Annotated in this window: 108 protein-coding genes (1 of these 108 cut by a window edge); 58 read left to right on the forward strand and 50 right to left on the reverse strand. The window is 74.1% G+C overall.

Annotation, left to right across the window (positions count from 1 at the left end):
• Nucleotides 1-61: 61 nt before the first annotated feature.
• The 3 genes from tilS to dacB all read right to left on the reverse strand — a co-directional run bounded on the left by tilS (nucleotide 62) and on the right by dacB (nucleotide 3,836).
• A complete protein-coding gene (gene tilS, locus WIS52_RS16130; protein WP_349299074.1) occupies nucleotides 62-1,201 on the reverse strand; it encodes a tRNA lysidine(34) synthetase TilS in 1,140 nt (379 codons plus the stop codon).
• 73 nt (nucleotides 1,202-1,274) lie between these two features.
• Nucleotides 1,275-2,366 carry a zinc-dependent metalloprotease gene (locus WIS52_RS16135; RefSeq protein WP_349299075.1) on the reverse strand — a complete coding sequence of 364 codons (1,092 nt, stop codon included), beginning with the start codon at nucleotides 2,364-2,366 and terminating at the stop codon, nucleotides 1,275-1,277.
• Nucleotides 2,367-2,426: 60 nt separating this feature from the next.
• On the reverse strand, nucleotides 2,427-3,836 hold the full coding sequence (gene dacB, locus WIS52_RS16140) for a D-alanyl-D-alanine carboxypeptidase/D-alanyl-D-alanine endopeptidase (protein ID WP_349299076.1): 1,410 nt from the start codon (nucleotides 3,834-3,836) through the stop codon (nucleotides 2,427-2,429).
• Nucleotides 3,837-4,043: 207 nt separating this feature from the next.
• Here dacB and WIS52_RS16145 point away from each other — a divergent pair, with 207 nt between their 5' ends.
• The gene (locus WIS52_RS16145; protein WP_349299284.1) at nucleotides 4,044-4,532 is read left to right on the forward strand and encodes an inorganic diphosphatase; all 489 of its coding nucleotides are present in this window, start codon (nucleotides 4,044-4,046) and stop codon (nucleotides 4,530-4,532) included.
• A gap of 130 nt (nucleotides 4,533-4,662) precedes the next feature.
• Here WIS52_RS16145 and WIS52_RS16150 read toward each other — a convergent pair whose 3' ends face one another.
• Together WIS52_RS16150 and WIS52_RS16155 are read right to left on the reverse strand one after the other, a co-directional pair.
• Nucleotides 4,663-5,874, reverse strand: a complete 1,212-nt coding sequence (locus WIS52_RS16150) for an acetyl-CoA C-acetyltransferase (RefSeq protein WP_349299077.1) — start codon at nucleotides 5,872-5,874, stop codon at nucleotides 4,663-4,665.
• A gap of 36 nt (nucleotides 5,875-5,910) precedes the next feature.
• Nucleotides 5,911-6,363, reverse strand: a complete 453-nt coding sequence (locus WIS52_RS16155) for a MaoC family dehydratase (protein ID WP_349299078.1) — start codon at nucleotides 6,361-6,363, stop codon at nucleotides 5,911-5,913.
• Nucleotides 6,364-6,628: 265 nt separating this feature from the next.
• Between WIS52_RS16155 and WIS52_RS16160 the strand changes: the two genes are divergently transcribed.
• Together WIS52_RS16160 and WIS52_RS16165 are read left to right on the forward strand one after the other, a co-directional pair.
• Complete coding sequence (locus WIS52_RS16160; protein WP_349299079.1) at nucleotides 6,629-7,588, forward strand: ATP-binding protein; 960 nt, start codon at nucleotides 6,629-6,631, stop codon at nucleotides 7,586-7,588.
• Entirely contained in the window at nucleotides 7,585-8,403 is an 819-nt protein-coding gene (locus tag WIS52_RS16165) for a transglutaminase-like domain-containing protein (RefSeq protein ID WP_349299080.1), read from the forward strand. The genes WIS52_RS16160 and WIS52_RS16165 overlap by 4 nt, the downstream gene beginning before the upstream one ends.
• Here WIS52_RS16165 and WIS52_RS16170 read toward each other — a convergent pair whose 3' ends face one another.
• The gene (locus tag WIS52_RS16170) at nucleotides 8,404-9,780 is read right to left on the reverse strand and encodes an ATP-dependent 6-phosphofructokinase (RefSeq protein WP_349299081.1); all 1,377 of its coding nucleotides are present in this window, start codon (nucleotides 9,778-9,780) and stop codon (nucleotides 8,404-8,406) included. It abuts the gene before it with no gap.
• Between the two features lie 182 nt (nucleotides 9,781-9,962).
• On the opposite strand from WIS52_RS16170, the gene surE reads away from it, so the two are divergent.
• A complete protein-coding gene (surE, locus tag WIS52_RS16175) occupies nucleotides 9,963-10,781 on the forward strand; it encodes a 5'/3'-nucleotidase SurE (RefSeq protein ID WP_349299082.1) in 819 nt (272 codons plus the stop codon).
• Nucleotides 10,782-10,869: 88 nt separating this feature from the next.
• Here the strand turns inward: surE and WIS52_RS16180 are convergent, their stop codons facing one another.
• The 6 genes from WIS52_RS16180 to WIS52_RS16205 form a co-directional block, all read right to left on the reverse strand.
• Nucleotides 10,870-11,469 (reverse strand): superoxide dismutase, encoded by a 600-nt coding sequence (locus tag WIS52_RS16180; RefSeq protein WP_349299083.1) that lies wholly within the window; start codon nucleotides 11,467-11,469, stop codon nucleotides 10,870-10,872.
• A gap of 45 nt (nucleotides 11,470-11,514) precedes the next feature.
• On the reverse strand, nucleotides 11,515-11,955 hold the full coding sequence (locus WIS52_RS16185; RefSeq protein WP_349299084.1) for a hypothetical protein: 441 nt from the start codon (nucleotides 11,953-11,955) through the stop codon (nucleotides 11,515-11,517).
• Between the two features lie 104 nt (nucleotides 11,956-12,059).
• Complete coding sequence (locus WIS52_RS16190) at nucleotides 12,060-13,517, reverse strand: fused MFS/spermidine synthase (RefSeq protein WP_349299085.1); 1,458 nt, start codon at nucleotides 13,515-13,517, stop codon at nucleotides 12,060-12,062.
• Between the two features lie 96 nt (nucleotides 13,518-13,613).
• A complete protein-coding gene (locus WIS52_RS16195; protein ID WP_349299086.1) occupies nucleotides 13,614-14,756 on the reverse strand; it encodes an acyl-CoA dehydrogenase family protein in 1,143 nt (380 codons plus the stop codon).
• Nucleotides 14,753-16,840 (reverse strand): acetyl/propionyl/methylcrotonyl-CoA carboxylase subunit alpha, encoded by a 2,088-nt coding sequence (locus WIS52_RS16200; protein WP_417715019.1) that lies wholly within the window; start codon nucleotides 16,838-16,840, stop codon nucleotides 14,753-14,755. The genes WIS52_RS16195 and WIS52_RS16200 overlap by 4 nt, the downstream gene beginning before the upstream one ends.
• 8 nt (nucleotides 16,841-16,848) lie before the next feature.
• A complete protein-coding gene (locus tag WIS52_RS16205) occupies nucleotides 16,849-18,429 on the reverse strand; it encodes a carboxyl transferase domain-containing protein (RefSeq protein ID WP_349299087.1) in 1,581 nt (526 codons plus the stop codon).
• Nucleotides 18,430-18,546: 117 nt separating this feature from the next.
• On the opposite strand from WIS52_RS16205, the gene WIS52_RS16210 reads away from it, so the two are divergent.
• Entirely contained in the window at nucleotides 18,547-19,236 is a 690-nt protein-coding gene (locus WIS52_RS16210; protein ID WP_349299088.1) for a response regulator transcription factor, read from the forward strand.
• A gap of 81 nt (nucleotides 19,237-19,317) precedes the next feature.
• Here WIS52_RS16210 and WIS52_RS16215 read toward each other — a convergent pair whose 3' ends face one another.
• A complete protein-coding gene (locus WIS52_RS16215; RefSeq protein WP_349299286.1) occupies nucleotides 19,318-21,660 on the reverse strand; it encodes an ATP-binding protein in 2,343 nt (780 codons plus the stop codon).
• 87 nt (nucleotides 21,661-21,747) lie between these two features.
• On the opposite strand from WIS52_RS16215, the gene WIS52_RS16220 reads away from it, so the two are divergent.
• Both WIS52_RS16220 and WIS52_RS16225 read left to right on the forward strand, forming a co-directional pair.
• Nucleotides 21,748-22,398: an SACE_7040 family transcriptional regulator gene (locus WIS52_RS16220; protein WP_349299089.1), complete on the forward strand. Its 651-nt coding sequence runs from the start codon at nucleotides 21,748-21,750 to the stop codon at nucleotides 22,396-22,398.
• A gap of 55 nt (nucleotides 22,399-22,453) precedes the next feature.
• A complete protein-coding gene (locus WIS52_RS16225; RefSeq protein WP_349299090.1) occupies nucleotides 22,454-23,299 on the forward strand; it encodes an alpha/beta fold hydrolase in 846 nt (281 codons plus the stop codon).
• Between the two features lie 52 nt (nucleotides 23,300-23,351).
• On the opposite strand, the gene WIS52_RS16230 is transcribed toward WIS52_RS16225, so the two are convergent.
• Nucleotides 23,352-25,247: a DICT sensory domain-containing protein gene (locus WIS52_RS16230; RefSeq protein ID WP_349299091.1), complete on the reverse strand. Its 1,896-nt coding sequence runs from the start codon at nucleotides 25,245-25,247 to the stop codon at nucleotides 23,352-23,354.
• 430 nt (nucleotides 25,248-25,677) lie between these two features.
• Complete coding sequence (locus WIS52_RS16235) at nucleotides 25,678-27,360, reverse strand: phosphoenolpyruvate--protein phosphotransferase (protein ID WP_349299092.1); 1,683 nt, start codon at nucleotides 27,358-27,360, stop codon at nucleotides 25,678-25,680.
• A 100-nt stretch (nucleotides 27,361-27,460) separates the two neighbouring features.
• Here WIS52_RS16235 and WIS52_RS16240 point away from each other — a divergent pair, with 100 nt between their 5' ends.
• The 5 genes from WIS52_RS16240 to WIS52_RS16260 all read left to right on the forward strand — a co-directional run bounded on the left by WIS52_RS16240 (nucleotide 27,461) and on the right by WIS52_RS16260 (nucleotide 31,654).
• Complete coding sequence (locus WIS52_RS16240) at nucleotides 27,461-28,222, forward strand: DeoR/GlpR family DNA-binding transcription regulator (protein ID WP_349299093.1); 762 nt, start codon at nucleotides 27,461-27,463, stop codon at nucleotides 28,220-28,222.
• A gap of 50 nt (nucleotides 28,223-28,272) precedes the next feature.
• Nucleotides 28,273-29,220 (forward strand): 1-phosphofructokinase, encoded by a 948-nt coding sequence (pfkB, locus tag WIS52_RS16245; protein ID WP_349299287.1) that lies wholly within the window; start codon nucleotides 28,273-28,275, stop codon nucleotides 29,218-29,220.
• Complete coding sequence (locus WIS52_RS16250) at nucleotides 29,217-29,666, forward strand: PTS sugar transporter subunit IIA (RefSeq protein WP_349299094.1); 450 nt, start codon at nucleotides 29,217-29,219, stop codon at nucleotides 29,664-29,666. The genes pfkB and WIS52_RS16250 overlap by 4 nt, the downstream gene beginning before the upstream one ends.
• Complete coding sequence (locus WIS52_RS16255) at nucleotides 29,663-31,174, forward strand: PTS fructose transporter subunit IIC (RefSeq protein WP_349299095.1); 1,512 nt, start codon at nucleotides 29,663-29,665, stop codon at nucleotides 31,172-31,174. Before WIS52_RS16250 ends, WIS52_RS16255 begins: the two co-directional genes overlap by 4 nt.
• Before the next feature lie 195 nt (nucleotides 31,175-31,369).
• Nucleotides 31,370-31,654 (forward strand): HPr family phosphocarrier protein, encoded by a 285-nt coding sequence (locus tag WIS52_RS16260; protein WP_349299096.1) that lies wholly within the window; start codon nucleotides 31,370-31,372, stop codon nucleotides 31,652-31,654.
• Nucleotides 31,655-31,909: 255 nt separating this feature from the next.
• Here the strand turns inward: WIS52_RS16260 and WIS52_RS16265 are convergent, their stop codons facing one another.
• Complete coding sequence (locus WIS52_RS16265; RefSeq protein WP_349299097.1) at nucleotides 31,910-33,934, reverse strand: beta-galactosidase; 2,025 nt, start codon at nucleotides 33,932-33,934, stop codon at nucleotides 31,910-31,912.
• 231 nt (nucleotides 33,935-34,165) lie between these two features.
• Here WIS52_RS16265 and ppc point away from each other — a divergent pair, with 231 nt between their 5' ends.
• From ppc to WIS52_RS16285, 4 genes are all read left to right on the forward strand, one after another.
• Nucleotides 34,166-36,937 carry a phosphoenolpyruvate carboxylase gene (ppc, locus tag WIS52_RS16270; protein WP_349299098.1) on the forward strand — a complete coding sequence of 924 codons (2,772 nt, stop codon included), beginning with the start codon at nucleotides 34,166-34,168 and terminating at the stop codon, nucleotides 36,935-36,937.
• 71 nt (nucleotides 36,938-37,008) lie between these two features.
• Nucleotides 37,009-37,254, forward strand: coding sequence for a hypothetical protein (locus WIS52_RS16275; RefSeq protein WP_349299099.1), 246 nt, complete (start codon nucleotides 37,009-37,011; stop codon nucleotides 37,252-37,254).
• Nucleotides 37,255-37,375: 121 nt separating this feature from the next.
• Entirely contained in the window at nucleotides 37,376-37,627 is a 252-nt protein-coding gene (locus WIS52_RS16280) for a hypothetical protein (protein WP_349299100.1), read from the forward strand.
• An 83-nt stretch (nucleotides 37,628-37,710) separates the two neighbouring features.
• The gene (locus WIS52_RS16285) at nucleotides 37,711-38,595 is read left to right on the forward strand and encodes an rRNA methyltransferase (RefSeq protein ID WP_349299101.1); all 885 of its coding nucleotides are present in this window, start codon (nucleotides 37,711-37,713) and stop codon (nucleotides 38,593-38,595) included.
• A gap of 233 nt (nucleotides 38,596-38,828) precedes the next feature.
• Here WIS52_RS16285 and WIS52_RS16290 read toward each other — a convergent pair whose 3' ends face one another.
• Nucleotides 38,829-39,530 (reverse strand): GntR family transcriptional regulator, encoded by a 702-nt coding sequence (locus tag WIS52_RS16290; protein WP_349299102.1) that lies wholly within the window; start codon nucleotides 39,528-39,530, stop codon nucleotides 38,829-38,831.
• Nucleotides 39,531-39,639: 109 nt separating this feature from the next.
• Here WIS52_RS16290 and WIS52_RS16295 point away from each other — a divergent pair, with 109 nt between their 5' ends.
• The 5 genes from WIS52_RS16295 to WIS52_RS16315 are packed head-to-tail and all read left to right on the forward strand — an operon-like array spanning nucleotide 39,640 to nucleotide 45,138.
• The gene (locus WIS52_RS16295; protein WP_349299103.1) at nucleotides 39,640-40,878 is read left to right on the forward strand and encodes an NRAMP family divalent metal transporter; all 1,239 of its coding nucleotides are present in this window, start codon (nucleotides 39,640-39,642) and stop codon (nucleotides 40,876-40,878) included.
• A gap of 18 nt (nucleotides 40,879-40,896) precedes the next feature.
• Entirely contained in the window at nucleotides 40,897-41,655 is a 759-nt protein-coding gene (locus WIS52_RS16300; RefSeq protein ID WP_349299104.1) for a LamB/YcsF family protein, read from the forward strand.
• Nucleotides 41,652-42,434, forward strand: a complete 783-nt coding sequence (locus WIS52_RS16305) for a putative hydro-lyase (protein WP_349299105.1) — start codon at nucleotides 41,652-41,654, stop codon at nucleotides 42,432-42,434. The genes WIS52_RS16300 and WIS52_RS16305 overlap by 4 nt, the downstream gene beginning before the upstream one ends.
• 14 nt (nucleotides 42,435-42,448) lie before the next feature.
• Nucleotides 42,449-44,458: a prolyl oligopeptidase family serine peptidase gene (locus WIS52_RS16310; RefSeq protein ID WP_349299106.1), complete on the forward strand. Its 2,010-nt coding sequence runs from the start codon at nucleotides 42,449-42,451 to the stop codon at nucleotides 44,456-44,458.
• Nucleotides 44,455-45,138, forward strand: a complete 684-nt coding sequence (locus WIS52_RS16315) for an SIMPL domain-containing protein (RefSeq protein ID WP_349299107.1) — start codon at nucleotides 44,455-44,457, stop codon at nucleotides 45,136-45,138. Before WIS52_RS16310 ends, WIS52_RS16315 begins: the two co-directional genes overlap by 4 nt.
• A gap of 51 nt (nucleotides 45,139-45,189) precedes the next feature.
• Here the strand turns inward: WIS52_RS16315 and WIS52_RS16320 are convergent, their stop codons facing one another.
• Complete coding sequence (locus WIS52_RS16320; RefSeq protein WP_349299108.1) at nucleotides 45,190-46,797, reverse strand: acyl-CoA synthetase; 1,608 nt, start codon at nucleotides 46,795-46,797, stop codon at nucleotides 45,190-45,192.
• Nucleotides 46,798-46,930: 133 nt separating this feature from the next.
• On the opposite strand from WIS52_RS16320, the gene WIS52_RS16325 reads away from it, so the two are divergent.
• The gene (locus tag WIS52_RS16325; protein WP_349299109.1) at nucleotides 46,931-48,289 is read left to right on the forward strand and encodes a short-chain fatty acid transporter; all 1,359 of its coding nucleotides are present in this window, start codon (nucleotides 46,931-46,933) and stop codon (nucleotides 48,287-48,289) included.
• A 6-nt stretch (nucleotides 48,290-48,295) separates the two neighbouring features.
• Here the strand turns inward: WIS52_RS16325 and WIS52_RS16330 are convergent, their stop codons facing one another.
• From WIS52_RS16330 to WIS52_RS16365, 8 genes are all read right to left on the reverse strand, one after another.
• The gene (locus WIS52_RS16330; RefSeq protein WP_349299110.1) at nucleotides 48,296-48,706 is read right to left on the reverse strand and encodes a GlcG/HbpS family heme-binding protein; all 411 of its coding nucleotides are present in this window, start codon (nucleotides 48,704-48,706) and stop codon (nucleotides 48,296-48,298) included.
• 79 nt (nucleotides 48,707-48,785) lie between these two features.
• Entirely contained in the window at nucleotides 48,786-50,312 is a 1,527-nt protein-coding gene (locus WIS52_RS16335; protein ID WP_349299111.1) for an adenylate/guanylate cyclase domain-containing protein, read from the reverse strand.
• 102 nt (nucleotides 50,313-50,414) lie between these two features.
• The gene (locus WIS52_RS16340; RefSeq protein WP_349299112.1) at nucleotides 50,415-51,575 is read right to left on the reverse strand and encodes a pyridoxal phosphate-dependent aminotransferase; all 1,161 of its coding nucleotides are present in this window, start codon (nucleotides 51,573-51,575) and stop codon (nucleotides 50,415-50,417) included.
• A gap of 275 nt (nucleotides 51,576-51,850) precedes the next feature.
• Nucleotides 51,851-52,282 carry a DUF6069 family protein gene (locus WIS52_RS16345; protein ID WP_349299113.1) on the reverse strand — a complete coding sequence of 144 codons (432 nt, stop codon included), beginning with the start codon at nucleotides 52,280-52,282 and terminating at the stop codon, nucleotides 51,851-51,853.
• Between the two features lie 154 nt (nucleotides 52,283-52,436).
• Nucleotides 52,437-52,583 (reverse strand): hypothetical protein, encoded by a 147-nt coding sequence (locus WIS52_RS16350; protein WP_349299114.1) that lies wholly within the window; start codon nucleotides 52,581-52,583, stop codon nucleotides 52,437-52,439.
• A 75-nt stretch (nucleotides 52,584-52,658) separates the two neighbouring features.
• Nucleotides 52,659-53,543: a MaoC/PaaZ C-terminal domain-containing protein gene (locus tag WIS52_RS16355; protein ID WP_349299115.1), complete on the reverse strand. Its 885-nt coding sequence runs from the start codon at nucleotides 53,541-53,543 to the stop codon at nucleotides 52,659-52,661.
• 1 nt (nucleotide 53,544) lies between these two features.
• Nucleotides 53,545-54,900: a 3-oxoacyl-ACP reductase gene (locus WIS52_RS16360; RefSeq protein ID WP_349299116.1), complete on the reverse strand. Its 1,356-nt coding sequence runs from the start codon at nucleotides 54,898-54,900 to the stop codon at nucleotides 53,545-53,547.
• Nucleotides 54,897-56,222, reverse strand: a complete 1,326-nt coding sequence (locus tag WIS52_RS16365; protein WP_349299117.1) for an acetyl-CoA C-acetyltransferase — start codon at nucleotides 56,220-56,222, stop codon at nucleotides 54,897-54,899. Before WIS52_RS16365 ends, WIS52_RS16360 begins: the two co-directional genes overlap by 4 nt.
• Nucleotides 56,223-56,300: 78 nt before the next feature.
• On the opposite strand from WIS52_RS16365, the gene WIS52_RS16370 reads away from it, so the two are divergent.
• The 5 genes from WIS52_RS16370 (at nucleotide 56,301) to WIS52_RS16390 (ending at nucleotide 64,588) form a co-directional block, all read left to right on the forward strand.
• Nucleotides 56,301-56,954 carry a TetR/AcrR family transcriptional regulator gene (locus tag WIS52_RS16370; protein ID WP_349299118.1) on the forward strand — a complete coding sequence of 218 codons (654 nt, stop codon included), beginning with the start codon at nucleotides 56,301-56,303 and terminating at the stop codon, nucleotides 56,952-56,954.
• Nucleotides 56,951-58,912 (forward strand): acyl-CoA dehydrogenase family protein, encoded by a 1,962-nt coding sequence (locus WIS52_RS16375; protein ID WP_349299119.1) that lies wholly within the window; start codon nucleotides 56,951-56,953, stop codon nucleotides 58,910-58,912. The genes WIS52_RS16370 and WIS52_RS16375 overlap by 4 nt, the downstream gene beginning before the upstream one ends.
• Before the next feature lie 115 nt (nucleotides 58,913-59,027).
• Nucleotides 59,028-61,346 (forward strand): FdhF/YdeP family oxidoreductase, encoded by a 2,319-nt coding sequence (locus tag WIS52_RS16380; RefSeq protein WP_349299120.1) that lies wholly within the window; start codon nucleotides 59,028-59,030, stop codon nucleotides 61,344-61,346.
• 105 nt (nucleotides 61,347-61,451) lie between these two features.
• Nucleotides 61,452-62,702 carry a multidrug effflux MFS transporter gene (locus WIS52_RS16385; protein ID WP_349299121.1) on the forward strand — a complete coding sequence of 417 codons (1,251 nt, stop codon included), beginning with the start codon at nucleotides 61,452-61,454 and terminating at the stop codon, nucleotides 62,700-62,702.
• Between the two features lie 59 nt (nucleotides 62,703-62,761).
• On the forward strand, nucleotides 62,762-64,588 hold the full coding sequence (locus WIS52_RS16390) for an ABC transporter ATP-binding protein (RefSeq protein WP_379611314.1): 1,827 nt from the start codon (nucleotides 62,762-62,764) through the stop codon (nucleotides 64,586-64,588).
• Nucleotides 64,589-64,593: 5 nt separating this feature from the next.
• Here the strand turns inward: WIS52_RS16390 and WIS52_RS16395 are convergent, their stop codons facing one another.
• The 3 genes from WIS52_RS16395 to WIS52_RS16405 all read right to left on the reverse strand — a co-directional run bounded on the left by WIS52_RS16395 (nucleotide 64,594) and on the right by WIS52_RS16405 (nucleotide 67,442).
• A complete protein-coding gene (locus WIS52_RS16395) occupies nucleotides 64,594-65,139 on the reverse strand; it encodes a bifunctional nuclease family protein (protein WP_349299123.1) in 546 nt (181 codons plus the stop codon).
• A gap of 120 nt (nucleotides 65,140-65,259) precedes the next feature.
• Entirely contained in the window at nucleotides 65,260-65,997 is a 738-nt protein-coding gene (locus WIS52_RS16400; RefSeq protein ID WP_349299124.1) for an SDR family oxidoreductase, read from the reverse strand.
• Nucleotides 65,998-66,422: 425 nt separating this feature from the next.
• Nucleotides 66,423-67,442 carry an AraC family transcriptional regulator gene (locus tag WIS52_RS16405; RefSeq protein WP_349299125.1) on the reverse strand — a complete coding sequence of 340 codons (1,020 nt, stop codon included), beginning with the start codon at nucleotides 67,440-67,442 and terminating at the stop codon, nucleotides 66,423-66,425.
• Nucleotides 67,443-67,575: 133 nt separating this feature from the next.
• Here WIS52_RS16405 and WIS52_RS16410 point away from each other — a divergent pair, with 133 nt between their 5' ends.
• From WIS52_RS16410 to WIS52_RS16420, 3 genes are all read left to right on the forward strand, one after another.
• Complete coding sequence (locus WIS52_RS16410; protein ID WP_349299126.1) at nucleotides 67,576-68,445, forward strand: NAD(P)H-binding protein; 870 nt, start codon at nucleotides 67,576-67,578, stop codon at nucleotides 68,443-68,445.
• Nucleotides 68,442-68,852 carry an anthrone oxygenase family protein gene (locus WIS52_RS16415; RefSeq protein ID WP_349299127.1) on the forward strand — a complete coding sequence of 137 codons (411 nt, stop codon included), beginning with the start codon at nucleotides 68,442-68,444 and terminating at the stop codon, nucleotides 68,850-68,852. Before WIS52_RS16410 ends, WIS52_RS16415 begins: the two co-directional genes overlap by 4 nt.
• Before the next feature lie 122 nt (nucleotides 68,853-68,974).
• On the forward strand, nucleotides 68,975-69,253 hold the full coding sequence (locus WIS52_RS16420) for a hypothetical protein (protein WP_349299128.1): 279 nt from the start codon (nucleotides 68,975-68,977) through the stop codon (nucleotides 69,251-69,253).
• An 80-nt stretch (nucleotides 69,254-69,333) separates the two neighbouring features.
• Here the strand turns inward: WIS52_RS16420 and WIS52_RS16425 are convergent, their stop codons facing one another.
• The gene (locus WIS52_RS16425) at nucleotides 69,334-70,797 is read right to left on the reverse strand and encodes a peptide MFS transporter (protein ID WP_349299129.1); all 1,464 of its coding nucleotides are present in this window, start codon (nucleotides 70,795-70,797) and stop codon (nucleotides 69,334-69,336) included.
• 63 nt (nucleotides 70,798-70,860) lie between these two features.
• Nucleotides 70,861-71,856 carry a Gfo/Idh/MocA family protein gene (locus WIS52_RS16430; RefSeq protein WP_349299130.1) on the reverse strand — a complete coding sequence of 332 codons (996 nt, stop codon included), beginning with the start codon at nucleotides 71,854-71,856 and terminating at the stop codon, nucleotides 70,861-70,863.
• 124 nt (nucleotides 71,857-71,980) lie between these two features.
• Here WIS52_RS16430 and WIS52_RS16435 point away from each other — a divergent pair, with 124 nt between their 5' ends.
• Nucleotides 71,981-72,388: a VOC family protein gene (locus WIS52_RS16435; protein ID WP_349299131.1), complete on the forward strand. Its 408-nt coding sequence runs from the start codon at nucleotides 71,981-71,983 to the stop codon at nucleotides 72,386-72,388.
• A 142-nt stretch (nucleotides 72,389-72,530) separates the two neighbouring features.
• Here the strand turns inward: WIS52_RS16435 and aroQ are convergent, their stop codons facing one another.
• Genes aroQ through WIS52_RS16450 form a run of 3 tightly spaced genes read right to left on the reverse strand, consistent with a single transcriptional unit; the run spans nucleotide 72,531 to nucleotide 75,061 of the window.
• A complete protein-coding gene (gene aroQ, locus WIS52_RS16440; protein ID WP_349299132.1) occupies nucleotides 72,531-73,004 on the reverse strand; it encodes a type II 3-dehydroquinate dehydratase in 474 nt (157 codons plus the stop codon).
• 12 nt (nucleotides 73,005-73,016) lie between these two features.
• Nucleotides 73,017-73,685 carry a response regulator transcription factor gene (locus tag WIS52_RS16445; protein WP_349299133.1) on the reverse strand — a complete coding sequence of 223 codons (669 nt, stop codon included), beginning with the start codon at nucleotides 73,683-73,685 and terminating at the stop codon, nucleotides 73,017-73,019.
• Nucleotides 73,682-75,061, reverse strand: coding sequence for a sensor histidine kinase (locus WIS52_RS16450; protein WP_349299134.1), 1,380 nt, complete (start codon nucleotides 75,059-75,061; stop codon nucleotides 73,682-73,684). The genes WIS52_RS16445 and WIS52_RS16450 overlap by 4 nt, the downstream gene beginning before the upstream one ends.
• A 168-nt stretch (nucleotides 75,062-75,229) precedes the next feature.
• On the opposite strand from WIS52_RS16450, the gene WIS52_RS16455 reads away from it, so the two are divergent.
• Genes WIS52_RS16455 through WIS52_RS16470 form a run of 4 tightly spaced genes read left to right on the forward strand, consistent with a single transcriptional unit; the run spans nucleotide 75,230 to nucleotide 77,007 of the window.
• A complete protein-coding gene (locus WIS52_RS16455; RefSeq protein ID WP_349299135.1) occupies nucleotides 75,230-75,685 on the forward strand; it encodes a DUF1707 SHOCT-like domain-containing protein in 456 nt (151 codons plus the stop codon).
• Nucleotides 75,682-76,188, forward strand: a complete 507-nt coding sequence (locus WIS52_RS16460; protein WP_349299136.1) for a hypothetical protein — start codon at nucleotides 75,682-75,684, stop codon at nucleotides 76,186-76,188. The genes WIS52_RS16455 and WIS52_RS16460 overlap by 4 nt, the downstream gene beginning before the upstream one ends.
• Nucleotides 76,189-76,196: 8 nt before the next feature.
• Entirely contained in the window at nucleotides 76,197-76,535 is a 339-nt protein-coding gene (locus WIS52_RS16465) for an ArsR/SmtB family transcription factor (protein WP_349299137.1), read from the forward strand.
• Complete coding sequence (locus WIS52_RS16470; protein ID WP_349299138.1) at nucleotides 76,513-77,007, forward strand: SRPBCC family protein; 495 nt, start codon at nucleotides 76,513-76,515, stop codon at nucleotides 77,005-77,007. The genes WIS52_RS16465 and WIS52_RS16470 overlap by 23 nt, the downstream gene beginning before the upstream one ends.
• Nucleotides 77,008-77,028: 21 nt before the next feature.
• Here the strand turns inward: WIS52_RS16470 and WIS52_RS16475 are convergent, their stop codons facing one another.
• On the reverse strand, nucleotides 77,029-77,529 hold the full coding sequence (locus WIS52_RS16475; protein ID WP_349299139.1) for a DnaJ family domain-containing protein: 501 nt from the start codon (nucleotides 77,527-77,529) through the stop codon (nucleotides 77,029-77,031).
• A gap of 72 nt (nucleotides 77,530-77,601) precedes the next feature.
• On the opposite strand from WIS52_RS16475, the gene WIS52_RS16480 reads away from it, so the two are divergent.
• From WIS52_RS16480 to WIS52_RS16495, 4 genes are all read left to right on the forward strand, one after another.
• Nucleotides 77,602-78,258: a nuclease-related domain-containing protein gene (locus WIS52_RS16480; RefSeq protein WP_349299140.1), complete on the forward strand. Its 657-nt coding sequence runs from the start codon at nucleotides 77,602-77,604 to the stop codon at nucleotides 78,256-78,258.
• An 88-nt stretch (nucleotides 78,259-78,346) separates the two neighbouring features.
• Complete coding sequence (locus WIS52_RS16485; protein WP_349299141.1) at nucleotides 78,347-78,556, forward strand: hypothetical protein; 210 nt, start codon at nucleotides 78,347-78,349, stop codon at nucleotides 78,554-78,556.
• 42 nt (nucleotides 78,557-78,598) lie between these two features.
• Nucleotides 78,599-80,497, forward strand: coding sequence for a chorismate-binding protein (locus WIS52_RS16490; RefSeq protein WP_349299142.1), 1,899 nt, complete (start codon nucleotides 78,599-78,601; stop codon nucleotides 80,495-80,497).
• An 85-nt stretch (nucleotides 80,498-80,582) separates the two neighbouring features.
• Complete coding sequence (locus WIS52_RS16495; protein WP_349299143.1) at nucleotides 80,583-81,221, forward strand: class I SAM-dependent methyltransferase; 639 nt, start codon at nucleotides 80,583-80,585, stop codon at nucleotides 81,219-81,221.
• Here WIS52_RS16495 and WIS52_RS16500 read toward each other — a convergent pair.
• Nucleotides 81,187-82,023: an alpha/beta fold hydrolase gene (locus WIS52_RS16500; protein WP_349299288.1), complete on the reverse strand. Its 837-nt coding sequence runs from the start codon at nucleotides 82,021-82,023 to the stop codon at nucleotides 81,187-81,189. The genes WIS52_RS16495 and WIS52_RS16500 overlap by 35 nt on opposite strands.
• 57 nt (nucleotides 82,024-82,080) lie before the next feature.
• On the opposite strand from WIS52_RS16500, the gene WIS52_RS16505 reads away from it, so the two are divergent.
• The 3 genes from WIS52_RS16505 (at nucleotide 82,081) to WIS52_RS16515 (ending at nucleotide 84,512) form a co-directional block, all read left to right on the forward strand.
• Nucleotides 82,081-82,548, forward strand: coding sequence for a MarR family winged helix-turn-helix transcriptional regulator (locus WIS52_RS16505; protein ID WP_349299144.1), 468 nt, complete (start codon nucleotides 82,081-82,083; stop codon nucleotides 82,546-82,548).
• A 72-nt stretch (nucleotides 82,549-82,620) separates the two neighbouring features.
• Complete coding sequence (locus tag WIS52_RS16510) at nucleotides 82,621-83,502, forward strand: alpha/beta hydrolase (RefSeq protein WP_349299145.1); 882 nt, start codon at nucleotides 82,621-82,623, stop codon at nucleotides 83,500-83,502.
• On the forward strand, nucleotides 83,502-84,512 hold the full coding sequence (locus WIS52_RS16515; protein ID WP_349299146.1) for a TIGR03617 family F420-dependent LLM class oxidoreductase: 1,011 nt from the start codon (nucleotides 83,502-83,504) through the stop codon (nucleotides 84,510-84,512). The genes WIS52_RS16510 and WIS52_RS16515 overlap by 1 nt, the downstream gene beginning before the upstream one ends.
• Before the next feature lie 78 nt (nucleotides 84,513-84,590).
• Here the strand turns inward: WIS52_RS16515 and WIS52_RS16520 are convergent, their stop codons facing one another.
• From WIS52_RS16520 to WIS52_RS16545, 6 genes are all read right to left on the reverse strand, one after another.
• A complete protein-coding gene (locus WIS52_RS16520) occupies nucleotides 84,591-84,941 on the reverse strand; it encodes a transglycosylase family protein (protein WP_379611287.1) in 351 nt (116 codons plus the stop codon).
• A 405-nt stretch (nucleotides 84,942-85,346) separates the two neighbouring features.
• Nucleotides 85,347-85,742, reverse strand: coding sequence for a hypothetical protein (locus WIS52_RS16525; RefSeq protein ID WP_349299147.1), 396 nt, complete (start codon nucleotides 85,740-85,742; stop codon nucleotides 85,347-85,349).
• 72 nt (nucleotides 85,743-85,814) lie between these two features.
• Nucleotides 85,815-86,447 carry a class I SAM-dependent DNA methyltransferase gene (locus WIS52_RS16530; RefSeq protein WP_349299148.1) on the reverse strand — a complete coding sequence of 211 codons (633 nt, stop codon included), beginning with the start codon at nucleotides 86,445-86,447 and terminating at the stop codon, nucleotides 85,815-85,817.
• Nucleotides 86,448-86,484: 37 nt separating this feature from the next.
• Entirely contained in the window at nucleotides 86,485-86,889 is a 405-nt protein-coding gene (locus WIS52_RS16535; protein ID WP_349299149.1) for a hypothetical protein, read from the reverse strand.
• 37 nt (nucleotides 86,890-86,926) lie between these two features.
• Nucleotides 86,927-87,340 (reverse strand): DUF1707 SHOCT-like domain-containing protein, encoded by a 414-nt coding sequence (locus WIS52_RS16540; RefSeq protein ID WP_349299150.1) that lies wholly within the window; start codon nucleotides 87,338-87,340, stop codon nucleotides 86,927-86,929.
• Nucleotides 87,341-87,369: 29 nt separating this feature from the next.
• Nucleotides 87,370-87,942 carry a PadR family transcriptional regulator gene (locus WIS52_RS16545; RefSeq protein ID WP_349299151.1) on the reverse strand — a complete coding sequence of 191 codons (573 nt, stop codon included), beginning with the start codon at nucleotides 87,940-87,942 and terminating at the stop codon, nucleotides 87,370-87,372.
• A gap of 123 nt (nucleotides 87,943-88,065) precedes the next feature.
• Between WIS52_RS16545 and WIS52_RS16550 the strand changes: the two genes are divergently transcribed.
• The 4 genes from WIS52_RS16550 (at nucleotide 88,066) to WIS52_RS16565 (ending at nucleotide 90,396) form a co-directional block, all read left to right on the forward strand.
• On the forward strand, nucleotides 88,066-88,389 hold the full coding sequence (locus tag WIS52_RS16550) for a putative quinol monooxygenase (RefSeq protein ID WP_349299152.1): 324 nt from the start codon (nucleotides 88,066-88,068) through the stop codon (nucleotides 88,387-88,389).
• 77 nt (nucleotides 88,390-88,466) lie between these two features.
• Nucleotides 88,467-89,171, forward strand: a complete 705-nt coding sequence (locus WIS52_RS16555; protein WP_349299153.1) for a class I SAM-dependent DNA methyltransferase — start codon at nucleotides 88,467-88,469, stop codon at nucleotides 89,169-89,171.
• Nucleotides 89,172-89,278: 107 nt separating this feature from the next.
• The gene (locus WIS52_RS16560) at nucleotides 89,279-89,752 is read left to right on the forward strand and encodes a hypothetical protein (RefSeq protein ID WP_349299154.1); all 474 of its coding nucleotides are present in this window, start codon (nucleotides 89,279-89,281) and stop codon (nucleotides 89,750-89,752) included.
• 170 nt (nucleotides 89,753-89,922) lie between these two features.
• On the forward strand, nucleotides 89,923-90,396 hold the full coding sequence (locus WIS52_RS16565) for an Asp23/Gls24 family envelope stress response protein (RefSeq protein ID WP_349299155.1): 474 nt from the start codon (nucleotides 89,923-89,925) through the stop codon (nucleotides 90,394-90,396).
• A 43-nt stretch (nucleotides 90,397-90,439) separates the two neighbouring features.
• Here WIS52_RS16565 and WIS52_RS16570 read toward each other — a convergent pair whose 3' ends face one another.
• Nucleotides 90,440-91,279: a hypothetical protein gene (locus WIS52_RS16570; RefSeq protein WP_349299156.1), complete on the reverse strand. Its 840-nt coding sequence runs from the start codon at nucleotides 91,277-91,279 to the stop codon at nucleotides 90,440-90,442.
• 128 nt (nucleotides 91,280-91,407) lie between these two features.
• Nucleotides 91,408-92,370 (reverse strand): aldo/keto reductase, encoded by a 963-nt coding sequence (locus tag WIS52_RS16575; protein WP_349299157.1) that lies wholly within the window; start codon nucleotides 92,368-92,370, stop codon nucleotides 91,408-91,410.
• Nucleotides 92,371-92,465: 95 nt separating this feature from the next.
• Here WIS52_RS16575 and WIS52_RS16580 point away from each other — a divergent pair, with 95 nt between their 5' ends.
• On the forward strand, nucleotides 92,466-93,038 hold the full coding sequence (locus WIS52_RS16580; RefSeq protein ID WP_349299158.1) for a Chromate resistance protein ChrB: 573 nt from the start codon (nucleotides 92,466-92,468) through the stop codon (nucleotides 93,036-93,038).
• Nucleotides 93,035-95,563: a cation-translocating P-type ATPase gene (locus WIS52_RS16585; RefSeq protein WP_349299159.1), complete on the forward strand. Its 2,529-nt coding sequence runs from the start codon at nucleotides 93,035-93,037 to the stop codon at nucleotides 95,561-95,563. Before WIS52_RS16580 ends, WIS52_RS16585 begins: the two co-directional genes overlap by 4 nt.
• 60 nt (nucleotides 95,564-95,623) lie before the next feature.
• On the opposite strand, the gene WIS52_RS16590 is transcribed toward WIS52_RS16585, so the two are convergent.
• The 3 genes from WIS52_RS16590 to WIS52_RS16600 form a co-directional block, all read right to left on the reverse strand.
• Complete coding sequence (locus WIS52_RS16590; RefSeq protein ID WP_349299160.1) at nucleotides 95,624-95,995, reverse strand: hypothetical protein; 372 nt, start codon at nucleotides 95,993-95,995, stop codon at nucleotides 95,624-95,626.
• 265 nt (nucleotides 95,996-96,260) lie between these two features.
• Complete coding sequence (locus tag WIS52_RS16595; RefSeq protein ID WP_349299161.1) at nucleotides 96,261-96,608, reverse strand: hypothetical protein; 348 nt, start codon at nucleotides 96,606-96,608, stop codon at nucleotides 96,261-96,263.
• A 270-nt stretch (nucleotides 96,609-96,878) separates the two neighbouring features.
• A complete protein-coding gene (locus WIS52_RS16600) occupies nucleotides 96,879-97,781 on the reverse strand; it encodes an HAD family hydrolase (RefSeq protein ID WP_349299162.1) in 903 nt (300 codons plus the stop codon).
• 249 nt (nucleotides 97,782-98,030) lie between these two features.
• Here WIS52_RS16600 and WIS52_RS16605 point away from each other — a divergent pair, with 249 nt between their 5' ends.
• The gene (locus WIS52_RS16605) at nucleotides 98,031-99,689 is read left to right on the forward strand and encodes a SulP family inorganic anion transporter (RefSeq protein ID WP_349299163.1); all 1,659 of its coding nucleotides are present in this window, start codon (nucleotides 98,031-98,033) and stop codon (nucleotides 99,687-99,689) included.
• 21 nt (nucleotides 99,690-99,710) lie between these two features.
• Here the strand turns inward: WIS52_RS16605 and WIS52_RS16610 are convergent, their stop codons facing one another.
• On the reverse strand, nucleotides 99,711-102,590 hold the full coding sequence (locus WIS52_RS16610; RefSeq protein ID WP_349299164.1) for a LuxR C-terminal-related transcriptional regulator: 2,880 nt from the start codon (nucleotides 102,588-102,590) through the stop codon (nucleotides 99,711-99,713).
• Between the two features lie 614 nt (nucleotides 102,591-103,204).
• Here WIS52_RS16610 and WIS52_RS16615 point away from each other — a divergent pair.
• A complete protein-coding gene (locus tag WIS52_RS16615; protein WP_349299165.1) occupies nucleotides 103,205-104,134 on the forward strand; it encodes a formylglycine-generating enzyme family protein in 930 nt (309 codons plus the stop codon).
• On the opposite strand, the gene WIS52_RS16620 is transcribed toward WIS52_RS16615, so the two are convergent.
• A complete protein-coding gene (locus WIS52_RS16620; protein ID WP_349299166.1) occupies nucleotides 104,080-104,601 on the reverse strand; it encodes a DUF7144 family membrane protein in 522 nt (173 codons plus the stop codon). The genes WIS52_RS16615 and WIS52_RS16620 overlap by 55 nt on opposite strands.
• Before the next feature lie 173 nt (nucleotides 104,602-104,774).
• Here WIS52_RS16620 and WIS52_RS16625 point away from each other — a divergent pair, with 173 nt between their 5' ends.
• From WIS52_RS16625 to WIS52_RS16655, 7 genes are all read left to right on the forward strand, one after another.
• Complete coding sequence (locus tag WIS52_RS16625; protein WP_349299167.1) at nucleotides 104,775-105,263, forward strand: DUF1269 domain-containing protein; 489 nt, start codon at nucleotides 104,775-104,777, stop codon at nucleotides 105,261-105,263.
• A 7-nt stretch (nucleotides 105,264-105,270) separates the two neighbouring features.
• Nucleotides 105,271-105,936 (forward strand): ion channel, encoded by a 666-nt coding sequence (locus WIS52_RS16630; RefSeq protein ID WP_349299168.1) that lies wholly within the window; start codon nucleotides 105,271-105,273, stop codon nucleotides 105,934-105,936.
• A 187-nt stretch (nucleotides 105,937-106,123) separates the two neighbouring features.
• Nucleotides 106,124-106,750, forward strand: coding sequence for a class E sortase (locus WIS52_RS16635; RefSeq protein ID WP_349299169.1), 627 nt, complete (start codon nucleotides 106,124-106,126; stop codon nucleotides 106,748-106,750).
• Between the two features lie 76 nt (nucleotides 106,751-106,826).
• On the forward strand, nucleotides 106,827-107,483 hold the full coding sequence (locus WIS52_RS16640) for a ferritin-like domain-containing protein (protein ID WP_349299170.1): 657 nt from the start codon (nucleotides 106,827-106,829) through the stop codon (nucleotides 107,481-107,483).
• A gap of 16 nt (nucleotides 107,484-107,499) precedes the next feature.
• A complete protein-coding gene (locus WIS52_RS16645; RefSeq protein ID WP_349299171.1) occupies nucleotides 107,500-108,108 on the forward strand; it encodes a ferritin-like domain-containing protein in 609 nt (202 codons plus the stop codon).
• Nucleotides 108,109-108,239: 131 nt separating this feature from the next.
• Entirely contained in the window at nucleotides 108,240-109,286 is a 1,047-nt protein-coding gene (locus WIS52_RS16650) for an alcohol dehydrogenase catalytic domain-containing protein (protein ID WP_349299172.1), read from the forward strand.
• A 22-nt stretch (nucleotides 109,287-109,308) separates the two neighbouring features.
• Nucleotides 109,309-109,878 carry a GNAT family N-acetyltransferase gene (locus WIS52_RS16655; RefSeq protein ID WP_349299173.1) on the forward strand — a complete coding sequence of 190 codons (570 nt, stop codon included), beginning with the start codon at nucleotides 109,309-109,311 and terminating at the stop codon, nucleotides 109,876-109,878.
• A gap of 10 nt (nucleotides 109,879-109,888) precedes the next feature.
• Here WIS52_RS16655 and WIS52_RS16660 read toward each other — a convergent pair whose 3' ends face one another.
• Nucleotides 109,889-110,854 carry a zinc-binding dehydrogenase gene (locus tag WIS52_RS16660; RefSeq protein ID WP_349299174.1) on the reverse strand — a complete coding sequence of 322 codons (966 nt, stop codon included), beginning with the start codon at nucleotides 110,852-110,854 and terminating at the stop codon, nucleotides 109,889-109,891.
• A 435-nt stretch (nucleotides 110,855-111,289) separates the two neighbouring features.
• Between WIS52_RS16660 and WIS52_RS16665 the strand changes: the two genes are divergently transcribed.
• Nucleotides 111,290-111,657: the 5' portion of a hypothetical protein gene (locus WIS52_RS16665; protein ID WP_349299175.1), read on the forward strand. Its footprint extends 10 nt past the window's final position; 368 of the gene's 378 nt are visible here — the first part of the coding sequence; it begins with the start codon at nucleotides 111,290-111,292; its stop codon lies beyond the right edge, outside the window.

Here is a 111,657-nt window from a genome sequence, read left to right on the forward strand (position 1 = left end):
CCCGACCCCCTCGTTCCCCGGGGTCCGGGCCCCGGTCGATGCTGCGACCGGCGCGCAGCCGTCACGCGCCGTCACGCCCCCAGCGGCGGTGGCGCAGCACGAGCCTGCCACGCGCGCGGGCCAGGTCCAACCCGCCGCCCAGCGCCGGACCGCCCTGGCCCCGCCACCGTCCGAGGAGATCGTCGGCGGCGCGCAGCTGCTCATCGGTCAGCGCGCGGGCCCCGTGATCGGCGAGCCATTCCCGCAGGACCCGGCGCCGCAGGGCGGCCGGGGCCGCCGCCAGGACGGTCGCGTCGAGCTCCGCGACGGCGTCGGCGTCCGGACCCCCGGGCGGGGCCGGGGACGGCTCCGGCGGGCCGGCGGGGGCCGGGTCGCTGTCGCGGGAATCACCCGGAGGTGCGACGGGCGGTCCGGCAACGCTGTCACGGATCGTGTCCGGCGTCGTACCGTCCGGTCCGGCGGCGCCGGCCGGCTCGGCCGCGGCGCGCAGCCGGGCGGCCTCGGCGGTGAGCGCGTCGTCGTCGTCGCGCAGCTGGGCGGCGGTGCGGCCGAGCGCCGCGGTCACACCACCGCCGAGGACGTCCTCCAGCAGCGGCAGGATCTCGTAGCGGAGCCGGGAGCGGGCGAACCGCGGGTCGGTGTTGTGCGGGTCGTCCCAGACCGGGAAGCCCGCCTCCGCGCAGGCGACGACCGTGGCCGCCCGGCGCAGTCCCAGTAGCGGGCGCAGCCACGGCTGCGACCAGGCCCGCATGCCCGCCAGCGAGCGGGCGCCGGATCCCCGGCCGAGGCCGAGCAGCACCGTCTCGGCCTGGTCGTCGAGAGTGTGGCCGAGCAGCACCGGCGACTCCGGGTCCGGCCGGGCGGCGAGCAGCGCGGCGCGGCGCACCCGCCGGGCCGCGGCCTCGATCCCGCCGGGACCCGTCACCTCCACCCGGCGCACGGTCGCCTCCACCCCGTCCGCGCGGAGCCGCTCGGCGAGCGCGGCGGACCGCTCCGCCGAGCCGTCCTGCAGCCCGTGGTCGACGACGACGGCGTGCACCGGCCCGGGCACGACGGACCGGACCGCGAGCAGCAGCGCCGTCGAGTCGGCACCGCCGGAGCAGCCGACCACGGGTGGTGCGGCGCGGACCCGCTCGGGCAACGCCCCCCACGCCGTGCGCACCGCGTCGCGGACGCGCTGCACCGCCTGCTCGGCCGTCATCGGCGTCCACGGGGAGCCGGCCGTGCCGCGGACGCGGCGACGGGCAGGAGGGCGGGCACCGGCACCGGCCGGGTCAGCCGACGCGCCGCAACCACGCCTGCGCGTCGGTCAGCTCCGCCCGGGTCGGCAGCGTCTCCGGCGACTCCCAGGCCCGGTTGAGCCCGGACATCCCGGCGGCCGCCTCGACCTCCCGGCAGAACGCGGCGCCGACGGCGTACTGCCGCATCTTCGCCTCGACCCCGAGCAGGGCGCGCAGCAGCCGGTCCACGACACCGCCGCCGCGCCGGCGCTCGGTGAACCGCCGCCGGATGACCGCGACGTCCGGCACCACGTCCGGGCCGACGGCGTCCATCACGTGGTCGGCGTGCCCCTCCAGCAGCGTCGACAGCGCCAGCAGCTTGTCCAGCACGGCGCGCTGCTCGGGCCCCTGCAGCAGCTCGACGAGCGCGAGCACGTCCGGGCGCTCACCCTCGACCGAGCGCAGCGAACGGATCGCCTCCGGCAGCCGGGTGAGCTTCGTGGAGTCGGGCTCCTGCAGCGTCAGCAGGTCGGTGACGAGCCCGGCGAAGTGGTCCCGCAGCCACGGCACGGCGGTGAACTGCAGCCGGTGGGTGGCCTCGTGCAGGCACACCCAGAGCCCGAACTGCTCGCCGTCGACGTCCAGCGCGGTGGTGACGGCGTGCACGTTCGGCGCGACGACGATCAGCCGCCCGGCCCGGTCCGGCCCGCCGAACGGGTCGTACTGGCCGAGCACCCGCGCCCCCATGTAGGCCAGCAGCGTGCCCAGCTGGACGCCCGCGCCGGCCGAGGTGACCGTGCGCAGCGGCCGCGCGGTGGCCGGCAGCTCCGCTCCGGAGGTCAGCACGTCCATCCCCTCGACCGCGGCACGAGCCCACGCGGGCCGGTCCAGCACGTCGGCGGGCAGCAGCGGGAGGTCGTGACCCAGGCCGGTGACGTCCCGGACGTGGCCCTCGGCGCGCGCGGAGTCGGTGCGCAGCCGGTCGACGAGCTCCGCGGCGGCGGCCGGGGTGGTGCGCGGGCCCGGTGGCATGAGCCGGGCGGCGGTCGCGGCGGCCAGCGTCCAGTTGACGGGCAACCCGCGCTCGACGGGCCGGGCGGGGGCCGACTCGCTCACCGTGGCCGGGCCGGACGTGTCGGCGTGCATGCTCTCCACGCTACCCGCGACCGCACACCCGGCCGGGTGGATCAGTACCGAGGTTCGCGCTCAGCCACGGCAGCCGCACCGGGACAGGGTCGCGGCGACGCCGTCCAGGGCCGGCCGGGCCTCGCCCGGTGAGGTGCCGTTGGAGAGCAGGGCGAACACGAGCAGCCGGCCGTCGACGTCGCTCACCACCCCGGCCAGGCTCGACGCCCCGCTCAGGGTGCCGGTCTTGGCCCGGACCACGCCCCGGCCGGCGACCGACGGGCCCTCGCCGAAGCGCTCGGCCAGCGTGCCGCCGCCGCCGGCGACCGGCAGCCCGGACAGGATCGGCCGGAGGTACTGGACGTCGCTCGGGCTGTCCGACTGGGCCGCGGCCGAGGCGAGCACCTGCCCGAGCAGCCGGGCCGGGATCAGGTTGTCCCGGGACAGGCCGCTGCCGTCGGCGAGCTGCATGCCGGCCACGTCGTAACCGGCCTGGACCAGCGACTCGCTGACCGCCCGGGACGCGCCGTCGAACGAGGCCTCGGTCTCGCGCATGACGGCGACCCGACGGACCAGTGCCTCGGCGGTGACGTTGTCCGACGAGGTGAGCATGTACTCGACCAGGCTCGCGATCGGCGGCGACGAGACGCTGGCGATGATCTGCGAGTTCGGGTCCGCGGCACCCTCGCGGACCTCGTCGGCCCCCAGCGCCCGGGCGAGCGCCTGCCCGGCCGCCCGGGCCGGGTCGCTCGACCGGGCACCGTTCTGCTCGAGCGGGTCGATGCGGCCGCCGTCGAGCATCAGCGGGGACATCGGCGCGATGAACCCGTCGGCGACGTCGGTGGGCCCCCATCCCGGGGAGACCTCCGGCCCGCTCCACTGCCGCGTGTCGGTGTAGACGGTCGTGATCGGCCCCTCGACGGCCGTCCGGATCTGCTCGGCGAGCTCGTCGATCCGGGCCGGCTCGGGGTACAGGCCGTCCTCGCCCTCGGGCAGCGCGGTCAGCGACGGGTCGCCGCCGCCGACCAGGACGACCGAGTCCGGGGTCGGGCCGGGCACCACCCGGGTGGGGATCCGCTCCGTCGGGTTCAGCGTGAGCAGGGCCGACGCCGCGGTCAGCAGCTTGGTCGTGGAGCCGGGCACCATCGCCCGCTCGCCGTCGCGCTGCCAGATCGGGTCGGCGCCACGCGGGGCGGAGGAGTCCAGGACGACGCCCGTCACGTCGCCGAGCGCGGGCGAGTCCAGCTGGTCGGCGAGCGCCTGGGTGATCCCGGCGGCGGTCGGCGCCGGACCGGACGGGGTCAGCGGGCGCAGCGCGGGGATCGGGACCGGCGGGTACTGCGCGATCTCCTCGCCCAGCCCGAGCCGGTTCCGGGTGTCCGGCTCGGCGAGGGCGACCGCGCCGAACAGCGAGGCCATCGCCATCACCGCGACCGCGATCACCGCGATCCGGCGGACGCCGCGCTCGGGCCGGCGATGCCTGCGTCCCACTCCGCCTCCTGCTCGATCCGACCCGACCTGTCCGGCCGGTGGTGCGACGCTGCGCACACTCGGGTCCGGAGAGGGTCACCGGCCTGCACCCGCGCTCCCCTGGTCCATCACACTAGGGGGCAGGACAGACGACGCCGGAGCGGGCGGGCCATCTCCAGGCCGTCCGGGACCGGTGCGACCGTGACCCTCCAGAAGGAGCAACGAACCGTGGACTTCGACGTCACCATCGAAATCCCCAAGGGCGGCCGCAACAAGTACGAGGTCGATCACGAGACCGGCCGGATCCGGCTGGACCGGACCCTGTTCACCGCCACCCAGTACCCCGCCGACTACGGGTTCATCGACGACACCCTCGGCGAGGACGGCGACCCGCTCGACGCGTTGGTCCTGGTCCAGGAGCCGACCTTCCCCGGCTGCGTCATCCGCGCCCGTGCCATCGGCATGTTCCGGATGAAGGACGAGGCCGGCGGCGACGACAAGGTGCTCTGCGTCCCGGCGAGCGACCCGCGCCAGGAGCACCTGCGCGACATCCACCACCTGGCCGAGTTCGACCGGGCGGAGATCCAGCACTTCTTCGAGATCTACAAGACCCTCGAGCCGGGCAAGAGCGTCGAGGGCGCGTCCTGGGTCGGCCGCGCCGACGCCGAGCGCGAGATCAAGGCCTCCTACGAGCGGGCGAAGCACGAGGGCCACTGAGGCCCCGACCGACCGCACCCCACGGCCCACGGCCCACGGCCCACGACCCCACGACCCACGGCCCCACTCATGGAGCTTTAGTTCGGTATCCCCGAACCAAAGCTCCATGAGTGGGTGGTGGGGAGGGGTGTCAGGCCTTCTCGAAGACCGCCGCGAGGCCCTGGCCGCCGCCGATGCACATCGTCTCCAGGCCGTAGCGGGCGTCCCGGCGCTGCATCTCCCGGGCCAGGGTGGCCAGGATCCGGCCGCCCGTCGCGCCGACCGGGTGGCCCAGCGAGATCCCGGACCCGTTGACGTTGGTCCGGTCGAAGTCGGCGTCGGTGAACTTCCACTCCCGCGTGCAGGCCAGGACCTGCGCGGCGAAGGCCTCGTTCAGCTCGATCAGGTCGATGTCGGCCAAGGTCAGGTCCGCCGCGGCGAGCGCCTTCGCCGTCGCCGGGACCGGGCCGATGCCCATCGTCGCCGGCGGCACCCCGCCGATCCCCCACGAGACGAGCCGCACCAGCGGGCGGAGCCCCAGCTCCTCGGCCTTCTCCGGGCTGGTCACCACGCAGATCGACGCGCCGTCGTTCTGCCCGGAGGCGTTCCCGGCGGTCACGGTGGCCGCGTCGTCGTCACGGCCCAGGATCGGGCGGAGCTTCCCCAGGATCTCCGGCGTCGAGTCGGGCCGGATGTGCTCGTCGGCGTCGACGACCGTGTCGGCCTTCCGGCCCTTCACCGTGACCGGGACGATCTCGTCGGCGAACCGGCCGGCCGCCTGCGCCGCCGCGGCCCGCTGGTGCGAGCGGGCGGCGAACTCGTCCTGCTCCTCGCGCGGGATCGAGTACTCCCGGCGCAGGTTCTCGGCGGTCTCCAGCATCCCGCCCGGTACCGGGTGGTTCTTCCCGCCCGCGGTGACCCGGCCGCGGGCCAGCGCGTCGTTCAGCAGCACACCGGGGCCGCCCTTGACGCCCCACCGCATCCCGGTCGAGTAGAACGGCGCGCCGGACATCGACTCGGCGCCACCGGCCAGCACGACCTCGGCACCCCCGGTCTGCACCTGGGCCGCCGCGTAGAGCACCGCCTGCAGGCCGGATCCGCAGCGCCGGTCGATCTGGATCCCGCCGGCGGTGACCGGGAGGCCGGCGTCCAGCGCCGCGACGCGGCCGATCGCCGGGGCGTCCATCGTCGGGTAGCAGTGGCCGAGCACGACGTCGTCGACGGCGGACGGGTCCAGCCCGGTCCGCTCCATCAGCGCCGCGATCACGGTCGAGGCCAGGGTGTGGGCCGGGACGTCGCGCAGCGACCCGCCGAAACCGCCGACGGGCGTCCGGAGGGGTTCGCAGATGACGGCATCACGCATGGACTTCAGCTCTCCTCGGGGGTGTGGGACGGCGGGTCAGACGTACTGGCGGGTCAGCCACTCGGCGACCACGGCGGGCTTCTCCGAGCCCTCGATCTCGACGGTGATCTTCGTGCTGACGTGCACGCCGCCGGTCACGTCCGCGACGTCGACGATCTCGACCCGGCCGCGCACCCGGCTCCCGACGGGCACCGGGGACGGGAACCGGACCTTGTCGAGGCCGTAGTTGACGCCCATCCGGGTGCCCTCGATCCGGTAGACACCCTTCAGCAGCACCGGCAACAGCGACAGCGTCAGGAAGCCGTGCGCGATCGTCGTCCCGAACGGGCCGCCACGGGCCCGCTCCGGGTCGACATGGATCCACTGGTGGTCGTCGGTCGCATCGGCGAAGCCGTCGATCCGGTCCTGCTCGACCGTGATCCAGTCGGAGGTGCCGATCTCGGTACCCTTCGCCGCCCGCAGCTCGTCGACTCCGTCGAAGACGCGCATCCGGTCCCACTCCCGTCGTCGGTTCGTCGCTCCCCGGCGACCGGTCGTCGCCGGAGGCGGTACCGCTCACCTTTCCACACGGCACCCGCGCCGGTCGTCGTCGAACGACGTCGCGCGCCCCACACGCCCCGGCCCGCGGATCAGCGCGGTCTTGGCTATCGTCGGTCGACGAGGAGCCGCGTCGCACCCGACGGCGGAGGTTCCGACGTGAAAGGCCGACTCGCGAGATGAACCCACCGACCCCGACCGCCGCAGATCATCGGCGATGAGCGCACCGACCGTGACGCCCGGATCCGACCGGCTCGTGCACCGGGCGGTCCCGTGCCGGGGCCCGGAACACCAGGCCGAGGTGTTGGCCGGCCCGGTCACCGGAGCGCTGGAGCGCGGGTGGCGCGCGCTCGTCGTCGTCGAGGCGGACTGTCGTCGTGAGCTGGAGCGCTCGCTGGGCCCGGACGCGGACGTCGACTGGTGCCCGCCGGAACGGATGCACTCGGCGCCGCCCTTCACCGTCGCCGGCCGGTGGGGCCGCTCGGTGCGCGACGCCCTGTCCGACGGCGCCGCCGGCGTGTGCACCGTGGGCCAGCTGATGGACCTGCCCGACACCGATCCGGCGTACTGGACGCGACTGGACCTGGCGCTGACGCACGCCCTCGACGGGATGCCGGTCATGATGCTGTGCTGCTTCCCCGACGACGACCACACCCGCGCCCAGGCGTCCGAGCTGCACGACGAGCTGCTCATGGACGGCGCCCCGGTGCCGAGCACCACCCGGCGCGACGAGCACGAGCTGCTCCGGGAGCACCCGCAGCCGCCACCGGCCGACCTCGGCGTCCCGGCCGTGTCGCTGCCGGTGGACCTGGCCGGGCTGGGCGCGATGCGGCGCGTCGTCGAGCGGGAGGCGACGCTCGGCGGGCTGGGTCCCGGCCGGGCCGAGGACCTGGTGCTGGCGGTGAACGAGCTCGTCAGCAACGGGATCGAGCACGGCTCGGGCTCCCCGCTGCTGCGGATGTGGCACACCGGTGACGCCGTGGTCGCGGAGACGACCGACCCGGTGGCGGGCCGGCTGGCGTTCCCGGGGCTCGCCGCCCCGCCGCTGGGCGGGCGGCGCGGCCGGGGACTGTGGCTGGCCTCCGAGCTGACCGACGTGCTGCAGGTCTGGACCGCCGAGGACGACCCGGGGCGGGTGCGCGGCACCGTCGTCCGGGTCACGATGACCCCGCCGTGAGCCGACCCGATCCCGCCCCCGATCCCGTCGCCCGCTTCCTGCGCCTGGTGACGGGGCCGGAACCCGCACTCGACGAAGGCGCCCTGGCCATCGCCGCCGGCGCCGGTGCCGGCCCGGCGGCCGCCGACCGGGCGCGGGCCGAGCTCGACGAGCTCGCCGACGGCGTCGACGGGCTCGACGCGCTGCTGCACCGGCTGTTCACCGACGCCGGGTTCACCGGCAACACCGCCGCCTACGCCGACCCGCGCAACTCCGACCTCACCGAGGTGCTGGCGCGCCGCACCGGCATCCCGATCACGCTGTCGGTGGTGACGATCGAGGTCGGCCGGCGGGCCGGGATCGTCCTGGAGGGGGTCGGGATGCCGGGCCACTTCCTCGTCCGCGAACCCGGGTCGCACCGGCACATCGACGTCTTCGACCGCGGGCGCCGGCTCGACACGGCCGGCTGCGAGGCGCGCTTCCGGTCCTCCACCGGCGCCGGCCCGGAGGTCCCCTTCGGACCGGAGCTGCTGCCCCGCACGTCCACCCGGCAGATCCTGGCCCGGATGCTGGAGAACCTGCGCGCGATCCACTCCCGGTCGTCGGACCACGTGAACCTGGAGTGGGTGCTGCGGATGCGGCTCGGCCTGCGCCACCGGGGTCCGGAGCTGATCCGCGAGCTCGGCGACGTGCTGGCCGCGCAGGCCCGGTGGGACGAGGCGGCGAGACTGATGGAGTCCTGGGTGGACGGTCCGGGCCGCGGGGCGCGGATCGAGCCCGAGGTGCTCGACGAGGTGCGGGTCGAGGCCCGGAAGCACCGGGCGCACCTCAACTGATCAGGTGTGCGGCGCCCGGGTCGGCGCGCCGGAGTCCTCACCGAACCGCCACGGCTGCCCGGTCGACTCGAGCACCGCCATCCACAGGTCCCCGTGCGGGTCGACCTGGTTGCGCCGGCTGACCGCGAGGGTCATCGGGATGTGCACGAACCGGCGCCGCACCCGTCCCACCACCATGCCGGTGCGCCCGGACATCGCGGCGTGCACCGCGGCCTGGGACAGCCGGACGGTGTAGACGCTGTCGTACGGGTTCGCCGGGACGCTGCGGATCAGGTAGCTGGGGTCGACGTAGCGGACCGTGGTCTCCATGCCCGCGCCGGAGAAGGCCTCGCCGATCCGGTCCTTCATCCACGGCCCGATGTCGGAGAGCTTGGCGTTACCGGAGGCGTCGGTGCGCCCGACCGGCGGCAACAGCTCCTGCCCGGCCCCCTCCGCGACGACGACGACCGCGTGCCCCCGCTGCTCCACCCGGCGTCGCAGGTGGTGCAGCAGCCCGGTCTCGCCGTCGAGCTCGAACGGGACCTCCGGGATCAGCACCGCGTCGGCGTCCGAGCGCACCAGCGAGGCGTAGCAGGCGATGAACCCGGAGTGCCGGCCCATCAGCTTCACCAGCCCGACCCCGCCCGGAGTGGACTTGGCCTCCACCGTGACCGACCGGATCGCCTCGCTGGCCTGGGAGAACGCCGTCTGGAAGCCGAAGCTCTGGTCGATGAACGGGATGTCGTTGTCGATCGTCTTCGGGATGCCGACGACGGCGATCCGCAGACCCCGCTCGGCCACCACCCGGACGATCTCCATCGCGCCGCGCATCGTGCCGTCGCCGCCGATCACGAACAGCACGTTGAGGTGCATCTGCTCGAGGCAGTCGACGATCTCCTCGGGGTCCTGCGGGCCGCGCGAGGTGCCGAGGAAGGTGCCGCCGTCGACCGGGATGTCGCGCACCGACTCCGGGCTCAGCTCGACGACGTCGTGCCCGTAGCCGGAGACGAAGCCGCGGTAGCCGTTGCGGAACCCGACCACCCGCCGGACGCCGTAGTGGTAGGTCAGCGTGCGGACCAGTCCGGAGATGACGTCGTTGAGACCCGGGCACAGCCCGCCGCAGGTCACGATGCCGGCGCGGGTCTTCGACGGGTCGAAGTAGATCTTCCGCCGCGGGCCGCAGGGCTCCAGGCCGGGCAGGTCCTCCAGCTTCACCCCGCGCGCGGAGATCCCGGCCGCGGTGTCGTCGAGCAGCACGCGGTCACCCGAGTCGACGTAGTGCTCGGTGGTGCGCCGGGCGTCGAGCAGCGGCGCCAGCGGCGAGGTGATCCGACCCGGTCCGAGGGTCTCGATCTCCAGGTCCTCCGGCGTGATGCTGCTGTACTCCCAGGTCGTCACGCGCTCCCCTTCTCGATCGATCACGTAGGGGTCCATGGTTCCGCACCACGGTCGAGCACGTCGAACGGGGCCCGCCGGGTGTGGCCCCCGTCGCTATCGGCACTCCGCCGGGAACAGGCGGGCGAGGGCCGAGCGGGCCGTGGGCGAGGTCCTCCAGGGCGACGGCACCTTAGGCTGGTCCCGTGCCACTCGCCCTGATCACCAACGACGACGGCATCGCGTCGCCCGGCCTGCACGCGCTCGCGAGAGGTGCCCGCGACGCCGGCTACGACGTCGTGGTCGCCGCTCCGGCCACCGACGCGAGCGGCGCCGGCGGGTCCGTCCGGTCGGTCACCGACGACGGCCACACGCCGGTGGAGGAGCCGAGCATCGCCGAACTCGACGGGATCCCGGCGTTCGCGGTCGCGGGGGATCCGGCCTTCATCGTGCGTGCCGCCGGGCAGGGCTGGTTCCGCCGGGAGCCCGACGTCGTCCTGTCCGGGATCAACGTCGGCGCGAACACCGGCGGCCAGGTGCTGCACTCGGGCACCGTGGGCGCGGTGCTGGCCGGGTCGCTGAACGGCTGGTCGGGGATCGCGCTGTCGCTGGCCTGCGGGCTGGGGCTACCGGAACGCCCGCACTGGGAGACGGTCACCGGGCTGCTGCCCGACCTGCTGGGGCGGCTCGCCGCCCGGCCCGCCGGGACCGCGTGGACGGTGAACGTCCCCGACGTCGGAGCGGGTGAGCTTCCGCCGCTGCGCGAGGCGGAGCTGTGCGCGACCGGCGCGGTGCGGGTCCGGATCTCCGAGCGCGCCCCGGAGCGCGGACCGGACGGCGTGCGGCCGGCCGGCCTGCGGGCGCTGGTGTCCGAGGAGCACGGCGAGGCGCTGCCCGGCACCGACGTCGCGCTGCTCGCCGCCGGCCACCCGACCGTCACCGAGCTGACCCCGATCGGCTCCCGGACCGGGGTGACCGGCTACCCGGACGCGGCGGCCGCGCCGAGCGGGGACAGCGTGCGGTAGCGAGGCGCGGTCAGGACGGCGACGCCCGCCGGGTGCCCGCGGAACGCCGTCCGCAGGGCCCCGGCGACGTCCGGTGTGGAGCCGGAGCTCACGCCCGCGCCCGCGCGAACCGCTCGGAGGCGTCGGCCCAGTTGACGACGTTCCACCAGGCCTTGACGTAGTCCGGCTTCACGTTCTTGTACTGCAGGTAGAAGGCGTGCTCCCACATGTCGAGCAGCACGATCGGAGTCTGCCCGGCGGGGAGCTGGGACTGCTGGTCGTAGAGCTGGTGGACCAGGAGCTTTCCGCCGAGCTGGTCCCAGCCGAGGATCGCCCAGCCGGAGCCCTGGATGGTGGTGGCGGCGGCGGTGAAGTGGGCCCGGAAGGCGTCGAAGGAGCCGAAGTCGGCGTCGATGGCGGCGGCGAGCTCGCCGGTGGGCTCGTCGCCGCCCTCGGGGGAGAGGTTGGTCCAGAACGCGGAGTGGTTGACGTGGCCGCCGAGGTTGAACGCGAGGGTCTTCTCCAGCCCGACGATGGCGCCGAAGTCGTTCTTGTCGCGGGCCTCGGCGAGCTTGTCGAGGGTGGCGTTGAGGCCCTGGACGTAGGTGTTGTGGTGCGTGGAGTGGTGCAGCTCCATGATCTCGGGCGCGATGTGCGGGGCCAGTGCGCCGTAGTCGTAGGGCAGGTCGGGAAGGGTGTAGTCGGCCATGCGACCGAGCTTCGGACCTGAACTCGACTTCAGGTCAAGTGTGAGCTAGTTCTCGTCGCGTCCGGTCAGCGCGTGCTCCAGCTCGTCGGCCCGGTGCACGACCTGGCGGAACGGGAACTCGAACCCGTCCAGCGCGGCGGAGTGCAGCGGGATCGAGTGCCGGAAGACCAGGACACCCTCCTCGGCGGCCAGGCCGCCGATCACCGACGGGCCCGCCAGCTCGAGGGCCTTCACCGGGTCGATCTCACCGAGCCGGGCCACCGGGGACTCGATCAGCACCCACTCCTGGTCCGGGTCCGCGACGGCCGCGGCCGCGTCGGTCACCTCGACACCCGGCTGCGCGGAGCCCTCCTGCAGCCGTCGCACGACGACGAGCTGGGTCCGTTCCCCGGTCGTCGGGAGCCGGAAACGGAGCTCGTCGGCGCCCTGCCGGACGACCTCGTACCGCACCCACACGTAGGACTTCAGGTCCTCCCAGGTCGCCACCGCGCGCCTCCCCCTCGTGTCGCCGTCCATCCCGCCGCCGGCCGTGCCGGACGACGGTCCGGGCGCGACCCTAGCGTGGCGGCCGACCGGGGCCGGACCCGTCGTCAGGCTCCGGTGGTGATCAGCTGCTCGACCGGGGCCCGGTCGTCGGTCAGGACCGGGGCGTCGCCGGTGAACGCGGCGGTGCGGGCCGGGTCGAGCACCGCCCGGGACTCGCCGTAGCCGGCCACCGCGGCCTCCAGCGCGGCCGGGTCGATCGGCCGGTCGGTACCGACGACCACGACGTTGCCGCCGCCACCCGGCTGGAACTCGTCGGGCCGGGCGATCAGCATGGTGTCGCCGAACCGCGAGTCGACCGTCGCGGTCGCGGCCCGGACCAGGGCGAGCGGGTCGCGGTCGATCACGTTCAGCACGTAGAGGCCGCCCGGTCGGAGCACCCGCGCGACCTCGTCGTGGAACTCCGCGGTGGTCAGGTGCCAGGGCACCGAACGCGCGCCGAACGCGTCGCCGACGACGACGTCGGCCGAGTCGTCGGGCAGTCCCGCGAGGTTCACCCGGGCGTCGCCGGTGCGCACGGTGGTGCCTCCGATCGCGCCGCCCTCGAGCTCGCGGACCGCGAGATCGATGACGCCGGCGTCCAGCTCGAGCACCTCCGACGTGCTCCCGGGGCGGGTTGCGGCGAGCCAGCGCGGCATGGTCAGCGCGCCGCCTCCGATGTGGACGGTGTCGAGCGGCTCGCCGGCCGGGAACGCGGTGTCGATGGTCGCGGCGAACCGCTGGGTGTAGGCGAACTCCAGGTGCGCCGGGTCACCGAGGCGGACGTAGGAGTGCCGCAGGTCGTCGAGCACCAGGTAGCGGCCGGCCGGGTCCGCGGGGTCCGGGGTGACCGCGGCGCAGTAGTACGTGGTGTCGGCGTCGCAGCGGCCCGGGACGGCGACCAGCGCGACGGCCAGCACGACCGCGGCCGTGCCGCCCTGCACGATGTCGCTCCGGCGCCGCCACGGCGCGACGACGAGCCCGAGCACCAGGCACATGCCTGCGGTGACCAGCAGGATCGCGCTCACCGGCAGCAACGCGACCAGCACGAACCCGGTGAGGAACACCCCGGCCAGCGACCCGAGCGTGCCGGCCGCGGACAGCCCGCCGACGACCTCGCCGGAGCGGTCCAGCCCGGTCAGCCGGGCCTTGGTGACGGCCGGGGTGACCGCGGCCAGCGCCGTCACCGAGACCAGTGTGGACGCGGCGACCAGCAGCACCGCCGCGGACGCCCCGGCGCCCAGCACCGGCCCGAGCACGCGGACCAGGGGCCGGACGGCGAGCGTCCCCAGCCCGCCCACGACCAGCATCAGCGCGGCGACGGCGACCGGGTCGTGCCGGTCGGCCCACCGCCCGCCGAGCGCGGCGCCGGCGGCGATCCCGGCCAGCGCGACCCCGATCACCGCGGTCGTCGACTCCAGGGTGAGGCCGACGTAGGGCGCGACCAGCCGGGTCGCGAGGGTCTCGACGACCAGGATCGCCGCCCCGGAGACGACGACAGCGGTCCGGGCGAGGGCACGACGCACCCGGCCATGGTGCAGGACCCCGGCCGGGCCCCCGTCGACGGTGCCGCTCGGCGCAGACGCCCGCCGCGGCCCGGTCCGACGGCAGTGCGTACCGGGTCAGAGGCCGAGGTGACGGGCGATCAGCATCTTCTGCACCTCGGAGGTACCCTCGCCGATCTCCAGGATCTTCGCGTCCCGGTAGAAGCGCCCGACCGGGTACTCGTTCATGAAGCCGTAGCCGCCGAAGATCTGGGTGGCGTCGCGGGCGTTGTCCATCGCCGCGTTCGACGAGACGAGCTTCGCGATCGCCGCCTCCTTCTTGAACGGCTTCCCGTCCACGAGCAGCCGGGCGGCGTGCTGCCACGCCAGCCGCGCGGTGTGCGCGCGGGTCTCCATCTCGGCGATCTTGAACTGGATGGCCTGGTAGCTGCCGATCGTGTTCCCGAAGGCCTCACGCTCGCCGGCGTAGCGCACCGACTCGTCGACGCAGCCCTGCGCGAGCCCGACCGACAGCGCGGCGATCGCGACCCGGCCCTCGTCCAGGATGGACAGGAACTGGGCGTACCCGCGGCCGCGCTCGCCGAGCAGGTTGGCCGCCGGGACGCGGACGTCGTCGAAGAACAGCTCGCGGGTGTCCGAGCAGTTCCAGCCGACCTTCGAGTACTTCTCGCTCACCGTGAACCCGGGTGTCCCGGACGGGACCAGGATCGCCGAGATCTCCTTGCGCCCGTCGGGCTTCTCGCCGGTCACGGCGGTGACGGTGACGACCGAGGTGATGTCGGTGCCGGAGTTGGTGATGAAGCACTTCGACCCGTTGATCACCCACTGGTCGCCGTCGAGGCGGGCGGTGGTGCGGGTGGCGCCGGCGTCGGACCCGCCGCCGGGCTCGGTCAGCCCGAACGCCCCGAGCGTGCGGCCGGCGGCGAGGTCGGGCAGCCAGCGGGCCTTCTGCTCATCGGTGCCGAAGCGCAGGAGCGGCATCGCGCCGAGTCCGACGCCGGCCTCGACGGTGATCGAGACCGAGGAGTCGACCCGGGCGAGCTCCTCCAGGGCCAGGCACAGCGCGTAGTAGTCGCCGCCCATGCCGCCGTGCTCCTCGGGCACCGGCAGGCCGAACAGGCCCATCGCGCCCATCTTCGCGACGACGTCGTAGGGGAACTCCTCGCGGATGTACAGGTCCCCGATCACCGGGGCGACCTCCTTGCGCGCGAACTCCTCGACCGAGACGCGCAGCGCCTCGTACTCCTCCACAGAGGTCATGACGTTCCCTCCCCGGTATCGGGCTCGACGACCGCCAGCACCGCGTCCTTCGCGACGGTGGCTCCGGCCCGGGCCCGCAGCTCGCGCACTGTCCCGTCGACCGGGGCGGTGAGCACGTGTTCCATCTTCATGGCCTCCACGACCAGCAGCTTCTGCCCGGTCACGACGGTCTCGCCCTCACCGACCTCGACGACGGTCACCGTGCCGGGCATCGGCGACACGACCGGTCCGCCGGCCGCCTCCGCAGCGGTGCGCGCGGCGTCGAGCGGTTCCTGCTCGCGCACGCTCCAGGTCCGGCCGTCCCGCGAGATCCACAGCAGACCGCCGGGGTCGTGGGCGGTCCGGTAGCGGCGGGTGCGTCCGTCGTGGGTGTGCTCGAGGACCCCGGGTGCGACGGCGGCGGTGCGGCACCGCACGAGCGGCACGTCCGCGGTGACCGACGCGGGTCGCGCTCCGTCGTCCGTGGTTCCGGTGTGCGGATCGGCCCGGCCGGGGAGGGCGAGCTCGAACCCCGCGGCCCGCCCGCGCACCCGGGTCTCGACCGTCCCGTCCCCGCCGACGACCAGGCGTCGCACGGTCCAGGCCGGCTCGCCGACCCGCCAGCCGCCGGGGACGTCGAACGGGTCGACGACTCCCGTACCCGGCTCCAGGCGCAGCAGCGCCTGACCGGCGACGGCACCGAGCACGTCGTCGGGGACCTCGGTGTCCACCAGCGCGGCGCCGCGGCGGGCGATCAGGCCGGTGTCCAGGCGTCCGGCGCGGACGTCGTCGTCGGCAAGCAGGTTCCGCAGGAACCCGATGTTGGAGTCGAGCCCGAGCAGCACGGTGTCCCGCAACGCGCCGTCCAGCCGGCGCAGCGCCTCGTCCCGGGTCGCGCCGCGCGCGATCACCTTGGCGAGCATCGGGTCGTAGTCGGAGCCGACGACCGTGCCGGTCGCGATCCCGGAGTCGACCCGCACCCCGGCCGGAGGGGTCCAGTCCAGCACCGGGCCGCCGCTCGGGAGGAACATCAGCGTCCCGTCCGCGACGGCGGCGGTCTCGGCGTAGACCCGGGCCTCGACGGCGTGCCCGGACAGCACGACGTCGTCCTGCCCGATCGGCAGCGGTTCCCCGGCCGCGACACGGAGCTGCAGCTCGACCAGGTCGAGGCCGGTGACCTCCTCGGTGACCGGGTGCTCCACCTGCAGCCGGGTGTTCATCTCCAGGAAGAAGAACTGGTCCGGCCGGTCGCTCGACACGATGAACTCGACCGTCCCGGCGCCGGTGTAGCCGACCGACCGGGCCGCGTCGCAGGCCGCGGCGCCCATCGAGGCCCGCTGCGCGTCGGTGAGCAGCGCCGACGGCGCCTCCTCGACGATCTTCTGGTGCCGGCGCTGCAGCGAGCACTCCCGCTCGCCGAGGTGCACGACGTTCCCGTGCGCATCGGCCAGCACCTGGATCTCGATGTGCCGCGGCGTGGTGACCAGCCGCTCGACGAGCAGGGTGTCGTCGCCGAACGAGCCACGCGCCTCGCGGCGCGCCCCGGCGATCGCGTCGGCGAGCTGCTCCTCGGCGTGCACCTCCCGCATCCCCTTGCCGCCCCCACCGGCCGAGGGTTTGAGCAGCACCGGGAAGCCGATGTCCGCGACGATCTCGCGAAGGTCCGCATCGGACAGACCGGCGCCGTCCGACCCGGGCACCACCGGCACCCCGGCCGCGGCGACGGTCGCCTTCGCGCGGATCTTGTCGCCCATCGCCTCGATCGCCGACGCCGGCGGCCCGACGAACCTGATCCCCGCCTCGGCACAGGCGGCCGCGAAGGCGGTGTTCTCGGACAGGAACCCGTAGCCCGGGTGGATCGCCTGCGCGCCCGTCGCCCGCGCCGCGTCGAGCACGGCGTCGATCGACAGGTACGACTCGGCGGCGGCCGCCGGTCCGATGCGAACCGCCTCGTCGGCGGCGCGGACGTGCGGGGCGCCGGCGTCGGGGTCGGAGTACACGGCGACGCTGCGCACGCCGAGCGCGCGCAGCGTCCGGATCACCCGCACGGCGATCTCGCCGCGGTTGGCGACGAGCACGGTGTCGAACATGCGCGGTGTGGTCATCGCGGCCCTCACATCCGGAAGACGCCGAAGGCCGGCTCGGCCAGCGGCGCGTGGGCGGCGACGGACAGGGACAGCCCCAGGACGGTGCGGGTGTCGGCGGGGTCGATCACGCCGTCGTCCCACAGCCGGGCGGTGGAGTAGTACGGGTGGCCCTGGGTCTCGTACTGGGCCCGGATGGCGTCCGGATCCGCGCCGGAGCCCACGGTGCCCAGCACGGTCGCGGCCTGTTCCCCGCCCATCACCGAGATCCGGGCGTTCGGCCACATGAACAGGAACCGCGGCGAGTACGCCCGACCGCACATCGAGTAGTTCCCGGCGCCGAACGACCCGCCGATCACCACGGTCAGCTTCGGCACCCGCGTGGAGGCCACCGCGGTGACCATCTTCGCGCCGTGCCGGGCGATGCCGCCCGCCTCGTACTCACGGCCGACCATGAACCCGGAGATGTTCTGCAGAAAGACCAGCGGTATGCCGCGCTGGTCGCAGAGCTCGACGAAGTGCGCGCCCTTGACCGCGGACTCGGAGAACAGGATCCCGTTGTTCGCGACGATCCCGACCGGGTGGCCGTGGATCCGGGCGAAGCCGGTGACCAGCGTCGTGCCGAACTCGGACTTGAACTCGCCGAACCGGGAGCCGTCGACGATCCGGGCGATCACCTCACGCACGTCGTACGGGGTGCGGGAGTCGGTCGGAACGGCGCCGTAGAGCTCCGCCGGGTCGACGACCGGCTCCTCGGTGGGTACGACGTCCCACGGCCGGGCGGCCCGCGGACCGAGGGTGCCGACGATCGCGCGGACCCGGCGCAGCGCGTCGGCGTCGTCGGCGGCGAGGTGGTCGACGACGCCCGACGTGCGCGCGTGCAGGTCCCCGCCGCCCAGCTCCTCGGCCGTCACGACCTCGCCGGTCGCCGCCTTCACCAGCGGCGGGCCGCCCAGGAAGATCGTGCCCTGGTTGCGGACTATCACCGACTCGTCGCTCATCGCCGGCACGTAGGCGCCGCCGGCGGTGCAGGAGCCGAGCACCGCGGCGATCTGCGGGATGCCCGCACCGGACATCCGGGCCTGGTTGTAGAAGATCCGTCCGAAGTGGTCGCGGTCGGGGAACACCCGGTCCTGTTCGGGCAGGTAGGCGCCGCCGGAGTCGACCAGGTAGATGCACGGCAGCCGGTTCTCCCAGGCGACCTCCTGGGCGCGCAGGTGCTTCTTGACCGTGACCGGGAAGTAGGTGCCCCCCTTGACGGTCGCGTCGTTGGCGACGATCACGACCTCGCGCCCGGCCACCCGCCCGACGCCGGTGATCATCCCGGCGCCGGGGGCCTGGCCGTCGTACATCTCGTGTGCCGCCATCGGCGACAGCTCCAGGAACGGCGACGACGGGTCGACCAGGGCGTCCACCCGGTCCCGCGGGAGCAGCTTGCCGCGCTCGACGTGCCGGGCCCGGGAGCGCTCGGGGCCGCCGAGCCGGGCGCTCGCCAGCTGTGCGTTCAGGTCGGCGACCAGGTCGCGGTGCGCCGCGGCGTTCGCGGCGAACCGGTCGCCGGACGGGTCGACGGCGCTGCCGAGCCTCGGCGCTGCCTCGGGGACCAGCATGTCCGCACCCCTTCGTTAACGGTCGTTAACATGTTAGCGGTCATTAACGCACGTCGTCCAGGGCGCACCTCGGGGGACTCAGGGGGATCACAGCGCCCGGTCACTACGGTGACGATCGTGCGCCTGCTACTGGTCGAGGACGAGAAACCGCTGGCCGAACTCGTCCGGCGCGGCCTGGCCGCGGAGGGACACGAGGTCGAGATCGCGCACGACGGCAACACCGGCCTGCAGTACGCACTCTCCGGACGGCACGACGTGATCGTCCTGGACATCATGCTGCCCGGGCTGTCCGGCTACCGGATCCTGCAGCACCTGCGCGACCGCGGCGTCTGGACGCCGGTGCTGATGCTGACCGCCAAGGACGGCGAGTACGACGAGGCCGACGCGTTCGATCTCGGCGCCGACGACTACCTGACCAAGCCGTTCTCGTTCGTCGTGCTGCAGGCCCGGCTGCGCGCCCTGCTGCGCCGCGCCGGGGAGGCGGCGCCGACCGTGCTGCGGGTCGGCGACCTGACCCTCGACCCGGGCACACACCGGGTGCACCGCGGCGAGGTCGAGATCTCGCTGACCCCGCGCGAGTTCGGGGTCCTCGAGCATTTGATGGCGCACCCCGGGCAGGTCGTCACCAAGACCGACATCCTGCGGTCGGTGTGGGACGCCCACTACGACGGCGAGGTCAACGTCGTCGAGGTCTACGTCGGCTACCTGCGACGCAAGATCGACACTCCGTTCGGCACACGCAGCATCGAGACGCTGCGCGGCGTCGGCTACCGCATGCCCGAACCGGGAGCCGGCGCACCCTCCTGACCACCGGGATCACCACCTCGAGGGGTACACCAGGGTCGTAGCCACATGATCGACCTACTCCCCTGTACCCCTCACGGCTCGTCAGCGGCGGCTGTTCGCGCGTGACGCGGGGGTGCGGTCGCGGCCGGGGGTGGGTGCGGGCTCTTCGGGGTCCGGGTCCGCCAGGCGGGTGATCGGGATGGGGCGGGTGGCGTACTCGTCGTAGGGGCTGCCGACGGTGTTCGGCCGGATCGGCAGCGGGCCGGTGGGCGGGTCCGTCCGGGGCTCCGGCCGGGGGCCGGGCACGTCGCCGTCGGCGGTGCGTCCAGCCGATGCCGGGATGCCGGCGGGCGGGCCGGCCACCGGCTCGTCGCCGTTCGCGACACGGGGGAGGCCGGGCGGGGGCGTCGTGCCGTTCCGCGCCGGCGCCCACGGCGGGGGTGTGGCGGGCCCGCCGGTCCGCCCCCCGTGCGGCGGGGCGCCGGCCGGTGGCCACGGCGGGGGCGCGTCGGAGCGGCCGACCGGCGCCCAGGGTGCGGGCGTGTCCGGCCCGACCACCGGCGAGCCGGGCGGCGGGGTGGCCGGCCCGCCGACAGGCGCCCGGGGCGGCAGGGCGGGAGCCGGGCGCGCTCCCGCGCCGCGGCCCGCCGGGCCGTTCCGGCGCACGGGGAAGGTGATCCGCGGGATCGGGCCGGACGGACGGTCGTCGCGCAGCTCGCCGGGGTCGGCGGCGGCCTGCGCCGCGCCGCCGGCAACCGGCACCGCACCGGCCCCGGACGGGGCCGCCACCGGCTCCACCGGGGGTGCCGATCGGCCCGCCGCCGGTCCGCCGGTGGTCCCGCCGCCGGGCCGACCGGCCTCGGACCCGTCGTCGCCGGGGCCGGTGTCACCGGACCCGATCGCGTCCGGCTCGAGGCCGTCGAGGTCGGGGTCGGGGTCGATCTCGGAGTCGATCTCGGAGTCACCGGACACGACCGCCGGGACCGTCACCCGGAACCGCGCGCCCCCCAGCTCCGGCGACTGGAGGGCCGCCACCGTGCCGCCGTGCGCGGCCACGAGCTCGGCGACGATCGACAGCCCGAGACCGGAACCGCCGTCACCCCGCGAGCGCGCCTCGTCGAGCCGGACGAACCGCTCGAAGACCCGGCCGCGGTCCGCCTCGGGCACGCCGGCGCCGTCGTCGTCGACGTCGATCACCGCGACGCCGTCGGACTCGCGCACCGACACCGCCACCACCGACGACGCGTGCCGGCGGGCGTTGTCCACCAGGTTGCGCAGCACCCGCACGAGCTGGCCGCGGTCCCCGACCACCCGGACCGGCGCGGTCGTGACCCGGATCTCGATCGCCGCGGAGCCGGCGGTGGCCGGCGCGGCCGGACGCGCGCGCTCGGCCTCGGCGATCTCGTCGAGGTCGACCTCCTCGCGCCGGGGGGCCAGGCCGCGCTCGTCGGCGCGGGCGAGGAAGAGCAGCCCCTCGACCAGGCTGGTCAGCCGGCTGGCCTCGCCGCGCAGGGTCTGCACGGTGGCCCGGTCCGCGGAGTCCTCGGGCATCCCGGTGCCGAGCAGCTCCAGGCCGGTGGAGACGGTGGCGAGCGGGCTGCGCAGCTCGTGGCTGGCGTCGGCGACGAAGCGCCGCTGTGTGGCCTGCGACGACTCGATCCGGCCGAGCATCTGGTTCATCGTGCGGGCGAGCCGGCCGACCTCGTCGCGCGCGACGGGTTCGGGGACCCGCCCCGACAGGTCCTTCTCCCCCATCCCGGCGACCTGGGCCCGCATCTCCTCCACCGGGCGCAGCGCGCGGCCCGCGAACAGGTAGGTGAAGAACCCGGACACGAGCACGAGCACCGGGACACCGAACAGCACGAGCCAGCCGACCGTCTCGACCGCCGAGTGCGCCGACGTGAGCTCCTGGGCGGCGTAGACGGTGATCGGTCGGCCGTTCGCCCGGAACCCGACGCCGACGACCATCGCCTCCACGACGGTCCCGTCCGCGTCGGACAGCCGGATCGGGACGTCCTCCTCGACGCGGGTGTCGCCCGGCACCAGCAGCCAGTCGACGATCGGGTCCTGGTCCTCCAGCGGGTCCGAGGCCCCGAGGACCTGGACGTCCTCCTGGTCGCCGTTCGGACCGACCATCCAGTCGGGGGCGTTGGACTCGTCGCTGTAGGCGGTGACGACCTGGACGATGTCGTTCCGCTTGCCGGTGGCGTCGACGGCGTTGCGCTTGGCGTCGCCGGTCCCGGAGAAGTTCGCCGCGATCCGCTCACCGAGGATCGTCGCCTGGTCCTCGGTCGACGCGCGGGTGTTGCTCGTGAGCGTCTGGTCGAGCAGCAGGACCAGCGCGGCCCCCGCGACGACCAGCACCATCGCGACCGACAGCGCTGCCGCGAGCGCGGAGGCCGCACGGACGCCGGTCCGCTCGCGCAGACGCCGCAGGATGCCCATCACACCGGAGAGGGTATCGGCGAGAGCCTGAGCGCTTCCTGAGACGAGGAGTGAACGATCGTTAACCCGGGCCGGTACGATCGGCGGGTGGCCAGCGCCGGGAGCCCGTCCGTGCCGTCGTCGGAGGGTGCCGCGCCGACCCGGCGCGAGCAGATCCTCGCGGTGTCGGCCCGGCTGTTCGCCCGGCACGGCTTCCACGGGGTGTCCATCTCGGACCTGGGCGCGGCCGTCGGGGTGAGCGGGCCGGCGCTCTACCGGCACTTCCCCGGCAAGGAGGCGCTGCTCGCCGAACTGCTGATCGACATCAGCGAGCGGCTGCTGGCCGGCGGACGGGCCCGTGCCGGGCACGCGGACCCCCGCACCGCCCTGACCGAGCTCGTCGACTTCCACGTCGGGTTCGCCACCGGTGAGCCCGAGCTGATCGTCGTGCAGGAGCGCGACCTGGCCAACCTGCCCGACGAGCCGCGCCGCACCGTGCGCCGGCTGCAGCGCACCTACGTCGAGCTGTGGGTCGACACGCTGCGCCGGGTGCACCCGGAGATCGCGCCGGGCGAGGCGCGCACCGTCGCGCACGGGGTGTTCGGGTTGCTCAACTCGACCCCGTACGCACCTCCCGCGGCACCGGGGTCCGATCCGGACGCGGACGCGCGGACGACGGTGCTGCGCCGGATGGCGCTGGCGGCACTGAACGTGGGCGGACCCGCCGGGCGGGGCATGGAGCGGATCGCGGACGGGTAGCCCGCCGGGGACCGATCGGTCGCACACGATCGACGCCCCTGCGGAAGGAGCAACCGTGCCCCAGCTCAGCATCGGCACCGAGAACGGCAACCCGGTCGAGATCCACTACACCGACCAGGGCAGCGGGCCGCCCGTCGTCCTGATCCACGGCTGGCCGCTGTCCGGACGCTCCTGGGAGAAGCAGGTGCCGGCCCTGGTCGGGGCCGGCCATCGCGTGATCACCTACGACCGTCGCGGCTTCGGCGAGTCCTCGCAGCCGTGGGACGGCTACGACTACGACACCTTCGCCGACGACCTGCACGCCCTGCTGATCCACCTCGACCTGCGCGACGCCACGCTGGTCGGCTTCTCGATGGGCGGCGGGGAGGTCGTGCGCTACATCGCGAAGCGCGGGACCGACCGGGTCGCGAAGGCCGTGCTGGCCGCCGCGGTCCCGCCCTACCTGTACAAGTCCGACGACAACCCCGACGGCGGTCTGGACGACGCCACCATCGAGCAGTTCCAGGCCGGCGTGACCGGGGACAGGATCGCGTTCCTCGAGGACTTCACGACGAACTTCTTCACCGCCGGGGACCGGAGCGACCTGATCAGCGAGCCGAACCGGCTGTACCACCGCTCGATCGCCGAGTTCGCCTCGCCGAAGGGCACCCTGGACTGCATCACCGCGTTCGGCCGCACCGACTTCCGCGACGACGTGCAGAAGGTCTCCGACGCCGGCGTCCCCACCCTGGTGATCCACGGCGACGCGGACGGCATCGTCCCGTTCGAGGTCTCCGGGAAGCGGTCCCACGAGTCCGTCAAGGGCTCGCGGCTGGCGCTGATCGAGGGCGGCCCGCACGGGCTCAACGCGACGCACGCCGACGAGTTCAACCGCGTGCTGATCGACTTCCTCGCGAGCTGACCGTAGGCGGGGCGGGTTCGTCGAGCCCGCCCCGGCCGGTGCGGGCCGCGGATCAGCCGCGGTGCCCGTTCGTTCCCGGACCCCGCTGGTCGGAGAGGTCGGCGAACACGTCGCCGCGGGCGCGGGGGTCGCCGGACGGGCCGTCGGCGTCGCCGTAGACGAGCCGTCGCAGCGCCTCCTGGGCCTGCGGGTCCGGCTGTCCCGGCCGGTCGGGATCCGCGGGCCGGGCCGGCGGTACCGGCGGGCCGCCGGCGTCGAGATACGGGCGCGGCCGGAGCGACGACGCCCGGTCGGAGTCGGGTGTGGACTGTGCGGACCGGGGCCCCGGCGACGGCTGGGGGCCGGACGCGGACCGGTGGCCGGACGGCCGCTCCGGCGCCGGCTGCGGAGCCGGCGCGTGCGCCCCCTGGTCCGGAGCCACCGCCGACCGGTCCACCGGCGAGCTCGGCGGCCACGACGCGCCGGCCAGCCCCGACGTGCCGTTGCCCTGGCCGCTGTCCCGGTGCGCCCCGGCCCCGGAGGACGGGCGCGGCCCGGCCGTGTCCCGCCGTGGCCCGGTGGTGACGGGCGCGTGACCGTTCGCCGGGCCGGCCCCGTACCCGTCGGCGACGCGGTGCTCGAGACCCCGTCCGGCCGGCCCGCCCGCGGCCTGCAGCGCGGTCCCGGCGACGATGATCCGCTCCCCGGCGGGGGTGCGTCCGGCGTCGACCGGCCCCGCGTCGCGGGGGCCGGCGTCGGCGGGCAGGTGGGCCAGCGCGGCCCGCAGGTCCGCGACCGGCAGCGGACGGGTGCGGGTGACCATCGCCGCGACCCGGCCGCGCAGCGGGACCCCCGGGTAGCCCTGTGAGGCCAGCTCCAGCTGCTCCCCGACCCGGTCGGCGAGCGCCGCCAGGTGCCGCAGCGAGGACCCCGGCACGACGACCGCGAACTCCCGCTCCGAGAGCCGCACCGCCGCGTCGACCGGGCCCAGCGGCTGGGTCAGCGCCGCCGCGATCTGGTGCGCGGCGAAGTAGGCGGTCCGGTCGTCGCCACCGACCTGGTCGCCGACCATGCCCGGCACGTCGACCAGCAGCACTCCGACGGGCAGCGTCTCCGGCCCCGCGGGCCCGGTCCAGCGCTGCAGCACCTCACCGGTCGGCAGCCCGCTCACCGGGTCGATCTCGGCGGCGGCGCGCGCGGCGGCGGCCTGCTGGGCGTCGGCGAGCTGGGCCCGCAGCTCGCGGGTGCCGGCCCGGGCCGAGAGCATCCGGTCGATCATGTGGTTGAGCGAGGCGGTGGCCCAGGCCTCCCCCGGCGTGCCCGCGGACGCGGCGGGCGCCCCGCCGGACGGCATCGACGACGCCAGCAGGTCGTCGACGGTCCGGCGCAGCGACTCGTCGAGCCGGTCACCGAGCGCGAACCGCAGCCGCGCCAGCTCGCTGCCGGCCTGCGCCTGCGAATACCCCCACCGACCCAGGAACACCCGGCCTGCCTCGATCGCCGACTCGCGCGGGTCCCGGGCGTGCTGGTCGGTCGCGACCAGGAAGGCACCGGCCCGCGGCCCCACCGCGACGACGGTCCACTCGTCGGCCAGCGGCTCGTCGGGGCGCAGCGTGACCAGGTGGATGCCTTCGGGCACGTCGTGCGCCAGCCCGTCCACGAACCCGACGACGACGTGGATCCCGGCCTCGGCCATCCGGGCGTAGACCTCGCGCTCGCGGTCGAAGAAGGCCAGCCGCTGGAACAGCGCGACGACGACGGTCGGGTCGTCACGCTGGGCGGACATCACCGCGCGCTCGATCGAGTGCGACAGGTGCACCAGCAGCCGCTTCGACGCCGGCTCCGGCCGCGCGCCCGAGGCCCGGTCGTACGCCTCGCGGCCGGCCTCGGCCAGCCCCTCGACGTAGGCCTCCTCGGAGGCGACCCGGACGGCGTGCGCGAGGGGCCCCTCGCTCGCGGCGGTCGTCATGCCCTGGCTCCTCACGGTGGCGGGACGGTCGCGGCAGCGGCCACGCCATGTGACGACCCAACAACCCTGGGTGGATCACGGCAACCGGGGGCAGGGGTGTTCCGCCGGGTCCACGGGCCGTTGCGACCAGCGGTGGATGTGACCCTGCGGGGCGATCGGCCACGGTGAACGCGTCGTCCCTGACGACGAGCGGCCACCCCCGCACGGATGGCGCAGGCCAGAGCGGAAAGCGACCCCCGGACGCCCGGACGCGGCCCACGCGGGGTGGCCACCGCCACCCGGACGGACGACATCCATCTCGCCACGCGGACCCCACCTCACCTGACTCATGACGCTTTGGTTCGGCCATGCCGAACTGAAGCGTCATGAGTCGGTGGTGGGCGGGGTGGTGGGCGGGTGGGGTCGGGGGGCGGGGGGCACGAGCCCTGGGTCAGGTGTTCAGGGCGGTCACGGCCCGGCGGGCCTCGATCGGGTCCGGGGCGGCCGAGGCGGCGCGGGCCCGTTCGCGGCACTGCTCGCGAGTGAGCCCGGCCAGCGCCGCACCGACCCCGGAGAGCGCGCCGGACCCCATCGACAGGCTCGCGACGCCGAGGCCGACGAGCACCGGGGCGAGCGCCGGGTCCGCCGCCGCCTCCCCGCACACACCGACCGGGGTGCCGGTGCGGGCCGCGGCCTCACCGAGCTGGGAGAGCAACCGCAGCAACGCGGGCTGCCAGGGGTCGTTCAGCGCTGCGACCGGCCCGGACTGGCGGTCCGCGGCGAACAGGTACTGGGCCAGGTCGTTCGTGCCGACCGAGACGAAGTCGACCTCACGCAGGATCTCGTCGGCGGTCAGCACCGCCGCCGGGACCTCGATCATGACGCCGGCCCGCGCGATGCCGTGCGCGCGGCAGCGCTCGACGAACCAGCCGGCCTCCTCGGCGGTGGACACCATCGGCGCCATCACCCGCAGGTCGACGCCGGTGTCGTCGGCCGCCGCGGCCAGCGCCGCGAGCTGGCGGTCGAGCACGCCCGCGCCGTCCCGGCCGCCACCGCCGGGGACCCGCGCGATCCGCAGGCCGCGCACGCCCAGCGCCGGGTTGGGCTCGCCGTCCAGGGACAGGAAGGGCAGCGGCTTGTCCGCGCCGGCGTCCAGGGTGCGGGCGGTGACCGGGCGGCCGTCGAACGCGGACAGCACCGCGGCGTAGATCTCCCGCTGGCGCGCCTCGGACGGCTCCTCGGTCGCGGACAGGAACGCCAGCTCGGTGCGGAACAGCCCGACGCCCTCGGCGCCGTCGGCGGCCGCCTTCGTCGCACCGGGGCCGTCACCGACGTTGGCCAGCAGCCCGACGACGTGCCCGTCGGCGGTCCGCCCGGTGCCGTCCCAGTCGGCGGCCACCGCGGAGACGGCGACGACGGCGCTCGCCTCCTCCGGCGACGCGGTCTCCCGGACCTCACCGGTGCCGCCGTCGACGACGATCGCGTCGCCGTCGGACAGCGCGGTCGCGCCGGCGCAGCCGACGACGGCGGGGATCCCCAGCGACCGGGCCAGGATCGCGGTGTGGCTGGTGGGCCCGCCCTGCTCGGTGACCAGCGCGAGCGCGACGCCGGGCCGCAGGCCCGCGGTGTCGGCCGGAGCCAGATCGGTGGCCACCAGGACGGCGGGGGCGTCCAGATCGGCGACGCCGGGGGCGGGCAGCCCGAGCAGCTCGGCGACGATCCGGTCGCGGACGTCGTGGATGTCGCGGGCGCGCTCGGCCATGTAGCCGCCCATCGCGGCGAGCATCTCGGCGAAGCCGTTCGCGGCCTCCCAGACCGCGCGCGGGGCCGGCCGGCCCTCGTCGGTGACCAGCGCCTGTGCCTTCTCCAGCAGCGACGGGTCGCCGACCATCGTCACCGTCGCCTCGAGCACCTCCCGCGCGTCGCCTTCGACGGTCGCGGCGCGCGCGGTGAGCCGCTGCGCCACCAGGTCGACGGCCGGTCCGATCCGCGCGGCCTCGACGGCCCGGTCGGCGGGTGCGGGCCCGGCGGCCGGCTCACCCGGCGGCTCGGCGACCCGGACGACGCGGCCGCCCGCCCGGCCGGGGCTCGCGGGGATCCCGCTGAGGACGCGGGGGGTGCTTTCGACAGACATGACGGCTCCTGGGTGACTCCGGCGTGACCCGCATCTTGACAAACACAGTAGAACCCACATACTCGGACACAAGCAAGCATCGAAACGGGAGCGAACAAAGATGTACGCAGCGGAGCGTCAGCAGTGGCTGCTCGACCGGACCCGGGACCGGGGCCGGGTCGACGTGGCCGCCGTTGCCGACGAGCTCGACGTCACTCCCGAGACGATCCGGCGCGACCTGGGAACCCTGGAGCGCCAGGGCCTGGTCCGCCGGGTGCACGGCGGCGCCATCCCGTCCGACCTGCTCGACTTCGAACCCGGCGTGGGCCAGCGCGACACCCAGGCCGGGGCGGAGAAGGAGCGGATCGTCAAGGCCGCCGTCGCCGAGCTGCGCACCGCCACGACACTGCTGCTCGACGCCGGCACCACCACCGCCCGGCTGGCCACCGCGCTGCCCCGGGAGCGGGACTTCACGATCGTCACCAACTCGCTGCCGATCGCGTCGTCGCTGGCCGGCCGGCCGAACGTGCACCTGCGCCTGCTCGGCGGCCGGGTGCGCGGCACCACGCTGGCCACTGTGGACGAGTGGGCGACCGGCGTCCTCGCCGGGCTGACCGTGGACATCGCGTTCCTCGGCACCAACGGCTTCTCCGCCGAGCGCGGGCTGACCACTCCCGACCCGGACGAGGGCGCGACCAAGCGGGCGATGATCCACGCCGCCCGCCGGGCGATCGTGCTCGCCGACGCCGGCAAGTTCCGCGCCGACCAGTTCGTCCGCTTCGGGACCCTCGACCAGATCGACACGCTGATCACCGACACCGGCCTCGCCGAGGCCGACGCGGCCTCACTCGAGGCCGCCGGACCGAAGGTGGTGCGCGCATGAGCACTGCGAATCCCAGCACTGCGAACCCCGGCGCCGGGAGCCGGCCCGACCTGTTCGTCACGGTCACGCCCAACCCCAGCCTGGACCGCACCGTCGAGCTGCCGCACCTGGTGCGCGGCGAGATCCACCGGGCCACCGCGGTCCGGGTCGACCCCGGCGGCAAGGGCGTGAACGTCGCCCGGGCCCTGGCCGCCGCCGGACACCGCGCGGTCGCGCTGCTTCCCGCCGGGATGACCCCCGGCGAGCGGCTGGCCGCGCTGCTGGAGCCGACCGACGTCACCACCGTGACCGTCCCGATCGGCCAGGCGACCCGCACGAACCTGACCCTCACCGAACCCGACGGGGTCACGACGAAGATCAACGAGCGGGGACCGGAGCTGACCGCCGCCGAGGCGGAGGCGCTCGCGGAGCGGGCCCGCACCCTCGGGGCCGGGGCGACCTGGCTGGTCAGCTGCGGGTCGCTGCCGGCCGGGGTCGGCGACGACTTCCACGCCGAGCTCGTGCGGCGGTGCCGCCGGCCCGGGCTGCGGATCGCGATCGACACCTCCGGCGCGCCGCTGCACCACGCGGCGGCCGCCGGGCCCGACCTCCTCAAGCCCAACCACGCCGAGCTGGCCGAGCTCGTCGGCCGCACGCTGCACAGCGTCGGCGACGTGCTGCTGGCCGCCCGCGAGCTGCGTGCCCGCGGGGTCGGCGCGGTCCTGGTCAGCCTGGGCGCCGGTGGCGCCCTGCTGGTCGAGAAGTCCGGCGAGTACCACGCCCGGACCCCACCGATCACCGTGCGCAGCACGGTGGGCGCCGGCGACTCGACCCTGGCCGGGTTCCTGGCCGCGGGCGGGGAGGGGCCGGACGCCCTGCGACAGGCCGTGGCCTACGGGGCCGCCGCCTGCCGCCTGCCCGGCTCCGCCGCGCCGGGCCCGGCCGACGTCGACATCGACGACGTCGAGCTGGCACCCACCCCTGACGTCACCCTCGCCCTCACCGGAGATGCCGCATGACCGCTCTGATCACCGCCGATCTGGTCGACCTCGACGTGCCGTCGGGCGACCGGAAGTCCACCGTCGCCGCGCTGGCCCAGCGCCTCGTCGACGCCGGCCGGGTCACCGACCTGGACACCTTCCTGGCCGACATCGAGGCCCGCGAGTCCCAGATGCCGACCGGCCTCGAGGGCGGGATCGGGATCCCGCACTGCCGGTCCGCGGCCGTCACCGAGCCGAGCCTGGCGTTCGGGCGCAGCAGCTCCGGCGTCGACTTCGGCGCCGAGGACGGCCCGGCCGACCTCGTCTTCATGATCGCGGCGCCGGAGGGCGGCAACACCGACCACATGACCGTGCTGGCCGCGCTCGCCCGCCGCCTGGTCCGGAAGTCCTTCACCGGCGAGCTCCGTGGCGCCACCGACCCGGCCGCCGTCGCGTCCTTCATCCAGCAGGAGGTAGGGGCATGAAGCTCCTCGCCGTGACCGCGTGCCCGACCGGCATCGCGCACACCTACATGGCCGCCGAGGCCCTCGAGGTCGCCGCCGAGGAGGCCGGCCACGAGATGGTGGTCGAGACCCAGGGCTCGGCCGGGTCCACGCCGTTCACCGCCGAGCAGCTGGCCGAGGCGGACGCGATCATCCTGGCCGCCGACGTCGAGGTGCGCGACAAGGACCGGTTCGCGCACCTGCCGACGATCACCAGCCCGGTGAAGAAGGCCATCGGCGGGGCCGCGGGCCTGGTCGAGCAGGCCGTCGCCAAGGCCACCGCGCAGCCGAAGGGGACCCCGGCCGCGGCCGGGGGCGCACCGGCCGACGACGACCGGGACATGGCCGTCAAGTCGTTCGGCACCGGCTTCGGGTCGAAGCTGCGCGGCTGGCTGATGACCGGTGTCTCGTACGTGATCCCGTTCGTCGCCGCGGGCGGCCTGCTGATAGCGCTCGGGTTCGCACTCGGCGGCTACCAGATCACCGAGGCCCCGGACATCGTCGCGATCGGGGACGACAACGTCTCGGTCCTGTCGTTCGACCCGGGTTCGCTGACCTCGTGGGCGGCGCTGTCGTTCCAGATCGGAGGACTGGCCTTCGGGTTCCTGGTCCCGGTGCTGGCCGGCTTCATCGCCTACGCGATCGCCGACCGCCCCGCGCTGGTCCCCGGCTTCGTCGGCGGCATGATCGCCGTCCAGACCGGGGCGGGCTTCCTCGGCGGCCTGGTCGCCGGCCTGCTCGCCGGCGCCGTGATCTACGGGCTCAAGCTGTGGCAGCCGCCGCGCGCACTGGCCGGGATCATGCCGGTGCTGGTGCTGCCGCTGATCGGTACCGCCGTCGTGGGCGCGATCATGTTCCTGGTCGTCGGCCAGCCCCTCGCGGCCGCCACCACCGGTCTGACGAACTGGCTCAACGGCCTGTCCGGCACCAACGCGCTGCTGCTCGGCGCGCTGCTCGGCCTGATGATGGCCTTCGACATGGGCGGGCCGGTGAACAAGGCGGCCTACGCCTTCGCCGTCGCCGGGCTGTCCACCGGCTCCGAGACCGCCCTGATGATCATGGCCGCGGTGATGGCGGCCGGCATGGTCCCGCCACTGGCGCTCGCGCTGGCCACCGTGGTCCGGAAGAACCTGTTCACCAAGCCGGAGCAGGAGAACGGCCGCGCCGCCTGGCTGCTGGGTGCCTCCTTCATCACCGAGGGTGCGATCCCGTTCGCCGCCGCCGACCCGCTGCGGGTGATCCCGTCGATCATGGCGGGCTCCGCGGTGACCGGGACGCTGTCGATGGCCTTCGGCTCGACCCTGCGGGCCCCGCACGGCGGGATCTTCGTGGTCCCGCTGATCGGGAACCCGTTCGCCTACCTGCTGGCGATCGTCGCCGGGACGCTGGTGTCGGCCTTCCTGGTCATCGCGCTCAAGAGCGCACGCCGCACGCCCGAGGCCACCGCCGACGCCGGTGCCGCCCCGGCCACGGCGCCCGTCGCCGGCTGAGCCGCGCCGCGCTCCGGACCCGGCCGGCTCCCATCCCAGATCTCGACTCATGACGCTTTAGTTCGGTGATACCGAACCAAAGCGTCATGAGTCGGATCCCGCAGACCCCACAGAACCCACAGACCCCACAGACCCCGCTGGTCCCGCAGACCCCGCCGGCCCGCGTGCCGGCATCGAGACAGAAGGAGCACCGCCATGGCCGAGCGCCGCGTGAAGGTCGGTTCGTCCGTGGGCTTGCACGCCCGCCCCGCCAACCTGTTCTGCACCGCCGCCAAGCAGCAGCCCGCGAAGGTCAGGATCGGCCCCGCGAGCGGGGACCGCGACCCGGTCGACGCCGCCTCGATCCTGTCCGTGATGGGTCTCGGCGTGCAGTCCGGCGAGGAGGTCGTGCTGACCTCCTCCGACGACGCCGACGGCGAGGCCGCCGTGACCGCGCTGGCCGAACTCCTCGCGCAGGACCTGGACGCCACCCCGGCCTGATCCCGGGCACGTCCACGTGACCGGCCCGTCCCGCACATCCGCGGGGCGGGCCGTTCGCACCGCGGGGACGCTCGCCGAATCAGGCGCCCCGAGGCGATCGAGCATCGGCCCGGCGGGTGCACACCGCGGGGCGGACGGGCCGCACCCCGCTCGAGTGGCACACCCCGTGGCGCCGGACCGGCCCGGCGCACACGAGGTGTGCCACTCGGCCGGGGAATGAGGACCGCGGCCGGGACGGGTGGAAGAGGCCGGGACTCAGTCGCGCAGGACCGTCACCGCGCGCGGGGGCAGGGTCGTCGTGGGCAGGCCGGCGAGGGACTCGATCTCGCCGAGGGGTGCCAGTTCGACCGGGGTATCCGTCCGGTTGACGAGGAAGCGGAAGCCCTCGCGGCGGATCAGCTCGACCCGGCCGCACAGCTCGCCGGGCAGCTCCGGGACGATGCCGGCGGCGTCGAGCAGCCGGCGCAGCAGCGGGGCGCGGTCGGCGAGCCGGGTCGAGACGTAGGTCGCCGAACCACCCGCGCCGATCGCGCGCCGGGTCACCGCCGGAACACCGGTCAGGTCCGCGGCCCCCGGGTCGGAGCCGCCGCCGGTGTAGCCGGCGAGCACCTCGACGTCGTCACCGACGACCCGCACCGGCTCGCTCCACAGGTCGCCGGTGGAGCCGTCGTCGAGCAGCACGGTGGCTCCCGGGTCGAGCGGGGCGAACTCCTCGACCCGGACCCCCAGCAGCTCACGCAGCGCACCCGGGTAGCCGCCGAGCACGGCGTGCGCGTTCTCGTCCACGATGCCGGAGAAGTAGGTCGTGACCAGGTGCCCGCCGCCCTCGGCGAAGGCGGCCAGCTCCGCCGCCCGCTCGGCCGGCAACACGTGCAGCACCGGCGCCACGACCAGCTCGTAGCCGGTGAGCTCCGACCCGGCCGGTACGACGTCGGCGCGCACCCCGGTGTCCAGGAACGCCCGGTACCAGCCGAGCGCCTCGGCCTTGTAGCGCAGCTCGGCCGTCGGCGTGAAGGGCTGCTCGGCCGCCCACCACGACGGCCAGTCCCACAGGATCGCCGCCCGCGCCGGCACCCGGTGCGCCCCGGCGACCGGCGCGAGCTCCCGCAGCGTCGCCCCGAGGTCGCGGACCGCGCGGAACAGCGCGGAGTCCGACCCCGCGTGCGGCAGCATCGCGGAGTGGAACTTCTCCGCGCCGGCCGCGGACTGGCGCCACTGGAAGTAGCAGATCGCGTCCGCGCCGTGCGCCAGGTGGGTCAGCGAGTCCCGGGCGAGCTCGCCCGGCCGCTTCGCGCGGTTCACCGGCTGCCAGTTCACCGCCGACGTCGAGTGCTCCATCAGCCACCACGGCGCCCCGCCGGCCAGACCGCCGGTGAGGTTCGCCGAGAACGACAGCTCGTCGCGCGCGGACGGTCCGGGGTGGACGTAGTGGTCGTTGGACACGATGTCGATCTCGGGCGCCCAGCTCGCGTAGTCCATCCCGCTCGTCTCGCCCATCACCATGAAGTTGGTGGTGACCGGGACGTCCGGGGTCAGTGACCGCAACAGGTCACGCTCGGCGCGCAGGTGCGACAGCAGCGCGTCGGAGGAGAACCGGGCGAAGTCCAGCTGCTGGGTGGGGTTCGGATGGGTGCCCGGCCCGGTCCGGCGCGGGGTGCGGATCTCCGCCCAGTCGCCGTAGTGCTGGGACCAGAACGCGGTGCCCCAGGCGTGGTTGAGGGCGGCCAGGTCGCCGTAGCGCTCGCGCAGCCAGATCCGGAAGGCGTGCTCGGCGTCGGGCGAGTGGTCGTGCACGTCGTGGCAGCCCAGCTCGTTGGACACGTGCCAGGCGGCCAGCGCGGGGTGCTCCCCGTAGCGGCGGGCCATCTTCTCGACGAGGTCGAGGGCGTAGCGGCGGAACACCGGCGACGTCGGCCGGTGGTGCTGGCGGCCGCCGGGCCAGAGCGTCCGGCCATCGGCGTCGACGGCGAGGATCTCCGGGTGGCGGTGGTGCATCCACGGCGGCGGGGACGCCGTCGCCGTCGCGAGGTCGACGGCGATCCCGTTCTCGTGCAGCAGGTCCAGGACGTCGTCGAGCCAGCCGAGGTCCCAGACGTCCGGGGCGGGCTGCAGCCGCGCCCAGGAGAAGACGCCGACGGTGACGATCGTGACCCCGGCGTCGCGCATCAGCTCGACGTCGCGGGTCCACGTCTCGCGCGGCCACTGCTCGGGGTTGTAGTCGGCCCCGAACTCGAGGCGGGGTGTGCGGCCGGCGTCCGTGCGGCGCAGCCAGCGGCTCATAGGTCGGTCCCTCCGGTCACGGTCGTCGTCGATCCGGTCAGTGTGCACGCTTTCTGTGCGGCTGTGTGCGGTGCTGTTCGGATCTGATCGATGTGACGCGCTGGTTTCGGGTCCGGCCACGAATGGCCGAGCACCGTGGGCCGGGAGACGATGCTCCGACGACCTCCGTTCCCGACGACGCGAGCGGCTTCGCCACGACCCCCGCCGCACCGCGGCAGGACGGAGCGCACCGTGACCGACACCGCCGGCGCCGAGCTGGCCCCCGACTCGCTGTCCGCGCACTCCGGGGTGGTGAGCGAGTCCGAGCACCAGGCGCTGCGGGCCGATATCCGGCGGCTGTCGACCATGCTCGGGCTGACCCTGTCCGAGCAGGCCGGGCCGGAGATCCTGGAGCTGGTCGAGCAGGTGCGGCACCGGGCGCGGGACTCGGCCCGCGGCGAGGCCGGGCCGGACGCCGTCGCGGGACTGCTCGACGGCGTCGACACCGGGACCGCCGTGCTGCTCGCCCGGGCGTTCTCCCAGTACTTCCAGCTCGCGAACGTCGCCGAGCAGCTGCACCGGTCCCGGGAGCTGCGCGAGCTCCGCCCGGCCGACGCCCGTCCACTGCGGACGGTGCTGCGGCGGCTGGCCGCCGAGGCCGACCCGGACGAGGTCGCCGAGGTGCTGTCCCGCGCCGAGCTGCGCCCGGTGTTCACCGCGCACCCCACCGAGTCGACCCGGCAGTCGGTGCTGGGGATCCTGCGCCGGGTGGTCGTCGCGCTGGACCGGGGCGCGTCGGACACCGAGGTCGGCGCGCTGGTCGACCTCCTCTGGCAGACCGACGACATCCGCCCGGGCAAACCGATGGTGATCGACGAGGCCCGCAACATCGCCTGGTTCGCCGCCCGCCTCGGCGAGCGCACCGTGCCCGACCTGCTCGACGAGTTCGCCGTCGAGGCCGCGGCCGCCGGCCTGGAGGTGCCCGCCGACGCCCGCCCGCTGGTGCTCGGCTCCTGGGTCGGCGGCGACCGGGACGGCAACCCGAACGTCACCCCGGACGTCACCCGCGAGGTGCTCGGCCTCAACGCCGACCGCGCGCTGCGGATCCAGAACGACCTGGTCGAGCAGCTGATCGCCGAGCTGTCGATCTCCACCCGGGTGATGGGGGTGTCCGAGGAGCTGCGGGGCTCGCTGGCCCGCGACCGGCGCGCGCTACCCGAGGTGCACGACCGCTTCATCCGGCTGAACGCGCACGAGCCGTACCGGCTCAAGCTGTCCTACGTGCAGGCCCGGCTGGAGAACACCCGGCGCCGGATCGCCGAGCGCGGCGAGCACGTCGAGGGCACCGACTACCTGGGGTCGGCCGGCTACCTGGCGGACCTCGCCGTCGTCGACCGGTCGCTGCGCGCACACCGCGGCGCCCGGATCGCCGACGGGACCCTGGCCCGGACGCTGCGCTCGGCCCGCGCGCTCGGGCTGCACCTGATGGAGCTCGACGTCCGGGAGCACTCGCAGAAGCACCACGACGCGCTCGGGGCGATCTTCGACGAGATCGGCGAGCTGGAGAAGCCCTACGGTTCGCTGACCCGCGAGGAGCGCCGCGCGCTGCTGTCGGACGAACTGCGCGGGCGACGCCCGCTGGTCCGGCGGCACTACGGCGTGCCGGAGGCGGCGGCCGGGGTGCTGGACACCTTCGATACCCTGCACGCGCTGCAGCACGAGTTCGGCCAGGACGTGGCCCGGACCTACATCGTGTCGATGGCCCGCGACGTCGACGACCTGCTCGCCGTCGCCGTGCTCGCCCGCGAGTCCTACATGCTCGAGATCGGGAGCGAGAATCCGCGCTCGTCGCTGGACCTGGTCCCGCTGTTCGAGACGGTCGAGGAGCTGTCCCGGGCCGGGGAGCTCCTCGACGGGCTGCTGTCCGATCCGGGCTACCGCCGGCACGTCACCAACCGCGGAGACCTGCAGGAGATCATGCTGGGCTACTCCGACTCCAACAAGGGAGCGGGGATCACGGCGTCGCAGTGGCAGATCCACCGGGCCCAGCGCCAGCTGCGCGACGTCGCCGCCGAGCACGGCGTCCGGCTGCGGCTGTTCCACGGGCGCGGCGGCTCGGTCGGCCGGGGTGGCGGTCCGGCCGGCGAGGCCATCGCGTCGGCACCGTTCGGGTCGGTGGACGCGACGATGAAGCTCACCGAGCAGGGCGAGGTCATCTCCGACAAGTACTCGCTGCCCAGCCTGGCGCACGACAACCTGGAGATCCTGCTGGCGTCCATGTTGGACGCCTCGCTGCTGCACCAGGCGTCACGCTGGCCCGCGGAGAAGCTCGCCCGGTGGGACGAGGTGATGGACTGCGTCGCGACCGCGGCCACCGACACCTACCGGACGCTGGTCGGCGACCCGGCCCTGCCCGCGTTCTTCACCGACGCGACGCCGGTCGAGGAGCTGGGCCGGCTGAACGTCGGGTCCCGCCCGTCGAAGCGCCCCGGCGACGGCGAGCCCACATTGGACGACCTGCGCGCGATCCCCTGGGTGTTCGGCTGGACCCAGACCCGGATGGTGGTGCCCGGCTGGTACGGCCTGGGCAGTGGGCTGCGCGCCGCCCGGGAGGCCGGCTACGCCGAGGATCTCGCCGAGATGCGGTCCTGGGCGTTCTTCCGGAACCTGATCGGCAACGTCGAGATGACGCTGGCCAAGACCGACCTGCGGATCGCGTCGAACTACGTCTCGGCACTCGTCGACCCGGAGCGCCAGGGGCTGTTCGAGCAGATCCGCGCCGAGCACGAGCTGACCCGCAAGGAGCTCCTGGCGGTGACCGGGGAGTCCCAGCTGCTGGCCCGGCATCCGGTGCTGCGCAACACGTTGAGCGTGCGCAACGGCTACCTGGAGCCGCTGCACCACCTGCAGGTCGAGCTGCTCGCCCAGCGCCGGGCCGCCGGCGGCGAGCCCGATCCGGACCTGGAGCGGGCGCTGCTGCTGACGATCAACGGGATCGCCGCGGGGATGAAGAACACGGGTTAGTGGGCGACACGGGATGCCGGGCGCCGCACACCGTGCCCGACGAGCGGACCCGGCCGGCGACGGTTTCGTCGATGTCGGGCACCGGGTACGAACCGGACATGGAGCAGGAGCACGAGCAGGAGACCCCCGGACCGGGCCGGCCGCCGACCCGTCGAATCATCGTCTGGACGCTGGCCGCCGTGGTGATCATCGCTCTGACGGCCGCCTTCCGGCCCCTGGTGCACAGCGGCGCCGGGCCGATGGTCATCGCCGCGCTGATCGTGGCCGCCGGGTCCGTCGTCTGGTTGCTGTTCTGGCTGCTCGAGCGGACCGGTTGACCGGAGCCCGCGGTCGAGCGCGGACGTCGCCGACGGTCGAGGGCCTCGTGGCGGGCAGGAAGAATTCGGGTGCCCGGGGCCGGCAGGTGCGCGAAGCCGGGACAGCGGGTACGAATCGGGCATGGAACCGCGACCGCAGCACGATCTGGAGCACGACCGGCTCGACGACCACGAGCCGGAGCAGCACACCCCGGGGCCGAGCCGGCCCGCGACCCGGCGGGTCGTCGCCCTGGTGCTGATCGTCGCCCTGGTCGGCGCGTTCCCGCTGAGCTTCCTGGTGGGTGCGGTCGGCACGGAGGTCGTCGCCGCGCTGCTGGTGGCGGCCGGCCTCATCGGCGGCCTGATCTGGTGGCTGCACCGGCGGACCATGTGATCGACGGTTGTGTAGCGGTGCGTGCGCGTCCCGCACGCACCGCTCCACACGCGTGATCATCCCCGTCGGGGAGACTATCCTGCGTGCAGTACCGCCACGCTCCGGCCGCGAACCACGCCGGCCTCGACGCGGTACTGGTCTCCGCACCCGGCCGCCCCACACTGCCGGTACGGCTGACCGTCGAGTTGCTCGGGCGGGCCCGTGCGCACCTGGGCACCGATGTCCCGGTGACCGTCTGGGACCCGTGCTGCGGGGCCGGCGGCACGCTGACCGTGCTCGGCCTGCTCTCCCCGGGGATCCGGGCGCTGGCGGGGACCGATGTCGACGACGAGCCGCTGGACCTGGCGAGACGCAACCTCGGACTGCTCTCCTCCACCGGGCCCGCCGCCCGCGCCGCCGAGCTGGACGCGCTGGCGGCCCGCTACGGCAAGCCTGCCTACGTCGATGCCGCCGCGGCGGCACGGTCCCTGCGCCCCGCGAGCGCTCCGGTGTGGACGGTCGGGGTGGCCGACGCGCTGGACCCGGTCGCGACCCGGGCCGCACTCGGCGACCTCGCACCGGACGTCGTGCTCGCGGACCTGCCGCACGGGCGGCAGACCTCGTGGGCCGGGGACACCGCGACCGGCGGCCCGGAGCGCGGTGGTCCGGTCGCCCGCGGCCCGCTCCCCGGCGGCCCGCACTCCGGCAGCCCGCTCTCCGACGGCGGCGCCCGTGGCCCGGTCTCCGGCGGTCGCCCGGCCTCCGGCGGCCGGGTCGTCGGCCGCCCGGCTGCTGACGACCCCGGGGCCTGGATCGCGCCGGTCGCCGCGTTCGTGCGGGCCGTCGCGACGGTGCTCGCCCCCGACGCGGTGATCGTCGCGGTCGGCCGGGGCCGGTCGGTGCCGCTCCCGCCGGGAGTCCGGGCGCGGGAACGCGTGCGAGCCGGGCACCGGTCGGCCGTCCTCATCCGGGCCGGCGACGTGCGGTAGCCGCCACCTACCGCTCGCCCGGGCGGACCCGCCGGGGGCACGTGAGGGTCGTCTCCGCAAGATCGAACTGCTCTCGTGTGCCCCTCGACCGCGGGTCGCGCGGGCGCCGACCCGGATCGACCGTGCGGAGCGGGCACCGGCTGCGGCTCGGTCGTGCCGGCCCGGCACCGTCGCGCGGGTGCCGGGCCGGGAATCGAGGGGTGCGCGGGACGGAGCCCTGAGCACGGGTGGGTTCAGAGCCGGGCGTAGGCGTCCAGGAGCTGGTCGCGGGCGGTGACGAGGTAGCGGGCGAGCTCGTCGGCGGCCTTCTCGATCGCGCCGTCGGCCAGCAGCTCGGCGATCTCGCCGTTGCGGGTCAGGTAGGGCTCGTGGAACTCCCGCACCCCGGGCATGCGCTGGAAGACCAGCCGCATCTCGGCCAGCAGGCGCCCCATCTCCCGGTCCAGCCGGGGACTCCCGGCCAAGGCGACGACGGCCCGGTGGAAGTGCTGGTTCGCGGCGGCGACCCCGACCCAGTCCCCGGTGGCGGCCGCGCTCCGGCCGGTGTCGACGGCGCGGGCCACCGCGGCCAGCGCGGCCGGGTCGGCCACCCGCTCGCCGTAGCGGACCGCACCCGGTTCGATGACCAGCCGGGCCGAGTAGACGTCCCGGACGTCGACCCGTTCGGGCCGGGCGACGAACACCCCGCGGTTCGGGATCCGGACGAGCACCCGCTCCGCGACGAGCTGGGAGAGCGCCTCGCGGACGGTGTTCCGGGAGACCTGCAGGGCCTCGCCCAGTGCCTGCTCGGGAAGGCGGGCACCGACCCGCAGCCGCGCCTCGGCGACCTCGGCCCGGATCCGGTCCGCGACGCGCTCGGAGGCGGGAACCACGACCGTGCTCGTCGCGGCCAGGGAGGCCAGCGCGTCCTGCACGGAGGGGTTCGACTCGGTCACGACACACGATCCTAACGAAGAATGTCCCTGTGTGGGATTGCAGGATCGTAGAACAATCCTTCACACTCGCTCGATCCGCACGACTCGGATGCACCGAGAGGACGCAGCGATGGGCGAGGACACGAACCAGGGCGGCGCCACCCGGGCAGCCACGACACGGGCCGGGACCCGCAGCGCCCTGCTGGGCGCGATGTTCCTCATGGCCACCAGCGCCATCGGACCCGGCTTCATCACCCAGACCACGACCTTCACCGCGCAGCTCGGTGCCGCGTTCGCCTTCGCGATCCTGGTGTCGATCCTGGTGGACATCGCGATCCAGATGAACGTCTGGCGGGTCGTCGGGGTCTCCGGGATGCGCGCCCAGCAGCTCGCCAACAAGGTCGCCCCCGGCGCCGGCTGGCTGCTCACCGCGCTGGTCGTGGTCGGCGGCCTGGTGTTCAACATCGGCAACGTCGCGGGCGCCGGACTCGGCCTGAACGCGATGCTCGGCCTCGACCCCATGATCGGCGGCGCGCTCTCGGCCCTGCTCGCGATCGCGATCTTCACGATCAAGCGGGCCGGGATGGCGCTGGACCGCATCGTCGTCGTGCTGGGTGTCCTGATGATCGCGCTGACCACCTACGTGGCACTGGTGTCCGGCCCTCCGGTCGGCGACGCGCTGCGCAACGCCGTGCTCCCCGACGAGATCAGCTGGCTGGCGATCACCACCCTGATCGGCGGCACCGTCGGCGGCTACATCACCTACGCCGGCGCGCACCGGATGCTCGACTCCGGGCTGTCCGGCCCCGAGAACGCCGGCGCGGTCGCGCGCAGTTCGGTGCAGGGCATCCTGGTCACCGGCGTGATGCGGATCGTGCTGTTCCTGGCCGTGCTCGGCGTCGTCGCCGGCGGGGTGAGCCTGGCCGACAGCGAGAACCCGGCCGCGACCGCGTTCGAGGCGGCCGCCGGCGAGGTCGGGCTGCGGCTGTTCGGCGTGATCCTCTGGGCCGCGGCGATCACCTCGGTGATCGGCGCCGCCTACACCTCGGTGTCCTTCCTGACCTCGAAGGACACCCCGGCGCGCACCACCAACCTGCTGACGATCGGGTTCATCGCGGTCAGCACCGTGGTCTTCCTGGTCGCGGGCACCACGCCGGTCACGCTGCTGATCTTCGCGGGGGCGTTCAACGGGCTGATCCTCCCGATCGGCTTCACGATCCTGCTCTGGGTCGCGTGGCGCCGGCGCGACCTGCTGCGCGGCTACCGGTACCCGCGCTGGCTGCTCGGCATCGGCGTGCTCGGGTGGCTCGTGACGCTGTTCGTCGGGTACCAGTTCGTCGCGGAGAACATCGGCAAGCTCTTCGCCTGATCGGAGCGGATCACAGCCATGGCACGGATCGACCTGAACGCCGACCTCGGCGAGTCCTTCGGACAGTGGACCCTCGGCGACGACGACGCGATGCTCGGGCTGGTCAGCTCGGCCAACGTCGCGTGCGGGTTCCACGCCGGGGACCCCTCGACGCTGCGGGCGACGACCGCGCGGGCCGCCGACGCGGGTGTCGTCGTCGGCGCGCAGGTGTCCTATCCGGACCTACGCGGGTTCGGCCGGCGGTTCGTCGACATCGAGCCGTCGGCGCTGACCGACGACGTGCTCTACCAGATCGGCGCGCTCGAGGCGCTGTGCCGGGTGGCCGGGAGCCGGGTCCGCTACGTCAAGCCGCACGGCGCGCTCTACAACGCCACCCGCACGCACGCCGGGCAGGCCGCCGCCGTCGTGGAGGCCGTGCGGGCCTACGACCCGGCGCTGCCGGTGCTCGGGCTGCCCGGCTCGGAGCTGCTGGTCGCGGCGGAGAAGGCGGGACTGCGCGCGGTGCCGGAGTTCTTCGTCGACCGCGGGTACACCCCGGAAGGTGGGCTGGTGCCGCGCCGGGAGCCCGGCGCCCTGCTCGACGACGCCGGCGCGGCGGCGCAGCGGCTGGTCCGGATGCTGACCGACGGCGTCGTCCGGGCCGTCGACGGCACCGACGTGGCCGTGCGGGCCGAGTCGGCCTGCGTGCACGGGGACTCGCCGGGCGCCGTCGCGATGGCCGAGGCGGTCCGGGCCGGGCTGGCCGGGGCCGGCGTCGAGATCGCGCCGTTCGCATGAGCACGAGTACCGCGGCCCTCGCGCCGGCGGACGCCCGGGCCCGGTTCCGGGACGGCCTGTCCACCCCCACCTCCGGGTGGTGCGCCGGCTGGACGCAGGCCAACCTGATCGCCGTCCCCCGCGAGTATGCCTGGGACGTGCTGCTGTTCGCCCAGCGCAACCCGGCCCCCTGCCCGGTGCTCGACGTCCTCTCCGACGGTGCGGTGTCCGGCCCGCTCCTGGCGGGGGACGTCCGGACGGACCTGCCCGGCTACCGGGTGTACCGCGACGGCGAACTGGCCGAGCGGCCGTCGGACGTCACCGGGTACTGGCGCGACGACCTGGTCTCCTTCCTGATCGGCTGCAGCTTCACCTTCGAGGACGCCCTGCTGGCCGCCGGAGTCCCGGTGCGGCACATCGAGAAGGGGACCAACGTTCCGATGTACCGGACGACGAGGCCGTGCCGGGACGCCGGACGGATGTCCGGACCGCTGGTGGTGTCGATGCGCCCGGTGCCGGCCGAGCTCGTCGACACCGCGGTGTCCGTCACCGCGCGCTACCCGGCCGTGCACGGCGCCCCCGTCCACCTGGGCGATCCCGGCCTGCTGGGGATCACCGACCTGGACCGGCCCGACTACGGCGACCCGGTACCCGTCGCCGACGGCGAGGTGCCGGTGTTCTGGGCGTGCGGGGTGACCCCGCAGGCCGCGGTGCTCGCGTCGCGGCTCCCGTTCGCGATCACCCACGAGCCCGGGATGATGCTGATCACCGACTCGCGGGACACCGACCACCGGATCTGAGACATGATCGGGGCATGACGAACGACCCGCACGCCTGGCTCGAGGACGTCACCGGCGAACAGGCCCTGCAGTGGGTCTCCGGGCACAACGCCCGCACCGAGGAGCGGCTGGCCGGCTCCCCGGCCTTCGCCGGCCTGGAGTCCGGGATCCGCGAGGTGCTCGACGCGCGCGCGCGGATCCCGTACGTCACCAAGCGCGGGGAGCACTACTACAACTTCTGGCAGGACGAGCGGAACCCGCGAGGGCTGTGGCGCCGGACCACCCCGGAGAGCTACCGCAGCGCCGAACCCGAGTGGGAGGTCCTGCTCGACGTCGACGCGCTCAACGAGGCCGAGGGCGAGAACTGGGTCTGGCACGGCGCCCGGTTCCTGCGCCCGAGCCTGGACCGGGCGCTGATCGACCTGTCCCGCGGCGGCGCCGACGCCGACGTCACCCGCGAGTTCGACATGGAGCGGCTCGACTGGGTGCCGGACGGCTTCTTCCGGCCGGAGGCCAAGGGGGGGCTGAGCTGGATCGACCGGGACACCGTCTGGGTCAGCACCGACCTCGGCGAGGGCACCATGACCAGCTCCGGCTACCCGCGCACGGTGTGCCGCTGGAGGCGCGGCACCCCGCTGGCCGAGGCCGAGCTCGTCTTCTCCGCCGAGCCGGACGACATGGTCGTCCATGCGTACCGGGACCAGACGCCGGGGTTCGAGCGGGACTTCGTCAGCCGCGCCTTCGCCTTCTACTCGAACGAGACCTACCTGGTCGACGGCGACGAGCTACGGCGGATCGACGTGCCGGACTCGGCGACGACCGACGTCGAGCGCGAGTGGCTGCTGCTCGAGCTCCGGGAGGACTGGGACACCTTCACCGCGGGCTCGCTGCTCGCCGCCCGGTTCGACGACGTCCTGGCCGGCACGCCGAGCTGGGAGGTGCTGTTCGCGCCGACCCCGTCGTCCTCACTGGCCGGCTGGACCTGGACCCGGCACCACCTGGTGCTCAACGTGCTGACCGACGTCGTCAACACCCTCACCGTGCTCACCCCCGGCGCGGACGGCTGGGCTCGCCGGCCCTTCACCGGCGCGCCCGAGTTCGGCAGCATCGGGGTGTCCGCGGTGGACGCCGACGAGAACGACGACGTCTGGCTCACCGTCACCGACTACCTGACCCCGGCCACGCTCGCGATCGCCACGATCGGCGAGCAGCCCGAGACGCTCAGGAGCGCGCCGTCGTTCTTCGACGCCGACCGGCACGTGATCGAGCAGCACTTCGTGACCAGCGACGACGGCACCCGCGTCCCGTACTTCCTGGTCCGGCGCAAGGACCTGGAGTTCGACGGGACCGCGCCGACCCTGCTCTACGGCTACGGCGGCTTCGAGATCGCCCTGACGCCCGGCTACTCCGGCGGGATGGGCCGGTCCTGGCTGGACCGCGGCGGGGTGTACGCCGTGGCCAACATCCGCGGCGGCGGCGAGTACGGCCCACGCTGGCACCGCGCCGCGCTCCGGGAGAACCGGCCCCGGGCCTACGAGGACATGGCCGCCGTGGCGCGCGACCTCGTCGACCGGAGGATCACGACGTCGTCCCGCCTGGCGGTTCAGGGCGGCAGCAACGGCGGGCTGCTGACCGGCAACATGCTGGTCCGGTACCCGGAGCTGTTCGGCGCGGTCGTCATCCAGGTCCCGCTGCTGGACATGAAGCGCTACAGCCACCTGCTCGCCGGCGCGTCCTGGATGGCCGAGTACGGCGACCCGGACACCGAGGACTGGGAGTTCATCCGGACCTTCTCGCCGTACCACCTGATCGACGCCGACGCGCAGTACCCGCCGGTCATCCTGCTGACCTCGACCCGCGACGACCGGGTGCACCCCGGGCACGCCCGCAAGATGGCCGCGGCGCTCATCGAGGCCGGGCACGACGTCACCTACTACGAGAACATCGAGGGCGGGCACGGCGGCGCCGCGGACAACAAGCAGGCCGCGCACATGGCGGCGCTGGCCTACGCGTTCCTGTGGGAGCGGCTGGAGGCTGCGTCGTGAACGAGACCGGGAACGAGGTGGTGATCCGGGTCCGCGGCGAGCACGAGCGCGAGGTGCCGGCCGAGCGCGGCACCGCGCAGCTGGTGGTGCACGCCCAGGGGCCCGAGCCGGGGCCGGTGCGGTCCCAGGTCCAGGCCGACTCCGCCTCCGTCCTCGCCGACGTGCGCGCCTGGCACGACCCGGAGGCCGGGCCGGTCCGGCGCATCGTCGTCGACCAGGTCCGCACCTCGGTCCAGCAGCCCTCGCACCGGGGCCGTCCGCGCCCGCCGATCCACCACGCGTCGGTGTCGGTGTCGGTCGAGTTCGACGACGTCGCCCGGCTCGGGAGCTGGCTGTCGGCCCTGAACGGCGTCGGGAGTGTGGGAGTCCGCGGGATCGGCTGGGACCTCGCCGACGACCACCGGCGCGGGCTGGAGCGCGAGGCCCGTCAGGAGGCGGTCCGGCAGGCCCGGGAACGCGCCCAGGACTACGCCGACGCGCTCGACCTCGGCACGGTCCGGCCCCGGTCGATCGCCGACGTCGGCCTGCTCGAGGGCCGGCCGGCGCCGTTCGCCGTCGCGCGGTCGCTCGCCGCCCCGGCGGCCGGCGGCGCATCCGAGTCCGACGACGGGCTGGGCGCGCTGCTCGAACCGGACGACGTCACGATCCGGGCGACCGTGGAGGCCGAGTTCGTCGTGTAGGCGGCTGCGCCACCTGTGAGTGGTTTTCGTGGCCCTGACCACGAAAACCACTCACGGGTGCGCAGCGCCCAGGTCCGCGTGCGCGGTCCGCAGCTCCCGCTTGAGGATCTTGCCGCTCGGGTTCTTGGGCAGGGACTCGGCGAACACGACGTACTTGGGGCGCTTATAGCCGGCGAGGCGCGCCTTCGCGTGCGCACGCACCTGCTCCTCGGTGAGCGTCACGCCGTCGCGCGGGACGACGACCGCGGTGACCGCCTCGATCCAGTGTGGATGGCTGACGCCGAAGACGGCGACCTCGGCGACGCCGTCGAGCAGGTAGAGGGCCTCCTCCACCTCACGGGAGGCGACGTTCTCCCCACCCGTCTTGATCATGTCCTTCTTGCGGTCGACGACGCTGAGGTAGCCGTCCGCGGTCATGACACCGAGGTCGCCGGAGTGGAACCAGCCGCCCGAGAAGCTCTCGGCGGTCTTCTCCTCGTCCCGGTAGTAGCCGAGCGTGATGTGCGGGCCGCGGTGCACGATCTCGCCGATCTCGCCGGGCGGGACCTCGACACCCGAGTCGTCCACCACCCGGGTCTCCATGTTCAGCGACGCCCGGCCCGCGGATCCGGCGTGGCTGAGCTGCTCGTGCGGGGGCAGCAGGGTGGCCAGCGGGGCGGTCTCGGTCTGCCCGTAGAGGTTCCAGAGGGCCACGTCGGGCAGCCGCCGGGACAGTTCCTGCAGCACCTCGACCGGCATCGCGGCGGCGCCGTAGTAGCCCTTGCGCAGGCTGGACAGGTCGGCGGTGTCGAAGTCCGGGTGGCGCAGCAGCGAGATCCACACGGTCGGCGGGCAGAACAGCTTCGTGACCTTCTCCCGGGCGATCGTCGCGAGCACGGTCGCCGGGTCCGGAGCGGGGAGCACGATGCTGGTCGCGCCGAGGTAGACGTCGGTGCAGAAGAAGACGTCCAGCTGGGCGCAGTGGTACATCGGCAGCGAGTGCAGCTCGACGTCGTCGGGCGCCATCCCGCCGTCGATCGTGCAGGAGACGTACTGGGTGATCAGCGAGCGGCTCGACAGCATGACGCCCTTGGGCCGGGACTCGGTCCCGGACGTGTACATGAGCCGCAGGGGATCGTCGTCGGTGACGTGCACGTCCGGCTCGCCGGGATCGGTGTCCCCCGCGATCCAGGTCTCGACGTCCTCCCACTCGCCGGTCGCGCCGGCACCCGACGGCCCGATCCAGCCACGGACCCGGGCCGGCGCGGCGGACTGCGCGAGGGCCTTCTCCGCGGTCGGCGCCAGGACGTCCTCGGCGACCAGCGCGGTGGCCCCGGAGTGGTCGAGGATGTAGGCGACCTCCTCGGGGCCGAGCATGAAGTTGATCGGCACGAGCACCACGCCGAGCCGGGCGGTCGCGAACACCAGCACCGCGAAGTGCCGGCAGTTGTGCGACAGCAGCGCGAGCCGGTCACCCTTCGCCAGCCCCCGGTCGGCCAGCGCGGCGGCGCAGCGGTTCACCGCGGCGTCGAACTCGGCGAAGCTCCAGCGGTGCTCGCCGTCGACCAGGGCGAGCTTGTCCGGGTACCGGATCGCGGTGCGGTGCAGCAGGTCGCCGAGGGAGTGCCGGCGAGCCCGGTCGATCGCCGCGGTCGTCTGCGTACTGAACTGCTCGCTCATGGTCACCCATCCTGACCGAAGGTGAGACCTGAGTCACGCGGGAAGCGGACGGAAACACCCGGGCCTGACATCCCGGGCCGCGCCGCATATGTTCCCTCCACCCGTTTCCCCTTCACCCCCACCGGAGTGAGTGATGGCTGCCCCTACCGGCACACCGCTGTCCCGCGCGATGCGCCCGGTGAACACCGTCGTCGAGCGCTACATCCCGTCGGCGCTGGTGTTCGCGATCGTCCTGACGTTCGTGGTCGGGCTGATGGCGCTCGTGTTCACCGACGCCGGCCCGGTCGACGTCGTCGCCAGCTGGGGCGAGGGGCTGTCCGGGCTGCTGGCCTTCATCACGCAGATGGCGCTGATCCTGCTGCTCGGGCACATGCTGGCGCACACCCGGCCGGTCCGGCGGCTGCTGCGGGTCCTCGGCGGAGTCCCGAACACCCCGGCGCAGGCCTACCTGTTCGTCTTCGCGATCGCGGCCGTGGCCTCGCTGATCACCTGGGGCCTCGGGCTGATCGTCGGTGGCCTGATGGCCCGGGAGGTCGCCGCGCAGGGCCGGGAGAAGGGCCTCGCCCTGCACTTCCCGATGCTGGTCGCGGCCGGCTTCTCCGGGTTCGTCGTGTGGCACATGGGCTACTCGGGCTCGGGGCCGCTGCTCGCGGCGACCGAGGACTCGTTCGTCGCCGAGCAGCTCGGCGCGCCGATCCCGGTGAGCGAGACGACGTTCTCGGTCTGGAACCTCATCGCGATCGTGGTGACCGTGTTCGTCGTCGCGGGTGCGCTCTACCTGGTCGCGCCGCGGGCGGGCGACCCGGTGCACGAGCTCACCACGGATGCGCGGACCGCGGACGTCGAGACCGGCGAGGAGGTGCGCACCCCCGCCGACCGGGTCGACGGGAGCCGCGCCCTGACCACGCTGCTCGGCGTGCTGCTGCTGGCCTACCTCGTCCACCACTACGCGACCGGCGGCGGGCTGACCCTCGACATCGTCAACTGGACCTTCCTCTGCCTGGTCCTGCTCCTCGTGTCGAACCCGTTCGAGCTCACCGCGCTGACCCGCGGGGCCGCCGCCAACGTCGGCGAGATCCTGCTCCAGTTCCCGCTCTACGCCGGCATCCTCGGGATCATGACCGTGACCGGCCTGATCGAGGTCATCTCGGCCTGGTTCGTCGCCATCTCGACGCCGCTCACCTTCGGTCTGCTCGCGTTCCTGTCGGCAGGTCTGGTCAACATCGCGGTGCCCAGCGGTGGCGGGCAGTTCGCCGTGCAGGGTCCGGTGATGCTCGACGCGGCCCAGCAGCTCGGTGTCGACCCGGCGATCGCGCTGATGGCCGTGTCCTACGGCGACCAGTGGACGAACATGATCCAGCCGTTCTTCGCGCTGCCGTTGCTCGCCATCGCCGGTCTGAAGATCCGCGACATCCTCGGGTACACGACGGTCACACTGATCGCCTCGGGATTCGTGTTCGGCGGGACGTTGCTGCTGGTCTCCGCGTTCTAGGGTGACCTACAAGGCGCCCGCCGCGGCGGTGGCGACGGCCTGGTCCTGCTCACCGGTGCCGCCGCTGACCCCGACGGCGCCGACCACCTCGCCGTCGTCGGTGAGCGGGATCCCGCCGGCGAAGGCCATCACGCGCCCGTGGTTGGACTCCTGGATGCCGTAGAACTGCTGCCCGGGCTGGGCGTTCTCGGCCAGGTCACCGGTGGGGACGTCGAAGGCGCGCGCGGTGAACGCCTTGTTGATCGCGATGTCGACACTGCCCAGCCAGGCGCCGTCCTGGCGGATGTGCGCGACGAGGTTGCCGCCGGCGTCGACGACGGCGATGTTCATCGGCTGTCCCTGACGGCCCGCCTCGGCCTCTCCCGCGGCGATGACGCGGCGGGCGTCGTCGAGACCGATGCTGTGGATCGTGGGCATGGCACTCCTCCCGGCGAGCGGGTCGTGGCCCCGGTGGGTGCCCGGGTGCAGCGGCGCGCACACCTCTGCCGGACGGGGTTCACCCGGGTACCGCAGCCGGGTCCTCCTCGGCGGCCCGTACCGGGGTGTGGATCGCGGTCGGTTCGTCCCGTCCGCGCAGCGTGACCCGGTCCCCGGCCCGCCAGGACGCGGCCTCGTCCCCCGCCGCCGCCACCGCCCGCGCGGCGGCGACGACCCCGCCCGGCACGGTCTTGGCCAGCTCGGTGAGCCGGGCGGCCTCGTTCACCGGGTCGCCGATCACCGTGTACTCGTAGCGGCTGGGGTCGCCGACGTTCCCCGCGACGGCGTCGCCCGCGGACACGCCGATCCCGGCGGCGATCTCCGGCATCTCCGCGGCCAGCCGCTCGCCGAGCGACCGGGCCGCGGACAGTGCCGCGCCGGGGGCGTCGTCGAGGGCCAGCGGTGCGCCGAAGACCGCCAGCGCGGCGTCGCCCTCGAACTTGTTGATCCACCCACCGGCCTGCTCGACGCACTCGATGACGACGCCGAAGAACCGGTTGAGCTGCGCGACGACCTCCTCGGGAGGGCGGTGCGCGACCATCGCGGTCGAGCCGGTGAGGTCGACGAACAGCACCGCGACCGGCCGGACCTCGCCGCCGAGCCGGATCCCGCCGGTGCGGGCGGCCGCCGCCTCGGCGACGTCGCGGCCCACGTGCCGGCCGAACAGGTCCCGGATCCGGTCCCGCTCACGCAGCCCCTCGACCATGCCGTTCACCCCGGCCTGGAGCTGGCCGAGCTCGGTGTTGTCGTAGACGGGCACGTGCACGTCGAGGTCGCCGTCCTGCACCCGGGCCAGGGCGCGGCGCACCGTCAGCACCGGGTCGGCGATCGCCCGGGCCGCGCCGACGGTGGTCAGCAGTCCGGCGAAGATCGCGGTGCCGCCGAGCGCGAGCATGGTGACGGCGAGCTGCACCCTCGACGAGTCCTCGAAGACCAGCGCGGTCAGCCCGGCCACCATCAGCCCCGTCACCGGGACGGCGGTGCCGAGCGCCCAGAACCCGACCGAACGCACCATCACCCCGGTCACCAGCCGCCGCTGCCGCGGCGCGGCACCCGACATCACCCGGGTCGCGGCGCGCCGCAGGATCCGCTCGACGAGCAGGTAGGACAGCGCGCAGGTGGAGATGCCGCCGATCGTGATCGAGACCGTCGTCGAGAACGCCAGCCGGCCGGAGTACTGCAGGTTCAGCAGGCAGAACAGGATCGCGGCGCCCAGCCACATCACCCCGATGCCGCGCACGATCCGGCCCGGGGCGCCCAGCACGACGTCCCGCTCGGACCGCCCGTGGCGCACGGTGAGCCGCCGGCTCCCGAACCACATCCCGATCGGCAACACGAGCAGCAGGTAGCCCAGCAGCCAGAGCAGGTTGACGACGCGCAGCGCGACCGGGTCCGCGAACTCCTCCTTCGGGAGCACGAAGGCGACGATCACGAAGGAGATGGCGGCGCCACCGACGTTCGCCGCGCCGACCACCAGCGCGAGCAGCAGCCGCTCGGGCAGGCCGACGACCGGTCTCCCGGTCCGGTCGCGCCGTCGATCACGCACGCCCGGATCCTAGGCCGGACGGGTGATGAGCGGTCCGCCTCCCGACCACTTCCGGCACGACCGGTCCGCTCGTGAGGCGTCTCGGGCCGGCCGGGGACCTGCTCAGGTCCGCAGGGCGGTCAGACGCCCGGCCGCCTCGGCGAGCACCTCGTCCCGCTTGCAGAACGCGAACCTGACCAGCGGGCGGGTCGCCGCGGCGCCCGCCTCGGAGGCGCAGAACACCGACACCGGTACGGCCGCCACCCCGCACAGCTGCGGGAGCTTCCACGCCAGATCGACGCCGTCGTCGTAGCCCAGCGGGCGCGGGTCGGCCACGACGAAGTAGGTGCCGCGCGGGGTGAGCACGTCGAACCCCGCGGCGCGCAGGCCGTCGGACAGCAGGTCGCGCCTGCGGGCCAGGTCGGTGGAGATCGAGGAGTAGAAGTCGTCGCCGAGGGCCAGCGCCTTCGCCACCGCCGGCTGCAGCGGGGCGCCGCCGTGGAAGGTGAGGAACTGCTTCACCGCGCGCGCCGCCCCGACCAGCTCCGGCGGTCCGTGCACCCAGCCGACCTTCCAGCCGGTCACCGAGAACGTCTTGCCCGCCGACGAGATCGTCAGCGTACGGTCCGCCAGGCCGGGCAGCGTCGCCATCGGGACGTGCCGGGCGTCGTCGAACACCATGTGCTCGTAGACCTCGTCGGTGACGACGACGGCGTCGTGCGCGACGGCGAGCTCCCCGATCCTCGTCAGCTGGTCAGCGGTGAACACCGCGCCGGTCGGGTTGTGCGGGGTGTTGACCAGCACCACCCGGGTGCGGTCGGAGAAGGCGGCGGCGAGCTCGTCGTCGTCGAACCCGAAGTCGGGCGCCCGCAACGGCACCGGCCGCAGGGTCGCGCCGGACAGCGCGACCGAGGCGGCGTAGGAGTCGTAGGTCGGCTCGAAGGTGACGACCTCGTCGCCGGGGCCGCAGAGTCCGAGCAGGGTCGCGGCGATCGCCTCGGTCGCACCGGTGGTGATCAGGACGTCGTCCGGGTCGACCCGCAGGCCGTGGAAGCGCAGCTGGTGCTCGGCGACGGCGCGGCGCAGCTCGGGCACGCCGGGTCCGGGCGGGTACTGGTTGCGGCCGTGCTCGGTGATGTTGGCGGCGGCGTCGGCGAGCAGCGAGGCGGGCCCGTCGGTGTCCGGGAAGCCCTGCCCGAGGTTGATCGCGCCGGTCTCGACGGCGAGCCGGGAGATCTCGGTGAAGATCGTCGAGGTGAACGGGCGCATGCGCTCGACCAGCATGACCCGACCCTAGTCCCGCACGACCCGGCCGGGCGCTCGCAGAGCGGTCGCCGCCCGCGGTCGCCGCGCAGACGCGTGCGGATCCGGTGCACGCGCGCACGACCGGTGACCGCGCGCGTCACGGCACGCGCGTTCTCGGGATCGGCGCGCGTCCCCGCTGTGGGTGCGGGCCCGCGGCGGAGCGGCCGGGCGGACGGGGGCGCCGGGCCCGGGGGCTGCGGCGCCCCGGGCCCCGCGACGGTCGGTCGGTCGGACCGGCACGTCCACCCTCACAGTCAGCGGAGGGTGGCGCGCCGGCGCAACAGCGGGATCAGCACGGCCACCGCGAGGTGCACGACGTAGAGCGCGGTCATGGTCGCCGGCGTGGCGTCGATGAAGAAGATCGGGACCATCGACAGGGCCAGCACGGCGACGGCGATCACGACCCAGATCCGGAACCCGTGCCGGGTGAGGCGTTCGAGCGCCGCGAGCAGCCCCCAGCCCAGCAGGGCGAGGACCAGCGTGACCAGGGCGGTCGTCCCGGCTCCGATGACCACCGGCTGCACCGGATCGTCGATCAGGTAGTCGGCGCCGGCGAACCGCCCGATCTGCCGGACGAGCAGCGTGACGAGCACGGTGGCGGCGACGCCGGCCGCGCGGCCGGCCGGGACCGGGAGGCCGGCGAGCAGGACGGTCGGTGCGGTGCGGGTGGTGTCGTGTGTGGTCATGCCACGAGCCTGCGACCTGAACCTTACTTCAGATCAAGAGATTTCTCCGGGGCCGGGCGGCGCAGCCCTGGTCGAGGTCCTGCGCGCACCCCGGTGCCGACCGGTGCTCGGCGGGTTCCACCGCCGGCGCGGTCGCGGGTGGGACGGGACGGTGTCAGTCGAGCCCGCGGACGATGTTCGCCTCGTCCTCGTCGTAGCCGGTCTCGACGGGCTCGGCGGTGGCGGTGTCGGTCGAATTCATGGTGGCCTCCTCGCGAACGGTGGATGACGAATGATGGATGCCCCGGGAGACGCCCGTCACGCGAGTTCGGTTGCTGTTCCGTTCGATGGACCGATTCAGGCCACCCGTACGGGGGAATCGCGAACCCCCGTACGGTCAGGTACCGACCCGTCCGACCAGGTGCAGCCGATCCGGCGTCCGCGCGCTGCGGACCGCCAGCCGCCAGCCGTCGTCGCCCCCGCTGTCGTGCGCGGTCACCAGCTCCACGCGGGCCGGCAGCAGGACCGGCTTGCGGAACCTGACGTCGTAGGTCACCGCGTCCGGGAGCCGCCCCTCGAGCGAGGCGACCGCGCGCGCCGCCGTCCACATGCCGTGCGCGATCGCGCGGGGGAACCCCATGGCCCGCGCGGCGAGCGGGTGCAGGTGGATCGGGTTCACGTCACCGCTGACGGCGGCGTACCGGCGGCCGGCGTCGGCAGGCACCCTCCACAGTGCACTCGCAGACCCGGTGGGGGCCTCGATGCCGGCCGGCGCGGGCGCCGTCGCACCGTCCGGGGCCCGCGCTCCGCGGGCGAGGTAGGTGCTGCGGCCCTGCCAGACCGTCTCGTCGCCGGCGGAGACGGTCCCGACCAGGTCCACCTGCGCGCCCTGGGGGTGCGCGGCGAACCGTTCGGCGTGCACCCGCACGTCCAGGGCCTCCGCGGTGGCGATCGCGCGGTGCGCGGTGATCCGGTTGGTCAGGTGCACCATCCCCGGCAGCGCCAGCGGGAAGGACCTGTCGGCCATCAGCGCGACCTGCAGCGGGAACGTCAGCAGGTGCGGGTAGGTGAGCGGCAACGTGTCGCCGACCCGGAACCCGCAGACCCGGGCGTAGTCGGCGAGGTGGGACGGGTCGACGGTGACGTCCCGCCGGACCAGCTCGACGTCCGGCAGGGTTGTCGACCCGCCGTGTCCGGCCCGCCCACCCCGCACCGCCCCGAGTGCGGCGCGGGCGTAGAGCGGGCCGAGCGCCGGCGGTGCGGGCAGTTCGGTCGTCGCCACCTCAGGCCCCCAGGATCGACTGGCCGCAGACCCGCACGACCTGGCCGTTGAGGCCGCCGGACTCGGCGCGGCCGAGCCAGCCGATGGTCTCGGCGACGTCGACCGGCAGCCCGCCCTGCTTCAGCGAGTTGACCCGCCGTCCGGCCTCGCGGGTGCCGACCGGCATCGTCGCGGTCATCTCGGTCTCGATGAAGCCGGGCGCGACGGCGTTGATCGTCGCGGCGCGCTCGGCGAACCGCGGGGCCAGCGCGCGGACCATGCCGATCACGCCGGCCTTGGAGGCGGCGTAGTTGGTCTGGCCGCGGTTGCCGGCGATGCCGGACTGCGACGACACGCAGACCACCCGGCCCTCGGGCCGCAGCGGCGACCCGTCGTCGAGGAGCGCCTCGTTGATCCGCAGCTGGGCGCCCAGGTTGACCGCCAGCACCGGGTCCCAGCGCTCGGGGGTCATGTTGGCGAGCAGCTTGTCGCGGGTGATTCCGGCGTTGTGCACCACCAGGTCGACGCCGCCGTGCCGGTCCGCGAGGTGCGCGAGCAGCCGGTCGGCCGCGTCCGCGGCGGTGATGTCGAGCTGCAGCGCGGTGCCGCCGGTGCGGTTCGCGGTGGCGGCCAGCCCCTCCCCGGCGGCCGGGAGGTCGACGGCGACGATCGACGCGCCGTCCCGGGCCAGGGTGTCGGCGATCGCGGCGCCGATGCCCCGGGCGGCCCCGGTGACGACGGCGATCCGGCCGTCGAGGGGCCGTTCCTCGGCCCGCGGGTCGTCGACCTCGGCGGGTTCACGAGGGTTGCCGACCGGGTTCGCGACGTGCACGACCTGCCCGTCGACGTAGGCGGAGCGGGCCGACAGCAGGAACCGCAGCGTCGAGTCGACGGCCGTCGGCGGGGCGTCGCCGGCGACGACGACGAGGTTCGCCGTCGCGCCGGACCGCAGCTCCTTGGCGACCGAGCGGACCAGCCCGTCCAGTGCCTGGGCGACCGCGGCGGACTCGGGAGTCACGGCCTCGGCGGGCTCGGCGCCGATCAGCAGCAGCCGGCCCGAGGGGCCGAGCCGCTTCACCGCCGGGCCGAGCAGCTGCTGGGCGGCGGCGAGGTCGGCCAGCGTGGTCGCCCCGGTGAGGTCGACGACAACGCCGTGCAGCTTTTGCTCGCCCGGCTCGGAGAGCAGCGGGACGCCCTGCTCCTCGACCAGCGCGGAGGCGGCCTTCGCGAACCGGGCGCCACCGCCGACGTCCGCGACGAGCACCGGCCCGGCGAGCAACGGGTCGCCCGGGTGGTGCCGGCGCAGCTCCGGGACGGTGGGTGCCCCCAGCCGCTTCGCGAGCGGGTTGCGGGACAGGCCGGCCAGGAAATCACTCATGCCGTCGCCTCCAGGATCGCCACGACGCCCTGACCGCCGGCGGCGCAGATCGAGATCAGTCCACGCTGGTCGCGCCCCGCGGCGTCGGCCTTCTCGCGCAGGAGTTTCGCCAGCGTGGCGACGATCCGCCCGCCGGTCGCGGCGAACGGGTGCCCGGCCGCGAGCGAGGACCCGGTCACGTTGAGCCTCTCGTCGTCGATCGACCCGAGCGGTGCGTCGAGGCCGAGGCGCTCCTTGCAGAAGAAGGAGTCCTGCCAGGCCTTGCGCTGCACCTGGACGACCGAGGCGAACGCCTCGTGGATCTCGACCAGGTCGAAGTCCGCCAGGGTCAGGCCGCTGCGGGCCAGCAGCCGCGGGACCGCGAACACCGGCGCGGTGAGCAGGCCGTCCGAGCCGTACCGATGGTCGGCTCCGCCTCCGTGCACGTAGTCGACCGCCGCGGTCTCGGCGTCGACGACATGCGCGAGCACCGGCAGCCGGTGCTCGGCGGCCCACTCGTCGGACCCGAGCAGGACCAGCGCGGCACCGTCGGTCAGCGGGGTGGAGTTGCCGGCCGTCATGGTCGCCTCGGGGCCGCTGCCGAACACCGGCTTCAGCTTCCCGAGCTTCTCCACCGACGAGTCGGGCCGCAGGTTGCCGTCCCGGGTCAGCCCGAGGTACGGGGTGACGAGGTCGTCGAAGAAGCCGCGCTCGTAGGCGGCGGCGAGGTTCCGGTGGCTGCGCGCGGTCAGCTCGTCCTGCTCGGTACGGCCGATGCCCCACTCGAGCGCGGTGCGCGCGGCGTGCTCGCCCATCGACAGCCCGGTGCGCGGCTCCGCGTTGCGCGGGATCTCCGGGACGAGCTGGGCCGGGCGCAGCCGGCCGACGAGCTTCAGCCGCTCGGTCGCGGACCGGGCCGCACCCAGCCGGACCAGCACCCGTCGCAGGTCGTCGTTCAGCGCGATCGGCGCGTCCGAGGCGGTGTCCACGCCACCGGCCACACCGGACTCGACCTGACCGAGCGCGATCTTGTTGGCGACCGCGATCGTCGCCTCGAGACCGGTGCCACAGGCCTGCGCCACGTCGTAGGCGGGGGTGGCCGGGTCCAGCCGGCTGCCGAGCACGGCCTCCCGGGTGAGGTTGAAGTCGCGCGAGTGCTTGAGGACGGCGCCGGCCACGACCTCCCCGAGCCGCTCGCCGGCCAGCCCGAACCGGGCGACCAGGCCGTCGAGGGTGGTGGTGAGCATGTCGAGGTTCGACGCGCGGGCGTAGGCGCCATTCGCGCGGGCGAACGGGATCCGGTTGCCGCCGATGACGGCGGCGCGCCGGGCGCTGACGGGCATGGTCGTTCTCCTCGGGATCGGGTGCCGCGGGTTACCACCCAGTAGCCGATACTCAAGGTACACGGTACTGTCGGTGTCGTGAAGCTGCAGCGGGACCGGCGCGACAGCCGGTGGGACGCGCACCGCGAGCAGCGGCGCGCGCAGCTCGTCGGCTCCGCGATCACCGCGATCCGGCGCGGCGGTGCCGGGACCGGGATGGACGAGATCGCCGCCGAGGCCGGGACCAGCAAGACCGTCGTCTACCGGCACTTCGGCGACCGGACGGGCCTCTACACCGCGGTCTGCGAGTCGGTGGCCGGTGTGCTGCTCGGCGAGATCCGCCGGGCCACCGCCGACGCGCTGTCGGGGGGTGGCCCGCGCGCCGCCGTCGCGTTCGGGATCGACGCCTACCTGCGGCTGATCGAGCGCGACCCGGCGCTCTACCGCTTCGTCGTCGCGCGGCCGCTGCTGGAGACCACTGCCCCCGACCCGGTGCACGACCTGGTCACCGTGATCGGCGACGAGGTCGCCGCGGTGATCATTCGCACCACCGGCGACGACGACCCCGCCGGCCGGTCCGCGGCCCGCACCTGGGGACACGCCGTCGTCGGGCTGGTCCGCGGCGCCGCCGACGACTGGCTGGCCCGCCCGGACGGCACGCCCCGCGAGCGGCTCGCCGACCGGCTCACCGACCTCGCCTGGTCCGGCCTGTCCGGGCTGGCACCGACACACGCGCAGGAGGAACGGCCATGACCGACCAGGTATCCAGCGACGCACTGCGCACGGTGCTCGACGGGCGGTGGGCGCACGTCCGCGAGGAGACCCGCCGGCAGTTCGCCCGCCAGGACGTCCGCCCCGACCCGGACCTGTCCACCGAGGACTACCGCGCGCACGTCACCGCCGCGCTGAAGACCCTGGTCGCGTCCGGTCGCCCGCACACCGGTTTCGACCCGGCGGTCGGCGGGGAGGGCGACGTCGGCGGCGTCGTCACCGCGTTCGCCATGCTCGCCTACGGCGACCTGTCGCTGCTGGTGAAGGCCGGTGTCCAGTGGGGACTGTTCGGGGGCGCGGTGCAGGTACTCGGCACCGCCCGGCACCATCGGACCTACCTGCGCCGGATCGTCGACGGCGAGCTGCTGGGCTGCTTCGCGATGACCGAGGCCGGGCACGGGTCGGACGTCGCGCACCTGCACACCACCGCGACCTACGACCCGGCCGCGGAGGAGTTCGTCGTCCACACGCCGTACCCGCAGGCCCGGAAGGAGTACATCGGGAACGCCGCCCGCGACGGTGAGCTGGCCGTCGTCTTCGCCCAGCTGGTGACCGGCGGGACGAGCGAGGGGGTGCACGCGTTCCTCGTCCCGATCCGGGACGCCGGCGGTAACCCGGCGCCCGGCGTCACGATCGGCGACGACGGGCGCAAGGGCGGCCTGAACGGCGTGGACAACGGCCGGCTGAGCTTCGACCACGTCCGGATCCCGCGCGAGAACCTGCTGAACCGGTTCGCCGACGTCGCCCCGGACGGCAGCTACTCGTCGCCGATCGGAGGGGAGACCGCCCGGTTCTTCACCATGCTCGGCACCCTGGTCCGCGGCCGGATCAGCGTCGCGGGCGGCGCGGGCGCGGCGACCGAGAAGGCGCTGACGCTGGCGGTGCGGTTCGCCGAACGACGGCGCCAGTTCTCGCACCCGGACACCGGCGCGGAGATCGCCGTCCTGGACTACCTGGCCCACCAGCGCAAGCTGCTGCCCGCGCTCGCGACGACCTACGCGCTGCACTTCGCGCAGGAGCAGCTGGTCGGGCGGATGCACGACCTGCAGGCCCCCGGCGCCGCCCCGGCCGGAGCCCGGGAGCAGCGGCTGCTGGAGCAGTCCGCGGCCGGGATCAAGGCCGTCGCCACCTGGCACGCCACGCACACCATCCAGACCTGCCGGGAGGCGTGCGGGGGCGCGGGTTACCTGGAGGCGAACCTGCTGCCCGCGCTCAAGGCGGACACCGACGTGTTCACCACCTTCGAGGGCGACAACACGGTGCTGCTGCAGCTGCTGGCCAAGGAGCTGCTCGCGGACTACGGCCGCACGATCCGCAAGGGGAACCCGCGCGGCGTCGTCCCGCTGGTCGGCCGCCAGCTCGCCGGGGTACTCGCGGAGCGGACCGGTGCGGCGTCCCTGCCCCGCCGGCTGCCGGGGCGCGGGATCGACCTGAGCGACCCGGCGCGGTGCCGGGCACTGCTCGAGGTGCGCCGGCACGACACCCTCGCCACCGCCGTGCGGCACCTCGCTCCCGCCCTGCGGCGCGGGGCGGACTCGTTCGCCGTGTTCAACGCCGCGCAGGACCTGCTGCTGGAGGCCGCACGGGCGCATGTGGACAGCACGGTCGAGCGGGCCTTCGCCGACGCGCTCACCCGCGTCGCCGACCCCGGCACCCGGGCGCTGCTCGAGAAGGTGCACGCCCTGCACGTGCTGTCGGTGATCGACCGGGAGCGGGCCTGGTACCTGGAGACGGGGCGGCTCACCGCCACCGAGTCCCGCACGATCCGGCCGCTGGTCGACCGGCTGTGCGGCGAGCTGCGGCCGCACGCGCGGACGCTGGTCGACGCGTTCGGCATCCCGGAGAACGTGCTGGCCTGCCCGATGCTCGACGACGAGGCCTGGGCGCCGGGCCCGGACACCCCCGTCGCCCCGACCACCGACCGGATCGAGACCGGCTGAGTGGTGATCCGCCCCACATCACCCCTCGTGGCAGCGATCGCCCTGCGCTGCATACCCTCGCGGAAGGTCGGCGGTGATCCTCCGGCCGCGATGTCCGCTGCGCAGTGAGGTGTTCGTGTCCGTCTCCCCCATCCACCCGCCCGTCGACGACGAGGAGTCCGAGCTCCGCGTCACGAAGCGGAAGTCGTCTGCCGCGGGGGCCAAGGCGGTCGCCATCTCGATGACCCGGTCGCTGCGCGAGCAGGGCGTGGTCAAGACCGCGAAGAACCTGCTGACGCTCAACCAGGTCGAGGGCTTCGACTGCATGAGCTGCGCCTGGCCGGACCCGGCCCCGGGCGAGCGGCACACCGCGGAGTTCTGCGAGAACGGCGCCAAGGCCGTCTCCTGGGAGGGCGACCGCCGCGAGGTCGGCCCCGCGTTCTTCGCCGAGCACTCCATCGAGGATCTGCGCGGGCGCAGCGCGTACTGGCTGGAGAGCCAGGGCCGGCTGACCCACCCGATGGTCCGCAAGGCCGGTGGCACGCACTACGAGCCGATCAGCTGGGACGGCGCGTTCGAGCTCGTCGGGCAGCACCTCAAGGCCCTCGGCTCGCCGGACGAGGCGCTGTTCTACACCTCCGGGCGGGCCTCGAACGAGGCCGCGTTCGTCTACCAGCTGTTCGCGCGCGCCTACGGCACGAACAACCTGCCGGACTGCTCGAACATGTGCCACGAGTCGACCGGCACCGGGCTGTCGCAGACGATCGGCATCGGCAAGGGCTCGGTCTCGCTGCGCGACATCCACGAGGCCGACCTGATCATCGTCACCGGGCAGAACCCGGGCACGAACCACCCCCGGATGCTGTCCGCGCTGGAGATCGCCAAGGAGAACGGCGCGAAGATCCTGGCGATCAACCCGCTGCCCGAGGCGGGCCTGCTCAAGTTCGACAACCCGCAGAAGCCGAGTGGCATGCTGGGCCGGGGCACCGAGCTGGCCGACGAGTTCCTGCAGATCCGCTCGAACGGCGACATGGCGCTGTTCCAGGCGTTCGGCCACCTGCTGCTCGCCGCCGACGAGCGCGACCCGGGCTCGGTCGTCGACCACGAGTTCATCTCCCGGCACACCAACGGCTTCGCCGACTACGCCGCCCACGTCAAGGGCCTCGACAAGGCCGCCGTCGTCGCCGCGACCGGCCTGGAGTGGTCGCAGATCGAGCGCGCCGCGGACATGCTGGCGTCGTCGAAGCGGATCGTCAGCTGCTGGGCGATGGGCATCACCCAGCACCGCAACGCGGTCAACACGATCAAGGAGATCGTGAACGTCGCGCTGCTCCAGGGCATGATCGGCAAGCCGGGCGCGGGCCTGTGCCCGGTCCGCGGGCACTCCAACGTGCAGGGCGACCGCACGATGGGCATCTGGGAGAAGATGCCGGAGAAGTTCCTCGACGCGCTGCGCGACGAGTTCGACTTCGAACCGCCACGGAAGCACGGCTACGACGCCGTCGCCGCGGTCAAGGCGATGCAGACCGGCCACGCGAAGGTGTTCGTCGGTCTCGGCGGGAACTTCTCGCAGGCGATGTCGGACACCGGCGTCACCGAGCCCGCGCTGGAGAGCTGCGCGCTCACCGTGCAGGTCTCCACCAAGCTGAACCGCTCGCACGTCGTCGCCGGCACCGACGCGCTGATCCTGCCCGCGCTGGGCCGGACCGAGCAGGACCACACCGGCGGGACGGAGCAGCGGGTCACCGTCGAGGACTCGATGTCGGCGGTGCACGCCTCCCGCGGGCGTGCGAAGCCCGCCGGCGACCTGCTCCGGTCCGAGGTCGACATCCTCTGCGGGATCGCCCGGGCCACCCTGGGAGACGAGGGCTCGGTCCCGTGGGCGGAGTTCGCGACCGACTACGACCGGATCCGGGACCGGATCGGCCGCGTCGTCCCGGGCTGCGAGGCCTACACCGAGAAGGTCGCCCGCTCCGGCGGCTTCACCCTGCCGCACCCGCCGCGGGACTCCCGGACGTTCACCACGACGTCCGGCAAGGCCGAGTTCACGGTCAGCCCGGTCGAGGTCGTCACGCTGCCCGAGGGCCGGCTGATCCTGCAGAGCCTGCGCAGCCACGACCAGTTCAACACCACGATCTACGGCCTGGACGACCGCTACCGCGGCATCCACTCCGGCCGCCGGGTGGTGTTCATCTCGCCCGACGACCTGGCCGAGCTGGGCCTGCACGACGGCCAGAAGGTCGACCTGATCAGCGAGTGGACCGACGGGACCGAGCGGCGCGCCGACGACTTCCGGCTGGTCTCCTACTCGACGCCGAAGGGGTGCGTCGCGGCGTACTACCCCGAGACCAACCCGCTGATCCCGCTCGACTCCTACGCCGACCAGTCGGGCACCCCCACGTCCAAGTGGGTGCAGGTCCGGATGGTGGCCGCGGGGACCAGCGTCACCGTGTGAGGGGACCCACCCGGTCGATGAGGCCGGGTGGGAATCCGGTCCCCCTCCGTGAGGTTGAACCATCCCGGGTCGACACGATCGTGTCGGCCGGTGAGGGGGATTTGCGTGACCACGACCGCCCCGACGGCCGCGGCTCCGAGCCGGCTCCGGCTGGCGCTCATCCTGGGCGCGCTGATCGCGCTCGGGCCGCTGACCATCGACACCTATCTGCCCGCGCTCCCGGACGTCGGTCAGGACCTGGCCGCATCCGGGACCGCGGTGCAGCTGACGCTGACCGGCACCCTGGTCGGGCTGGCGCTGGGCCAGCTCGTGATCGGCCCGCTGTCCGACGCCTTCGGCCGCCGGCGGCTGCTGATGGCCGGTGCGGGCGTGCACGTGCTCGCCTCCGTGCTGGTCGCGATCGCCCCGACGATCGAGGTCCTCACCGCGCTGCGGGTCCTGCAGGGCGTCGGAGCCTCCGCCGGGGCGGTCGTCGGGCTCGCGATCGTGCGCGACCTGTTCACCGGGCGGGCCGCGGCGACCATGCTGTCCCGGCTGATCCTGGTGATGGGCGCCGCCCCGGTGCTGGCGCCCACGCTCGGCGGGATCCTGCTGGCCTGGACGTCGTGGCGCGGGGTGTTCGTCGTCCTCGCGCTCTACGGGCTGGCCGTGCTGGCGGTGGTCACGAAGGGACTGCCGGAGACGCTACCGCCGGAGCGCCGGCGGAGCCCGCGGATCGGGGCTACGGTGCGGACCTACGGCATGATCCTGCGCGACCGCACCTTCGTCGGGCTGGTACTGGTCGCCGGCCTGTCGATGGCGGCGATGTTCAGCTACGTGTCCGGGGCCTCGTACGTCTACCAGGAACAGTTCGGGATGGACCCGCAGACCTTCGGGTTCGCCTTCGGCGCCGGCGCGATCTGGATGATCCTCGGCACCCAGCTGAATCCGATCGCCCTGCGCCGGTTCGAGCCGCGCCAGGTGATGAGCGCCGGACTGACGGTGAGCGTGCTCGCCGGTCTGACCCTGGCCGTACTGACCACGACCGGGACCGGCGGCCTGCCCGCCGTCTTCGCCGGGGTGTGGACGATGCTGCTCGCCACGGGCTTCGTGATGCCGAACGCGCCCGCCCTGGCTCTCGCGCGACACGGCGCGACCGCGGGGACCGCCGCGGCGCTGCTGGGCTCGCTGCAGTTCGGCATCGGCGCACTGACCTCACCCGTGGTCGGCCTGCTGGGCAACGACGCCGCCGCGCTGGGGCTCTCGATGTTCGGCGCGGTCGCGCTGGCCGGGCTCTCGCTGGTGTTGATCGTGCGGCCGTGGACGCTGCCGGACATCAACGACACCCCCGGCGACGGCGACCCCGCCCGCGCTTGACCTGAAGCCAACTTCAGCTCCTAGGGTCCGCGGTCATGGACTCCGGCATCTACATGGCCATGCGCAACGCCAGCGGGCAGCCGGGCCGGCAGAACCGGCCGGCGGGCGAGACGCTGCGGCGGATCGCGCGGCTGGCCCACCCGCACCGCAGGCGGATGGCCTGGTTCCTCGTCGTCAGCACCGGGGTCGCGGTTCTCACGGTCGTGACCCCGGTACTGGCCGGGCGCGCCGTGAACGCGATCAACTCCGGCGCACCGGTGTCGGTGCTCGCCGCGATCGCCGGGCTGATCGCGCTGGCCGCGATCGCCGAGGCCGGGCTGGGCCTGGTCACCCGCTGGCTCTCGGCGAACCTCGGCGAGGGGCTGATCCACCAGCTGCGCACCACGGTGTTCGACCACGTGCAGCGGATGCCGGTCGCGTTCTTCACCCGCACCCGCACCGGCGCGCTGGTGTCCCGGCTGAACTCCGACGTGCTCGGCGCGCAGCGGGCGTTCTCCGACACCCTGGCCGGGGTGGTGTCCAACGTGGTCACCCTGCTTCTCACGCTCGGCGTGATGCTCGCGCTGTCCTGGCAGGTCACGCTGCTGGCGGCGGTGCTGCTGCCGGCCTTCCTGATTCCGGCCCGGCTGATGGGCCGGCGCCTCGCCGCCCTGGAGCGCGAGGCCGCCGACCACAACGCGGCCATGAGTACCCGGATGACCGAGCGGTTCTCCGCCCCCGGCGCGACGCTGATCAAGCTGTTCGGCCGGCCGTCGCAGGAGTCCGCGGAGTTCGCCGACCGGGCCGACCGGGTCCGCGCGATCGGCGTCCGCTCGGCGATGCTGCAGTGGGTGTTCGTGACGGCGCTGACGCTGGCGTCGTCGCTGGCGGTGGCGCTGGTCTACGGGGTCGGCGGCGGGTTCGCGCTGGCCGGGGCGCTGTCCGCGGGCGACGTCGTGGCGCTGGCGATGCTGCTCACCCGGCTCTACCAGCCGCTGACGGCGCTGGCCGGGGCCCGGATGGAGATCATGACGGTGCTGGTCAGCTTCGAGCGCGTCTTCGAGGTGCTCGACCTGAAGCCCATGATCGACGACGCGCCGGACGCCCGCCCGGTCCCGGACGGCCCGGTCGGTGTCGAGTTCGACGGCGTCTCGTTCGCCTACCCCACCGCCGACCAGGTGTCGCTGGCCTCGCTCGAGGAAGTCGCCACGCTCGACACCCGCGGCGGCGAGCCGGTGCTGCACGACGTGTCGTTCTCCGTCGAGCCAGGACGGATGCTGGCCCTGGTGGGATCGTCCGGGGCAGGCAAGTCGACGGTCGCGCAGCTCGTCGCCCGGCTCTACGACACCGGGTCCGGCGCGGTCCGGCTCGGCGGCGTCGACGTCCGTGACCTGACCGCCGAGTCGGTGCACCGCGCCGTCGGGTTCGTGACTCAGGACGGGCACCTGCTGCACGACACCGTCGGGGCGAACCTGCGGATCGGCGCGCCGGAGGCGACCGACGCCGAGCTCTGGGAGGCGCTGCGCCGGGCCCGGCTCGACGGGCTGGTCGCCGGGCTGCCGGACGGGCTGGACACGATCGTCGGCGAGCGCGGGTACCGGCTCTCCGGCGGGGAGCGCCAGCGGATGACGATCGCCCGGGTGCTGCTGGCCCGTCCCCGTGTGGTGGTGCTCGACGAGGCCACCGCGAGCCTGGACTACACCTCGGAGGCCGCCGTGCAGGCCGCGCTGGCCGAGGCCCTGGAGGGACGGACCGCGATCGTCATCGCGCACCGGCTGTCCACGGTCCGCGACGCCGACGAGATCCTGGTCCTGGAGCACGGCCGCGTCGTGGAGCGGGGCACGCACGCCACCCTGCTGCACCGCGACGGCCGCTACGCCGAACTGGCCGGCGCCGCGCGCGCGTGAGCCGCCTATCGGAAGTCGTCCGGCGAGACCCCGTCGATGAACTCGCGGAACTGCTCGAGCTGCTGCTCGGGCGGTTCCCGCGAGTCGGGCGTCCCGCCGGTCGCCGCCCGGGTCTGCGCGGCGAGACCGCGGGCGTCCTCCGAGTCCGGCGGCAGGACGTCGTCGATCGGCTGGCCGACCTCGTCGAGGACGTGCTCGGCCATGCCGATCGGCAGGTCCTCGCGGACCGCGATCGCCAGGGCGTCGGACGGCTTGACCCGCACCCGGGTGCCGGCGTCGAACAGCAGCTCGGCGGTGTAGACGCCGTCGGACAGGTCACTGATCTCCACCGACTCGCACCGGCGCCCCAGCGCCTCCACCACGGGCAGCAGGACGTCCTGCGTCAGCGCGGTGCTGTCGTCGTCCCGGGCGCCGGCCGCGATCACCTCGGCCTGCGGCGGCCGGAGGAAGACCGGCACGCAGCGGTCCCCGCCCGACTCGCCGAGCAGCAGCACGGGCTGCCGGGACCGGGCGTGCACGATGAGTCGCAGGACATGCATGGCTCGGGTCATGCACCCTCCCCGCAGAGGTGATGGCCGTCACGTGCATTGTGACACCCCCGCCGTGCGACGTCGCCGGTCTCGACTCCGTCGGTGAGCCCGGTTCACCCGGGCGGCGCAGGCGGTCCCCGGTCAGCCGCGCGCCAGCCAGGGCATGGCGGTGGCGGCGATGGTGAGGAACTGGACGTTGGCGTCCAGCGGGAGCGCGGCCATCTGTACGACGGCGTCACCGACGTGGCGGACGTCGAACGTCGGCTCGGGGCGCACGCTCCCGTCCGCCTGCACCGCGCCGGTGGCGATCCCGGCCGTCATCTCGGTGGCGGCGTTGCCGATGTCGATCTGCCCGCAGGCGATGCCGAACGGGCGCCCGTCCAGTGACAGCGACTTCGTCAGACCGGTGATCGCGTGCTTGGTCGCGGTGTAGGCGGCACTGCCCGGACGCGGGACGTGGGCGGAGATCGAGCCGTTGTTGATGATCCGGCCACCGGGTGGGTCCTGCGCGCGCATCGCGGCGAACGCCTCCCGCGCGCACAGGAACGAGCCGGTCAGGTTGGTCGCGACCGTCGCCGTCCAGTCCTCGACCGCGATCTCGTCGACGGTCCCGCCGGGGCCGAACGTCCCGGCGTTGTTGACCAGCAGATCCACCCGGCCCCACCGGTCACCGACCGCGGCGAACAGCGCCGCGACCGACTCCGGGTCGGCGACGTCGGCCGGGACGACGAGCGCGGCGGGGTACCCGTCCGCGACCGCCTCGAGGCGTTCGGCCCGGCGGCCGGACAACGCGACCCGCCACCCCGCCCCCAGCAGGGCCCGCGCCACCGCCTCGCCGACACCCGAACCCGCTCCGGTCACCACAGCCACACCGCTCATGCCGATCACCCTGGCACGGGGTGCGGCCGAGCGGCGCGATCGCCGGTCCTCGCCGCCGGTGAGGGGCACGTACCCCTCACCGCGACGCGCATGCCGCCGTCTGGGACTGTCTCCGGCCAGCGCTAGACATGGCGATACGGGCCGATCGACGCGGGGTCGATCGAGCCGTCTGGGCCGATCTCGGGTCAGCACTAGACGCGACGATACGACGACATCGAGAAACCCCGATCGCACCGTCTTCCGGAATCTAGTGCGTGTCGAAGACATCAGGATACGGCGCCATCGAACCGCTTCGATGGCAGCACATAGCGCTGTCTAGCGTTCGTGCCAGACGGCCGGATATCGCTCGATGCCGACCCTTCCTCGTGGTGTCGCCGCAGCGTAGCAGGCCCGCATCGAACACCCGTGCGACACCCCGGAAACGCTCAGACCGATTCTGCGAGCAACCCGGCGAGACCCGTCGGAGTGGTGCGGGCCCGCCGGCGCACCGCTCCGGCCGGCTCCCCGACGACCCGGGTGAAGGCCCGGCCGAACGCGGCCTCGGAGCGGTAGCCGAACCGGTGCGCCACCTCGCCCACGGTGGCATCCCCCTCCGACAGCGCGTCGACCGCGGCGTGCATCCGCCAGCGGGTCACATACGTCATCGCGGGCTCACCGACGAGCTCGGTGAACCGGGCCGCGAACGCCGACCGGGACATCGCCGCGGTCATGGCCAGCGCCGCGACCGTCCACTCCCGCTCCGGCGCGCGGTGCACGGCGGCGAGCGCGCGGCCGACCCGCTCGTCGGCGAGCGCGCCGAGCCAGCCGGTGCGGCCCGCCGGATCGCGCTCCAGCCAGCCCCGGACCGCCTGGATCACCAGCACGTCGGCCAGCCGGGTGATCACCGCGGCCCCGCCGGGCCGGCCCTCCTCGATCTCGGCGGCGATCAACCGCAGGGTGTCCTGCAGGCGGTCGCCGACCGGGCTCGGCGTGATGCGGATCCGCCACGGCAGCCGGTCGACCAGTTCGCGTGCCGCCGGGTGGCCGAACCGGACCGCACCGCAGACCATCCGGGTCATCGGTCCGTCGCCACCGTGCCGGAGCAGGCCGTAGCGACCGTCGATCATCGGGTGCGGGATGGCGCGGATGTCCGGCGCCAGGACGCCGGGCGCGCTCCGCAGCCGGTGCCCCGCTCCGTGCGGCACCAGGACGAGATCCCCGGGACGCAGCACCTCGTCCTGCTGTGCCGCTGGGTCGGCCCTCGACCGCCGGGCCTCGTCACCCGCGATCGCCAGCCGGCACTCGCCGGAGGTGACGAGGTGGAACCACAGGCAGCCGGGCGTCGGCGGCAGGGTCATGCCCCACGGCGCGGTCAGGTCGGACCGGCAGTAGAAGACGCCGTCCATCCGCAGGACGTGCAGCGCCTCGCCGAGCGGGTCGACGTCCGGGAACGGCGGCATGTCCATGGGGACAGGATGCCGGATGATCCACAGCTCGTCCCCAGCTGTGGACGATCGAGCAACAGAGCCGGACGGATGGAGATTCTACGTCCGCGATGACCGGCTGATCATGGACGAACCTCGATGAAGGGAGCACGTCATGATCACCGTTCTGGGTGCCACCGGGAACGTGGGTTCGCAGGTCGTCCGCGAGCTGACCGCCGCCGGGACCGGGGTCCGCGCCGTCGGGCGGGACGCCGGGAGGCTGGCGACCACCGGCGCGGGCGAGACGTTCGTGGCCGACATCAACGACGCCGAGGCCCTGCGGAGGGCCTTCGACGGGGCCGACGCCGCGTTCGTCCTGCTCCCGCTGGACCCGTTCCAGCCCGACTACGCCGCACACCAGTCCCGGCTCGGCGAGGCCGTGGCCGAGGCACTGCGCGCGGCCGGGACGCCGCGGGTGGTCGCGCTGAGCTCGCTGGGCGCCGAGGTCCCGGGCGGGCCGGACCTCGCGGTCACCGGTTACCTCGGCAGCCTGCACGAGCAGGAGCAGCGGCTCGCACCCCTCGACACCCGGCTGACCGCGGTCCGGCCCGGGCTGTTCCTCGAGTCCTTCCTGATCTCGGCGGACGCGATGCGCGAGCACGGAGCGCACGCCGACTCGATCGACCCCGACATCGCGCTGCCGATGGTCGCCACCCGCGACGTCGGCCGGGCGGCGGCCGCCGCGCTGCTCGATCCGGACGCGCCGGCCGTCGTCGAGGTGCAGGGGGCGGCGGACCGGACGGTGCCCGACGCCGTCGCCGCGCTGGGACCGGCGATCGGCGTGCCCGGGCTGCACTACGTCCGGCTCGGCGACGACGAGATGGCCGCGCTGCTCCGGGAGGCCGGTATGCCGGCCGACCAGGCGCGGCTGCACGTGGCCATGAACCGCGCGTTCAACGAGGGGCGGGTCCGGGCCCACGGCCCGCGGCCGGCCGGCACCGACGCCCTGACCGTGGAGGAGTGGGCGAAGGGGATCGGGCCGTGATCAGCGCCGCCGCCGCGCTCGGCTCCGGCCTGCTCGGCGGCGTCTACCTGGCCTTCTCGGTCGCGGTGCTGCCCGCGCTGCGCCGCCGGCCCGCACAGGAGGCGGTCGCCACGATGCGGGAGGTCAACCGGGTGATTCTCAATCCGGTGTTCGGGCTCCTGTTCTTCGGCACGGCCGTCGCGTGCCTCGCGGTGCTCGTCCTCGCCGCCGTCGCCGGGAACCCGATCGGGATCGCCGGGGCACTGGCCGGGCTGGCCGGGTTCGTGGTCACGGGCGCGGTGAACGTGCCCGGGAACGTCCGGCTCGACCGGGGCGCGGCCTGGGCGGACTTCGACCGGCGGTGGACGCCGGCGAACCATGTCCGGACGGGCACCTCGGCACTCGCCGTGGCCCTGCTGTTGCTCTAGGTCGAACATGTGTGCGACATCTCGGGGATGCTCCTGGCCGTGACGCGGGCGCGGGTGCACGCTGGTCCCCGCGCCCGCTCCCCCGGGCCGGCCCACGACCGCACCCGAGGACCCGGGGGAGCATGAACACCCACGAACGACGCCGGCTGTCGGCCCTGCGCGCGGACCGCGAGACCGTGCTCGCGGCCGCGGCCCGGCTGCGCCACGAGGCCGTCCAGTCCCACTACGCCGGCCTGGCCCGGCCCGAGTTCGCCTTCGGCCTGGCCTCGGTGCTGGAACTGCTCGCGATGCGGGTCGCCGACCTCGCCCCGGACGTCCGCGCGCACGTCGTGCGGGTGGCGCGGGAGATGACCGGGGACCGGATGGACCGGCCGACGGTCCGCCGGAACCGGCGCGACTGAGCCTTCCGTCCACAGGGAGTTCGAGTTGTCCACAGCTGTGCACACAGCTGGGGACAGCTCGAACTCGTGTTCGAGATCCGCTAACGGACCCCGCCCATCAGCACCTTCAGTCGCGGCACCAGCGCGATGACCACGGCCCCGACGACGATCGCCGCCACCCCGGTCACCCCGAAGTAGGCCGCCTCGTCCTCGGGGCTGTAGTAGTCGGCGAGCAGTCCGGAGCACACCGTGCCCATCGAGACCGACAGGAAGAACAGCGCCACCATCTGGGTCTGGAACGCCCGCGGCGCCAGCTTCGTCGACAGCGACTGGCCGACCGGCGAGGTGAACAGCTCCGCCAGGCAGAACACCAGCAGGATCACCACCAGCGCGAGCAGCGGCGTGCCGTTCGGCCCCGTCCCGGCGAACGGCACGAACAGCAGGAACCCCAGTCCGACGACGACGGTGCCGATCGCCATCTTCATCGGTGACGACGGCTGGCGCGGCCCGAGCTTCGTCCAGACCGTCGCGTAGACCCCGGCGAGCAGGATCACGAACACCGGCTCGATCGACTGCGCCCAGCTCACCGGCATCTCCCAGCCGAACAGGGAGCGGTCCAGGCGCTCGTCGGCGTAGATCGTCAGCACCGTGAAGATCTGCTGGAAGATCGCCCAGAACACCGCGCTCGCGACCCACATGGGGAGGAAGGCCAGCACCCGCCGTCGCTCGGTCCGGTCCACCTTCGGGCTGGTGAGCATCAGCGAGAAGTAGCCGACGGTCGCGACGACCACGATGCCGAAGACGATCCACTTGAGACGGTCGGCGGTGATGATCCCGGCCGCGACCAGCACGCCGATCACCGCCAGCGCCGCGACCGCCCCCAGCAGCACCCGGGTCCGCGCCGCGGCCGGCAGCGGGTTCGGGACGGTCCAGCCGATCGCGGGGAGCTTGCGGCGGTTGATCGCGTACTGGGTCAGACCCAGCGCCATGCCGACCGCGGCCAGCCCGAACCCGGCGTGGAAACCCCAGGTCGTCTGCAGCAGGCCGGTCAGCAGCGGGCCGACGAAGGCGCCGATGTTGACGCCCAGGTAGAAGATCGAGAACCCGGCGTCGCGGCGGTCGTCGCCGGGGCCGTAGAGGCTGGCGACGATCGTCGAGGCGTTGGCCTTGACCCCGCCGCTGCCGAGCGCGACCAGGACGAGGCCGACCGCCAGCCCGGCCGCGCCGGGCAGCAGCGCGAGCGCGATGTGCCCGGCCATGACGGCGACCGCGCTGCCGAACAGCACCCGCTCGGGCCCGAGCAGCCGGTCCGCGACCCAGGCGGCGACGATCGTCGAGAGGTAGACCGTCCCGCCGTAGGCGCCGACGATGCCGGCCGCGACGCCCTGGTCGATGGCCAGGCCACCCTCGGCGACCGAGTAGTACATGTACAGCAGCAGGATCCCCTGCATGCCGTAGAACGAGAAGCGCTCCCACATCTCGACGCCGAACAGCGTGCCGAGCTGGGTGGGGTGGCCGAGGAAGGTCCTCTCCCGGCGCCGCGGGGATGTGGTGGTGTCCGACACCGCACCGGTCTACACCCTTGCGTTGCGCAACGTAAAGGGTCCGGTGAGGACCGCCGCTCCGGCTCAGAGGCGCGCGGGCCCCTCCTCGGGGATCATCCCGATCCGGTCGGCGACGGCCGCCATCACGTCCTGGACGGCGACGGTGTCGGCCAGCGGCATCACCGGGCTCTCCGTCTCCCCGGCCGCGACCCGCCGGGTGACCTCGTCGATCTCGTGCGCGTAGCCGGCGCCGGTGGCCGGCAGCACGATCTCCTCCGGGTCGGCGCCGTGCGCGTGCAGCACGATCCGGTCCGGGTGATGGAAGCGCGGCGGCACCTCGATCCAGCCGTCGGTGCCGATCACCCGGGCCGCGCCGGGCATCGCGCACTGCAGGCTGACCTGCAGCGCGGCGCTGCGACCGTCCGGCCAGCCGAGCACGATCGACTCCTCCAGGTCCACCCCGGTCGGCGCGAGCGCGCCGCTCGCGGCGACGACCGAGGGGCTGCCGAGCAGCATCTGGGCGAACGAGACGACGTAGACCCCGAGGTCGAACAGCGCGCCGCCGCCGAGCTCGGGGGAGAGGAACCGGTCGTCGGGCCCGGTCCGGTTGCGGACGCCGAGGTCGGCCTGCACCGTGCGGACCTCACCGATCGCCCCGGCGGCGATCAGCTCGCGCAGCCGGACGATCGCCGGGAAGAACCGCGTCCACATCGCCTCCATCGCGAAGACCCCGTGGTCGCGGGCGGCGGCGGCGATCTCCCGGGTGGCCACCGAGCTGACCGTGAACGACTTCTCGACCATGATCGCCTTGCCGGCCGCCAGCGCGGCGAGGGAGATCGCCCGGTGCTGCGGGTGCGGGGTGGCGATGTACAGCACGTCGACACCCGGGTCGTCCAGGATCGCCTGGTATCCGGTGTGGACCGTCCCGATGCCGTGCCGGCGGGCGAAGGTCTCGGCGCGCTCGGCCGACCGGGACGCCACGGCGACGAGCTCGGCCCCGGGTACGTGTGCGAAGTCCGGCGCGACGCTGTCGGCGATCCGGCCCGGCCCGACGATTCCCCATCTCACGGTCTCGGTCATGCCCTGATCTTCCCGCACCGTCTCCGCGGCCCGGTTCCGCCCGGATCGATGAGAACGGGGACGAGCCACGGTCATGACCTTCGAACGGCACCGGAACCGGTGCCACTGCCCGAGAGGACCCCCGATGCCGAACATGATCTTCGTGAACCTGCCGGTCGCCGACGTGGAGGAGTCGAAGAAGTTCTACGCCGCGCTCGGTTTCACGCTCAACGAGCAGTTCTCCGACGAGAACACCGCCTCGCTCGTCGTGAGCGACGCGATCACCGTCATGGTGATGACCCGCGCCCGGTTCGGCGAGTTCACCAAGCAGCCGCAGGCCGCCGACGCGTTCACCGCCCGCGAGGTGATCAACGCGTTGGCGGCCGCGAGCCGCGAGGAGGTCGACGCTCTGGCCGACTCGGGCCTGGCGGCCGGCGGGACGGTCGGCGGCGAGACCCAGGACCACGGGTTCATGTACGGCCGCAGCGTCGACGACCCGGACGGGCACCGCTGGGAGTTCGTGTGGATGGACATGTCCGCGATGGAGGGCTGAGAGAAGCTCGCGGAACGCAGATCAACACTGAGAGAAGCTCGCGGAACGAACATCAACACGGAGAAAGCTCGCGGAACGAACATCGACGCTGAGAGAAGCTGCCGCCGCGGACGAGGGGTACGCGGCGGGCGGGGGCCGCGCCTCAGACCGACCGGAGCGGCCGGACCTTCCGGACCAGCCCGTCGATCGCCAGCACGTAGCCGTCGACCCCGAACCCGACGACGATCCCGGCCGCCACCGGCGAGACGTACGAATGGTGCCGGAACGGCTCCCGGGCATGCACATTGGACACGTGCACCTCGATCACGGGGAGCTCGGCGCCCTCGATCGCGTCGTGCAGGGCGACCGAGGTGTGCGTGTACGCGGCGGCGTTGAGCACCGCGCCGAGCGCCTCGCCCCGGGTCACCGCCGCGCCGGCCTCCTGGATCCAGTCGACCAGCGTGCCCTCCTGGTTGGTCTGCCGGAAGTCGAGCTCGAGCCCGTGGCCGGCGGCGGCCTCCCGGCAGCGGGCCTCGACGTCGGCGAGCGTGGTGCGCCCGTACACCTCGGGCTTGCGGGTGCCGAGCAGGTTCAGGTTCGGGCCGTTGAACACGAACACGGTGCTTCCGGTGGTCACCGCGGGATCCTCTCAGCCGGTCCAGCCGGGACGGACCAGGCCCGACTCGTAGGCCAGCACGACGAGCTGCGCGCGGTCCCGCGCGCCGAGCTTGGTCATCGCGCGGCTGACGTGGGTCTTGGCCGTGGTCGGGCTCATGTGCAGCCGCCCGGCGATCTCCTCGTTGGACAGGCCGGCCGCGACCTCGGCGAGCACCTCGCGCTCCCGGTCGGTGAGCAGGTCCAGCTGCGCACCGCCCGCCGGGCCGCCCCGCGAACGGGCCGCGAACTCGGCGATCAGGCTGCGGGTGACGGCCGGGGCCAGCAGCGCCTCCCCGGCGTGCACGACCCGGATCGCCTTGATCAGGTCGGCCGGTTCGGAGTCCTTGACCAGGAACCCGCTCGCGCCGCCGCGGATCGCCTCGAACACGTAGGAGTCCTCGGTGAAGGTCGTCAGGACGATCACCCGGGTGCCGCTCAGCGCCGCGTCGGCGGTGATCTCCCGGGTGGCGGTGAGGCCGTCGGTGCCGGGCATCCGGATGTCCATCAGCACCACGTCCGGGCGGTGCTCGCGGGCGACGGTCAGGGCCTGCGCGCCGTCCGCGGCCTCGGCGACCACCTCCAGGTCGGGCTGGGAGCCGAGCAGGGCCCGGAACCCGGACCGGACCAGGGCCTGGTCGTCGGCCAGCAGCACGCGGATCATCGTTCCACCCTGCCCGTGCCGGCAGGGCCCGGGCCGATCGGGGCATCGGCCGTCGGCCCTGCGGCGCCGCCCGGGTCGGCGGTGCTCCGAGGGGCGGTCGCGCGGTCCGTGTCAGCGACGGGGCCCGGGTCGGCGACAGGGCCGGTGTCGGCGACGGGGCCCGGGTCGGCGGCGGCGTCCGGCTCGGCGGCGGCGTCCGGCTCGACGGCGGGTGGCGCCGGCAACCGGGCGTGCACCCGGAACCCTCCGGCCGGTCCGGGGCCCGCGACGAGGGTCCCGCCGACCGACCGCGCCCGTTCACGCATCCCGGTCAGCCCGGTGCCCTCGGTCGTGCCGTCGTCCGGGCCGGCGCCGTCGTCGTCGACCCGGACCTCGAGCACCTCCGCGGCGTAGGTCAGGGTGACGACCGCGGTCGCCGCACCCGCATGCCGACGGGTGTTGGTCAACGACTCCTGCACGATCCGGTACGCCGCCAGGTCGGTACCGGTGGGCAGCGGTCGCGGCACACCGGTGACGTGGCGGTCCACCGGCAGCCCGGCCGCGCGGACCTCGTCGAGCAGCGCGTCGAGCCGATCGAGGCCGGGGGTCGGCAGCCGGGGTGCCTCGGCGTCCACACCGCGCAGCACCCCGAGGGTCGACCGCATCTCGCGCAGCAGGTCCCGGCTGGCCCGCTTGATCTCGGTGAGCGCGGTGCGGGCCTGTTCCGGGTCGTCGTCCATCAGGAACAGCGCCACCCCGGCCTGCACGTTGATCAGCGAGACGTGGTGGCCGAGCACGTCGTGCAGCTCCTGGGCGATCCGCAGCCGTTCCTCCCCGGCGCGGCGCAGCCGTTCCTCCTCGGCGGCGCGGCGGGCCTGCTCGACACGTTCCCTCCGCACCCGCCACAGCGCGCCGGCCGCGAACAGCGCGACCAGCCAGGCGAGCACCGGGCCGGTCGCCGCCCAGGGCACCGCCCGGCCCGTCAGCAGGACCCAGCCCAGCAGCACCACGGCCGCGACGACCACCACCGCGAGCGCCCGGTGGTGCCGGCCGGCGGCGACCGCGGAGAGCAGCGCGACCGCGAACGCGAGCCCGGTCGGCCCGGCCGGCGGGTACCCGAGCCCCAGGTAGACGACGACCGCACCGGCCGCCACCGCCAGCGCGGCGACCCGGTTCGCGCGCCGGAACACCAGGGCGAGCGGGCCGATCGCGAGCAGGGCGACCGCGACGCCATCGATCGGCAGGTACGCCACGGCGGGCTCCGGACCCACCCAGCCGGCCTCCCAGCGACGCTGGCCGAACGCCGTCCCGCCGGCGGTGAGCAGCGCGACGGCGGCCGGCAGGACGAGGGTCCGCAGCACCCCGCCCCACCAGCTCGGACGGGTCGAGGTGGGCACGGTCGTGACGGTAGACCGGAGCACCGACAGGACGCGTCCCCCGAGAGGTGATCCACCGGGTACCGCGTGCGGAGTACGGCCGGGGCCCACCCTGCGACCGGCGCGGCAGCCGGATCGACGACCACGGGTGGACGCGCGGCGGCGCCCGCGCGACCAGGCTCCGGTGCCATGACGACGACACCGCACACCACCGTCCCACCCGAGCCGGCCCCCGACGCACTCCTCGCGTCCGACGCCGAGCGCGAGCACGTCACCGCCCGGCTGCGGGTGGCCGCCGCCGAGGGAAGGCTGACCCTCGCCGAGTCCGACGAGCGCCAGGCCGCCGCCTACGCGGCCCGCACCCGCGACGAGCTCGTCCCGCTGCTGTCCGGCCTGCCGCGGCCGCCGCAGCCCCGCCGCCCCCGGCGCGGACCACTGACCCCGCGCGCCCGTCGCAACGTGGCCGTGCACCTCGGCGTCACCGCCGGGCTGTTCCTGGTGATGGTCCTGGCCTGGGCGGTCGGGCCGGCGCCGTTCGTCCCGGTCGGGCCGCTGTTCCTCCTGCTGCTGATCCTGTTCGTGCACTCGCGGCGCGCCGAGCGCGAGCCGTCGCCGGACGAGGCGATCCCCGCGGAGCTGCGGTGACGGCCGTCGCCACCCGGGTGGCGGCGCCGCGCCGGCTGGCCCGCCGCCCGCGGGCGGCACTGCGGACCGCGCACGTACTGCTCGCGGTCGGCTGGACCGGGCTGTCGCTGGTGATGCTCGTGCTGCCGGCCGCGGTCCTGGTGCAGGGGCTCGGCGCGGTGTTCGCCGTCGAGGCGATGGCGCTGGTCGGCGGCGGAATCATCCCGTTCTTCGCGGTCGGCACGGTGCTGACCGGCGTGGCGCTCGGACTCGGGACCCCGTGGGGGCTGTTCCGGCACCGCTGGGTGATCGTGAAGTCGGTGCTGGCGCTGGTCGTGATCGTCAGTTCGGTCGTACTGAACACCCGGTGGATCGACGCGGTCGCGGCCACGACGGCGTCGCCGGAGGAGCCGGTGCTCTGGTCGCTGGTCCTGAGCTCGGCGCTGCACCAGGTGATGCTGCTGACCGCGACCGTGCTGTCGGTCGAGAAGCCGCGCTTGACAGGCAACCAAAAGGTTGCATAATTGCCTCCGTGACCGACGTGGACGCCGTCTTCCGGGCCCTGGCGGACCCGACCCGGCGCCGGATCCTCGACCGGTTGCACGAACGGGGCGGGCAGACGCTCGGCGAGCTGTGCGGGGACGTGGAGATGAGCCGGCAGGCCGTCTCCAAGCACCTGGCACTGCTGGAGTCGGCCGGGCTGGTGTCCGCCCTGCGCCGGGGCCGGGAGAAGCTCCACTTCCTCGACCCGGTGCCCATCCAGGAGATCCACGACCGGTGGATCGGGAAGTTCGAGCGAGCCCGGGTGCAGGCGATCAGCGACCTGCGCGCGGCGCTGGAGGACAACGATGACGACGACCGAGCAGAGTGACGCGACCTACGTCTACACGACCTACATCCGCAGCACGGCGGAGCAGGTGTTCCGGGCGCTGACGACGCCCGAGTTCACCATGCAGTACTGGGGCGGCGCCGAGCTGACCTCGGACTGGCGGGTCGGCAGCAGGCTGGAGGCCATCCACCCCGACCGGGACGACTTCATCGGCGAGATCCTCGCCGTCGAGCCGCCGGGCCGGCTCTCCTACACCTTCACCGGGCGCTCCGAGGAGGCCGCGGGCCGGCCGCCGACCGTCGTCGAGTTCACGATCTCGCGGTTCGGCGACGAGGCCGTGAAGCTGCAGGTGGTGCACACCGGATTCACCGCCGACGACAAGGGTGCGGAGGACCTGCGCAACATCGGCGAGGGCTGGCCGGCGATCCTCGCCGGGCTCAAGACGCTGCTGGAGACCGACCGGCCGCTGGCCGGGCCCGGGCACTTCGCCCCGCGGACCCCGGCGCGCGCCTGACCGGGCCGCGACGCCGGGTGCTCAGGTCCCGCCGAACAGGCGCGCCCACCATCCACGACGGGCCGGCGCGCCGTCGCCGGCTCCGGCGGGCGCCGGGGCGGCGGGGCCGGTCCGCCGGCGGGCGGCGCGCCGCTCGGCCCAGCGGGCGACGACCTCGTCGGCGTCGAGCCGGCGGATCGGGACCCGCGGCCCCATCGGGTGCCGCATGTGGTCGACGACGCGACCGTTGACCTCCTCGACGTGCTCGCGGACGCGACGCTCGTCGGCCAACCGGGCCACGGTGTCGTCGATCCGGTCGAGCTCCTTGCGGAGCTGGATCGACGGCGGCAGCATCGCCTCGCCCGAGATCCCCTCCCGTTCGAGGTAGCCGCGGATCCACCAGTTCTCGTCGACCGGACCCGTTCTCCCGGCGCCGGGCAACGGCCTGCCCTTGCCCGGCAGGTCGTCGAAGGCGCCGCGCTCGGTGGCCTCCCGGATCGTCCGGTCGATCGCGGACTCGTGACGCGGATCCACGGTGTTCATCGCCGATCACCCCGCCGCCGACGGTACGGCGATCGACCCGTTCCTGTCAGGGGTCGGGTGGATGCTCACGGCATGACTCCGACAGAGCGGCCCGCCGGCCTCACCGACACCTCGCGTGCCCTCGACCTCGCCCAGCACTACCCGGGCCGGCGCGCCGGTCACGTCGCCGCGCACGTCCGGGCGGCGGGGCACCCGGACCGCACCTGGCGGCTCGGCGCGGACGGCGAGCACCGCGCCGCGCACCTGCTCGAACGGCTCACCGGCCGCAGCCGGCGCGACCGGCTGCTGCACCGGCCACCCCGCTGGCGGGTGCTGCACTCGGTCCCGCTGGACGACGGCGCGGCCGATCTCGACCACGTGCTCTTCGGCCCGCCGGGGATCTGCGTGATCCACACCCGGCAGCACCGGCACCGCAGGGTGCTGCTGGACGGCGACCGGCTCGTCGTCGCCGGTGTCCGCACCGACGCGGTGTCCCGGGCCCGGGCCGAGGCGGAACGCGTCCGTGACCTGCTGCTACCGCAGCTCGACCCGCGGGACGCCGGAGCCCCGGTGCGCGCCGTGATCGCGGTGATCGGGACACCGGTGCGGGTGCGCCGCTGGCCCTACGACGTGGTCGTCGCGACCGAGACCGCCCTGGTGCCCGCGCTGCGCGGGCTCACCCCGGTGCTGGACGCCCGCGCGGTGGAGCGGATCCACGAGGTGGCCCGCCGCCCGGGGAGCTGGTCGTGAGTGAGGACGCCTCCGGGCCGGGACGGCCTGACGTGCACTACGCCACCGACCCCTTCCCCGCGGACGGCCGGGTCACCATGCTCGGCCGGTGAGCTCCACCGCCCCGGCCGGCGCCCCGGTCCCCGCACCGGAGCGGACGGCGGCCGCCGCCCCGGCGACGACCCCGGGAGTGGCCTCCCCGGGTGGCGCCCGGGGCGGGTCCGGTGACGTGCGGCTGCACGCCGTTCCGCTGGATCTCGACCTCCCGGTGGCCGACGTGGTGCGCCGGCTCGCCCACCGCGACCGGGTCACGGCGTAGTCGGGGAGCTGGTCTCCGGGATCGCTGGTCACCTGCGACCCGGTGGTGACCGCCGCGCACGGCGCCGATCCGTTCGCGGTGCTCGGCGCGGTACGTCCGGTGGAGCCGGACCCCGCGCACCCCCGGGCGGTCGGCGGCGGCTGGTTCGGGTTCCTCGACCACGCCCCGCCCGGCTCGCGGCCGGACGCGGTGCTGGCCTGGTACCGCGACGTCCTGCGGCACGACGGCGAACGGTGGTGGTTCGAGGCCCTGGCCCGTGGTGACCACGCCCGGGCGCATCCGGACCGCGCCTCCGCGGAGGACCGGCTCGCCGGCCTGCTCGACGACCTCGCCCGGCCCGCCCCGGACCGCGGCGCGCGGGTCGAGGTCACCCGGTGGCCCGACCGGGACGTCCACCTGGCCGCGGTCGAGCGCTGCATCGGCGAGATCCGCCGCGGCGAGATCTTCCAGGCCAACATCGCCACCGAGCTGGAGCTGCGGCTGCACGGCGGCGCCCACGAGGCGTGGGCCCGGCTCGTCGAGTCCGGCCCGCCGGCCCGGGCCGCTCTGGTCGCGAGCCCGGGACGGACGGCGGTCAGCGCGAGCCCGGAGCTGTTCCTGCACCGCGACGGTGCGGACGTCCGCACCGACCCGATCAAGGGAACCCGGCCGCGCACCGGCGCCGACGACGAGGCCGAGCGGCGACGGCTCGCGGGCTCGGTCAAGGACGCCGCCGAGAACGTGATGATCGTCGACCTGATGCGCAACGACCTCGCCCGGGTGTCGGTGCCGGGCGGTGTGCGGGTCGGCCGGCTGCTCACCGTCCAGCCGCATCCCGGGGTCTGGCACCTGGTCTCGCAGGTGCACGGCACCCTGCGCGCCGGGGTGACCGACGCCGACCTGCTCACCGCCACGTTCCCGCCCGGCTCGGTGACCGGCGCGCCGAAGGTCCGGGCCTGCCAGGTGATCGCCGACTGCGAGGCCCGCGACCGCGGGCTGTTCACCGGGGTGATGGGGTGGGCGAGCCCGCTGGCCGGGCTGGACCTCAACGTCGCGATCCGCACGCTCGATCTCGGTCCCGCCGGCGCCGACGGCACCCGGCCCGGCCGGCTCGGTGTCGGCGGCGGGATCACCGTGGACTCCGACCCCGCCGAGGAGTGGGCCGAGTGCCTCACCAAGGTCGCACCCGTCCTCGCCGCGCTGGACGCCGGACCGGTTCCACCGGCCCCCGCCGTCACCCGCCCCGCCGACCGCGCCGCCGGGATCTTCGAGACGCTGGCCTGCACCGACGGCCGGCTCGCCCGGGTCGGTGAGCACGCCGCCCGGCTGCGGCGGTCCTACCTCGCCGTCACCGGCCGGGTGCTGCACGCCCCGCTCGAGACCGAGCTCGCCCGGGCGACCACCGGGCTCGCCGGCCACCACCGGGTCCGGGTCGACGCCGACCCCGCCGACCCGGACCGGGTCACCGTCCGCGCGACACCGTGGAGCGGGCCGGAGCGGCTCGACCGGCAGCCCGGCCTGGTCCTCGAGGTCCGCCGCACCACCGACGGGGAGCGGCACAAGTTCGCCGACCGCGGCCGGCTCGACGCGCACGAGGCGGCCGTCGCCGCGGGACGGACACCGCTGCTCGCCGACCCGGCCGGGCTGGTGCTGGAGTCGACCCGGTGCGCCGTCGTCGCCGTCCACCGTGGACGGTTGTGGGTGCCGCCGCTGGACGGCCGGATCCTGCCGGGCACGGGGCGGCGCGCCGTGCTCGACGGGGTCGGCCCCGGCGCGGTCCGGATCGCGCCGCTGCCGCTGGCGGCCCTCCCCGGGACGGACGGGCTGTTCCTGGTCAACGCGCTGCGCGGGATCCGCTGGGTACGGGAGGTCCACGAGGGACACGGCGCGGTCGCGCGATGGCCGGCGCCGGATCCGCTGACCCGGCGGCTGGAGCAGGTCGTCACCGGCGGGCGTCACTGATCGCCGCGCGACCGGCGCGTGGGCCGGATCGCCCGGAACGGTGCCGAAGTGCGGGGATCCCGGCCGCGCACGACACTGCTCCGCGATGAACGACTTCCCGCAGGGCTTCTTCGACCGCGCCGACGACACCGCGGACCGCGAGTTCTACCTGCCGTCGCGGTTCGTCCAGCACATCGACGACGGCGCGATCGCGGCGGCGGGCGCGTTCTACGCCGGGATCGGGGTGACCGGGCGGGTGCTGGACCTGATGTCGTCCTGGGTGTCGCACCTGACCGTGCGCCCCGAGCACCTGACCGTGCTCGGGATGAACCGCGCCGAGCTCGCCGCGAACGAGATGGCGCACGAGCGCGTCCGGCACGACCTCAACGCCGACCCGGTGCTGCCCTTCGACGACGGTGCGTTCGACACCTGCGTCTGCACCGTGTCGGTCGACTACCTGACCGACCCGGTGGCGGTGTTCGCCGAGGTGGGACGGGTGCTGCGCCCGGGTGGGACGTTCGCGTGCACGTTCTCGAACCGCTGCTTCCCCACCAAGGCGGTCCGTGGCTGGCTCGCCTCGGACGACGCGACGCGGGTCCGGATCGTCGGCGAGTACTTCCGGCGCAGCGGCGCCTTCGCGGTGCCCCAGGCACTCGCCTGCGACACCCCGCCCGGCGGCGACCCGCTGTACGCGGTCTGGGCCACGACTCCTACCGCTCCAGGAACCGCAGCACCGCGGCCGTGAACTCCGCCGGGCGCTCCATGTTCGGGTAGTGCGCCGCGCCGGGGACGGTGACCAGCTCGCCGTCGGGCACGGCGGCGACCGCCCCGGCGACGGCCCGGTGGTGGTCGCCGCTGTCCAGCTCGCCCACGACCCCGAGCAGCGGCACCCGCAACGTCCCGGCCCGGGCGGCCGCGTCGGCGACGAACTCGATCGGTGGTCCCGGCACCGTCGGGTCCTCGGGCAGATGGTGGGCGAGCAGGTCGACCGCCATCTGCCGGACCTCGTCGAGCACGAGCGGATCGACCTCCCCGCCGTCCCGATGGGGCCCCGGGACGAACCGCAGGAACGCCTCGACCCAGCCGTCCGCGTCGAGCGCCTGCTGGGTGCGGGCCCACTCGGCGAACACCCCGAGCGTCCACGGATCGGTGAACTCCGGCGCACCGATCCCGGTCCCGGCGACGACGATCCGGTTCACCAGGTCGGGCCGCTCCAGCGCGGTGTCACCCGCGACCCGGCCGCCCAGCGACAGTCCGATCAGGACCGTCGGGCCGGCGTCGAGATGCTCCAGGAGTCGCGCGAGGTCGTCGTGCGGGCGGAACGGGCCGTCCGGTGTGGACGACGCCCCGTGCCCGCGGGTGTCCGGGACGATCAGCCGGTGCTCCCCGGCGAGCGCGTCCACCTGCCGGGCCCACATCCGGCCGTCGACCCCACCCCCGTGCAGCAGCACCAGCGGCGGGCCCGCGCCGCGCGGACCGAGGTCGCGATAGGCGACCCGGCCACCGGGCACGGGCAGGAAGGACGGGGCGGACAGCGCGGTCATCATGACAACCAAGGTGTCACCTCCTCACGCCGATGACAACCAGGGTGTCATACTTGGGCGATGACGGACCTGGACCGGACGGCCGAGCGGCTCGCCGACGTCTACCTGCTCATCGGCCCGCTCTACCGGCGCGTCCTGCGCGAGGTCGAGGAGGCCGCACCGAGCAACCGGGTGTCCGCCGGCGTCCGTGCCGTGCTGGACCAGCTGCGCCGCAACGGCCCGATGACCGTGCCGGAGATCGGCCGCTCGCAGTCGCTGAGCCGCCAGTTCGTGCAGCGGATGGTCGACGGCGCGCTCGACGCCGGGCTGGTCGAGCGCGCGGACAACCCGCGGCACCGCCGGTCGAAGCTGATCGCGCCGACCGCGGCGGGCACGGCGGTGATCGACGACGTGACCGGCCGGGAGCACGAGCGGCTGCGCGGGGTCGCGGAGCTCGTCGACCCCGGCGACGTCGAGGCCACGATGCGGGTGCTCGCCGTCATGGTCGACTCGCTGGCCGAGCTGGAACCCGAGAAGCTCGAGAGGTGAGACCGTGTTGACCGGCGGGGCGGGACGACGGACGATCGCCGCGAGGCCGACCCCACACCGACGGCGGTGCGCATGACCGAGACCTTCACGCTCCACGGCCGCGACGGCACCGCCGTCACCACCTATCGGTGGCTCCCCGACGGCGACGTGCGCGGGATCGTGCAGGTCACGCACGGCATGGGCGAACACGCGCTGCGTTACGTGCCCCTCGCCGAGGCGCTGACCGCGCACGGGTTCGCCGTCTACGCCCAGGACCAGCGCGGGCACGGCGCCACCGCGGGCGGCCCGGAGGGCTACGGCGCGCTCGGCGACGACGGCTGGTCGCAGCTGCTGTCCGACATCGGTGTCCTGGGCGATCTGGCCCGTGCCGCGCACCCGGGCGTCGGGCTGGTGCTGCTCGGGCACAGCATGGGCTCGTTCGCCGTGCAGCAGTACCTGGTCGCCGACGCGACCCCGCCGGACGCCGTCGTGCTGTCCGGGACCGCGCTGCTCGACCTGATGGAACCCGGGGTGGACCCGTCCGTCCCGATGGATCTCTCGTCGTTCAACGCGCCGTTCGAGCAGCGCACCGGGTTCGAGTGGCTGTCCCGGGACCCGGCCCAGGTCGACGCCTACGTCGGCGACCCGCGGTGCGGGTTCGGGCTCGACGTGCCGGGCACCCGGGCGATGTTCGCCGGGGCGCGCCGGCTGGCCGATCCGGTGGTCCTGAAGCAGGTCGCCGGCGGCCTGCCGGTGTACGTCGTCGTCGGCGACCAGGACCCGGTGAACGCCGGCCTGACACTGGTCCACCCGCTCGTCGAACGTCTCGCCGCGGCCGGGCTGCGCGACGTGACGCTGCGGATCCGGCCGGGCGCCCGGCACGAGGTGTTCAACGAGACCGACCGCGACGACGTCGTCGCGGACCTGCTGGGCTGGCTGGACCGGGTGGCGCCGGGGACGAGGGGAAACGGGTAGTGCGCGTCGACACCACCGGCGGCTTCGACGCCGGCCCGCTGGAGACCGAGACCGCGGCGATCGCCGCCGAGTCCGACGGCTACGACACCCTGTCGGCACCAGAGACCGCGCACGACGTGTTCGTCGCGCTCGCCCTCGCCGCCCGGGCGACCGGCCGGCTGCGACTGCAGTCCGCGATCGCCGTGGCGTTCGCCCGCAACCCGATGACGCTGGCCTACCAGGCCAACGACATCGCCCTGCTCTCCGGCGGACGGTTCGAGCTCGGCCTCGGATCACAGGTGAAGGCGCACGTGGAGCGCCGGTTCGGGATGCCGTGGAGCCGGCCGGCGGCACGGATGGAGGACTTCGTCCTGGCGCTGCGCGCGATCTGGAACGCCTGGGCCACCGGCGACCGGCTCCGCCACCAGGGCGAGTTCTACACCCACACGCTGATGACCGACTTCTTCTCGCCGGGACCTAACCCGCACGGGCCGCCGCCGGTGATGCTCGCCGCCGTCGGCGAGCGGATGACCGAGGTGGCCGGCCGGGTCACCGACGGGCTGCTCGCCCACTCGCTGACCACACCGTCCTACCTGGACGGGGTGACGCTGCCGGCACTGCGGCGCGGGCGCGGCCGTGCCGACCTCGACGGGTTCGACGTCTGCCTGCCGGTGTTCGCGGTGCTCGGCGCCGACGCGGTCGCGCGGGCGGGCGCCGAGGCCGGGGTGCGCCGGCAGATCGCGTTCTACGCCTCCACCCCGCCGTACCGCCCGGTCCTGGAGCACCACGGTCGAGGGGATCTCGCCGACCGGCTCAACCGGCTGTCCCGGCAGCAGGCCTGGGACGAGATGGCCGGGCTGGTCGACGACGACGTGCTGGATCTGTTCGCGGTGTCCGGCACCCCGGACGAGGTGGCCGACGGGATCGTCAGCCGCTACGGCGGGCTGGTCGGCCGGGTGTCGCTGAACACGCCGTACGACGCCGATCCCACGCTGGTCCTGCGGACCGCGGAGATCCTGCGCGCCGCCTGACCGAGCCGGGACACCCACGGGTGGATGGTGACCGGAGAGGACCGGTCACCATCCACCGTGGAGCCAGCGGGGTCCGGCTCAGCGAAGCCCCAGCTTGGAGGAGCAGGACGGCCACGCGCCCCAGCCCTGACCGGCCAGGACGTTCTCCGCGACGCGGATCTGCTCGGCCTTGCTGGCGTGGTGCGCCTGGCCGGAGCCACCGAAGGCCTGCCAGGTCGACGGCGTGAACTGCAGACCGCCGGAGAAGCCGTTGCCGGTGTTGGCGGCCCAGTTCCCGCTGGCCTCGCACTGGGCGAGCTGGTCCCACGTGGACTCGGGGGTGGCGGCGTTCGCGGTGCCGGCAACGGCCAGCGGGGCACCGACGGCGAGCGCGCCGGCGATCAGGGTTCCGACGACGCGGCCGCGAATGGACATACGGGTGCTGCTCATGTGTGTCACCTGTGTCCGGACCCACGGCTTTCCGGGCAGGGCCGTACGACGCGGGGAGCGACTACGGCGGCGGCACGAGAGATCGGCCGCGACCCGCGGCCCCGTCCTGTCCTCGAGGTTGAAAACCGGCCGGGAACCGTGGACGGGGCCGTGCTGGCGTGGCGGTTCCGGCGCTGGGGGCGTACTCCGGCCGAGGGGGCGGTCGAAGCGATTCCGAAGGTCGCCGACAACCCGAGATCGGGTCAAGCCGAGCGCCGGTGACCTATCACACGAGCATCACGAATCATGTCGCCTTCGCAGGTGGGCACGGGATTTCGAGGGTCCGGAACGATCTTCGCGGGATCTTGTTACTTTCGGAATGGAGACTTTGCAGCGGCGGATGCCGTTCGCGTCACGCCACGTGGATCAACGTTTTCTGCTCGCGGGCTGCTCCACCTTGCGCAGAGTGAATACCGCAATACGGACGACGAGCGCATCCACCAGCAACGCCCCGAACATCCACGGATCCAGCCACGCGTTCCACGGCTGCCCCTGCGCGACGGCGACGAGACCGGGCACCACGAACAGGGCGACCCCGAGCCCGCCGGCGACCGCCGCGGCGAGCAGGGCCGGGCCGTCCGCCCGTCGCACCACGAGCACGAGCGCCGCGATCGCGGCGATCGCCACGATGCCGTCCAGCGTGGCCAGCATCGGCGACGCCGCGCCGGTCCCGGCGACCAGCCGGGCGTGCACCGCCGCGGTCAGCACGAGCAACACGATCAGGATGCGGCGGCCGACGACCGGCCCGCGCTCGGTACTCATGGGCACAGTGTGGCGCTTCGCGCCTGTGAGTACTTTTCGTGGTCCCGACCACGAAAAGTACTCACAGGCGCGTCAGCGCACTCGCAGGACCAGCAGCCGGCACTCGACGTCCTGGCCGGACCGGTACGGGGCGACCTCGATCGACACGGCCTCGACGACGTCGCCGGCGCAGATCCGGTCCACCTCGGCCCGGTAGCCGCCGGACTCCCAGGCGTCGTCGAGGACCGTGGCCACCAGGTAGCCGCCGTGCCGGATCACCCGGACGAACTCGGACAGCGCGGACGGCCCGACGTGCGAGTGGGTCAGCGTGCCGACGCAGACGACGACGTCGTAGCTGTCGTCGGGCAGCTCCAGGGCCGCGGTCAGGTCGGCCTCGCGCAACTCCCGGTAGACGCCGGTGGCGCGGGCCCGCTCCAGCATCCCGGGCGAGACGTCCAGCCCGTCGATCGTGCCGACCCCACGCCGGGCCAGCTCGACGCCGACCAGCCCGGTCCCACAGCCCGCGTCGAGCATCTCGCCGGCCGTCCCGGCGGCGGCGACCACCGCGTCCGCGGTGACCGACGGCGCGACGTAGCCCTGCGCGTCCCCGGTGAGGTCGGCGTCGTAGGTCGCCGCCCACTCGTCGTAGAGGGCGCGGGCGTCGTCGGGGCCCGTCAGGCTGTAGGCGCGTTCGATGTGGGGGTCGCCCCCGGTACTCCTGGCCATCCGCCGATCATCGTCGAAGACCGGCGCCGCTGTCAGGTCAGCCGCGCAGCAGGCCCCGGCGCGGCGGGTCCGCCGCCAGGACCGACAGCGCGCAGAGCGCGCCCCACCCGGCCGCGACCACGGTGGCCTTCTCGCGGGCGTCCCGGTCCGGCAGCTGCGCGCCGAGCACGGCGACGTCGACGACGTCGGACGCGACCCGCACCGCGATCGCCGTCCTCAGCGGCGTCCCGGCGGGGGCGAGCAGCATCGCGAGCCCGGAGACGAGGTCGCGCCCGCCGATCGCCCGGGTGAGCGCCTGCTGCCCGGACGTCGGCTGCTCGTTCCCGGTCACCAGCTTCGTCGGGCGCAGGAACAGGTCGGGCTTGACGGTGATCGCCGCGCCGTAGGCGGCGGTGGCCGCGCCGAGCAGGCGCGGGATCCAGGTCAGGTCGCGTCGGGCCATGCGCCCGTCCTACCGCCTCGGGCCGCCCCGCGCGCGGTCAGCCGGACCGCTGTGCCGCCGCGCACGGCGGCAGCGGCAGCCGCCCACCGGCGAGGGTTCCGATCGCCAGCAACGCGCCCCACGGCCCGATCACCCAGATCGGCCAGAAGTAGGCCCCGCCCCCGCCGAGCGCCACCGCGGACCAGATCACCAGGCAGATGACGGAGGTGAGCGCCCACGAGCCCCAGGTCGCGGCGAGCGCCGCGCGCCGCGCCCGCTGCGGCGCAACGGGATCGGGCAGCCGCGGCAGGTCCGCCTGCACGGCGTCGAGATCCGACCGGGTCCGGGCGGCCGTGACCCGCCCGCTCCGGTCGGCGAACTCGGCCAGGTCCAGCCGCCCGTCCCCGACGTGCCGTTCGAGCAGCGCGATGACGCGCCTTCGCTCGTCGTCCCCGATCCGCAGGTCCGGCATGGCCGCCTCCTCAGTAATAGATATCGGCACTATCCGCTATCCGCCGGGGCCTCGCAACCGGGAATCTCGTCGAGGAAGGACAGGGCGGCCTCCGCGGAGACCCGGCGCCACGCCACCAGGGTGCGGTCGAAGTCGTCCGCCCCGTCCTGTTCGAGGCGCAGCGCCGCCACGATCGGCTGCAGCGCACGACGCTGCGCCGCGACCAGCTCCGCCGGGCCCACTCCGCGCCGGTGCAGCACCGCCAGCTTCAGGAGGAACTCCGAGCGCAGGTCCCGCACGTGCGGCACGGGAGCGGTGAGCCAGCACGCCACCCGTTCGGCGCCCTCGCCGGTCGAGGCGTAGAGGGTCCGGGGCGGACCGCCCCCGGTCTCGACGGCCTCGGCACTCAGCAGGCCGGCGTCGACCAGGCGGCCGATCGCCCGGTAGACCACCGGCCGCGGGATCTGCCAGACCCGCCCCAGGGCGCCGTCGGACGCGGTGAGCGCGGCGATCGCGAACCCGTGCACCGGACGCTCGGCGGCCACCGCGAGCACCACCCATTCGGCGAGGCCGATCCGGGGGCCGGTCCCGCCCCGCTCACCGGCGTATCCCTGGCCGCCCATCCGGCCAGCGTAGGGGCGTCGCAGGCTCCTGACTCCGTCGCCGTCTCTCATCGAGACGGACGAACGGCCCCGTTCCGTGGAACGATCCCCGGAGCTCCCGACGACCGTGACCAGGAGGCACACATGATCCTCATCGTCCTGCGCGCCCAGATCCGGCCGGACAAGCGCGCCGAGTGGCTGTCCGGGATCTCCGAGTACAAGAGCAACGTCAACTCGGAGCCGGGCAACATCTCGTTCGACTACCACGAGAACCTGGAGAAGGAGAACGAGTTCGTGATCGTGGAGGTGTTCCGCGACGGCAAGGCCGGCGAGGAGCACGTCAACACCGACCACGCACAGAAGTTCTTCCCCTTCATGTCCACGGTGGTCTCCGCGAAGCCGGAGATCAACTTCCAGAACGTCGACGGCGACGCCTGGAGCGAGATGGCCGAGGTCACCCCCCAGTAGGGCGAATGGAGTAACAGGCCGGCGGGGTGGGTGCGAGACACAGAGGTACCCACCCGCCGACGTCTCCGGAGTGCTCGATGGCCGTTCGCCAGCCCGCCCGCCTGATCCTCGACGCCGGCACCCGCGCGGCCGCCGTGCCGCTGCGCGGGCTGGCCCGGCTGCGGAGCCGGCCCGCGCGGTACGCGATCGGGCCGGACGCGGACGCGCAGCGCAAGTACGGCGCGGTGATGGACACCCTCGCCGGACGCCGGTTCCGGCGCGTCCTGGAGGTCGGCTGTGGCGAGGGTGAGCTCAGCGCGCGGCTCGCCGGGCACGCCGGCTCGCTGCTCGGGGTCGACCTCGACGCGACGGCCGTCGGGCGGGCGGCGCGCCGGGTTCCCTCGGGGACCTTCGTGCGGCGCGCACTGCCGCACGGGATGCCCGGCGGGACGTTCGACCTGATCGTCTGCGCGGACGTCCTGCACCACTGGGACCCGGTGAGCCTGCGGGTCGGCGTCGCGGCGCTCCTCGACCGCCTGGAGCCCGGCGGCGCGCTGCTGGCCTACCACTCCCGGCAGGCCTCCCGCCCCGGAGCAGCCGACCGGGCACACCGGACGCTGCGCGCGACGGCCGCCCTCCGGGGGCTCGGGATCGAGCGGCGGGAGATCGGGGCGCCGGGCCCCGACGGAGCGCATCTCGATCTGATCGTCAGCCCGCTCCCGGCCACCGGTGGCGGCGTCGCCGGGGTACCCGCGCCACGCCGCCCGGTCGCCGTCACCCCCGCCGGATCCCCCCGGACCTGACCCGGCGGGGCCCGTCCGGCGGGCACGGCCGTCCCCCGGTCGGCCGTGTGGGCCGGGGCGATCCGGACCTGCCGGGAGCGGCCCGAGCCCGGCTACCGTCGCCGTTCATGGCGCCCGACTCGCACGGTCCGGCCGGCACGACCGACGCGCAGCGGGTGGTCACGATCCCGGAGCTGAGCGCACCCAGCTACCTGCAGGCGGTGCTGTCGGTCGCCTACAAGGACGAGCACAACAGCGTCCCGCTGACCGTCGCGACGCCGGCCGGGCTCGTCTTCGGGAACGCGCTGCACCCCGCCGCCTGGCTGCGCCGGCTCGGTGAGCAGCTCCGCCACCTCACGGCCGACGACCCGCTGAACGAGTCGGCGGAGGCCATGGCGGAGATGTTCGACGACCTGGCCGACGGGCGGGGCGACGAGAACCCGGAGTGGAACATCCCGGTCGCCGACATCCGCTGGATCTACTTCGCCGACGCGCTGGTCGTCTCGGCCGGGGGCGGTCAGCCGAGCTACACGGTCCCGGCATGCTGGCAGGTCGCCTTGCGGGACGTCACCGGCTGGACGATCGGGCTGCCACCCACGTAGCCGTCCCGCCGGACCACCAGGCGCCCCCAGTGGCGCAGGTCACACCCTCGGATCCGTGAGGACGGCCGCCCGGACGGCATCCCACAGACGAACGCCGGAACGACGGGGCGCCGCACGGAGCACCGTGCGGCGTCCTGGTCCCGGGTGACCCGACCAGGAGGCTTCGTCAGATGAGCACCACGACCACGTCCGGCTCGACCGCCCCGGCCCCCACCGGCGCGCCCTCGGCGCTGCAGTCCGACCACGGCAGCACCCGGATCTCCGAGGCCGTCGTCTCCAAGATCGCCGGACTGGCCGCCCGCGAGGTCAGCGGCGTGCACGCCCTCGGCGGCGGCACCGCGCGGGCGCTCGGCGCGCTCCGCGGGCGCATCCCCGGCGCCGCGACCAACGCCTCCTACGGCGTGGCCGTCGAGGTCGGCGAGAAGCAGGCCGCGATCGACATCAACGTCGTCGTCGAGTACGGGGTCTCGATCGCCGACCTGGCCCGGACCGTGCGCCGCAACGTCATCACCGCGATCGAGCGGATGACGGGGCTCGAGGTCGTCGAGGTCAACATCGCCGTCGACGACGTCCGCCTGCCCTCGGACGACGGCGGCGACGCCCCCGAGCCGAAGAAGCTGGACGCGTCGCCCCGGGTGGCCTAGCGGCCGCGTGAGTGCTTTTCGGGGCCGGGACCCCGGAAAGTACTCACGGGCGCGAAGCGCTCGTGAAGGTGCCGGCGATCCGCAGCCCGGCGCCGCCGGCCATCCGCAGCAGCCCGGCCATCGCGACGACGAGGCCGACCATCTCCAGGGTCTCCTCGGCGCCGGAGACGAGGACGTAGTCGAAGGCGGTGCCGTCCCCACCGGAGGCGTCGAACATCGCGCCACCGACGGCCTCCAGCCCGACCGCGCCGAAGACGAACAGCGTGGCGCCGGCGGCGACGATCAGGCCGCCGGGGCGGCGCAGCAGCATCGGCGCGCAGAGCAGCGCCACGACCGCGACCAGGAACACCGCCGGGATGATCCAGGCGTAGGTCAGCAGCCCGCTGGTCCCGAACGTGGTGTGGATGATCCAGCCGACCTGCTCGTGGTTGGCCGCGGTCTCGTCCATGGCGACGACCGCGCAGCAGATGCTGAGCAGGATCCAGCGCCAGCGCTCGCGGCGCACCGAGTTCGCCGCGATCAGCGCCAGCAGACCGGCGTTCACCAGGTGCAGCGCGGAGCTGAACCAGGTGGAGACGTTCAGCTCGGCGCCGAGCCGGATCGCCTCCGGGATCTGGAAACCCGGCCGGCCGATGCCGTAGACCGCCGCGGCGAAGTGGGCGACGGCGAGCACGGTGACGACCGCCGCCGCGGTGGTCACGATCCCGGACGGACGCAGCAGCGCCAGGTGCGGCGCCGCGGCCGGGGCCGCCGGCTCGGGCGACGGCTCCACCGGTGCCGGTGTCCCCGCTCCCGGCGTCGGCGGGGTGGCGTCCGGGACCCGGGGGATCACCGCGGTGACCGGATCCTCGTCCGCGTTGCGGGCCTGGTGCGAAACGGTCATGTCCCCCTCCTTCGACGCCCCCTGCGATCCGTCTGAGCGCACGCGTCGCTCCGACGACCGTCAGGTGGCTGTCAGGTAAACGAGCATGATCCCGTACGGGTACGCGACCGTCCCGCGAAGCGCCGCCGCTACGACCAGGAACGGGCCGAGCGGGTCGCCCAGTACCGCTCGGGCGGCTCGGCCAGTGCGGCCAGCTCGTCGTCCACACCGGAGGGCAGGACGAGCTCCGCACCGGCGACGTTGCTCGCCAGCTGCGCGACGGAGACCGGCCCGAGCAGCACCCGCCGGGCCCACGGCCGGGCGAGTGCGGCCGCGACCGCGAGCCGGTCCAGCGGCACCCCGGCCCGCTCGGCCAGGTCCGCGGCGGCCCGTGCGCCGTCGGTGCCGTCGCCCCCGCCGGGGGCGAGCCGGCCGTTCGCGAAGACCTCCTTGACGATCACCCGGGCACCGGCGTCGGCGGCCTCGGCCAGCGCCGGGCCGGCCGAGGGCTCGAGCGGGTTCCAGGTCGACTGGAACGAGGTGAACAACGGCTCGCCGTCCACCCGCACCTCCAGCGCCCGGCGGACGGCGTCGCCCTGCGCGGGCCCGGAGGTGGAGATCCCGACCCGGATGCCCTCGTCGCGCAGGTGGGCCATCGCGCGGTGCACCCGGGCGTCGTCGAGCACGCCGGTGTCCACCGTGGCCGAGTGCACGTGGTAGACGGCGAGCCGGTCGCCGATCAGCTCGTGGGTGAGCGCGTACTGCTCGGTGAAGGCCTGCAGCGAGTGGTCCTTGATCTCGTGCGTCGCGGCGTCCATCCGCCAGCCGCCGACGTAGCGGTACCCCCACTTCGAGCCGATCTCGACGTCGTCGACCTCCGGGTGGTCGGCGAGCCAGCCGGCGAGGAACTCCTCGGCGCGGCCGTACGAGCGGGCGACGTCGAGGTAGCGGATCCCCGCCGCGTACCCGGCGTCGAGGAGCTCGCGGGTCCGGGCGCGCAGGGTCCCGACCCCGCGCTCGTCGCCCAGGTCGCCGGAGCGACCCGAGGTGATGTAGGCGGGGCGGGCGATCGCGGCGAGGCCGAGGCCGAGCCGGGCGGCGGGGTCGGACATGGGGACAGCCTGCCCGGACCGCGGGGGAACCCGCCCACCGGTCGCCGGGCAACACCTGTTGCATCGACCGGTCCGGACTCCTACCTTCTGGAGTCATGCAGACGCACGGCTGGGTCCTGCTGCTCGCCCAGCTGCCGGCGTCCCCGTCGAGCCCGCGGGTGACGCTCTGGCGGCGGGCCCGCGCCGCGGGTGCGGTCGGCCTGCAGAACGGCGCCTGGGTGCTCCCCGGCACCGAGGAGAACCGCGAGTTCTTCGACGGTCTGGCCGGCTACGTGCGCGAGCACGGCGGCACGGCGTACGCGCTGACCGCCACCGCCGGCGCCGCCGCCGGGTCCTCCGGGGACGACGAGATCGTCGCCCGGTTCCGCGCGGAGCGCTCCAAGGAGTTCACCGAGTTCGCCGAGCGTGGCGCCGCGCTGCTCGCCGAGCTGGAGAAGGAGTCGGCCCGGGACAACTTCTCGTTCGCCGAGCTGGAGGAGAACGAGCAGGGCCTGGAGCGGCTCACCGGCTGGCTGGCCCGCATCTCCGCCCGGGACTTCTTCCCCGACGAACACCTCAAGGACGCCGAGGACCTGCTGGAGCGGTGCCGGCGCGCGCTGGACGGGTTCACCGCCGGCGTCTACCGGGCGGAGGGCGTCGCACCCGACGTGCCGCCCCGCGACGAGTGACCGGCGCGCACGCCGCGGACCCCGAGACCGTCGTCCGGGACCTCGGCGCCGACCTCGGGACCGGGCTGAGCAGCGCCGACGCGGCCACGCGGCTCGCCGAACACGGCCCGAACCGCTGGGTCTCCCCGCGCCGGGTGACGTTCTGGCACGTGCTCGCCGACGAGGTCACCGAGCCGATGATGCTGCTGCTGGTCGCGGTGGCGGTGCTCTACGGCTTCTGGGGGCGCCCGGAGGACACCGTCGCGGTCGTCGTGATCATCGCGGTGGTCGTGCTGGTCGAGGTGTTCGCCGAGTTCCGCGCGAAGTCGGTGGTGGCCGCGCTCGGCGAGCTCACCGCGCCGACGACACAGGTGTTGCGCGACGGCCGGACGGTGTCGGTCCCGATCGGGGACCTCGTCCCCGGCGACGTCGTTCCGCTGGCCGAGGGCACCCGGGTACCTGCCGACATCCGGCTCACCGAGACCTGGGGGTTGCGGGTCGACGAGTCCGCGCTCACCGGGGAGCCGGTCGCCGCGGGAAAGGACGCCCGCCGGGTCCTGGACGACGGCGCCGGGGTCGGCGACCGGGCGAACGTGGCCTTCGCCGGCACGACGGTGGTCGGCGGCCGCGGCCGCGGGGTCGTCGTCGCGACCGGCACGGCGACCGAGCTCGGCCGGATCACCGGCCTGGTCCTGGCCGCGAAGCCGCCGCGGACCGCGCTGCAGCAGGCCATGCGCGACCTGTCGGCGGCGCTCGCCACGCTGGCGATCGCGTTCTCGGTCCTGGTGCCGCTCATCGGGGTCCTGACCGGTCAGCCGTGGCGGGAGATGGTCCTGACCGGGCTGACCCTGGCGTTCGCCACGATCCCCGAAGAGCTGCCGATCATCATCACGCTGGTGCTGGGGCTCGGTGCCCACCGGCTGTCCCGGCGCCGCGGGCTGGTGCGGCGGCTGCGGGCGGCCGAGACGCTCGGGACCGTCACCGTGCTCGCCACGGACAAGACCGGCACGCTGACCGAGAACCGGATGGCCGTGGCCCGGCTCGAGGCGTCCGGCGGGTCCGCCGACGAGCTGGTGGCGCTCGGCGCCGCCTGCACCGAGGCGACCCGCGAGCCGGACGGCGGCTGGTCCGGCGACCCGACCGACGTCGCGTTCCTGGTCGAGGCCCGTGACCGCGGGCTCGCCGCACCGGAGGAGCCGGTGCAGCGCTTCGCCTTCGACCCGGTCGAGGCCACGATGACCGTCGTCCTGCCCGGCGGCCGGGTGATCACGACCGGCGCGCCGGAGGCGGTGCTGGCCCGCTGCTCCCTCGCCGTCGCCTACCGGGCGGCGCTGCTGCACCGCGCCACGGAGCTGGCAGGCCGCGGACTGCGCGTCATCGCCGTCGCGACCCGCATGGTCGGCGAGGCGCAGGCGTCCGGTGACCGGGCGGACCTCGAACGGGAGATGGAGTTCGCCGGGCTCGCCGGGCTCGCCGACCCGCCCCGGGCCGGCGCGGCCGATGCGGTCGCCGCGGCACAGCGGGCCGGGATCCGGGTCCTGATGATCACCGGCGACCACCCGGCGGCCGCCCGGGCGATCGCCGGCGAGGTCGGGATCTCCGGCGACCTGCTGACCGGACGGCAGCTGGACCAGCTCGACGACCGGGCGCTGGCCGTGGCCCTGCCGCACACCGGGCTGTTCGCCCGGGTCTCCCCCGAACACAAGCTGCGGCTGGTCGAGGCCCTGCAGCGGGCCGGGCAGGTCGTCGCCGTGACCGGCGACGGGGTGAACGACGCCCCGGCCCTGGCCCGCGCGGACGTCGGCGTCGCGATGGGGGCCTCGGGCACCGACGTCGCCCGCGACGCCGCCGACCTGGTGCTCGCCGACGACGACGTGGCGACCCTGGACCGGGCGCTGCGCGAGGGCCGCACGCTGCACGACAACCTGCGCAAGGGCGTGAAGTACTACCTGGCCTGCAAGGCCGGGCTGATCGCGACGGCCGCGGTGGGCGTCGTGGCCGGGCCGGCCGTGCCGTTCACGCCGATCCAGATCGTGGTGCTCGAGCTCTACATGGACATCGCGGGCAGCGCCACGTTCGCCGCCGAACCGGCCGAGGCCGACGCCATGGACCGCCCGCCGCGCGATCCGGCGGACCGGTTCCTGGACCGGCCGCTGGTCGGCGAGCTGCTGGCCGGCGGGGCGTCGCTGTTCGTCGCGGTCGGGGGCGTCTACCTCGGCGCGGCGTTCGCCGGTGTCCCCACGCCCGCCGCGCAGACCTGCGCGTTCGTGGCGTGGATGTCGGGCTACCTCGCACTGGCCTGGGTGATGCGGACCGAGCGCACGCCGCTGTCGGTGGCAGGGCTGCGGTCCAACCGGTTCCTCCCGCTGTGGACGGTGGTCACGGCGGTCTCGCTGGTCGTGATCATGGGCCTCCCGTTCCTGCGGGAGACGTTCCGGCTGGTCCCGCTGACCGGCGCGCAGTGGGCGGTCGCGGTGGGCGTCCCGATCGTCGCGGTGTCCTGGATCGAGGTGCGGAAGGCCGTCCGGGCGCGGCACGCGCGCTGAGACACGAGTGCCCCCGGGACCCAGAGGGTCCCGGGGGGCACGTCGAGGATCGGGCGTGGATCAGCCGACGGTGTCGCCGGTCTCGGCGACCTGCGCGCAGCTGCCGGACTGGTCGGTGGCCGAGTCACCGGACACGCTGGTCGCGTCGCCGGCGGCGCCGAGGGCGCCGGTGAGGCCGTTGAGCAGCGCGCCGCTCTCCAGCAGGCCCTGGCCGCCCAGCACGTTCACCGGGATGTTGTTGTTGCAGACCTGGACCGGCACGGTGACGTTGTTGCCGCTCAGGCCGGACACCAGGCCCTTCGAGTCCTTCTCGATCGCGTTGCCGCCACCGTGGTGCGCAGCCTCGCCGGTGCCACCGGCGAACGCCAGCGGGGAGACGGCGAGCAGCGTGGCGGCAGAGGCCGCGACGACGATTCCAGCCTTCTTCAGCACAGTTCTTCTCCTACAGCGAAATCGATCCGCCCACGACGACGGACCGGGTCCTGCCGGCACCGACAATGCGGGGAGCGCGTGGCCGGCTGGAACGAAGATAACCGCCGGCGGGTGCCGTCATTATTTGCGTGAGTACATCGGGTCGCACAATTACTCTACGTACGGTTACTCGCCCGATGTGATGATCATGTCCGGGCGGGCCCGGACACGGGCGTACCCCGGGACCGTACGGTCCCGGGGTACCCCCGACGATCCAGAAAGTGGATCAGTCGACGATCGCGTCGCCGGAGGCCGACTCCTGCGCGCAGGCGTCGGACTGGTCGGTGACCGAGTCGCCGGACTTGGCGACGGCGTCGCCGCCCAGAACGCCGGCCGCACCGGTCAGGCCGTTGCCCGCCGCCGCGTCCTCGACCGGGACCTGCACACCCAGCACGTTCACCGGAACGTTGTTGTTGCAGGCCTGGACCGGGGTGCTGATGTTGTTGCCGTTGGCGCCGGCGATCAGACCCTTGGCGTCCTTGTCGATCACGTTGTCGCCGGCGAACGCCAGCGGGGACAGGGCGAGCAGGGACGCAGCGGAGGCCGCCACGACGATTCCAGCCTTCTTCAGCACAGTTCTTCTCCTGATGAGTCGCGGGCCCGAATTGGACCCCGGCACCTGCCGGCACGTTGGACAAGAAGCGGGGAGCCCGTACCGGCTGATCAGAAGATATCCCGTTCGAAATGCGCGCCACAAATCCCGGAACACCATCGTGCGTCAAGATCACTTTGCGTATGGTTATTCACCATTTCAGTGGATCTTGGATGTGATCGACATCTCATGATCGGCTGTTCGCCGCACCCGCGCACCCCCGAACGGCTGACCCGATCACACGCAGGGTGATCATGCGAAGACCCGGGTCCAGTCGTCCCGCATGCTGATCACCGGCCAGCCCTCGCCGGTCGCCCGGGCCAGGGCGTCCTCGGCCCCCGCGCTGTAGTCGTACTCGCGCTCGGCGTCGTCGTGCCGCAACAGCAGCCGCAGTGCGGGTCCGTCCGACCGCCCGGTCCAGGCGAGCATCGGCAGGTCCCCGTTGGAGTTGCCGACCGCGAGGACCGGACGGCGCCCGATCCGGCTCCAGATCCGGACCGGCTTGTCCCGGCCGTCGTCGAAGACGTCCATCTCGGACTTGTAGACCAGCTCGGTGTCGCGGTAGCGCAGCCCCAGCGCGCCGCCGACGACCCGCTCCGGGGGCACCCCGTAGAGCGTGTCCGCGACGTGCCGCACGAAGTCCCGGTCGCCGCCCGAGGCGACGTAGCAGGTGAACCCGTGCGCCTCGAGGTAGTGCACCAGCTCGACCATCGGCGCGTACCCGCAGTGGCGCTGCAGCCGCCCCAGCTCCGGATGCTTCGCCTCGGCGAAGAAGTCCGCGACGAGCCGGTCGTACTCCTCCACGGTCACCGGGCCGAACGCGGCGGTGACCGCGGCACCGAGGACGTGGAGGTCGGTGTCGTCGCCCCGGTAGTGCTTGGTCATCGCCTCACCCAGCCACCACAGGTCTCCGGTGGCGGCGGCGCGGTAGGGCTGGTGCCCGGCCAGCCCCGGGGTGGCCTCGGCGATCTCGGCCAGCCGGCGGAGGGTGAAGTCGAGCTGGACGGGCATCGGCTTCTCGCACCAGAGCGTCCCGTCGTTGTCGAACACCGCGACCCGGGCCTCGCGCTCGACGTGGTCCGGGCCCGGACCCGTGATCCGGGCCACGAAGTCCTCGATCGCCGCGCGGGCCGCACCGTCCCGCCAGGACCGCATCACCGGGCGGCCCGGCCGACGACGAGGCCGCCGACGTGCGGCGCCCGGTCGCAGTCCGTCCCCCCGGTGTTCCCGGCGTCGTTCGACCTCACGTCCGGCATGTCCGGCCTCCCCTCGGTGGATGGAGGGATCCTCTGGCGGGCGCCGGAGGTGCGGCATCCCCCGCGGTGGGTGACCCGGGAGGCGGCCCGCCCGTCTCACCCGGAGTGGGCGAGGCATCACAGCGCCCGACCAGGGACGTTCGGACCTGTGCACAATGGGCCGTTCGCCGGATACCGACGCTCCTGGTGGCGCCGCGATCTCCTCGCCGGGATCGCGACCGCCTGCGTGCTCCTGCCCCTGGCGATGGCGTACGCGACGATCGCCGGGTTGCCGGTCCAGGTCGGGCTGCTCACCTGCACGGTCCCGGTCGTGGTCTACGCCGTCCTGGGCGGCTCCCGGACACTCTCGGTCTCCACCACGTCGACGTCGGCGGTACTGACGGCCTCCACCCTGGTCGCGGCGGGCACCGCGGCCGCGAGCCCCGACCCCGCCCGCACCCTGGCCATGCTGTCCCTGCTGGTGGGGGCGATCCTGCTGGTCGGCCGGATGTTCCGGCTGGGCGGCCTGGTCGACAACGCCTCCGCGGCCACGCTGACCGGGATCCGGACCGCCGTCGGCCTGACCGTCGTCGCCGGTCAGCTGCCGGTCCTGCTCGGGGTCCCCGGCGACGCGGGCGACGGCACGGCGTCCTTCCTCCCGGCCGCCGTCCGGGCGCTGGCCGAGCGGGCCACCGGGGCGAACCTCGCGACGGTGCTGCTGTCGGTGACCACGCTGGCGCTGCTAGTCGGTCTGGCCCGCGGCCTGCCGCGGGTCCCGGGGCCGCTCGTCGCGGTGGTGGTCGGGATCGTGCTCGTCACCCACGGGCAGCTCGACGCGGCCGGGGTCGCCCTCGTCGACAGCATCCCCTCCGGGGTCCCGGTGCCGGTCCTGCCCGCGTTCGACGAGGCCGCCGCGCTGTTCCCGGGCGCGTGCACGATCGCGGTCATGGCGTTCCTGGAGAGCGTCGCCGCTGCCCGGACCGCGCGGCGGCCGGAGGAACCGCCGATCGACGACGACCGTGAGCTGGCGGCCGTCGGGCTGGCCTGCGCGGTCGGGGCGCTGTTCCGGGCCATGCCGGTGGCCGGCGGGCTCCCGCCGACCGCGAGCACCCGGCGATCCGGGGCCCGCAGCCAGCTCGGCGGCCTCACGACGGCCGCGCTCGCCGTGGGATGCCTGGTGTTCCTGGGCGGGGTGCTGGCCGAGCTGCCGCGGGCGACGCTGGGCTGTGTCGTGGTCCTCGCGGCGGCCGGGCTGGTCGCGCCGTCGGACTTCGTGCGGTTCTGGCGGGTGGACCGGTTCGAGTTCGGGGGCGCGGTCGTCACGGCGCTGGCCGGGGTGACGCTCGGGCTGCCGGCGGCGGTCCTGGTCGGGGTGTTGCTGATGCTCGCGACCCTGCTGCGGGAGCTGGGCGGGGTGGGCGTCACCGAGCTGGTCCCGGTCGGCCCGGGTCCGGACGAGCTGGTCGCGGCCGGCCGGGCCCCGCGCCGGCCCGGCCTGCTGGTGCTGCGGTTCGACGGACCGCTCTACACCGCCAACGTGCGCTCGGCGCAGCGCCGGCTGCTCGCCGCCGTCGACGCCGCGCCGGGGACCCGGACCGTGGTCGTCGACGCGTCCAGCCTGGCCGTCGTGTCCGTGACGGTGATCGAGGGGTTCGCCGACCTCGAGCGGGAGCTGGCCGCGCGCGGGGTCACCGCGTGGATCGCCGGGATCCCGCCGCGCTCGCTCACCGCGGTGCGCGCGACGCCGCGCTGGCACGAGCTGGCCGGGGCCGGGCGGCTCCGGCCCACCGCGCTGGCCGCCACCCGGGCGGTGTCGGGCCGGGAGTGAGTCCCCGGCCGGACGGCTGCGCTAGACGAGGCTGCGTTCCCGGGCGACCACGACCGCCGCCCGCCGGCTGTTCACCCCGAGCTTGCCGTAGATCGACCGGACGTGGGTCTTCACCGTGTTCGCCGAGACCGTGAGGTCGGAGGCGATCTCCTCGATCGACCGGTGAGACTGCAGCAGCGTCAGCACGGCGCGCTCGCGCTCGGTGAGCGCGGGGACCCCGGAGGTCTCGGGGCCCGCCGGCGCCCGCCGGACGACCAGCTCCACGAGCGGCTCCAGCTCGCGCCCGAACGTGCCGATGTGCTGGACGAGCAGGCCGATCAGCTGCGGGTCGGCATAGCGGAACGGCCGGATCAGGGTCCCCGGGGCGGCCAGCTCGAGCGCCTGCACGAGCCCGCGCCGGGCCGCGGCCACGCGGCCGACCGCGAGGTCGGCACCCGCCTGGACCAGCCAGGCGTCGACCCCGGTGGTCGGCAGCACACACGGCAGACCGTCGCGCAGGACCGGACCGAGCACGTCCCGCGCGGCGGCCGGCCGGCCGGCCAGCAGCCTCGCGTGCGCCCGCAGCACCAGGGGGTCCGCGGTCCCGGGCAACGCCCGCTCGGCCCACGTCACGATCTCGCGCAGGGTGGCGGTCCGGCGGTGCACGGCCGCGGGGTGGAACTCCAGCAGCCCGAGCGGGGCCATCCGCCCGGGCGGCCCGTCCTCCAGCTCGGTCCGGCACCGGCGCATCACCTCGAGCAGGGTGTCCGGGCTGCGTTCCCGATGTGTCCGGTCGAACTCGGCGACCGCGCCGAGCGCGTCGAGCACGAGGGCGGTGGCCCGGTCCGGCGACGTCCGTGCGGCCAGGCCCGCCGAGGCGATCTCGCCCGCGGCGGCCGCCGGCCGCAGGGAGACGATCTCGCTCATGGCGCACATCGAGTGGGCCTGGATCAGGGCCGGGATCTCCGACCACCCGCGCGCCCGTGCCGTGGCGATCGCGTTCCGCGCGCTCTGCACCATGGCCGGGTAGTCGCACTCGACGCCGCGCAGCAGCGCGAGGTCGGCGAGGACCCGGACGGCGAGGTACTCGAGGCGGTGCTCCTCGGCGAGGTCGAGGGCGGCGCCGAGCTCGTCGACGGCCGGTGCGGTCCGCTGCGCGAAGATCAGCGACCGGCCGCGGTCGGCGCGGGCCCAGGCCTCCAGCGCCGGGTCGCCGGGGACCGGCGTGCCGCCGGGCGGGTCGTCCGGGGCGGGCGGCGCACAGCACTCGGTGAGCAGGCCGATCTCGATCTCGACGAGGCGCTCGAACACGTCCAGGTCGGCGTCGGCCGGTCCGGCGGCCCCCGACGAACGCGCGGTGCGGGCCCGGGCGAGGTCGGCCCGCGCGAGGTCGGCCCGGCCGGCGCGGGTCCGGGCCGCCGCCGCGACCAGGCAGAGCCGTGGGGAGTCCCGGAGCCGGTGGTCGGGCAGCGCCTCGAGCGCGGCGCACAGCGCCTCGTGCTCGTGCGCGAGCAGGAGATCGACACCGGAGGACTGCAGGATCTCGGCCAGCAGCTCCTCGGCGGCACCCGCCCGGGCCTGGGACAGGGCACGCAGCGTGTCACCGCTGTCGGCGTACCAGCGGGCCGCCGCGGCGTGCAGCCGCCGCGCCTCGCCGGGGTTCTCCCGCTCGAGCTCGGCCGCGAGGTACGTGCGGAGCAGGCCGTGCAGCCGGTACGAGCGGCGCCCCGGCCCCACGCCGACGACGAGCGCGGTCTCCCGTTCCAGCCGGGCCAGCAGGCCGGCGGCGTCGTCCCGGCCGGCCAGCACGATCGCGAGGTCGACCGGGGTCTCGTCACCGATGCTGAGCAGGCCCAGGAGGTTCCGCAGCTCCGGCGGCACCCCGCTGAGCACCTCGTCGGCCAGGTAGTCCGCGACCGCACGGTCGGCGCCGGCGAAGTCGGCGACGACCCGGTCGGCGTAGTCCGAGCGCGCGGAGGCCCCGGGGCCGGGCCCGTCGACGCCCGGCCGATCGGCGTCGTCGATGTCGTCGATGCCATCGGCAGGTTCCGGGCGGCCGGCACCACCGGCGGGTCCGGCCCCCTGCAGCGAGATCGCCGCCAGCCGCAGGCCGGCCGCCCAGCCGTCGGTCCGGTCGACCAACGCGGCCGCCTGCTCCCGGGAGATGTCCACATCGGACCGTCGTAGTAGCTCGCGGGCGTCGGCGACGGAGAACCGCAGGTGCTCGGCGCGCAGCTCGGCCAGCCGTCCCTCCAGCCGTAGCCGGGGCAGCGGGAGCGGCGGGTCGAGCCGGGAGGAGAGGATCAGGTGCAGGTTCGGGGGCAGGTGCCGCAGGAGGAGATCGAGCAGGTGCCGCACCCCCTCGTCGCGGATCTCGTGCACGTCGTCGAGCACCAGGTGCACCGGGTCGGGGAGCACGTCCACCGCGTCGGCGAGGTCGCCGACCATCTCCAGCTCGTCACCCGCGGCGGGCGAGGACAGCCGGTGCAGCTCCGAGGACGCCGGGATCCCGGCGCACTGCCGGACCGCCTCGAGCAGGGCCGACCAGAAGCGGGACGTGTCGTCGTCCCGGTCGACGGTCACCCAGGCGATCCGGGCCGGGCCGTGCGTGCGCCGGGCCCAGTCGGCCAGCGCCTGGGTCTTGCCGCACCCGGCCGGCGCCGAGACCAGCAGGACCGGCCGCCGCGCCATCTCCGACAGGGTCGCGGTCACCCTCGGACGCGGGACGTGCGTCTCCCCGACCGTGGGCACCCTGATCTTCGCCCGCGGGACCCGGACCGCGGCCGGACGACCGCGGCCCGACCGGCGCGGGTCGGCGGCGGTCCTGCCGGACGTGCGCGGACGTGGGACGTCCGGCATGTCCGGTACGGCCTGGACCGGTCGCGCGTCGACGACCCCGCCGGTGTCGCGCCGAGACTCCATCGCCGCCACAGGACCTCCCGACCGACCGCAGTTCCCCGGGCGCTCCGGCTTCCCGGCGCCCGTCCGGGGCGGGCATTCCCCTGCCGAACGGTGACTTTCCGTGCACTCACCGATTTCGGCGGGGCGGCAGAAGTTATCACAGCGGCATCACGCCTCACACGGTGACGAGAAAGATCCTTTCGTCGGAGAATCACATCGTGTAACCATTCGGCGACGGCGAGAGAGAATTGCGTGCGGGTGCCCCCGCCTTCGGCACTTGATCGACCTCTACCTGCGCATTCGGTGGTGGCGCACGCGGACCGGGTACTCCGCCACCGACACGGGGAGTGGTCGGCGGGAGCCCGCCCCGCCGTTCCATCGGGCGCCGCTCCGACCCCGTTCGCAGCAGACCGGTGACGGATCGGCGGACACCCCGGAAACAGCCACCCGAACGATTATCCGATAGCGACGCCCGGGCCATCCCGACGATTGTCGATGTTCGGAAAGAACGGGCCGCCGTCGTCGCGGGACCTCCGTCCGTTCTGCCCGGTCCGCGTCGTTCACCCGTCCGCGTGACCCGGGCATCGTCCGTGACGGGCGAGGGCGGGAGCGCGCCGGCCCGGGACGCTGCGGGGATGAGCCGTTCCCGTGCGCCCGGCCCGTCGCCGTCCGTGAGCCCCTCGCGACCGGCGGCCGCCGGCGCGCGGCGGCGGTTCGCCGGGATCGGCGGAGGCGAGTTCGTCATGGGCTCGGACGAGGGCCCGCACGACGACGGCGAGGGCCCGCCCCGTCCGGTCCGGGTGGCGCCGTTCGCGATCGGGACCTGCGCGGTGACCAACGCCGAGTTCGCGGCGTTCGTGGAGGCGACCGGCCACCCGACGACCGCCGAGCGGCACGGCTGGTCGTTCGTCTACGCGGGCCGGCTCCGTGCCGACCTGCCGCCCACCCTCGCCGTGGCCGGAGCCCCCTGGTGGCGACGGGTGCCCGGGGCCTGCTGGTGCCGGCCGGAGGGCCCGGGATCCGACCTGGCCGGGCGGGCGGACCACCCGGTCGTGCACGTCTCCTGGCTCGACGCCTGTGCCTACGCGACCTGGGCCGGTGCGCGGCTGCCCACCGAGCGGGAGTGGGAGTGCGCCGCCCGCGGTGGCCTCCCCGGGCGGCGGTACCCGTGGGGCGACGAGCGCGAACCCGGCGGCGAGCGCCGGATGAACACCTTCGCCGGGGACTTCCCCGTCCCGGCACCGGGCACGGTGCCGGGACCGGTCGCCGTCGACACGTACCCCCCGAACGGGTACGGGCTGTACAACACCACCGGCAACGTCTGGGAGTGGTGCGCCGACCGCTGGACCGGCCCGGGTCCCTCCCGCCCCGCCCACCGGGTGCACCGCGGCGGCTCCTACCTGTCCGACGGGTCCCGCGGTGCCCGCTACCGCTGCAGTGCGCGCTCGTCACACGGTGTGGACGGCAGCGCGGGCCACCTCGGGTTCCGGATCGCCCGGGACCCGCAGGGTCAGACGCCGCGCAACGCCCGCCGCAGCTCGCCGCCGTGCACGACGATCGCGTAGATCACCAGGCAGTCGACCGCGATCACGATCAGCGCCCAGAACGGGTAGTACGGCAGGACGATGAGCTGGGCCACCCCGTTGAGCACGGCGAGGACCACACCGAGCACCAGCGCCCAGCGCATCCCCCGCAGGATGCCCGCACCGACCGCGATCTGGGCGATCCCGAGGATCGCGTGCACCCAGCCCCAGGTGGTCAGGTCGAACAGCAGCACCCCGCCCGGGATGACGGCGAACAGCTCGTCGTGCAGCACGGCGGTGAGGCCGTACACGAGGTTGAAGAGCCCGAGCATGATCACCATGACCCCGGCGAACCAGATCCAGCCCACCCAGGCACTCGGCGGTCCGGAGGTGTCCGTCCGGACGTGATGCGCTCCGGGGTCGCGGTCGATGGGGTCGCGGTCGATGGGGTCGCGGTCGGTGGCGTCGCGGTCGGTGGCACTGCGCTCCGTGCTCGACGGTCCGGTCATGGCGTCCTCCTCGCGTCGGGACCGCACCATGCCCGTCCCGCGGCCCCGGATTCGTCACCCGCAGGAGGTGAGGCGCTACCGGACGGATCGCTCCTAACGTCCCGGCCGCACCACCGGCGCGGTTCGAGGGGTCCGCGCCGGCGTCCACGACCGTCGATCACCGGGAGACACCCATGGCCACGCTGACCGTCTGGAAGTTCCCGACCGCCGACGGCGCAGGCCGGGCCGAGGAACGGCTCGAGGGTCTGATGAAGCAGGAGCTCGTCACCGTGCACGACGCGGCGACCGGGTCGTGGCCCGAGGGGCGACGCAGCCCCAAGACCCGGGAGATGAACAGTCTCGTGGGCGCGGGGGCGCTGGGGGGCGCCTTCTGGGGCCTGCTGTTCGGGCTGATCTTCTTCGTGCCGCTGCTGGGCGCGGCGGTCGGGGCCGCGTTCGGGGCCCTCGGCGGGTCGATGGCGGACGCCGGGATCGACGAGGACTTCATCAAGTCCGTCCGCGCGGAGGTCGAGCCGGGCACGTCGGCGCTGTTCGTCATGACCTCGGACGCCGTCCTCGACCGGGTCAAGGACGCGTTCAAGGACATGCCGATGACGCTGATCCGCACCAACCTGTCGCACGACCAGGAGGCCGCGCTGCGGACCGCGTTCGCCGACGCATGAGCGACGAGTGAGCCGGGGTGACCCTGCCGCTCCTGCCCGCCGGCTCACCTACGGCGCGGTGCTCGCGCTCGTCGTCGGGACCTACGCGGTCTCGCTGGCCCTGGACGGCACCGTCGGCACGGCGGTCGCGGCGCTGCTGCAGGTGGTGACGGTCCGGCTGTCGCTGATGCACTCGCGCGCGCGGCCACGGGTGCTGCGGTTCGCGTCGGCGGCGCTCGGCGCGGTCGTGGTGGCGGTCGTCGTCGTGCTGGCGCAGGCCGCGCTCGGGAATCCGCCGCCCGACGTGGTGGTGACCGGGCTCTTCACGCTGAACGCGCTGCTCTACCTCGTCGCGGCGCAGTCGATCCTGCGCGACGTGCTGCTCGCCGGCCGGGTGGACGGCGGCATCGTGCTCGCCGCGATCGCCGCCTACCTGCAGATCGGGATGGCGTTCGCGTTCGTCTACCTCGCCATCGCTTCGGTGACGACCGCGTTCACCACCCCGGTCGACGTCGACGACGTGCTGTTCTTCAGCTTCGTCACGCTGAGCACGACCGGGTACGGCGACGTGGTCGTCACCGGGTGGGTCGCGGAGACCACGGCGGTCCTCGAGATCGTGGTGGGGCAGTTCTTCCTGGTCACCGCCGTCGGGAAGATCGTCGCCGTGTGGGTGCCCCGGCGCAGCGGCGGTTGAGGCTCCACGCCTGACGCGACACCGGGCGCACAGTGGTGCGAACCACATCTACTCCCCGTTCCGAACGACACCTCACAAAGGGCGCCGCAGCGGCGGCGCCGTGGGCGTGGCCGACCCGGACGGGTGAGTGTCGATGAGCTCGGACGGTGCACGGAGCTCGTGGCGGCGGCCACTCGCCTGGTCGGCCGTGGCGACCGCGGTGGTGGTCGCCGTGCTCGCGGTGGCGCTGTCCGGTCCGGACGCCTCCGGCACCGGCGCGGGTCGCTCTGCGACGGAACCGCCCACCTGGGACCAGGTGCTGACCATCCGCGACGAGCTCGGCGCCGCCGCGCGGTCGAACGACTATCCCGTCGACCAGGCGACGCTCGCCGCCGTCGCCACCGCTCCCGGGCCGTACACCCCGCTCGGCCGGATCGCGTTCCCGACCACCGGCCTCGACGTCGAGTTCGGTGCCGGGGTGCAGCCGTCGGTGCTGGAACGCGGGCCGGGCCACTGGCCGGGCACCGCGCTCCCCGGCCAGGCCGGGAACATGGTCGTCTCCGGGCACCGGACCACCTGGACGAGCCCGTTCCGCGATCTGGACCTGCTCACCCCGGGGGATCCGATCGCACTCACCCCGCCGGACTCCGGCCCGGTCGTCTACCGGGTCGTCGAGACCACGACCGTCCCCGAGGCCGGGTACGCGGACTTCGTGCTCGGCCGGCCCGCCGATCCGGCGGCGCGCGTGCTGACGCTGTTCGCGTGCGCTCCGAAGGGGGACCGCACCCACCGCATCGTGGTGCGGGCGACGGCGCAGTCCCCGGGAGGGAGTTGATCCGTTGCCGGGGACGGCTGGGCGGCCCCGCAGCACCGACGCAGCGCACCACCATCAGCAGAGGACGTGTTCCGCCATGTCATCCCTCTCGAACCCGCCCGCAGGCCGCAGGCTGTTCGGTGGACGCCCGGTCCTGGGCTTCCGCCACGAGAGCAGCCGTCGCAACTTCATCCGGGGCGCCGCCCTGGTCGGCGTGGGCGCCTCGCTCGTCGCCTGGACCTCGACCGACGCGACCGCGTTCGCCCAGGACTCCGCGAGCGACCTGGACATCCTGAACTACGCGCTGACCCTCGAGTACCTGGAGGCCGAGTTCTACACCCAGGGCATCGCCGGCGACCTGCTGGCCGACCGCGAGCTCGAGCTCGTGACGCCGATCCGCGACCACGAGCAGGCCCACGTCACGGCCCTGACCGAGACGATCCAGGCGCTCGGCGGCACACCCGCCGAGAAGCCGACGTTCATGTTCCCCGGCGAGACCTTCGCCGACCGGGACGGCTTCCTCACCGCGGCCTCGATGTTCGAGGAGCTCGGGGTCATGGCCTACCACGGCCAGGTCCCGCTGATCCGCAGCGGCGAGATCCTCGGCGCGGCCGCGGCGATCGCCGGGGTCGAGTCGCGGCACGCCGCGGTGGTCGCCGACCTGCTGGGCACCGATCCGTTCCCCGCCGCGTTCGAGACCACCCGGTCCATGGACGAGGTCCTCGCGGCCGCCGGCCAGTTCATCCAGTCCTGAGAGGGAGGAACACGCCATGAAGCGTCGTGATCTCGTCCGAGGCGCCGCCACCGTCATCCCGGCGTCGGTCGCCCTGCAGATGCTCGGCACGAAGTTCGCCTTCGCCCAGGACACCGACTTCGACGGGCCCCTGGACGTCCTGAACTACGCCCTGACCCTGGAGTACCTGGAGGCCGAGTTCTACCGCCAGGGCAACGCCGCGGGCCTCGTCTCCGGGAAGGAGGCGCGCTACCTGGAGCAGATCCAGAGCGACGAAGAGGTGCACGTCATGGCCCTGACCGACACGATCAACGAGCTCGGCGGCTCGCCCGTGCCGGCTCCGGAGGTCGACTTCGGTGCCGCGTTCGACAGCCGCGCCGCGTACCTGGACGCCGCGTTCACCTTCGAGAACCTGGGTGTCTCGGCCTACCTCGGCGCCGCACCGTCGTTGTTCCAGGAGAAGGAGCTGCTCGCCGCGGCCGCGAGCATCTTCGGGGTCGAGGCCAGGCACGCCGCGATCATCGGTGTGCTGCTCGAGAAACCGGCCGAGAACGGTGTCTACATGGGAGCGACCGAGACACCGATGGGCCGCGAGGAGGTCCTGCAGGCAGCGGCGCCGTTCATCGTGTCGACGGTGACGGAGTAGCACCGGCCGGGACGGCCCGGATCGCCCGCAGCAGCGACGCGGTCCGGGCCGTCGCATATCGCGACACCGATATGTGTCCTGCGTCACTATCGTCGGCGTGCCATCCACCCTGCGACCGACGGAGCGAGCAGATGAAGGCACTCGTCTATCACGGCCCCGGAATCAAGGCCTGGGAAGACGTCCCGGACGCGACCGTGCAGGAGCCCACCGACGTCGTCGTGCGGGTGGAGACGACCACGATCTGCGGGACCGACCTGCACATCCTGCACGGGGACGTACCCACCGTCACCGACGGCCGCGTCCTCGGCCACGAGGCCGTCGGGACGGTCACCGAGGTCGGCGACGCCGTGACCGCCTTCGCCGCCGGCGACCGCGTCCTCGTCCCGGCGATCACCCGGTGCGGCCGCTGCGAGTACTGCCAGCGTGGGATGCCCTCGCACTGCCGGACCGTCGGCGGCATCGGCTGGATCCTCGGTCACCTCATCGACGGCACCCAGGCCGAGTACGTCCGCGTCCCGTACGCCGACACCTCGCTGCACGCGATGCCCGACGGCGTGCGCGACGAGCAGGCGATCTTCCTGGCCGACTCGCTGCCCACCGGCTACGAGGTCGGTGTGCTGGCCGGTCGGGTGCGGCCCGGGGACACGGTCGCCGTCGTCGGGGCCGGCGCGGTCGGGCTCTCGGCGATCCTGACGACGGGACTGTGGGGCGCCTCGAAGGTCGTCGCGATCGACTCGAACAAGTTCCGCCTGGAGAAGGCCCTCGAGTTCGGGGCGACCGACACCGTGGAGGCCGGACCGGGCGCCGTCGACGACGTGACGGCGCTGACCGACGGACTCGGCGTCGACGTCGCGATCGAGGCCGTCGGCTACCCGGAGACCCTGCTGACCGCCGCGTCGCTCGTCCGGCCCGGTGGGACCATCGCCAACATCGGCGTGCACGGCGCCCCGGTCGAGCTGCCGATGCAGGACATGTGGATCTCGAACGTGACGCTGACGATGGGCCTGGTCGACACCGTCTCGATCCCGACGCTGCTGACGATGGTGGCCGGCGGCCGGATCCCCGCCGAGCGGATGGGCACGCACTCCTTCACCTTCGACCGGATGGACGAGGCCTACGACGTGTTCGGCCACGCCGCCGACCACCAGGCCCTGAAGGTCGTGATCACGCCGCAGTGACCGGGTGCGGTCCCATGGAGACATGATCGTCACGACGACCCACCTCGAACAGCGGGACCGCTCCGAGCTCGTCCCGGCCCGTCCGCCGTCGGTGCCGGTGTCGGTCACGCGGGTCGAGGACGTCGCCCCCGAGTTCGGCCGGTTCCTCTACACCGCCGTCGGCGGCGACTGGCACTGGCGGGACCGGCTGGGCTGGACGCTGCGGCAGTGGACCGAGCAGCTGTCCCGGCCCGGGTCCGAGACGTGGGTGGCCTGGGTCCGCGGCGCCCCCGCCGGCTACATCGAGCTGGACGGCGTCGCGCACGACGACGGCACGCACACCGAGATCGCCTACTTCGGCCTGCTGCCCCGCCACATCGGCCTCGGGCTGGGCGGGCACCTGCTGGCGCACGGGATCGGGCAGGCCTGGAGCCTGCACGAACGCGGCGACGGCCTGCCCGCCGTGACCCGGGTGTGGGTGCACACCTGCACCCTCGACGGGCCGCACGCGCTGGCCAACTACCGGGCGCGGGGGCTGCGGGAGTACGCGACCACCGAGGCCGAGGAGGACGTCCCGGCCGTCCCGCCCGGGCCGTGGCCGGGGGCGCGCTGAGCGCGGCCCGTCACTCGAAGTCGATCACAGCCTTCCCGTGCACCGCTCCGTCGAGCAGCGCGCGCACGGCGTCCGGGCCCTGCTCGAGCCCGCCACGCCAGGCGGGCTCGGCGACCAGCGATCCGTTCCCGACCTGGTCGGCGAGCCAGGTGAGGTCGGGCCCGAAGTCCGGTGCATCCCCCAGGAAGGCGGCCCCCAGGAAGAACGTGACCAGGGACCGGTCGTGGCCGCCGTCGTTGCCGAACAGGTCGCCGTAGGCGAACGACTCGCCCTCGCCGGACGAGTGCCCGACCGCGACGAGCACGCCGTGCGGCCGCAGCAGCCGGAACGCCTCGACGAGCTGCCGCCCGCCCACCTGGTCGACCACCCCGTCGATGCCTCCCGTCACGGACGCCGGGCCGCCGACCACCTCGGTCGCCCCGAGCCGGCGCAGCTCCGCGGAGTACGTGTCCGGATCGGACGTCGAAGCCACGACCTGCGCTCCGGCGAGCCGTGCCAGCTGGACGGTGAACCGGCCGACCCCGCCGGTCGCACCGGTCACGAGCACCCGCCGCCCGAGGAGCGGGCCGAGGCGACGCAGGGCCCGCAGCGCGGTGAGGCCGGCGACCGGCAGGGTGCTCACCGCACCGGGATCGCTCCCGGCGGGCACAGCGCCCAGTGCGGTGGCCGGTACGGCCCGGAGCCGGGCCCAGGCCCCGTCCGCGCCGATCGACACCACCGGGGTCCCCGCCGGGGGCCCGGAGCCGTCGGCCGCCGCCCGCTCGACGACGCCCGCGGCGTCGGCACCGAGCACGGCCCCGTCGGGCGGACGCTCCATCCCCTCGGGAACCCGTCCGGCGAGGATCGCGACCTCGCCGTAGTTGAGCGACGCCGCCCGCACGCGCACCAGCGCCTCGTACGGTGCCGGCACCGGATCGGGCACCTCACCGACCCGGACACCGGACGCACCGGCACCGTCCACCACGAGCGCACGCATGACCGTCTCCTTCCGCGGGAGCCCACCGGCTCACGGGCGTGACCACATCGGGGACGAGTGGACACCGTGACGTCGCGGCATGGTCAACTCCCACCGGCCGCCCCGAGGATCGGTATGCGCCCGGAATTCGCACCATCGAGTGACGGGTGCACATTCCGCTCGCATTCCCGAGCCGGTTTTCACATGATCGAGTGAATTGCCCGTCGCACGCTTCGCCGGCGGGAGAGATCACGACACCCATTCCGCGATGCGAGACGTCTTCCCAGCTCAGCGCCTCATGACAGGGAGGTGCTACGGCGCCACCGACCGCGCGTTCACCCCCGGACGAGTGAAAATCGACCGCCCCCCGCCAACATCATCCGAAGAGAGATCGTTAACGTCGTGATCAGCATTCCGGACCGATACCGGTGGTGCAGGAAAACCAGGAGGATCTTCATGCGCAAGTCCGTGCGTACCCTGTTCGCGACCGCGATCGCCGTGCCGATGACCTTCGGCATCGCCGGCACCGCGTTCGCCGACGACTTCACCCAGGAGCAGGACCAGGCCACCAGCGGCACCGTCAGCAGCGACCAGGGCGCCAGCACCGGCCAGTCGAACACCAGCCTCGCGCCGGTCACCCAGGCCAACCCGGCCGTCAACGCCTCCGACATCCTCGGTCTGAGCGACTTCGCCAACGAGGACGGCGTGAGCTCCGAGGGCCAGTCGATCGTCCAGGACAACTCGATCGACTCGATGAACGAGCAGGGCAACTCGGCCTCCACCGAGCAGGCCCAGAAGAGCATCCTCTCGCAGCTCACCAGCCT

The organism is Pseudonocardia nematodicida, from assembly GCF_040105385.1.
In the GTDB taxonomy this organism is placed as follows: domain Bacteria; phylum Actinomycetota; class Actinomycetes; order Mycobacteriales; family Pseudonocardiaceae; genus Pseudonocardia; species Pseudonocardia nematodicida.

What these genes read in the sequence shown, in the direction of transcription:
- tilS (WP_349299074.1), bottom strand. Translation starts at nt 1,201, where the DNA reads ATGACGGCCGAGCAGGCGGTGCAGCGCGTCCGCGACGCGGTGCGCACG.
- WIS52_RS16135 (WP_349299075.1), bottom strand. Translation starts at nt 2,366, where the DNA reads ATGCACGCCGACACGTCCGGCCCGGCCACGGTGAGCGAGTCGGCCCCC.
- WIS52_RS16150 (WP_349299077.1), bottom strand. Translation starts at nt 5,874, where the DNA reads ATGCGTGATGCCGTCATCTGCGAACCCCTCCGGACGCCCGTCGGCGGT.
- WIS52_RS16155 (WP_349299078.1), bottom strand. Translation starts at nt 6,363, where the DNA reads ATGCGCGTCTTCGACGGAGTCGACGAGCTGCGGGCGGCGAAGGGTACC.
- WIS52_RS16160 (WP_349299079.1), top strand. Translation starts at nt 6,629, where the DNA reads ATGAGCGCACCGACCGTGACGCCCGGATCCGACCGGCTCGTGCACCGG.
- WIS52_RS16180 (WP_349299083.1), bottom strand. Translation starts at nt 11,469, where the DNA reads ATGGCCGACTACACCCTTCCCGACCTGCCCTACGACTACGGCGCACTG.
- WIS52_RS16195 (WP_349299086.1), bottom strand. Translation starts at nt 14,756, where the DNA reads ATGACCTCTGTGGAGGAGTACGAGGCGCTGCGCGTCTCGGTCGAGGAG.
- WIS52_RS16200 (WP_417715019.1), bottom strand. Translation starts at nt 16,840, where the DNA reads ATGACCACACCGCGCATGTTCGACACCGTGCTCGTCGCCAACCGCGGC.
- WIS52_RS16205 (WP_349299087.1), bottom strand. Translation starts at nt 18,429, where the DNA reads ATGCTGGTCCCCGAGGCAGCGCCGAGGCTCGGCAGCGCCGTCGACCCG.
- WIS52_RS16215 (WP_349299286.1), bottom strand. Translation starts at nt 21,660, where the DNA reads ATGGGCATCCTGCGGCGTCTGCGCGAGCGGACCGGCGTCCGTGCGGCC.
- WIS52_RS16230 (WP_349299091.1), bottom strand. Translation starts at nt 25,247, where the DNA reads ATGACGACCGCCGCGAGCGAGGGGCCCCTCGCGCACGCCGTCCGGGTC.
- WIS52_RS16235 (WP_349299092.1), bottom strand. Translation starts at nt 27,360, where the DNA reads ATGTCTGTCGAAAGCACCCCCCGCGTCCTCAGCGGGATCCCCGCGAGC.
- WIS52_RS16240 (WP_349299093.1), top strand. Translation starts at nt 27,461, where the DNA reads ATGTACGCAGCGGAGCGTCAGCAGTGGCTGCTCGACCGGACCCGGGAC.
- WIS52_RS16250 (WP_349299094.1), top strand. Translation starts at nt 29,217, where the DNA reads ATGACCGCTCTGATCACCGCCGATCTGGTCGACCTCGACGTGCCGTCG.
- WIS52_RS16255 (WP_349299095.1), top strand. Translation starts at nt 29,663, where the DNA reads ATGAAGCTCCTCGCCGTGACCGCGTGCCCGACCGGCATCGCGCACACC.
- WIS52_RS16260 (WP_349299096.1), top strand. Translation starts at nt 31,370, where the DNA reads ATGGCCGAGCGCCGCGTGAAGGTCGGTTCGTCCGTGGGCTTGCACGCC.
- WIS52_RS16265 (WP_349299097.1), bottom strand. Translation starts at nt 33,934, where the DNA reads ATGAGCCGCTGGCTGCGCCGCACGGACGCCGGCCGCACACCCCGCCTC.
- WIS52_RS16275 (WP_349299099.1), top strand. Translation starts at nt 37,009, where the DNA reads ATGTCGGGCACCGGGTACGAACCGGACATGGAGCAGGAGCACGAGCAG.
- WIS52_RS16280 (WP_349299100.1), top strand. Translation starts at nt 37,376, where the DNA reads ATGGAACCGCGACCGCAGCACGATCTGGAGCACGACCGGCTCGACGAC.
- WIS52_RS16295 (WP_349299103.1), top strand. Translation starts at nt 39,640, where the DNA reads ATGGGCGAGGACACGAACCAGGGCGGCGCCACCCGGGCAGCCACGACA.
- WIS52_RS16300 (WP_349299104.1), top strand. Translation starts at nt 40,897, where the DNA reads ATGGCACGGATCGACCTGAACGCCGACCTCGGCGAGTCCTTCGGACAG.
- WIS52_RS16305 (WP_349299105.1), top strand. Translation starts at nt 41,652, where the DNA reads ATGAGCACGAGTACCGCGGCCCTCGCGCCGGCGGACGCCCGGGCCCGG.
- WIS52_RS16310 (WP_349299106.1), top strand. Translation starts at nt 42,449, where the DNA reads ATGACGAACGACCCGCACGCCTGGCTCGAGGACGTCACCGGCGAACAG.
- WIS52_RS16320 (WP_349299108.1), bottom strand. Translation starts at nt 46,797, where the DNA reads ATGAGCGAGCAGTTCAGTACGCAGACGACCGCGGCGATCGACCGGGCT.
- WIS52_RS16325 (WP_349299109.1), top strand. Translation starts at nt 46,931, where the DNA reads ATGGCTGCCCCTACCGGCACACCGCTGTCCCGCGCGATGCGCCCGGTG.
- WIS52_RS16330 (WP_349299110.1), bottom strand. Translation starts at nt 48,706, where the DNA reads ATGCCCACGATCCACAGCATCGGTCTCGACGACGCCCGCCGCGTCATC.
- WIS52_RS16340 (WP_349299112.1), bottom strand. Translation starts at nt 51,575, where the DNA reads ATGCTGGTCGAGCGCATGCGCCCGTTCACCTCGACGATCTTCACCGAG.
- WIS52_RS16345 (WP_349299113.1), bottom strand. Translation starts at nt 52,282, where the DNA reads ATGACCACACACGACACCACCCGCACCGCACCGACCGTCCTGCTCGCC.
- WIS52_RS16360 (WP_349299116.1), bottom strand. Translation starts at nt 54,900, where the DNA reads ATGAGTGATTTCCTGGCCGGCCTGTCCCGCAACCCGCTCGCGAAGCGG.
- WIS52_RS16365 (WP_349299117.1), bottom strand. Translation starts at nt 56,222, where the DNA reads ATGCCCGTCAGCGCCCGGCGCGCCGCCGTCATCGGCGGCAACCGGATC.
- WIS52_RS16375 (WP_349299119.1), top strand. Translation starts at nt 56,951, where the DNA reads ATGACCGACCAGGTATCCAGCGACGCACTGCGCACGGTGCTCGACGGG.
- WIS52_RS16390 (WP_379611314.1), top strand. Translation starts at nt 62,762, where the DNA reads ATGCGCAACGCCAGCGGGCAGCCGGGCCGGCAGAACCGGCCGGCGGGC.
- WIS52_RS16395 (WP_349299123.1), bottom strand. Translation starts at nt 65,139, where the DNA reads ATGACCCGAGCCATGCATGTCCTGCGACTCATCGTGCACGCCCGGTCC.
- WIS52_RS16400 (WP_349299124.1), bottom strand. Translation starts at nt 65,997, where the DNA reads ATGAGCGGTGTGGCTGTGGTGACCGGAGCGGGTTCGGGTGTCGGCGAG.
- WIS52_RS16405 (WP_349299125.1), bottom strand. Translation starts at nt 67,442, where the DNA reads ATGGACATGCCGCCGTTCCCGGACGTCGACCCGCTCGGCGAGGCGCTG.
- WIS52_RS16410 (WP_349299126.1), top strand. Translation starts at nt 67,576, where the DNA reads ATGATCACCGTTCTGGGTGCCACCGGGAACGTGGGTTCGCAGGTCGTC.
- WIS52_RS16420 (WP_349299128.1), top strand. Translation starts at nt 68,975, where the DNA reads ATGAACACCCACGAACGACGCCGGCTGTCGGCCCTGCGCGCGGACCGC.
- WIS52_RS16430 (WP_349299130.1), bottom strand. Translation starts at nt 71,856, where the DNA reads ATGACCGAGACCGTGAGATGGGGAATCGTCGGGCCGGGCCGGATCGCC.
- WIS52_RS16435 (WP_349299131.1), top strand. Translation starts at nt 71,981, where the DNA reads ATGCCGAACATGATCTTCGTGAACCTGCCGGTCGCCGACGTGGAGGAG.
- WIS52_RS16445 (WP_349299133.1), bottom strand. Translation starts at nt 73,685, where the DNA reads ATGATCCGCGTGCTGCTGGCCGACGACCAGGCCCTGGTCCGGTCCGGG.
- WIS52_RS16455 (WP_349299135.1), top strand. Translation starts at nt 75,230, where the DNA reads ATGACGACGACACCGCACACCACCGTCCCACCCGAGCCGGCCCCCGAC.
- WIS52_RS16470 (WP_349299138.1), top strand. Translation starts at nt 76,513, where the DNA reads ATGACGACGACCGAGCAGAGTGACGCGACCTACGTCTACACGACCTAC.
- WIS52_RS16475 (WP_349299139.1), bottom strand. Translation starts at nt 77,529, where the DNA reads ATGAACACCGTGGATCCGCGTCACGAGTCCGCGATCGACCGGACGATC.
- WIS52_RS16480 (WP_349299140.1), top strand. Translation starts at nt 77,602, where the DNA reads ATGACTCCGACAGAGCGGCCCGCCGGCCTCACCGACACCTCGCGTGCC.
- WIS52_RS16495 (WP_349299143.1), top strand. Translation starts at nt 80,583, where the DNA reads ATGAACGACTTCCCGCAGGGCTTCTTCGACCGCGCCGACGACACCGCG.
- WIS52_RS16500 (WP_349299288.1), bottom strand. Translation starts at nt 82,023, where the DNA reads ATGATGACCGCGCTGTCCGCCCCGTCCTTCCTGCCCGTGCCCGGTGGC.
- WIS52_RS16505 (WP_349299144.1), top strand. Translation starts at nt 82,081, where the DNA reads ATGACGGACCTGGACCGGACGGCCGAGCGGCTCGCCGACGTCTACCTG.
- WIS52_RS16510 (WP_349299145.1), top strand. Translation starts at nt 82,621, where the DNA reads ATGACCGAGACCTTCACGCTCCACGGCCGCGACGGCACCGCCGTCACC.
- WIS52_RS16520 (WP_379611287.1), bottom strand. Translation starts at nt 84,941, where the DNA reads ATGAGCAGCACCCGTATGTCCATTCGCGGCCGCGTCGTCGGAACCCTG.
- WIS52_RS16525 (WP_349299147.1), bottom strand. Translation starts at nt 85,742, where the DNA reads ATGAGTACCGAGCGCGGGCCGGTCGTCGGCCGCCGCATCCTGATCGTG.
- WIS52_RS16530 (WP_349299148.1), bottom strand. Translation starts at nt 86,447, where the DNA reads ATGGCCAGGAGTACCGGGGGCGACCCCCACATCGAACGCGCCTACAGC.
- WIS52_RS16535 (WP_349299149.1), bottom strand. Translation starts at nt 86,889, where the DNA reads ATGGCCCGACGCGACCTGACCTGGATCCCGCGCCTGCTCGGCGCGGCC.
- WIS52_RS16540 (WP_349299150.1), bottom strand. Translation starts at nt 87,340, where the DNA reads ATGCCGGACCTGCGGATCGGGGACGACGAGCGAAGGCGCGTCATCGCG.
- WIS52_RS16545 (WP_349299151.1), bottom strand. Translation starts at nt 87,942, where the DNA reads ATGGGCGGCCAGGGATACGCCGGTGAGCGGGGCGGGACCGGCCCCCGG.
- WIS52_RS16550 (WP_349299152.1), top strand. Translation starts at nt 88,066, where the DNA reads ATGATCCTCATCGTCCTGCGCGCCCAGATCCGGCCGGACAAGCGCGCC.
- WIS52_RS16555 (WP_349299153.1), top strand. Translation starts at nt 88,467, where the DNA reads ATGGCCGTTCGCCAGCCCGCCCGCCTGATCCTCGACGCCGGCACCCGC.
- WIS52_RS16560 (WP_349299154.1), top strand. Translation starts at nt 89,279, where the DNA reads ATGGCGCCCGACTCGCACGGTCCGGCCGGCACGACCGACGCGCAGCGG.
- WIS52_RS16565 (WP_349299155.1), top strand. Translation starts at nt 89,923, where the DNA reads ATGAGCACCACGACCACGTCCGGCTCGACCGCCCCGGCCCCCACCGGC.
- WIS52_RS16570 (WP_349299156.1), bottom strand. Translation starts at nt 91,279, where the DNA reads ATGACCGTTTCGCACCAGGCCCGCAACGCGGACGAGGATCCGGTCACC.
- WIS52_RS16575 (WP_349299157.1), bottom strand. Translation starts at nt 92,370, where the DNA reads ATGTCCGACCCCGCCGCCCGGCTCGGCCTCGGCCTCGCCGCGATCGCC.
- WIS52_RS16580 (WP_349299158.1), top strand. Translation starts at nt 92,466, where the DNA reads ATGCAGACGCACGGCTGGGTCCTGCTGCTCGCCCAGCTGCCGGCGTCC.
- WIS52_RS16600 (WP_349299162.1), bottom strand. Translation starts at nt 97,781, where the DNA reads ATGCGGTCCTGGCGGGACGGTGCGGCCCGCGCGGCGATCGAGGACTTC.
- WIS52_RS16610 (WP_349299164.1), bottom strand. Translation starts at nt 102,590, where the DNA reads ATGGAGTCTCGGCGCGACACCGGCGGGGTCGTCGACGCGCGACCGGTC.
- WIS52_RS16615 (WP_349299165.1), top strand. Translation starts at nt 103,205, where the DNA reads ATGAGCCGTTCCCGTGCGCCCGGCCCGTCGCCGTCCGTGAGCCCCTCG.
- WIS52_RS16620 (WP_349299166.1), bottom strand. Translation starts at nt 104,601, where the DNA reads ATGACCGGACCGTCGAGCACGGAGCGCAGTGCCACCGACCGCGACGCC.
- WIS52_RS16625 (WP_349299167.1), top strand. Translation starts at nt 104,775, where the DNA reads ATGGCCACGCTGACCGTCTGGAAGTTCCCGACCGCCGACGGCGCAGGC.
- WIS52_RS16640 (WP_349299170.1), top strand. Translation starts at nt 106,827, where the DNA reads ATGTCATCCCTCTCGAACCCGCCCGCAGGCCGCAGGCTGTTCGGTGGA.
- WIS52_RS16645 (WP_349299171.1), top strand. Translation starts at nt 107,500, where the DNA reads ATGAAGCGTCGTGATCTCGTCCGAGGCGCCGCCACCGTCATCCCGGCG.
- WIS52_RS16650 (WP_349299172.1), top strand. Translation starts at nt 108,240, where the DNA reads ATGAAGGCACTCGTCTATCACGGCCCCGGAATCAAGGCCTGGGAAGAC.
- WIS52_RS16655 (WP_349299173.1), top strand. Translation starts at nt 109,309, where the DNA reads ATGATCGTCACGACGACCCACCTCGAACAGCGGGACCGCTCCGAGCTC.
- WIS52_RS16660 (WP_349299174.1), bottom strand. Translation starts at nt 110,854, where the DNA reads ATGCGTGCGCTCGTGGTGGACGGTGCCGGTGCGTCCGGTGTCCGGGTC.